The sequence below is a fragment of the Algoriphagus taiwanensis genome (genome assembly GCF_036245645.1).
In the GTDB taxonomy this organism is placed as follows: domain Bacteria; phylum Bacteroidota; class Bacteroidia; order Cytophagales; family Cyclobacteriaceae; genus Algoriphagus; species Algoriphagus taiwanensis.
The window spans coordinates 57672-143315 of record NZ_BTPE01000013.1 but is presented as its reverse complement, the minus strand read 5'-3'; the positions used below and the strand labels follow the sequence as shown (position 1 = coordinate 143315).

80 protein-coding genes and 1 pseudogene are annotated in these 85644 nt (G+C 43.5%); 36 read left to right on the top strand and 45 right to left on the bottom strand.

What is annotated here, in order from left to right; genetic code table 11:
• Positions 1-232: 232 nt before the first annotated feature.
• Complete coding sequence (locus tag AAA938_RS16765) at positions 233-1810, bottom strand: capsule assembly Wzi family protein (protein WP_338229912.1); 1578 nt, start codon at positions 1808-1810, stop codon at positions 233-235.
• A 317-nt stretch (positions 1811-2127) separates the two neighbouring features.
• Between AAA938_RS16765 and AAA938_RS16760 the strand changes: the two genes are divergently transcribed.
• The 6 genes from AAA938_RS16760 (at position 2128) to AAA938_RS16735 (ending at position 10720) form a co-directional block, all read left to right on the top strand.
• Entirely contained in the window at positions 2128-3147 is a 1020-nt protein-coding gene (locus AAA938_RS16760) for an MraY family glycosyltransferase (RefSeq protein WP_338229910.1), read from the top strand.
• A gap of 130 nt (positions 3148-3277) precedes the next feature.
• Positions 3278-4414: an aminotransferase class I/II-fold pyridoxal phosphate-dependent enzyme gene (locus tag AAA938_RS16755; protein ID WP_338229909.1), complete on the top strand. Its 1137-nt coding sequence runs from the start codon at positions 3278-3280 to the stop codon at positions 4412-4414.
• Between the two features lies 1 nt (position 4415).
• Positions 4416-5024, top strand: coding sequence for a sugar transferase (locus AAA938_RS16750; RefSeq protein ID WP_338229908.1), 609 nt, complete (start codon positions 4416-4418; stop codon positions 5022-5024).
• A 192-nt stretch (positions 5025-5216) separates the two neighbouring features.
• Positions 5217-7127: a polysaccharide biosynthesis protein gene (locus tag AAA938_RS16745; protein WP_338229907.1), complete on the top strand. Its 1911-nt coding sequence runs from the start codon at positions 5217-5219 to the stop codon at positions 7125-7127.
• 335 nt (positions 7128-7462) lie between these two features.
• Complete coding sequence (locus tag AAA938_RS16740) at positions 7463-9043, top strand: NAD(P)/FAD-dependent oxidoreductase (protein WP_338229906.1); 1581 nt, start codon at positions 7463-7465, stop codon at positions 9041-9043.
• Between the two features lie 273 nt (positions 9044-9316).
• Positions 9317-10720, top strand: coding sequence for an exonuclease domain-containing protein (locus AAA938_RS16735; RefSeq protein ID WP_338229905.1), 1404 nt, complete (start codon positions 9317-9319; stop codon positions 10718-10720).
• A gap of 48 nt (positions 10721-10768) precedes the next feature.
• On the opposite strand, the gene AAA938_RS16730 is transcribed toward AAA938_RS16735, so the two are convergent.
• The gene (locus AAA938_RS16730) at positions 10769-12811 is read right to left on the bottom strand and encodes a S9 family peptidase (protein ID WP_338229904.1); all 2043 of its coding nucleotides are present in this window, start codon (positions 12809-12811) and stop codon (positions 10769-10771) included.
• Positions 12812-13165: 354 nt separating this feature from the next.
• Here AAA938_RS16730 and mscL point away from each other — a divergent pair, with 354 nt between their 5' ends.
• On the top strand, positions 13166-13591 hold the full coding sequence (mscL, locus tag AAA938_RS16725) for a large-conductance mechanosensitive channel protein MscL (RefSeq protein ID WP_338229903.1): 426 nt from the start codon (positions 13166-13168) through the stop codon (positions 13589-13591).
• A gap of 59 nt (positions 13592-13650) precedes the next feature.
• Here mscL and AAA938_RS16720 read toward each other — a convergent pair whose 3' ends face one another.
• From AAA938_RS16720 to AAA938_RS16670, 11 genes are all read right to left on the bottom strand, one after another.
• Complete coding sequence (locus AAA938_RS16720) at positions 13651-14097, bottom strand: hypothetical protein (RefSeq protein ID WP_338229902.1); 447 nt, start codon at positions 14095-14097, stop codon at positions 13651-13653.
• A 144-nt stretch (positions 14098-14241) separates the two neighbouring features.
• Positions 14242-14595 carry a hypothetical protein gene (locus AAA938_RS16715; RefSeq protein WP_338229901.1) on the bottom strand — a complete coding sequence of 118 codons (354 nt, stop codon included), beginning with the start codon at positions 14593-14595 and terminating at the stop codon, positions 14242-14244.
• 31 nt (positions 14596-14626) lie between these two features.
• A complete protein-coding gene (locus AAA938_RS16710; protein ID WP_338229900.1) occupies positions 14627-15172 on the bottom strand; it encodes an RNA polymerase sigma factor in 546 nt (181 codons plus the stop codon).
• Positions 15173-15259: 87 nt separating this feature from the next.
• Positions 15260-16183 carry a universal stress protein gene (locus AAA938_RS16705; RefSeq protein WP_338229899.1) on the bottom strand — a complete coding sequence of 308 codons (924 nt, stop codon included), beginning with the start codon at positions 16181-16183 and terminating at the stop codon, positions 15260-15262.
• Between the two features lie 432 nt (positions 16184-16615).
• Positions 16616-18091: a lipopolysaccharide biosynthesis protein gene (locus AAA938_RS16700; protein WP_338229898.1), complete on the bottom strand. Its 1476-nt coding sequence runs from the start codon at positions 18089-18091 to the stop codon at positions 16616-16618.
• Positions 18092-18133: 42 nt separating this feature from the next.
• Positions 18134-18250: a FeoB-associated Cys-rich membrane protein gene (locus AAA938_RS16695; RefSeq protein ID WP_338229897.1), complete on the bottom strand. Its 117-nt coding sequence runs from the start codon at positions 18248-18250 to the stop codon at positions 18134-18136.
• A 3-nt stretch (positions 18251-18253) separates the two neighbouring features.
• Entirely contained in the window at positions 18254-20386 is a 2133-nt protein-coding gene (gene feoB, locus AAA938_RS16690; protein ID WP_338229896.1) for a ferrous iron transport protein B, read from the bottom strand.
• Between the two features lie 5 nt (positions 20387-20391).
• Positions 20392-20613 carry a FeoA family protein gene (locus AAA938_RS16685; protein WP_338229895.1) on the bottom strand — a complete coding sequence of 74 codons (222 nt, stop codon included), beginning with the start codon at positions 20611-20613 and terminating at the stop codon, positions 20392-20394.
• Positions 20614-20690: 77 nt separating this feature from the next.
• Positions 20691-21326 (bottom strand): hypothetical protein, encoded by a 636-nt coding sequence (locus tag AAA938_RS16680; protein ID WP_338229894.1) that lies wholly within the window; start codon positions 21324-21326, stop codon positions 20691-20693.
• A 73-nt stretch (positions 21327-21399) separates the two neighbouring features.
• On the bottom strand, positions 21400-23802 hold the full coding sequence (locus AAA938_RS16675) for a TonB-dependent receptor (RefSeq protein WP_338229893.1): 2403 nt from the start codon (positions 23800-23802) through the stop codon (positions 21400-21402).
• A 194-nt stretch (positions 23803-23996) separates the two neighbouring features.
• Positions 23997-25259, bottom strand: a complete 1263-nt coding sequence (locus AAA938_RS16670; RefSeq protein WP_338229892.1) for an NAD(P)/FAD-dependent oxidoreductase — start codon at positions 25257-25259, stop codon at positions 23997-23999.
• A gap of 278 nt (positions 25260-25537) precedes the next feature.
• On the opposite strand from AAA938_RS16670, the gene AAA938_RS16665 reads away from it, so the two are divergent.
• A complete protein-coding gene (locus tag AAA938_RS16665; RefSeq protein WP_338229890.1) occupies positions 25538-26194 on the top strand; it encodes a Crp/Fnr family transcriptional regulator in 657 nt (218 codons plus the stop codon).
• Here AAA938_RS16665 and AAA938_RS16660 read toward each other — a convergent pair whose 3' ends face one another.
• Positions 26195-26998, bottom strand: coding sequence for a universal stress protein (locus tag AAA938_RS16660; RefSeq protein WP_338229889.1), 804 nt, complete (start codon positions 26996-26998; stop codon positions 26195-26197).
• A gap of 405 nt (positions 26999-27403) precedes the next feature.
• Between AAA938_RS16660 and AAA938_RS16655 the strand changes: the two genes are divergently transcribed.
• From AAA938_RS16655 to AAA938_RS16635, 5 genes are all read left to right on the top strand, one after another.
• Positions 27404-28210, top strand: coding sequence for a sulfite exporter TauE/SafE family protein (locus AAA938_RS16655; protein ID WP_338229888.1), 807 nt, complete (start codon positions 27404-27406; stop codon positions 28208-28210).
• 4 nt (positions 28211-28214) lie between these two features.
• Entirely contained in the window at positions 28215-29090 is an 876-nt protein-coding gene (locus AAA938_RS16650) for a sterol desaturase family protein (RefSeq protein ID WP_338229887.1), read from the top strand.
• Positions 29072-29329, top strand: a complete 258-nt coding sequence (locus tag AAA938_RS16645; RefSeq protein ID WP_338229886.1) for a hypothetical protein — start codon at positions 29072-29074, stop codon at positions 29327-29329. Before AAA938_RS16650 ends, AAA938_RS16645 begins: the two co-directional genes overlap by 19 nt.
• Before the next feature lie 74 nt (positions 29330-29403).
• Positions 29404-29739: a rhodanese-like domain-containing protein gene (locus tag AAA938_RS16640; protein WP_338229885.1), complete on the top strand. Its 336-nt coding sequence runs from the start codon at positions 29404-29406 to the stop codon at positions 29737-29739.
• 124 nt (positions 29740-29863) lie between these two features.
• Positions 29864-31381 carry a DUF4394 domain-containing protein gene (locus AAA938_RS16635; protein WP_338229884.1) on the top strand — a complete coding sequence of 506 codons (1518 nt, stop codon included), beginning with the start codon at positions 29864-29866 and terminating at the stop codon, positions 31379-31381.
• 71 nt (positions 31382-31452) lie between these two features.
• Here AAA938_RS16635 and AAA938_RS16630 read toward each other — a convergent pair whose 3' ends face one another.
• Positions 31453-31737 carry a TIGR03643 family protein gene (locus AAA938_RS16630; RefSeq protein ID WP_338229883.1) on the bottom strand — a complete coding sequence of 95 codons (285 nt, stop codon included), beginning with the start codon at positions 31735-31737 and terminating at the stop codon, positions 31453-31455.
• 39 nt (positions 31738-31776) lie between these two features.
• Between AAA938_RS16630 and AAA938_RS16625 the strand changes: the two genes are divergently transcribed.
• Together AAA938_RS16625 and AAA938_RS16620 are read left to right on the top strand one after the other, a co-directional pair.
• Positions 31777-33246, top strand: coding sequence for a cryptochrome/deoxyribodipyrimidine photo-lyase family protein (locus AAA938_RS16625; RefSeq protein ID WP_338229882.1), 1470 nt, complete (start codon positions 31777-31779; stop codon positions 33244-33246).
• Between the two features lie 40 nt (positions 33247-33286).
• Positions 33287-33433, top strand: coding sequence for a DUF2256 domain-containing protein (locus AAA938_RS16620; protein WP_338229881.1), 147 nt, complete (start codon positions 33287-33289; stop codon positions 33431-33433).
• Here AAA938_RS16620 and AAA938_RS16615 read toward each other — a convergent pair.
• A complete protein-coding gene (locus AAA938_RS16615) occupies positions 33430-34077 on the bottom strand; it encodes a sulfate ABC transporter permease (protein WP_338229880.1) in 648 nt (215 codons plus the stop codon). The genes AAA938_RS16620 and AAA938_RS16615 overlap by 4 nt on opposite strands.
• A 76-nt stretch (positions 34078-34153) precedes the next feature.
• On the opposite strand from AAA938_RS16615, the gene AAA938_RS16610 reads away from it, so the two are divergent.
• The 5 genes from AAA938_RS16610 to AAA938_RS16590 all read left to right on the top strand — a co-directional run bounded on the left by AAA938_RS16610 (position 34154) and on the right by AAA938_RS16590 (position 39423).
• Positions 34154-35350 (top strand): tetratricopeptide repeat protein, encoded by a 1197-nt coding sequence (locus AAA938_RS16610; RefSeq protein ID WP_338229879.1) that lies wholly within the window; start codon positions 34154-34156, stop codon positions 35348-35350.
• Positions 35351-35561: 211 nt separating this feature from the next.
• Positions 35562-36044 carry an Lrp/AsnC family transcriptional regulator gene (locus AAA938_RS16605; protein ID WP_026952335.1) on the top strand — a complete coding sequence of 161 codons (483 nt, stop codon included), beginning with the start codon at positions 35562-35564 and terminating at the stop codon, positions 36042-36044.
• 57 nt (positions 36045-36101) lie between these two features.
• On the top strand, positions 36102-36644 hold the full coding sequence (locus tag AAA938_RS16600; RefSeq protein ID WP_338229878.1) for an NUDIX domain-containing protein: 543 nt from the start codon (positions 36102-36104) through the stop codon (positions 36642-36644).
• A 4-nt stretch (positions 36645-36648) separates the two neighbouring features.
• Positions 36649-38019: an MATE family efflux transporter gene (locus AAA938_RS16595; protein ID WP_338229877.1), complete on the top strand. Its 1371-nt coding sequence runs from the start codon at positions 36649-36651 to the stop codon at positions 38017-38019.
• 54 nt (positions 38020-38073) lie between these two features.
• Positions 38074-39423: a M24 family metallopeptidase gene (locus AAA938_RS16590; protein ID WP_420915749.1), complete on the top strand. Its 1350-nt coding sequence runs from the start codon at positions 38074-38076 to the stop codon at positions 39421-39423.
• Here AAA938_RS16590 and AAA938_RS16585 read toward each other — a convergent pair.
• Positions 39417-40598, bottom strand: a complete 1182-nt coding sequence (locus tag AAA938_RS16585; protein ID WP_338229914.1) for an MFS transporter — start codon at positions 40596-40598, stop codon at positions 39417-39419. The genes AAA938_RS16590 and AAA938_RS16585 overlap by 7 nt on opposite strands.
• Positions 40599-40891: 293 nt before the next feature.
• Here AAA938_RS16585 and AAA938_RS16580 point away from each other — a divergent pair, with 293 nt between their 5' ends.
• Together AAA938_RS16580 and AAA938_RS16575 are read left to right on the top strand one after the other, a co-directional pair.
• Entirely contained in the window at positions 40892-41098 is a 207-nt protein-coding gene (locus tag AAA938_RS16580) for a hypothetical protein (RefSeq protein WP_338229876.1), read from the top strand.
• Positions 41019-41348 (top strand): type II toxin-antitoxin system RelE family toxin, encoded by a 330-nt coding sequence (locus tag AAA938_RS16575; protein ID WP_338229875.1) that lies wholly within the window; start codon positions 41019-41021, stop codon positions 41346-41348. The genes AAA938_RS16580 and AAA938_RS16575 overlap by 80 nt, the downstream gene beginning before the upstream one ends.
• Positions 41349-41408: 60 nt before the next feature.
• Here AAA938_RS16575 and prfB read toward each other — a convergent pair.
• The 10 genes from prfB to AAA938_RS16525 form a co-directional block, all read right to left on the bottom strand.
• A protein-coding gene (gene prfB, locus AAA938_RS16570; RefSeq protein ID WP_338229874.1) for a peptide chain release factor 2 occupies positions 41409-42510 on the bottom strand; the annotation gives its coding sequence in 2 pieces (ribosomal slippage) (positions 41409-42449 and positions 42451-42510; 1101 coding nt in all).
• A gap of 66 nt (positions 42511-42576) precedes the next feature.
• Positions 42577-43089 carry a hypothetical protein gene (locus AAA938_RS16565; protein WP_338229873.1) on the bottom strand — a complete coding sequence of 171 codons (513 nt, stop codon included), beginning with the start codon at positions 43087-43089 and terminating at the stop codon, positions 42577-42579.
• Positions 43090-43164: 75 nt separating this feature from the next.
• Positions 43165-44232, bottom strand: coding sequence for a branched-chain amino acid aminotransferase (locus AAA938_RS16560; protein ID WP_338229872.1), 1068 nt, complete (start codon positions 44230-44232; stop codon positions 43165-43167).
• A 64-nt stretch (positions 44233-44296) separates the two neighbouring features.
• Positions 44297-44845, bottom strand: a complete 549-nt coding sequence (locus AAA938_RS16555; RefSeq protein WP_338229871.1) for a cob(I)yrinic acid a,c-diamide adenosyltransferase — start codon at positions 44843-44845, stop codon at positions 44297-44299.
• Between the two features lie 59 nt (positions 44846-44904).
• Positions 44905-45621, bottom strand: a complete 717-nt coding sequence (locus tag AAA938_RS16550) for an ABC transporter ATP-binding protein (protein WP_338229870.1) — start codon at positions 45619-45621, stop codon at positions 44905-44907.
• 76 nt (positions 45622-45697) lie between these two features.
• Positions 45698-48463: a tetratricopeptide repeat protein gene (locus tag AAA938_RS16545; RefSeq protein WP_338229869.1), complete on the bottom strand. Its 2766-nt coding sequence runs from the start codon at positions 48461-48463 to the stop codon at positions 45698-45700.
• Positions 48456-48752 (bottom strand): Asp-tRNA(Asn)/Glu-tRNA(Gln) amidotransferase subunit GatC, encoded by a 297-nt coding sequence (gene gatC / locus AAA938_RS16540; RefSeq protein WP_338229868.1) that lies wholly within the window; start codon positions 48750-48752, stop codon positions 48456-48458. Before gatC ends, AAA938_RS16545 begins: the two co-directional genes overlap by 8 nt.
• A complete protein-coding gene (locus AAA938_RS16535; protein ID WP_338229867.1) occupies positions 48749-49504 on the bottom strand; it encodes a lysophospholipid acyltransferase family protein in 756 nt (251 codons plus the stop codon). The genes gatC and AAA938_RS16535 overlap by 4 nt, the downstream gene beginning before the upstream one ends.
• Positions 49497-49874 (bottom strand): globin domain-containing protein, encoded by a 378-nt coding sequence (locus AAA938_RS16530; protein WP_338229866.1) that lies wholly within the window; start codon positions 49872-49874, stop codon positions 49497-49499. The genes AAA938_RS16535 and AAA938_RS16530 overlap by 8 nt, the downstream gene beginning before the upstream one ends.
• Positions 49875-49900: 26 nt before the next feature.
• Positions 49901-51247, bottom strand: coding sequence for an NfeD family protein (locus AAA938_RS16525; RefSeq protein WP_338229865.1), 1347 nt, complete (start codon positions 51245-51247; stop codon positions 49901-49903).
• 156 nt (positions 51248-51403) lie between these two features.
• Here AAA938_RS16525 and AAA938_RS16520 point away from each other — a divergent pair, with 156 nt between their 5' ends.
• From AAA938_RS16520 to AAA938_RS16510, 3 genes are all read left to right on the top strand, one after another.
• Positions 51404-52585 (top strand): LysM peptidoglycan-binding domain-containing protein, encoded by a 1182-nt coding sequence (locus AAA938_RS16520; RefSeq protein ID WP_338229864.1) that lies wholly within the window; start codon positions 51404-51406, stop codon positions 52583-52585.
• Positions 52586-52789: 204 nt separating this feature from the next.
• Positions 52790-53344, top strand: a complete 555-nt coding sequence (locus AAA938_RS16515; RefSeq protein ID WP_338229863.1) for a hypothetical protein — start codon at positions 52790-52792, stop codon at positions 53342-53344.
• A 4-nt stretch (positions 53345-53348) separates the two neighbouring features.
• Entirely contained in the window at positions 53349-54116 is a 768-nt protein-coding gene (locus AAA938_RS16510) for a TIGR02757 family protein (protein WP_338229862.1), read from the top strand.
• Here the strand turns inward: AAA938_RS16510 and msrB are convergent.
• The 5 genes from msrB to AAA938_RS16485 all read right to left on the bottom strand — a co-directional run bounded on the left by msrB (position 54113) and on the right by AAA938_RS16485 (position 60069).
• Positions 54113-54562 (bottom strand): peptide-methionine (R)-S-oxide reductase MsrB, encoded by a 450-nt coding sequence (gene msrB, locus AAA938_RS16505; protein WP_338229861.1) that lies wholly within the window; start codon positions 54560-54562, stop codon positions 54113-54115. The genes AAA938_RS16510 and msrB overlap by 4 nt on opposite strands.
• Before the next feature lie 39 nt (positions 54563-54601).
• A complete protein-coding gene (locus tag AAA938_RS16500) occupies positions 54602-56995 on the bottom strand; it encodes a penicillin acylase family protein (protein ID WP_338229860.1) in 2394 nt (797 codons plus the stop codon).
• Between the two features lie 86 nt (positions 56996-57081).
• Entirely contained in the window at positions 57082-58263 is a 1182-nt protein-coding gene (locus tag AAA938_RS16495) for an aspartate aminotransferase family protein (RefSeq protein ID WP_338229859.1), read from the bottom strand.
• A 14-nt stretch (positions 58264-58277) separates the two neighbouring features.
• Positions 58278-59174, bottom strand: a complete 897-nt coding sequence (locus AAA938_RS16490) for a class I SAM-dependent rRNA methyltransferase (RefSeq protein ID WP_338229858.1) — start codon at positions 59172-59174, stop codon at positions 58278-58280.
• 58 nt (positions 59175-59232) lie between these two features.
• Positions 59233-60069, bottom strand: a complete 837-nt coding sequence (locus tag AAA938_RS16485; RefSeq protein WP_338229857.1) for an SDR family NAD(P)-dependent oxidoreductase — start codon at positions 60067-60069, stop codon at positions 59233-59235.
• Between the two features lie 160 nt (positions 60070-60229).
• Here AAA938_RS16485 and glsA point away from each other — a divergent pair, with 160 nt between their 5' ends.
• The 3 genes from glsA (at position 60230) to AAA938_RS16470 (ending at position 62504) form a co-directional block, all read left to right on the top strand.
• The gene (glsA, locus tag AAA938_RS16480) at positions 60230-61051 is read left to right on the top strand and encodes a lyso-glycine lipid O-acyltransferase GlsA (protein ID WP_338229856.1); all 822 of its coding nucleotides are present in this window, start codon (positions 60230-60232) and stop codon (positions 61049-61051) included.
• A gap of 120 nt (positions 61052-61171) precedes the next feature.
• Positions 61172-62137: a glycine N(alpha)-acyltransferase GlsB gene (glsB, locus tag AAA938_RS16475; RefSeq protein WP_338229855.1), complete on the top strand. Its 966-nt coding sequence runs from the start codon at positions 61172-61174 to the stop codon at positions 62135-62137.
• Positions 62118-62504 (top strand): CoA-binding protein, encoded by a 387-nt coding sequence (locus AAA938_RS16470; protein ID WP_338229854.1) that lies wholly within the window; start codon positions 62118-62120, stop codon positions 62502-62504. The genes glsB and AAA938_RS16470 overlap by 20 nt, the downstream gene beginning before the upstream one ends.
• Here the strand turns inward: AAA938_RS16470 and AAA938_RS16465 are convergent.
• The 3 genes from AAA938_RS16465 to AAA938_RS16455 form a co-directional block, all read right to left on the bottom strand.
• A complete protein-coding gene (locus AAA938_RS16465; RefSeq protein ID WP_338229853.1) occupies positions 62479-63369 on the bottom strand; it encodes a Brp/Blh family beta-carotene 15,15'-dioxygenase in 891 nt (296 codons plus the stop codon). The two genes, AAA938_RS16470 and AAA938_RS16465, sit on opposite strands and share 26 nt — an antisense overlap.
• A complete protein-coding gene (locus AAA938_RS16460) occupies positions 63356-64495 on the bottom strand; it encodes a lycopene cyclase family protein (RefSeq protein ID WP_338229852.1) in 1140 nt (379 codons plus the stop codon). Before AAA938_RS16460 ends, AAA938_RS16465 begins: the two co-directional genes overlap by 14 nt.
• A 142-nt stretch (positions 64496-64637) precedes the next feature.
• Entirely contained in the window at positions 64638-65387 is a 750-nt protein-coding gene (locus AAA938_RS16455; RefSeq protein WP_338229851.1) for a bacteriorhodopsin, read from the bottom strand.
• Between the two features lie 354 nt (positions 65388-65741).
• On the opposite strand from AAA938_RS16455, the gene gyrB reads away from it, so the two are divergent.
• The 3 genes from gyrB (at position 65742) to AAA938_RS16440 (ending at position 71055) form a co-directional block, all read left to right on the top strand.
• Positions 65742-67700 (top strand): DNA topoisomerase (ATP-hydrolyzing) subunit B, encoded by a 1959-nt coding sequence (gene gyrB / locus AAA938_RS16450; protein WP_338229849.1) that lies wholly within the window; start codon positions 65742-65744, stop codon positions 67698-67700.
• Positions 67701-67793: 93 nt separating this feature from the next.
• A complete protein-coding gene (gene ppk1, locus AAA938_RS16445) occupies positions 67794-69917 on the top strand; it encodes a polyphosphate kinase 1 (RefSeq protein ID WP_338229848.1) in 2124 nt (707 codons plus the stop codon).
• Between the two features lie 244 nt (positions 69918-70161).
• A complete protein-coding gene (locus tag AAA938_RS16440; protein WP_338229847.1) occupies positions 70162-71055 on the top strand; it encodes a DUF3078 domain-containing protein in 894 nt (297 codons plus the stop codon).
• Positions 71056-71442: 387 nt separating this feature from the next.
• Here the strand turns inward: AAA938_RS16440 and AAA938_RS16435 are convergent, their stop codons facing one another.
• From AAA938_RS16435 to AAA938_RS16415, 5 genes are read right to left on the bottom strand one after another with little or no spacing between them, the layout of a single operon-like run.
• A complete protein-coding gene (locus AAA938_RS16435) occupies positions 71443-72234 on the bottom strand; it encodes a queuosine precursor transporter (RefSeq protein WP_338229846.1) in 792 nt (263 codons plus the stop codon).
• A complete protein-coding gene (locus AAA938_RS16430; RefSeq protein ID WP_338229845.1) occupies positions 72221-73159 on the bottom strand; it encodes a ribonuclease Z in 939 nt (312 codons plus the stop codon). The genes AAA938_RS16435 and AAA938_RS16430 overlap by 14 nt, the downstream gene beginning before the upstream one ends.
• Positions 73156-73533: an STAS domain-containing protein gene (locus AAA938_RS16425; RefSeq protein ID WP_338229844.1), complete on the bottom strand. Its 378-nt coding sequence runs from the start codon at positions 73531-73533 to the stop codon at positions 73156-73158. The genes AAA938_RS16430 and AAA938_RS16425 overlap by 4 nt, the downstream gene beginning before the upstream one ends.
• Before the next feature lie 12 nt (positions 73534-73545).
• On the bottom strand, positions 73546-74487 hold the full coding sequence (locus AAA938_RS16420) for a phosphoribosylaminoimidazolesuccinocarboxamide synthase (protein WP_338229843.1): 942 nt from the start codon (positions 74485-74487) through the stop codon (positions 73546-73548).
• 59 nt (positions 74488-74546) lie between these two features.
• A complete protein-coding gene (locus AAA938_RS16415; protein WP_338229842.1) occupies positions 74547-75653 on the bottom strand; it encodes a toxin-antitoxin system YwqK family antitoxin in 1107 nt (368 codons plus the stop codon).
• Between the two features lie 100 nt (positions 75654-75753).
• Here AAA938_RS16415 and AAA938_RS16410 point away from each other — a divergent pair, with 100 nt between their 5' ends.
• Positions 75754-76758: an FAD:protein FMN transferase gene (locus AAA938_RS16410; protein ID WP_338229841.1), complete on the top strand. Its 1005-nt coding sequence runs from the start codon at positions 75754-75756 to the stop codon at positions 76756-76758.
• A gap of 51 nt (positions 76759-76809) precedes the next feature.
• Here the strand turns inward: AAA938_RS16410 and AAA938_RS16405 are convergent, their stop codons facing one another.
• The 4 genes from AAA938_RS16405 to AAA938_RS16390 all read right to left on the bottom strand — a co-directional run bounded on the left by AAA938_RS16405 (position 76810) and on the right by AAA938_RS16390 (position 80329).
• Positions 76810-77991, bottom strand: a complete 1182-nt coding sequence (locus AAA938_RS16405) for an acetyl-CoA C-acyltransferase (protein ID WP_338229840.1) — start codon at positions 77989-77991, stop codon at positions 76810-76812.
• A 130-nt stretch (positions 77992-78121) separates the two neighbouring features.
• Positions 78122-78730, bottom strand: a complete 609-nt coding sequence (locus AAA938_RS16400; RefSeq protein WP_338229839.1) for a hypothetical protein — start codon at positions 78728-78730, stop codon at positions 78122-78124.
• Positions 78720-79367, bottom strand: coding sequence for a hypothetical protein (locus tag AAA938_RS16395; protein WP_338229838.1), 648 nt, complete (start codon positions 79365-79367; stop codon positions 78720-78722). The genes AAA938_RS16400 and AAA938_RS16395 overlap by 11 nt, the downstream gene beginning before the upstream one ends.
• Entirely contained in the window at positions 79364-80329 is a 966-nt protein-coding gene (locus tag AAA938_RS16390; protein WP_338229837.1) for a VWA domain-containing protein, read from the bottom strand. Before AAA938_RS16390 ends, AAA938_RS16395 begins: the two co-directional genes overlap by 4 nt.
• A gap of 135 nt (positions 80330-80464) precedes the next feature.
• On the opposite strand from AAA938_RS16390, the gene AAA938_RS16385 reads away from it, so the two are divergent.
• Together AAA938_RS16385 and AAA938_RS16380 are read left to right on the top strand one after the other, a co-directional pair.
• Positions 80465-82864: a TonB-dependent receptor gene (locus AAA938_RS16385; protein WP_338229836.1), complete on the top strand. Its 2400-nt coding sequence runs from the start codon at positions 80465-80467 to the stop codon at positions 82862-82864.
• On the top strand, positions 82864-83700 hold the full coding sequence (locus tag AAA938_RS16380) for a DUF4249 family protein (RefSeq protein ID WP_338229835.1): 837 nt from the start codon (positions 82864-82866) through the stop codon (positions 83698-83700). The genes AAA938_RS16385 and AAA938_RS16380 overlap by 1 nt, the downstream gene beginning before the upstream one ends.
• On the opposite strand, the gene AAA938_RS16375 is transcribed toward AAA938_RS16380, so the two are convergent.
• On the bottom strand, positions 83697-84410 hold the full coding sequence (locus AAA938_RS16375; RefSeq protein WP_338229834.1) for a hypothetical protein: 714 nt from the start codon (positions 84408-84410) through the stop codon (positions 83697-83699). The genes AAA938_RS16380 and AAA938_RS16375 overlap by 4 nt on opposite strands.
• A 116-nt stretch (positions 84411-84526) precedes the next feature.
• Between AAA938_RS16375 and AAA938_RS16370 the strand changes: the two genes are divergently transcribed.
• Together AAA938_RS16370 and AAA938_RS16365 are read left to right on the top strand one after the other, a co-directional pair.
• Complete coding sequence (locus AAA938_RS16370; protein ID WP_338229833.1) at positions 84527-84895, top strand: BlaI/MecI/CopY family transcriptional regulator; 369 nt, start codon at positions 84527-84529, stop codon at positions 84893-84895.
• A pseudogene (locus AAA938_RS16365) lies at positions 84895-85641 on the top strand (M56 family metallopeptidase); the annotation flags it as partial. The gene AAA938_RS16370 and the pseudogene AAA938_RS16365, both read left to right, overlap by 1 nt.
• Positions 85642-85644: the final 3 nt, after the last annotated feature.

The following is an 85644-nucleotide window of genomic DNA, read 5'->3' as shown; positions in this document are numbered from 1 at the left end:
AATTCAACGCAGGAAGCTTCGTCTGGAAACCGATTAATGAAATTGATAATGTTCATGGTCAAAACCGTCTATTTTGACCTAATTTACAGTAGGTTAAAATACTACTAAAGCGATTGTCACCAACTGTCAATAAGAACTTATTTGGTTACTGGTGTCATTGCGGATATACATATTAAACTTTTTATTCTGTTTATAAAATCCTGATTTATCAGGATTTTTTTTGGCCTTGCCCTTAAAAGAAATAGGCAACTTTGACTCTTGATGAGGTTGAAAACATTGAATTGGTAACGCTGCCATCGAGCGTAGGTTTTGACGAACTTAGCTCTTGGTTCCAAAGATGATTTCTTGTATTTATTGCTTTAATTTGTCCAGAAACTAACAAATTTTTTATTTTTCTCTCCAAAAATACTCCAATTGATAAATCTACCCATGGCTTGGTATCTACACCAGCGTAGGTAAGATTAGTTTCAAAATTAGCTTCCCTTTCCGTTCTTTGAAGAAGTAAGCCCATCGAATTTAATTCTTGGGCTTTTCTTATTTCAAGACTAATTTGATTTCCACTTTGACCAATTGAACTTCCCAATACCTCTCCATTTTGGGTTAAACCTTGAACTACTTGTCCGTTATAGTACACTCCGACTCCTTCTCCTCCTGGTCTTACAATGTTATTAATCGGTGCCTGCGTATGCGTATATTCTGTTCTTAAATAAAAATACCCGCCTTTGTCATAGGGAATGGCCTTACTAAAGCCTATCAAATAAGCTCTGGAGTGTTCAGGGTTTAATAAAAAGTCCCTCCAGTTCAATGAATGATCATTTCGCAAATATTCGAAATAAAATTCTGCTTTTGCAGTTGGAACAACATACCTGGTGAATACAGAGAAATGTTGATCTTCTCTTAGTAAAATATTCTCAACCACACCCGTTCCTTCTTTTGGCAATGGATCAAAAATGGGAAACCATGCCCTTAAATTATCTTCCATATCTTCTCTGTAAATTTGAAAGGTTCTACTAGCTCCTATAAATAAACCTTTAACCCATTTTGGATTATAAGAAATAGAAATGCCTGTAAAATATCTATAACTTTCTTCTTCTTTTATAGGAAGAAGAGTGATTGCTGTACTATCGCTGAAATAAGGGCCTCCATACCCGTCTAACCTGCCCATGAAGTATTGACCTTCAAAATTTCCTAAAAATGTCCTTGCAGGCTTTGTAGTTCTAAACGTGCCATGTAAAAAACCATTGGCATTATCGCTGATATGAAGCCCATTTAGTTGGCCTGGTCCCCACCAAATGTTTTCTGTGGATACACCTGTAGCAAATGCTCCGAAATTGAAAAGAATATTTGAATTACCGGGTAATATTCTAAAAACAGGTTGGTCAGTAAACCTTACTGGTTTTTCAGTTCCCCCAACATCCCTTCTTAACACTGAGAAATACTGAGTGGGTGCATTTTCTGGATATTCTTGAAAAGGAAGGTTTTGGGCATAGTGGATTTGTGGAGTCAGTTGGATAGATAATTTTCCATATTGGAGAAAAATGCCTCCTGAAATCAAATTTTGAATTCCTTTTGAGGGGATTAAAGGGCCTGCTCCTCCCTCAAAAGGAATACCTGTATTGATCAATAAGGTGTTTTCCAATGGATAAATCCTAAAATTAAACTTAGAATTGGAGCCTAAATCAATTTTTCTTAATTCTCCAAGCGAATCAGCTTTAGATTCCAATATTGAAATAGGAAGTGGTTTGTAATTGAAACTCCATGATTCATTAAGATTTCCATAGACTTGTTCTCTTCTGGCAAAATCCTGCATTAATCCAAGATTTGGGCTAATGTTCTGAGAAATTGAATTAAACTTAATAATCAGGGTTAAAAAAAATGTAGTGGTTAATCTCAGACGCATATTTTTTTATAACTTAATTAACTTCTGCAAAATGAGTATTTTTTGGTTTTTTTCCTCAATTTTGGGTTGTAATAAGATTACAATAAATGGGTTATTTACTTCTTTCTTTTTTAACGGCTTTTTCGACGGGCATTCTTTTCTATCCTGCTTTAATAAAGATTTTAAAATCGTTGGATCTTTCCGAAAAACCGGGTGGTAGGAAAATTCATAAAAAGACCACTCCTTCAATGGGAGGAATTGGTTTTTTCCTCGCTACATCTATATCCTTGGGCATTTGGGGATGGCAGTATCCTCTTCCAGATATCCGCTACTTGCTAGGGGCCATCGCTTTGATGTTCTTCGTAGGCTTCCGGGATGATTTGGTCGAGCTCAAGGCCAAGCACAAGATTCTGGGGCAGTTAGTGGCCGTGATTCTTGTGGTAGTGGCAGGAGATATCCGCGTTAGGGATTTTCACGGATTTATGGGAATAGGGGAATTGCCCATTTGGTTTAGCTACGGCTTCACTGCATTTGTTCTATTGGCTTTGACTAATGCCTTTAATCTTATCGATGGACTAGATGGATTGGCTGCTACGGTAGCCTTGATTACCCTCGGACTTTTGGGTTCATGGTTTTATTTCCAGGGTTTGGAAAGTTATTCGGTATTGTGCTTCACGCTTTTGGGAGGGGTTTTGTCCTTTTTGGTCTTCAACTGGCACCCTGCCAAAATCTTTATGGGAGATACCGGTTCCCTGACTTTAGGTTTTGCCATGGGAAGCTTGGTGGTGGCTTTTATGGATTACAATTCCGCCTTACCGGAAGGTGCTCTTTTGAAGTTTGGCCCTTCCTTTACTATGGGAATAGTGCTATTGATCTACCCGCTTTATGATATGGCGAGGGTTTTTACACGAAGAATCCGAAGAGGTCAGCATCCTATGACTGCCGACAAATCCCATGTTCACCACTTCTTAATGCGGATGGGGTTGTCTCATGATAAAGTGGCCTTGATTCTTGGAGGAACTCAGATTCTTTTGATCACTTTGGTCCTAGGCATGAGTGATCTGTCGGATAATCTGGCCTTGCCTGTGCTTTCTGCGGTGGTATTGTTTATGGGGTATCGCTTGGATAAAATCACCCCTAAATACATCAAAAAGAAGGTTAATGGATCTCTTAAAACAGACCAAAAATCTGCAATGAAAAGCACCAAAAAAGACAAAGTAAAGTTGGAAAAATCCATTGTAGAGCCTGAGAAAATCAATCTCAACTAAGCGTAAAATTCCCCATTTTCTTAAGAATTACATAGTTTTAGTTTGATTTTTTTTTGAATTTTGATCCATTTGGTTGGCTTTTTGTCTGGGTATTTTTATATATTTCCCAACATTCTGAACACCCCACTGAATGGCTTTCAAAATCCCCCTCTCATTCCCTGAATATTCTGATTCGGAGTCTAGATATTTGCAGCAAGCGGTTAAGTCCGGTCAATTGACCACCAATGGAGCTTTTATCAATAAGTTTGAAAATAAGCTGTCCAAAAAATTAAGGACTCATCAGGCCGTTGTTCTAAACTCTGGTACTTCAGCTTTACATTTGGCATTGGTGCTTTTAGGAGTAGGGCAGGGAGACGAGGTCATCTGTCAATCGTTTACTTTTTGTGCTTCGGCTAATCCTGTCGTGTATTTGGGAGCCACTCCGATTTTTGTGGATAGTGAGGAAGAGACATGGAATATTTCTCCGGAGATCCTTGAAGATGCAATTCTAAGCAGGATTGCAATGGGCAAGAAGCCTAAAGCGATAATTTGCGTGCACCTCTTCGGGATGCCTGCTAAAATGCAGGAAATCATGGAAATATCTGAGAAATACCAAATTCCTGTGATAGAAGATGCTGCTGAGGCAGTAGGAAGCAAGTTTAACGGGAGTTATTGTGGGACTTTCGGCAAAGTAGGCATCTTTTCATTCAATGGGAATAAAATCATTACCAGTGGAGGCGGAGGGGCCTTGATCAGTGGCGATGCTGCTCTAATTGAAAAATCCAAATATCTTTCTACTCAGGCTAGGGAAGACCTCCCTTATTATCAGCATCTCGAAATCGGATATAATTACCGAATGACCAATATGGCAGCTGCTGTGGGCCTAGCCCAATTGGAGCGTCTTGAGGAAATGGTGACTAAGCGTCAATGGGTAAATGAACGATACAAGGAATTGATGGTCTCGCTTCCGGGGATTACTTTCCAGGAGAACAACCACTCTTCGGAGTCAAATTTTTGGTTGACTTCCATCCTCATTGATGAAGAAACTACCGGATTCTCCAATGATCGGTTGAGGGTGCTATTGTTGAAAAATGGCATAGAGACCCGTTTTCTTTGGAAACCTCTTCATCTTCAGCCTATTTACAGACAAGCTCCTTTTTATGGAGGCAATATCTCTGAAAGTCTTTTTTCAAAAGGGTTGTGTCTCCCGAGTTCGGTGAGTTTGACCTTTGAGGACCAGGAATGGATAGTCGGCTTAATTGAAAAAGAATTCAGAAAAGTGCTTTAAGGTGGCATATCCTCATTTCGGAAAGAGGGCACTGGACCTGATTCTTGCCTTGTTGATGTTTTTGATTCTGTCTCCGGTCTTCATTCTTGTTTTTTTAGTATTAAGTATCCATCACCGGGGTAGTCCTTTTTTCTTCCAGGAAAGGCCGGGTAAAGGCGCAGAGATTTTTCAAATAATTAAGTTCAAAACGATGCGTGATGGCAAAGATCCAAATGGCAATATTCTCTCGGATGAGGAGCGAATTACCGCTCTTGGAAAATTTATAAGAAGTACCTCATTTGATGAACTTCCACAACTATTGAATGTAATCAAAGGCGATATGAGCTTAGTGGGTCCAAGACCCTTGCTTCCTGAGTATCTTTTATTGTATAGCAGGGAGCAAAGCAGGAGGCATTTGGTGAGGCCGGGAGTCACTGGTTGGGCTCAGATAAATGGTAGAAATGCGATTTCCTGGCAAAGAAAATTTGCTTACGACATTTGGTACGTAGATAATCTTTCGCTTGGGCTTGATTTGAAAATTCTTTTTATCACGCTATGGAATGTAATTCAGGGAAAGGGAGTAAGTCAGCAAGGTCATGTTACTGTTGGAAGGTTTACAGGAAATAACTGATTATCAATTGTGTAGTTAATGGATTATAAGCCATTCTGATTTCCGTTTTCCGAATTTTCTTTCATTTTTTTTGTTTTTCCTCAAATAATTCTTTGTTTTTTGAAACAAATTAATAAATCTGCTTACTTTGTACCCGGATTGAATTTAATTGTTGATTAATAAGAATTTTGCTTATTTGAAAATATCATTACCATGCATTTTTTATCAAGGCTAAAAATCCTTCCAAGGTGGATCATCGCCGCTTTGGATTCTCTGATTTTATTCCACTGTTCGCTTTTTGGATATTTGGTCAGGTTCAACTTTGAATTGGACGTCATAGAGGAATACAATGCCTTTGCAGGTAGCCTCACCTTTATGGTTGGGGGTCTTTTGGTCATGCAAAATACCCGAAGCTATGAGGGAATTGTGAGACATACCGGATTTAGGGACGGATCCAATATTTTCAAGACGGTCCTAATCAACTTTGTCCTATTCCTTTTCCTCAACTTCTTCCACGGCAATTTCCTAAACGATCGGTTTTTGCTGCCGACCTCTGTATTGATTATTGCCAGTTTATCCTCCCTGTTCAGTCTAATATTCTACAGGCTCCTGGTAAAGGAGATTTTCCTTTATTTGAAAAACGGTTTCGCCGAAAAGCAGCTCAAAAATGGAATTATTTTTGGTGCAGGTGAGGCAGGGATAATTGCGCAGGAAGCCATCAAACGTGACAGTAAAAGTCAGCTGAATATTGTGGCATTCTTTGATGATGATTCCAAAAAAGAAGGGAAAAACATAGACGGAAAGCGCATTTTTAAGGGATTAGGTGAATTGGAGAAATTGGTGAAGGAGAATAATGTGACTGACTTGATTATTGCGGTCAGAGACCTTTCTGTCAAGAGAAAAAGTCAGATTATCGATGAATGCCTTAGACTGAATGTTTCCGTTTCTATTGTGCCTCCTGTGGATCAGTGGATCAATGGCGGACTTACTGCAGGTGCTATTCGAGAAATCAAAATTGAGGATTTGTTGAGTCGGGATCAGATTGTCTTGGATAATCCTAGAATTGAAGAAGATCTGAGGGGTAAAGTGGTTTTGGTGACTGGAGCTGCTGGTTCCATTGGTTCAGAGCTTTGCCGCCAAATCAGCCATTATCATCCAAGAATGTTGGTTCTTTTGGATATTGCAGAGTCACCTCTGTATGATATCGAGCAAGAATTCAAAGAAAGTTACCCGAGCTGTCCAATTAAGATTATTTTGGGAGATGTTCGGAATAAGAAGAAAATGAAGGAGGTTTTCCGGGAATTTAAGCCTCAGGTGGTCTTCCACGCTGCTGCGTATAAGCATGTTCCCATGATGGAAAATTATCCCGAGGAAGCTATTCATTCCAATGTGATCGGCACTAAAGTACTTGCTGACCTATCCGTTTTGGCTCAAGTCGAGAAGTTTGTCTTTGTATCCACGGATAAGGCGGTAAACCCAACCAACGTAATGGGTGCAAGTAAGAGAGCTGCCGAAATGTATGTTCAAGCTCTTAACGAATACCTGGAATCCAATCATAAGAAGTTTCATACCAAGTTTATTACCACTCGATTTGGGAATGTTTTGGGCTCAAATGGCTCTGTGATTCCACTTTTCAAAAAGCAGATCCTTCACGGAGGTCCTATCACCGTGACACACCCGGATATTACTCGCTATTTTATGACGATCCCTGAAGCTTGCCAATTGGTATTGGAGGCAGGAGTCATGGGAGAAGGAGGAGAGATTTATGTGTTCGATATGGGAGAACCTGTGAAAATTCTTGATTTGGCCAAAAAGATGATTCAACTCTCCGGAAAGAAGGTTGATCATGATGTAAAAATTGTTTTCAGTGGCTTGAGAGAAGGGGAGAAATTGTTCGAGGAATTGTTGAATGATTTTGAAACTGTAAAAATCACACACCATCCCAAAATCAAAATCGCCCAGGTCTTGCCTTCTTCCTATCATAAAATAGACGGGCAAATTGAGCTTTTCCAAGAATTGATTACCAAAAACAACGAAACGGATTTAGTACGGCATTTGAAAGCCCTCGTTCCTGAGTTTATATCTAACTCTTCCAGATTTGAGGTTTTGGATAGAATGAATTGATGTGATTTAAAGTACCAAGTATCTGGTATCAAGTATCAAGTAGAACAATTTAGAATTAAATGAGCTGCAAGAAATTGCGGCTTTTTCTTTTTTTCATCAGGCTCAATCCGATTCATTATCAGTAAGAAAGTCCCTAAACACTCAATAACCAATAACCCACTCTTCAATCCATGGACTGTGGTCTATTGAAATTGGATTTCCAGTCACCAATAACTTAATAACTTAATAACTAATAACCCAATAACCCAATAACCCATTACTAATACCTATCATCCGGCCAACTTCTCGATTCCGCTTCCTACCTTTGCATGACTTTAAGGATAAATACCTTACCCATGAAAAAAGAATTTTCTCTCAAGCTCAGCCCAGAAGAGGCTTACGATACTGAGCTTTTCCAGCAAGCAGTACTCAAAAGAGCGGGTTTAGCCCCAGATTTACCTCAGGCTTTTGCCAGACAAACCCGAAGATCCATCGATGCCCGTGGCAGAAAAGTCATTGTGAACGTGGAGGTTGAACTTTTTATCAATGAAAACCCCGGTTCTCTTCTTGATCATGCTCCTGATTATCCTTTTGTAGGAAATGCCGAAGCTTTGATTATTGTTGGGGCCGGACCGGCAGGGATGTTTGCGGCCCTAAGAGCTATCGAACTCGGAATCAAACCTATTCTCATCGAACGGGGAAAAGATGTTCGTGCGCGGAGAAGGGATCTGGCAGCTATCAATAAGGAAGGAATCGTCAATCCTGACTCCAATTACTGCTTCGGGGAAGGTGGGGCAGGAACTTACTCAGACGGCAAGCTTTATACCCGTTCAAAAAAGAGAGGGGATATCCGCAGAATCATGGAGATTCTAGTGGCACATGGTGCAACTGAGGAGATTCTGGTAGATGCCCATCCCCACATTGGCACCAACAAGCTTCCCGTTTTAGTAGCCAAGCTTCGGGAAAGTATATTGGAAGCAGGAGGAGAGATTCATTTTGAGACTCGTGTTGAGGATTTGATTATTAAAGAAGACGAGATCCAAGGGGTAGTCACTCAGGCAGGAGATCAAATCCATGGAATCGGGGTTATTTTGGCAACAGGACATTCAGCAAGGGATATTTTTCAGCTTTTGGATAGAAAAAAGGTATTTATCGAAGCCAAGCCTTTTGCTTTGGGTGTGCGCATAGAGCATGCTCAAAACCTCATTGACCGAATTCAATACCATTGTGAGGTAGATCGTGGTCCCTACTTGCCGGCCTCATCCTATTCCTTGGTTCACCAGACTCAGTTTCAGGGCAAGCAAAGAGGCGTATTCTCCTTCTGCATGTGTCCGGGAGGATTTATTGTTCCTGCTGCTACAGCCCCCGGAGAATTGGTCGTGAATGGGATGAGTCCTAGTCGTAGAGATTCAAGATTTGCAAACTCGGGCATGGTGGTCTCTGTGGAATTGGAAGATTTGCCTCAATATCAAAAATACGGAGCCTTAGCTGCCATGCACTTCCAGGCGGAAATCGAGCAAAAGGCATGGGAATTGGGCGGCAAAACCCAAACCGCGCCCGCTCAGCGAATGGTGGATTTTGTCAAAAAGCGGGTGAGTAGCTCTCTTTTGGATACCTCTTATCAACCTGGATTGAATTCGGTAGAAATGCGAGAGGTATTGCCTCCATTTATCGCAGAACGAATGGCCATGGCATTTACTGCTTTTGGGCAAAAGATGAAAGGCTACTATACCAATGAGGCTCAAATCATCGGCGTGGAAAGCCGGACTTCATCTCCGGTCAGAATTCCCCGGGACCGAGAGAGCTTTGAGCATCCTCAAATCAAACGCCTGTATCCTTGTGGAGAAGGGGCTGGCTATGCCGGAGGCATTGTCTCTGCTGCGATGGACGGGGAGCGATGCGCGGAAAAGCTGATTGCAGCCTATGCGAAGAAGTAGGGATTTTTGTCGGATTTCGGATGTAAGGTGACCGATGTCCGATGTCTGATGACCGATGTCGGATGTTGGATGTTGGATGACCGATGTAGGATGTCCGATGTCCGTTGTCTGATGAGACCGAAGCTGGAAGACGGAAGACGGAAGAAGGGTGTAACTGCCAGCTGTCTACTATTTTTTGCCTACTGCCCACTGCCCACTGCCCACCGCTCAACTGGAATCCGTCATTTTTTGTCAATTAATCCCTAGGAAAAAGACAAATGCCTACTTTTAGCTATGGAATTTGCCATTGTAGATATTGAGACTACGGGAGGTTCTCCTGCTTCTGGGGGAATCACTGAGATAGCTGTAGTGATTCATGATGGAGAAAAAATCACCGGAGAATACCAGACTCTGATCAATCCCCAGCAGGCAATTCCCCACTACATCACCGGTCTCACCGGAATAGATCAAGCTATGGTGCAGGATGCGCCTACTTTTTCTGAGATCTCCGAGGAGCTTTGGGATTTATTGGAAAACCGGGTTTTTGTGGCCCATCAGGTAAATTTTGATTTTGGATTTATCCGAACGGCTTTTCTGAAAGAAGGGAAAAATATGACCAATGCCAAGCTCTGCACGGTCAGACTGGCCAGAAAAGCCTTTCCCGGCCTTCCTTCTTATAGTTTGGGCAGGATTTGTGAAAATCAGCGCATCCCTATCCTTGCCCGCCACAGGGCTATGGGAGATGCCAAAGCCACCGCGATTCTCTTTGATCGGATGATCAATCAGCAGCCTGAGGTAGTTTATTCTTCTCTGAAGAAAAGAGTTGGTGAAAGCTACCTTCCGCCCAACTTTTCCCCTGCCAGATTTCGGGAGATTCCCGAAGCATGTGGGGTTTATTACATGATGAACTCCTCCGGAAAAGTGATCTATGTCGGAAAAGCCAATAATATCAAGGAAAGATTCAAAGGGCATTTTTCAGGAAATATACTTCCCCATATCAAGCAACAACTCAAAGCTGAGACCATGGACTTACGCTGGCAATTGACTGGATCGGAGATGATGGCCTTGCTTTTGGAGGCATTGGAGATAAAAAAACTCTGGCCCAAGTACAACTCAGCATTGAAGTTGCCCAAAACCCTTTGGGGAATATTTGACTATCAGGATTCCTCGGGCTATTTGAGATTTCAAGTGGCCAAGGTTTCCAAAAACCTCCGTCCTCTGGAGACATTTTTTTCCTCAGAAGAAGCCCTGGGCTTTTTGAAATCAGGAATTGAAAATTTTCAGCTTTGCAAAAAACTCAGCGGGCTGCGAAAGGTGACCTGTGAAACGGTTCAGGATGAGATCTGTCAGGGAGCCTGCAAATCGCAAGAAGAGCCGAAAAGCTACAACGTCCGAGCAAAGGAGTTCATCTCTCTGATTCGAAAAAGTAAGCTGGACTTGATCCTTGAGCTTCCAGGAAGAGAAGAAGAGGAAAAGGCCATTTGTTATTTTGAAAATGGCATGCTTAGCCGATTTGGCTTTATTCAAGATTGGGCTGGGGATATCAATTCTCTGGAAGTGGTGCCAAAGGTTCCGGAGACTTTTTATGTGCTTCGACAGTTTTTACCCAAGCTGAATCAGGATTCTATCCGTGTTTTGGAAGGAGAAGAAATCCCCGCCAAAAGTGAGCAGCAATTGGGACTAGGCTGGAATTGGTAAAAAAGGGATAAGAAACCAGCGTTTCCTGATTCCTTATCCCTTTTCAGGTTATTCAGCTTTTCCTTCCAGCATCAGCAAAAAGGTATATTCCAAGGCCAATTCCTTCAGGGCATTAAACCGGCCTGAGGCTCCTCCGTGTCCTGCCTCCATATTGGTATGTAGGAGAAGAAGATGGGAATCGGTTTTCAATTCTCTGAGTTTGGCTACCCATTTGGTGGGTTCCCAATACTGGACCTGAGAGTCATGCAAGCCGGAAGTCACCAACAAATTGGGATAGTCTTTGGCCTCGACATTATCGTAAGGAGAGTAGGAGAGCATATACTCGTAATACTCCTTATTCTTAGGATTTCCCCATTCCTGAAACTCTCCCGTAGTTAGAGGAATGCTTTCGTCCAGCATGGTAGTGACCACATCTACAAAAGGAACGTTGGCAATGACCCCATGGAATAATTCCGGACGCATATTGATCACTGCACCCATCAGTAGTCCACCGGCACTTCCTCCCATGGCATAAAGCCGGGATGCACTTGTCATTTTTTCAGCAATTACCTTTTCTGCACATGCGATGAAGTCTGTAAAGGTGTTTCGCTTTTTCAGCAATTTCCCATCTTCATACCATGGCCTTCCCAAATCTTCTCCTCCCCGAATATGGGCTATCGCAAAGACAAATCCCCGATCCAATAAGCTCAAGCGGGTACTGGAGAAGTAGGCATCCATACTGAATCCATAGGACCCATAGGCATAGAGTAGGAGGGGATTGTCTCCGTTTTGAGAGAAAAGAGACTTCTTATACACCAGAGAAATGGGAACCAGTACCCCATCCTCTGCAGTAGCCCAAATTCTGTGGGATTGATATGCTGAAGAATCATAGCCCCCGACTATTTCCTGCTGTTTGAGCAAGAGCTTTTTCCGGGTAGGCATATGGTAGTCAAAGGTAGAATTCGGAGTAGTCAATGAAGTGTACCCAAATCTGAGCATATCGGACTCAAACTCCGGATTGATGCTAATCCATGCGGTGTAGGTATCTTCTTCAAAATCCAGAAAATGTCCCTCTGCCTCCCAAGGTTTGATAAAGATTTTGGTCAGTCCGTTTGATCGTTCTTGTGTGACCAAATAGCCAGAGAAAAGCTCAAAATTTTCGAATAGAACTTCTTTTCTATGGGGGATTTCATCCTGCCAATTCTCCTTGCCGGTTTGGGTAACCTGAGTTTTTACCAGTTTGAAATTGGTAGCCTGATCGTTGGTTCGAATCCAAAAATAATCTCCATAGTGGTCGGCCGCGTATTCCAGATGAGGAATTCGGGCTTGCAACACTTGGAATTCCCCGGAAGGATTATCCGATTTGAGGAATCGCATTTCGGAAGAAATGGTACTGGAGGAGTGAATGAAAATGTAGTCCTCCGATTTGGACTTATGAACAGCACAGGTGAACTCTTCATCTTTTTCCTCAAAAATCAGAACATCTTCCTCAGGCTTAGTGCCCAAGACGTGCCGATAAATCTGAAAAGAGCGAAGGGTTTGTGGATCCTGCTTGGAATAAAAGATAGTCTGATTATCTGCTGCCCAAGTCAAGTTTCCAGTTACTTGTGGAATTGACTCAGAAAGAATTTCTCCTGTCTCCAGATTTTTGAAATGAATGGTAAAAATCCTTCTTCCCACCTCATCGGCAGCAAATGCCAGCATTTTTTGATTGGGTGAAGAGGAGGTTCCGCCGACTTGGTAATAGGCTTTTCCTTTAGCCAATTCATTGACATCCAAAAGTACTTCCTCAGGACCTTCCAAACTCCCCGCCTTTCGGCAATAGATGGGGTATTCTGCTCCCTGAGTATATCTCACATACCAGTAAAATCCCGATTTGAAATAGGGTACGCTTTGGTCGTCCTCTTTGATTCTGCCTTTCATTTCCTCAAAAAGCCGGTTTTTGAATTCCTCTTTCGGCTTCATGATTTCCTCGAGGTAGGCATTTTCTTCATTCAGGTAGGAAATGACTTCCGGGTTTTCCCGCTCATTCATCCAATAATAAGGGTCCACTCGTTGGTGACCGTGGATTTCAAGAATTTTCTCTTTTTTGGGTGCTTGAGGTACTTTCATTTAGGATAATTTTTGGATTGCAAGGATAAGGAAAAATTCAACCTCGCTAGTGAAATCAAAAGCGAAAAAGGACCGAAAATGGAATGGAATAGATTTTCATGTCATTGGAAATTTAACTATCCCATATGCAAAGTTCAGGGTTAGGAGATGAAGACTGAAGCTGCAAAACTTGCTGAAAACTTTATCCTAAGGACAAATAAAGGTACCTAAATACCCAAAAAGCAGCATCTAAATCCATGCCTTGCCAAAAATAGTTTTACAATAAGCCGAAAATGAAACGCAGTTTTTTGTAGATGTCTTTGAATTAGCTATTTTCCGAGTAATTAAACCATCATCAACCTAACCTTTCACCTTATGGGATTTATTAAAGAATTCAAGGAGTTTGCCGTCAAGGGCAACGTAATTGACCTGGCAGTCGGTGTGATTATTGGCGGAGCTTTCGGCAAGATTGTTTCCTCCTTTGTCAATGACATCATTATGCCTCCAATTGGCATACTTCTAGGCGGAGTTGATTTCAAAGAGCTTTCTGTAGTACTCAAGGAAGCTACTACCAATGAGGCAGGGGAAGCAGTGGCAGCAGTGACTTTGAACTATGGGATGTTTATCCAAAACGTAGTTGATTTTGTCATTATCGCTTTTGTAATTTTCCTCGCTATCAAAGGAGTGAACAAAATGAACCGCAAAAAGGAGGAAGCTCCTGCGCCACCTCCAGCACCGCCTGCACCTACGCCTTCTGAGAAGTTGCTCGAAGAAATCAGAGACTTGCTCAAGAAGCAATAAAAAAAGGTCCGGAATTCACGAATTCCGGGCCTTTTTCATTTTTGAGGGAAGTAATTCGGCTAAAACCCGCCACCTCCGCCACCTCTTTGTCTTTGGTAAAGCTGTCGGGTAAAATCCCGTGCGATATTGTTCAGCATCAGAATCTGCTTGGCCGTCAGCACACCCGAGGCTTTTTGCACAAACTGCTGCTCTTCATTCAATAGTGCCTGCTGCAATTCAAATCGCTTTTTGATCCGTTCTTTGGCTTGTTCCTCGCTGATGGATTCTGAGTTTCGATTGAGCTCAGCTATTTGCCTCATGGTAGCCTCCCTTTTGTCGTTGTACTCGTTGAATATAGGCCAAAACTTTTCTGCCTGTTCTGGCTTTAGATCGATCCGGGTGGTAATAAAGGCTATTCGGGCAGCCTGTAGCTTTTCGGGGTCAATTTGTCCCGGTCGCTGAGCAAAACTTTCCCAAGTCACCAATACCAATACCAGGGTGATAAGTAAGGATTGTATTTTCTTCATTTTGATTTCATTTAGCTTTTTTCTTCACTTGTTCCAAGTAGGCAAATGATGCAAATTTTAGGATAGCCTTCGGAAGATATTCTCTTCTCCTCGTTTTATTCAAATCCTTCGAATTCCTTTGAGTTTCCTTTTGCAATTTATCTTTTAGAACCAGTTTTCTTCTTCGATATAAAATAGCCCTTCCTCAGGCAATTCTTCTTCAATGATTTGATCCAATATGGAATTGGGATCCTCGGCCATGCTCAGTACATCCTCAGCGGTCCATTGGTTACTTTCTATGTAGAGTATGGCTTCTTCTTCAAGGCTCAGTTGCTCATTTTGATTGGATACAGAGCTCCACTGCCACCAACCGAAGGAAAGAACCAGAGCTGCTGCCGCTGCATATTTGATCCAGGGATTGGATTTTTTGGCAGAGGCTTTTTCCAGAATCCGGTCCGGAAGCTGCTCAAAGTACCCCTCAGGTGCTTTAAATTCTTTGAATTTAGGTAACTGTTCCATCTTTTTTTAGACCCATTTATAGGCCATAGGTTTATTCTTGTAAGACAAAATGCTCAATTTTTTTAACTGCATGGTGAAAACTCGCCTTCAATGCTCCCACACTTGTTCCTGTTATTTCTGAGATCTGCTCATAGCTGAGATCTTCCTGATGCTTCAGGTTGAACACCAACCTTTGCTTTTCCGGAAGAAGTAGTAGTGCCTTTTGAAGTTTGATTTGGATTTGATCTCCATCGAAATTTCCGGGCTGATCGAGATAGGACTCCAATCTTTCCTGATGGTCATCTATGGAAAAAAAGAATCGCTTTTTCTTTTTCTCCAGAAAGGTGAGGGTTTCATTGGTCGCAATCCGATAGAGCCAGGTGAAAAGGGAAGAATTTCCCTCAAATTTCTCCAAATACCGATAAGCTTTGATGAAAGTGTTTTGTGTCAGGTCATCGGCATCCTCGTGGATAAGGACCATGCGTCGGATGACATTGTAAACTTTCTTTTGATAGGTTTCGATCAGTAGCCTGAAACCCAGCTCACGCGTAAACGGAGAACTTATTTGTTCCAGAATTTTTTGATCGATTTCTTTCATGTACCCCGTTTGGACTTGCCAAGGACTGGAAGGTTTAATCTAAAAAAAAATGAGTCGAATTTTTCGACTCATTGGAATGATTTCTTTTTAGATCTCCAGAATATAATCCAGAATTCCAGCATTTTTTCCTTTAGGCCTGGTGACAAGGAGAGGAAGGCTGTCATTGTATTGGATCAATCGCTCGGCCATACTGCCAATAAAAAGTGCTGTGGCGGCAGTTCTTCCCTTTGCCCCGATGATGATTCCATCCACATTTTGCTCGAGAGCCATATTGACAATTTCCTGTACCGGATCATCGTCATCATCCTTGGTGTATATGGGGATGATTTTCAGGCCTTTGGTATCGATCTTACGGATAAACTTCTTGTAATTGATCTCGGCATGCATCCGCATGATTTCAGTAAATTCCTCGTAGCTTTTCCCTGTAAAATGATATCCAGTGGGCACACTGAATACATTTTGACAGATAATTTCCGCATTGCCCCCGTGTTTTTCTACAATCATGATTGCCTCCTCAAGGGCGTCTTTGGAGTATTCAGAAAAATCACTCGGTACAAGAAGCCTGTTGATTTTGGGTTTGGATCCTTCCGGCACGATCAATAGGGAGCAACTTGCTCTTCGGGCCAAGCGCTGGGAAGCGACTCCTGTACCAGGAAGGTCTACTTTTCGCCCGATGAGGATCATGTCTACCGATTTTTCTTCGGCAAGTTTGAGGATCTTTTTGGAGAGGTTGCCCTCTTTGACCACATAGCTGATCGAAATGCCTTTGAGTTTGGGAAAATGCTCCTCTACCAATTTCTCCATGGCTTCCTTTCTTTCGTTGACCATGTTTTCTACCAGATTGGGAAATTCTTCCAAAATCTCCTTGGGGATAGAAAGGTTTTTGATGACGTTGGTAAAGTATATCTTCTTGGTTTGGTTGACTTTAGCGATGAAAGCAGCATGCTCAATCAGCGTCTGGTCAAGCGGGGTTTGATCGAGGCAAACGATCATTTTTTTAATCAGGTACATGGCAAGCGCGGTTTTGCAATGCAAATTTACATTGACACAATTAATCTATTCAGAATTTGGCAAAATATTATTTTGAATTTTTCTTCCCTCTCTCACTTAGACCTCATAATTGGATTTTGAACAAGGTTTAAGAAAAAATAAAATTTGGCAAGGGTAAAAGGCGTGCTTTACATCCTAGGAGAAATGGCGCTCTTCTTTGCTATAATTTCTTTCTGAGCCAACTCCTTCCTGTCAAAATCGTATATTTGCACTATCCGGGCCGTCGACATGTTCGAACTTCACAATTAAAAAACAATTCCGAGTGAAGCCCTCTCCAAAAACAGGCCTCACCCTGATCTCGATCAGGGCCTCGCACAAAAAGCAGGATAACAGTGGAAGTTTGCGGTTTTAAGGCAGCTCAAATCTTGTCTATAAAAGAGGTTTCGTAACACTCTAAGGCCCGGATTTTTTCACCAGCTTTTTAAGATATTCCCATTCATCCTTTCCCACATTCAGGGCCATGGACATCACTCCGTAAATCCCGAGGATAAAGACACTTTTGAGAATTAGGTTAGCTATGGGTCCGAGGCCATCTGTAGAATATCTTCCAAGTGAAAGTACCATAGCTCCTATGAATAAAATCCGAAGCGTATCCCAACTGAAAGGATCCAAACTCAATTTCCACTTCAGATATCCATATTTGATCCCATTGAAAATCAGCATAACTAGCGCAGAACCTATTGCTGCCCCGTCGATACCATAAATGGGAATCAACCAGTAATTGACTCCGATGATGAGGACACTCATGGCTATAGTCAGGACGAGGTTGAATCGGTAGTACTTTGAAAAAACCAGAATCTCACTGTTGATGGAGAAGCCTACGTCGAAGATTTTTCCCAAAGCAATATAGAATACCACCCATTTTCCGGCCTGATAGATTTCCCTGTTGGGGACAAAGTGGTAAATCTGATCAATGTTTCCCCAAATCAGAGCGAAAATCAGCAGACAGATGTACAATTGTCGGTTGGAAATCTGTCTGTAGAGTTGGTTGATTTCCCCAATTCGATCTTTGGCAAAATGCTCAGCCACCACAGGCATAGCCACCTGAGAGACCGCCCTTCGGGGAAGTTCGATGACCAAAGCCATGTAAAAGGCAATGGAATAGATGGCATTGGCTTCCAATCCGACCATGGCACTGACCATGATGCTGTCGATCTTCATAATCAAAGTAGATGCAGCTGTGGCTAAAAAAGTGATCAGACTAAACTTTAGAAATGAGCTTCTGAATCCCGGAGGGAAGTTTTTCCAGCGAAAATCCAAAACCAGAACTTTTCTCCAAACCAAAAAAATCAATACTCCCAGAAAGGCTAAGCCATAAACCCCAATCAAACCCATCATCACCTGATCAAAATCAATCCAGTCCAGAAGGTAAAGGCAAACCAAAACTGAGGTCAAAAACCGAAGGAAAACTTCCCGAAAGAAGGTAGGAACGGCCACTTTCAGAAAAGACCGGGCATAGGCATCCATCACACTTCCCAAGAGAGCAAACAAGGTGATCAGCAGGACTATTCCCAAGAAATCCACAACCTCAGGAGAGTTGACAGCAAAAATTCGAATCACCTCCTCTTTAAATCCCAGAAATAAAGCTCCTACGACCAAAAATCCGAGAAGGGAAAAGGCCAATCCATAGCTTAGAAAAGCGGATTGATTGGATTCGAGTTTGGGAAAATACCGGGTGATGCCGTGGCCTACACCCAACTGGGCAAAAGGAACAAAAAGGAGTGCTAAATCCTGAATGGTTCGGAATATTCCCAGTTCGTTGGCATCAAGGGCATAGGGGTAGAGCCAAAGGACGTTTACATAACCGATCAGTACACCCAGGTAAGAAAAAACGGCAGTGAGAATGCTTTGGCTGGCGATTTTGCCCATGGGCTAAATGTATCAAAAAAATCAGAACCTGAAAATTGCTCCTTAAGGCTTAGCGCATTTATCGCATCCCGGCTGTGTTTTGGGCTTGACCATAAACTTCCGGATCAAAAATACAGCTGCTGCCAAAACCAACAATCCGACGATTACTTCCTGCCACATGATTTAAGATAGGATTTGGTAGGTGATGAATGCGGTTAGATAGGCCAGTCCAGACATGTAAATAGTCTGAAGAATTGGCCATCTCCAGCCTTTGGTTTCTCTTTTTACCACCGCCAGCGTACTCATACACTGCATGGCAAAAACATAAAACACCATCAAAGAGAAGGAAGTTGCGACATTGAAGGTTTTTTCCCCGGTATTGGCATTCACTTGCTGGGCCAGCTTCTCACGTATGGTCAATTCATCTTCTACATCGCCCTCAATGCTATAGATAGTAGCAATAGTGGAGATGAAGACTTCTCTGGCAGCAAAAGAGGTGATCAAAGCTATCCCGATTTTCCAATCGTATCCCAAGGGTCGGATGACAGGTTCGATCGCTCTGCCCATGATGCCGATAAAGGAGTTTTCAAGAAGTAGGGAACTGGTTTCAGCCTCGATAAGGGCAATTTCTTCTTCTCCGTTGGCTTGTTCGATTTTGACTTGAGCTTCTGCTCTGATTTGATCCATTCTACTAGGTGGGCCATAAGAGGCAAGAACCCAAAGCAAAATAGAAATGGCTAAAATCACCTTACCTGCTTCGAAAACGAAAGTTTTGGACTTTTCGATCATGGTGAGCCCCACATCAGCCCATCTTGGAAGCCGGTAGGGAGGCAACTCGGAGAGTAGGAAGCTTTTTTCATCTGTTTTCAGGATCAGCTTCAAAAAGAAGGAGGTGATTAAAACCCCAATAATGCCCAGCAGGTAAAGGCTCAATAAGGCCAAGGCCTGCAAATTGACAAAGCCCATCACGACTTCATCCGGTACCGTAAGACCGATCAAAATGATGTAAACCGGAAGTCTTGCTGAGCAACTCATCAGAGGGGTTACCATGATGGTGATCATTTTTTCCTTCCAGTTGGAAATATTGCGTGTGGCCATGATGCCCGGAATTGCGCAGGCTACTCCTGATACTAGCGGTACGATACTTTTGCCATGAAGCCCAAAAGGTCTCATCCATCTATCCATCAAAAAGACCACCCTAGACATGTATCCGGTATCCTCCAAAATGGCCAAGAAACCGAATAGAAGAGCGATTTGTGGAATGAAAATCACTACGCCGCCGATTCCCGGCACAATTCCCTCGGCTAATAAGCTGGTCAAAGGACCTTCCGGTAGCCAGCCGACAAGTCTTGTGCTGATGTCCGCAAAGAATCCATCAATCCAGTCCATGGGATAGGAGGCCCAGGTGAAAATGGCCTGGAAAATCAGTAAAAGGATCAAACCAAAAATGACATATCCCCAAACGGGGTGGAGGGTAAGCTGATCAAATTTGGATTTGGGCTTCACCTCTTCCTTTTTTGCCACAGCCTTGGTCACCAAATCGGTGATCTTCTTGTATCTCAGCTTAGTTTCTTCAAGTTGAGCTTCTTCCAAGTTAAATTGAATGGAATCCAAAAGGTCGGAAATCCATTTTCTTTCTTCGACAGGCATGGCCTTATCCTTAGATCCAAAACGGATCATCTGATAGGCCTGATAGTGATTTTCGAGTTGAAATCTTTCTGCTACGCTATCCAAAATCTCAGCTGGAATCACCTGACGTATATCCACAAAGGTGGAGGCTTTGGAGAAATTCTTCTCTCCGATTAATTGCTTGACCTGATCAAGTCCCTTTTGGCTTCTTGCATCGGTAGATACGATAGGCACGCCGAGTGCTTTGAACAGCTCATAGGTTTTGATCTCTATTTTTCTCTTTTCCGCAAGGTCGGACATGTTCAGAATCACAGCCAGATTGACTCCTAGGTCGATCAATTGGGAAGCCAGGAAAAGCCCTCTGGAAAGCTGGGAAGAGTCAATGACCATCAACACAAAATCCGGCCGGTCTTCGATCCGGGTATGATTCAATACCCTATGGGCAATGATTTCGTCTTCTGAGTTGGGGAAAAGACTGTAGGTTCCGGGTAGATCTACAATCTCAAAAGTCGCCTCGCTTAAATGGAGCAAGCCAGTTTTCTTGTCTACGGTCACTCCGGGATAATTCCCGATTTTTTGGTTTAACCCGGTCAGATAGTTGAAAATCGTCGATTTACCCACATTAGGATTCCCGATGATTGCAACTTTTTGTGTGCGTGTGGTAGAAGAAAGAAGGGCTTCAGACATGGGCTTCAGATCAGTTCGACTTCGATTAATGCAGCCTCTGATTTTCTGAGCGCAAGGAGCGTCTCTTCCATTCGGAATGCTTTTGGGCCACCTGAAGGAGCTTCATGCTGCAGGGTGATTTTTTTTCCGGGCAAGAATCCTAATTCCATCAAATTCAATTTCAATGGGGAGGGAAGAATTTCAAGGATTTTTCCGGTTTGATCTATCCTGAGCTGATCAGCTGTCATTGGGCGTTTTTTGGGCTTAGTGCCGCAAAAGTAGGGGTATTTGGAATGAATCTAAAGAAAAATAAAGAAGATTTTTGTCAGTTTTTTGAACGAACGCTCAAAATCTCATTGGAGATTTGGAATGTTTCTCCGTTTTCGAGGACAAGGTTGAAGCTGAGCTTGAGATCCAAATTATTTCCGGGGTCTTTTTTCAAACCCACCTTAAAGAAATCCTCTAAAATCAAGGTTAATCCTTCCCCTATGAACTCGTCAATGGGGATCAGAGTGGAGTTGAAGAAACTATTCATGCCAAAAGAGTCTGAAAGATCTTGTCCCACTTCCCATCGTGTACCATCTCCCAGGATTACCTCTTCCTGATTGATGATGCTGAGTCCAATCAATTTTTTATCTACTGTAATCGGGGGAGGGCTGCATGCATAGGCTGTGCCTAGATTCCAGGAAAAGCCTGAAGGCCTTTCTTCAGATGAAATCAGGTCAAATTCCTTGATTCTGAAAGCTTTTACCACTTGATCGTAAGGCTGATTAAGGGTGGGATTGATTTGCTGCCCTCCTGTGGAAAAGGTAAATAGCTCAAAGGATCGGATTCTTGCACTTTGCTCAGGGAAAGTAGGATTGCATCCACAGGGATTGTTGCAGAGAATGCCACAACCTCCCGGGACTAATGCCAAGAATGCAAGCAGAACAAGGGTCAATCCCAATTTTTTCGCAGCCATCTGAAAATTAGTAAGTAGGTAAAGATAACTTCCTCAATGGCTTAAAGTTATGCGAAATTGAATTTTCTTTTCTTTAAAAAGAAGCTTTGAGGCTTAAGGTAAAGTTTCGCCCAGGAGCTACAATCCCTGAACTATAGGGTCTATAGCGCAAATTTCCCATATTTTCCACACCGGCATTGACCTGCAAAAAGGAAAAGGCCTGATAGGAGGCATTAAGGCTAAAGATGGTCCAAGCCGGGGAATAGGGATTTCCGTTTTCATCCTGAGCATAGATGAAAGTCTTGGATTTCTCTTCTTCTGGCATGTTTTCAAACGACCGCTCCGCGCTGTATTGGGAGGTAAGTTCAATACGAAGATCTTTATGGGTATAGGTCAATCGGGTGAGTCCAAATGCCGGAGCCGCATGGCGGGAAGGACTTTGGGTGGCATCGTCCAATTCTTCCGTCCCTTTCTGCCAATTGTATCTGGAGGTAAGAACCCAGTTTCGGGATAGAGCCCATTCGAAACCTGCTTGAATCCCATAGACTTCGGTGAATGCTGCGTTTTGTATGGCTAAGACTTGGCTGAGCTCTCCTTCGTAGATGATTTCATCCTCTCCATTGAGCTCGAAGGGTCTTCGGACTAAGGCATTGTCTAGGTAAGTAACAAAGCCTGTGAGGTCGATTTTGAGCTTGTTTTGAAAATGCTTGTTCAGATTGAGTTCAAAATTATAGGCATACTCTGGTTTCAAATCAGGATTGGGAACCACCACAGCGCCGGGTTCTGAATCAAAAATTTTTCCGATGTCATCTACATTTGGAGCTCTGAAGCCCGTGGAGAAAACAGGGGAGATGGACAAGCTTGGCTCCGGAGTGTAGACCAATCCAAGATTTCCGGTAAGGGATTGATTTTGTTGACTGGCCTTACTGAAGGGTAGGGGAAAAAACTCCGTGTTGTTTCCAAAATCTGCATCCAGACTTACCCAATTGTAGCGCAAGGCAGTCTGAATTTTCCATTGAGAAGAAAGCACTCCAAAAAAGTTGCCATAAGCGGCCAAGGAGGCCCAATTCGAATCGGGGTACCTCGCCGAGGCTTTTTGAGATTCTCCTGATTCTATATTTCTCTCCGAGCCGGTGGATTCTACCCGATTAGTTACCCCTTCCAGTCCGTAGGTAAAATAATTCTCATTTTTTAGACTTTTGAAAAAATCCGCATTGAGAGAGTAGGCATTCACTTTTTCTCTTCGGTCAAACTCCAAGACGCTTTCAAATCTCCTGTCGATACGACTTTCCTCGAAGTATTGCTGCGCAATAATCACCTTTACCTGATCAAACCATTTGTTTTCGGCCTGATAGGTCCATTTCAGATTATTCATCATCCAAATCTGAGGACCATAATCCCATCTGGCAAATCTTAGTTTTCCGTTTCGCTCTTCCAGAAGACGATCATATCTGGGAATATCGGTGGTTTTGGAATAATGAAAGCCATAGTCCCAAGTAGATCGGGCATTGGGTTTCCATTCGGCTTTTTGCATGAGGTTGAGTTGTTGATAGCCACTTCCTACCTGCACCAAGGGATCAGGATTGTTGATTTCCACATCCTCTCCGTCCACCTGACCGGCATATTTGAGTCTGAGATAAGAATCTGGACCTCCGGAATTTCCCATTTTTGGGTCTCCATATCCAAAGTGGGTAGCGCTAGTGACAAACTTCCATTTTTTGCCTCCGTAGGACAAATCCGTGTGGAAGGTTTTTTCACCGTAAGCTGAGGATAATCTGCTGATTAAGTTGCCGCTGAAGCCTTCTGTTCGGGGTTGCAAAGTTTCAAAATTCATCACTCCTCCTATCGCATCAGAGCCGTACATGACCGAACCGGGGCCAAATAAAATTTCTGTTTTTCCCAGAGAAAACGGATCCAGAGAAATGACATTTTGGAGATTTCCGCTTCTGAAAATGGCCGTATTCATTCTCACCCCATCTATGGCATAAAGCAGGCGATTGGCAGAAAATCCCCGAATCATGGGACTTCCTCCTCCCAGTTGGCTTTTTTGGATAAAAACCTCACCCGAAGATCCCAGCCAATCTGCGGAGTTGGCTGGATTGCGTATGGATAGCTGTTCAGGATTGAGCCGGACTATTTTACTGGATACTTCTTGGCTGTTTTGTTCCCACCTGCTGGCAGAGATGACTGCAAAATCCAATACCAGAGGACTGATTTCCAGTTCGATCACTCCATTCATCGATTGGATTTGAGCCCAAGAAAGTTTGAGGGATTCATAGCCCATCATCTGAACTTGAATGGCATTTATACCTTCAAACGTTGACAAATCCGCCTGTCCTTTTGCATCGGTAAGTCTGCTGATTCCCAGCTCCTGAGAATAAATCAATACCCCTTCGATCGGCTGACGGCTCTCCTTGTCAACGACACGAATGCTTTGGCCAAAGCCAAAAGAAGTGAAATTCAACAAAAGGAAGGTGAAAAGAAGGAGTCTTTGCATAGCTAGGTGCAAAGCAAAAGTAAGCCGCGAATTAATCCAAAATATTTTATTCAGATGGAATAGAATGGGCTTTTTGGTAGCAATTGCTTCTTCTTGATTTGTTCTTATTTCAAAAAAAAGAAGGAAAGCACCATGCTCAGATACATTTCCTGAGCCTTGGAGACTTTCCTTCTTCGGATTTAAGGAGGGTGGACTTAGGCTTTTCCTCTCAGCATCAGATTCCAATACATAAATGGCAATCCGTATTTCTTGAGCAACCACATGCTGTACTGCTCTTTGGTAGTGTCGACGAAGGTCGAGATCATCGGGTCGCTATCCTTCACGTTGTCGTATTTAAACTCGCAAAGCAACATTTTGCCGTAGCCGGTGACGATAGGGCAGGAAGAGTATCCTTCGTAGGATTTACTTCCAACATTACCGGATTGGATAAGTCTAAGCAGATTTTCAACCAGGACGGGCGCTTGCTTGCGGATCGCTGCACCGGTTTTGGCTGTAGGCAGATGGGCCACGTCTCCGATGGAGAAAATATTCGGATATCGCTTATGCTGCATGGTATGAATGTCCACATCTATCCAGCCTTTTCCAGGGCCTTCCTGGATGGAAACCTTGGAATCGCGGATAAACTTTGGAGCCGCCTGAGGTGGGGCCAGATGCAGCATGTCGTAATGCACTTTGATTTCTGTAGCCCCGGTCAGCTCTTCCCCAAGGGGATTTCCCTCCATGATGGTACAGTTACTTTCTCCCGGTTTGGAATATTGAAAGTAGATTTCCTGCTTTTCGGGATCAATTTTGATTGGTGCGTAGAAAGGTTTGAAAATGATGTTCCGGTCGTGAATGATTTTATTCAGCGTCTTGGCAAACTCCGGAACTCCAAAGATGACCGTCCCAGGGGTGGCAAAAAGGACATTGGTTTTGTCACGGATTCCTTTTTTACGGAAGTAATCCTCCGCCATATACATGATCTTTTGCGGAGCACCCCCGCATTTGATCGGAGTGGTTGGCTGAGTAAACACTGCATTTCCGCCTTTGAAGTTTTGAAGTACTTCCCAAGTGTGCTCTGGATCGGTGTAGTTGGAGCAAACCACTCCTTTGTCCATCGCTTCAGTAAGGCCAGGTAAAAGTTCCGGAGCCATCACCAAGCCTGGAACAGGAATCAAATAGTCGTAGGTGAAATCTCCTGAATTGGCTGTCGAAACCTGATTGAGATCCGGATCTATCGCAGTAGCCTTATCCTTGATCCATTCTACTCCTTTTGGGATGTAGTCTGCTTCATCTCTTTCAGTTTCTTTGAAATCAAAAGCACCGGCACCTACCAAGGTCCAGGCGGGCTGATAATAATGTTTTTCAGAAGGTTCGATCAATCCGATATTCAGAGAGGAATCCTTTCTTTTCAGTTGGGCTGCGATGGTGATCCCGGCAGTTCCTCCGCCAATGATCAAAATTTGATAATGTTTCATTTGATTAAGGGTTTCTTCTGGAATTTTTGATTTTTGGAAATAGAGGAAGGAAAACTCTTTCACCTTTTTCCGCAGAATCTGATCCAGTCAATTAGTCCTGGGTTTTTATTAACTGGAAGAAAGGTACTTAGCTCCTTTATTAAAATTGGTGATAATTGTCACCTTTTCGCCTGATCTTTTGAAAGAGATCAGGGAAGATGAAGAATGGTTTTTCCAAGTGACATTTATCACTAAATTCGTATGTGTCCCCAGGACATTTTTGCAAATTGTTTTTGAAAATGACACTAGAAAAGCTCAAGCAATCCTTACCCGAATTAACCGATCCAAAATTGCTTCAGGCCATTTTGGACAAAGGTCAAGTCATGCACTTGCCATCCGGAAAAACACTCATGGAACCAGGCCAATTTATAAAGGCAGTTCCTTTGGTGATTGACGGTTCCATCAAAATCATGAGAATGGATGAAGATGGGAAAGAGTTGTTTTTGTATTACCTGGAAGAGGGGGAGACCTGCGCACTTTCTCTCACCTGCTGCTCGGCAGCCAAGCCAAGTGAAATAAAAGCTGTAGTGGAGGAAGATGCCACGATAATTTTTATCCCAGTTCAGATTCACGAGCAGTGGGTCGATGAATTCAAGCAGTGGAAAGATTTTGTGTCCAGTACCTATCAGCAGCGATTCCGGGAAATGCTTATTGCTCTCGATGCAGTCGCATTTAAACGGATGGATGAGCGACTGATGCGCTATATCGTCACCAAAATGAAGCAGCTCAAAGCCAATGAACTGCACACTACCCATCAGGAAATAGCCAATGAATTGGGTACTTCGAGGGAGGTAATTTCCCGTCTTCTGAAGCAATTGGAGAAGAAAAAATGGATTGAACTGGGAAGAAATGTGATCTACATCCGGGATGATTTTGAAGAGTTGATCAGCAAATGATCAATTCATGATCAGGAGCGGAATATGGGTATGGTAAGCCATGGCTACCGACTCGCTTTTTTCCAAAATTTGCTTCCACAAATTCTTATGCTCATGACACATAACGAGGATGGTGTTTTCATGCTCATCCAGGTATTCCTCCAAACCTGCAGAAGCAGATTCTGCATAATACGTGTGGATTCTTACCGGTAGCTCTGGGTATTTTTTTTCTAAATATTTTTCCAGTCCCAGCACAGAAAGCTGGTCCCGGAATTCCTGCTGAGTCTGGACATGTAAAAATTCCAATCCCAATTGCCAACGCTGGGACATATTCACGATCCAATCGATAAACTTCTCCTCATGATTGGCAAATTCTAGTGCCAACGTCACTTTTTTGATACCAGCGATATTGGCCTTTTCGGGAATGATTAATACCGGACAGGTCGCCTCTCGAATCATATTTACAGCTGTAGATCCAATCAGGACTTTATTGATCCCGCTAGCGCCCTTTGTTCCCATCAGAATGAGGGTAGCATTTTCCTCCTCCGCCAATCTGGCAACAGCAATAGCCGGACTTCCTTCCAGTAATTTGTGGCTCATTTTGACCTCAGATGCTGTATAAGTTTTGGTGAGGGCATTTAGCTGTTTTTCTCCATCTCGATACATGGATTCCAGAGCTATGGCTGCCTGAGATGCAAAATCATAGACTATCTCGATCACATGGACTAGGATGACTTGTCCATGTTTTTTTCCAGCCATAGTTACGGCTAGTTCAAGCGCCTTAATGGAATTGGGAGAAAAGTCTACAGGGACAATGATCTTCATAGGGGTGTAGTTTGTACTCGTTAATTTAAGATTTATCAATCGTTAAATTCCTTTTCGAAATAGATATTAATGGAAATTTCATACAGCTTATTCCAGAATTGATTCTATCAGAAAAAGGAATTGGCAATTCCTGAAGCTTTTCCTTTTCTTGGAAGCAAGTTGATTTAATCAGAAATGCCAGGATTAAGTCTCCACTGGAAAGGGATGATTACCTTTGGAAGAGACTGTGAAAAACAGGATTAAAGCATTGAGCAGAATTTTATAGGATTTTGCCAGAGAGAGCAGGGTTTCCTGAGGGCAAGCTTGTAAATGGTCGGGGTTTGTAAGTTGGCATGTAACATTTGTCACCGCTTCCCGGCTTCTGGTCCACCTACTTTTGTGGACAGAAATCTAAAAAAAAAGACTATGGATATTGTTGTCCTTATTGGATTTGCAGCCGCAATATTGATTGGAGTGAGTTTGGGACTTATCGGGGGCGGAGGTTCTATCCTTACCGTTCCGGTATTGGTTTACATTCTGGGAGTGGACCCAGTTTTGGCCACGGCATATTCCCTTTTTGTGGTAGGATCCACCTCTTTGGTTGGTGCGGGTACCTATATGAAGAAAGGCTTGGTCAACTACAAGACGGCTATCGTATTTGCCATTCCTTCCTTTATCGCAGTATTTCTGACCAGGAAGTTCTTGGTTCCGGCTTTGCCTGACCCGCTTTTCACTTTGGGCAGTGCGGAGATCACCAAAAATATAGGGATCATGGTGTTTTTCGCTCTCATCATGCTTGCAGCGTCTATTTCAATGATTCGGAATAAGAAGTGTGTCGATTGTGATGAAAATGAGGAGATTAAGTTCAACTTCCCGATGATCGCACTGGAAGGGTCTGTGGTAGGATTGATTACAGGGATTGTCGGTGCCGGTGGAGGGTTTTTGATCATTCCGGCTTTGGTGCTTTTGGCCAGATTACCTATGAAAATGGCTGTGGGGACCTCCCTGCTCATTATTGCAGCCAAATCTTTGATTGGATTTTTGGGAGATGTGTCTACCCAAACCATCGACTGGAACATGTTGTTGATCTTTACCGGATTGTCCATTGTGGGGATATTTATCGGAAGCGCCCTTTCCAAGAAAATCAATGAGAAAGCTCTGAAAAAGGGGTTTGGCTGGTTTGTACTCGTGATGGGTGTCTACATCATTGCAAAAGAATTAATGAGTCTATAAAGCTATGCTTAGCGAGTATTTCAAAATCTTTCTTGACGGGTATTACGGATACTGGAACTACCTCAAATCCGAGGTACTCTATCCATCTTGGCACAATTACTTTTATTGGCTAGTCGGATTATCTCTTCTGGTTTGGGTACTGGAATTGGTTTTTCCATGGAGGAAAAATCAGCCTGCTTTCCGTAAGGATTTCTGGCTGGATGCCTTTTACATGTTTTTCAACTTTTTTCTTTTCTCCTTAGTCGTTTACAATTCCCTGTCCAATGTGGCAGTAGAAGCCTTCAATGACTTTCTGGGCCTATTTGGGATTTCCAATTTGGTAGCAATCCACGTGGCTTCCTGGCCTGGTTGGGCTCAATTTCTGCTCATGTTTGTGGTAGCGGATTTTATCCAATGGAATGTGCACAGATGGCTGCACAGAAGTCCTTGGCTTTGGGAGTTTCACAAGGTTCACCACTCTGTGGAGCAAATGGGCTTTGCTGCTCACCTTCGCTATCATTGGATGGAGACGATCGTGTACAAATCTGTCCAATACATTCCTTTGGCAATGATTGGGTTTGGACTGGATGATTTCTTTATCCTGCACATCTTCACCATCGCCATCGGTCATCTCAACCATGCCAATATTAAAATCACCTACGGCCCATTGAAATATGTCCTGAATAACCCGGTCATGCACCTTTGGCATCATGCCAAGCACTTGCCTGAGGGCAGCCATGGAGTGAATTATGGGATTTCATTAAGCCTTTGGGATTACCTGTTTGGGACCGCTTACATTCCCAACGAGAATGAAAACGAACCGCTGGGTTTTGAGCATGTGGAAGAATTTCCCAAGACCTTTTGGCAACAAATCACCTACCCGTGGAACAAAAAGAACTAAACCGAAAAGTCTTTTACAACAGTTGGAGCTTTGTCATCGTCCTTTGTCTGGCGCTGGGTCTGGCTCCAATCACTCAAGAACCTCACATCTGGGGGAAACTTCGCTGGGTGGCAGGTGGAGCTGTGGGAATGAAACTCATCGATTGGGGTGACTTGCTCATGCACGGGATTCCATGGGTGCTCTTGATTCGACTTTCTTTCTTGGAGGTTAAAAAGAAATTCACACCAGCCAAAGGCTGAATCTCTGCAAGTGACTTTTATTACTGATAGTCAGGATGCAAGTGGGGTAACTTTGAAGAAAAAATAAAACAACCATGTTTGACTTCTTCAAAACCACACCAAAAAACTACGAAGACATTCCCTCAGGTCCTTTTCATGACCTGATGCTGCAGCCCGACACCGTTATTCTGGATGTCCGTACTCCGGGAGAATTTGCCGGAGGCAAAATCCGCGGTGCAAGAAATCTCGACATCATGTCCAGAGATTTTGTGAATCAGATCAAAAATCTTCCCAAGGACAAAACCTACCTCGTGTATTGCCGAAGTGGAAACCGAAGCGGGCAAGCTTGCGGAATAATGGCTGATATGGGCTTCAAAAACTTGAAAAATCTGGCAGGAGGCATCATGAGATGGCCTTTTGAAACAGTATAAAATAAATAGGTTGATAAGTTTGGGTTAATGAAAAAGACCGGGTCCAATGGGATTCGGTTTTTTTTATTGAGGTAAATCCAGCTCGACAATTCAATGCGTATTTCCAAAAAAACTACATACGCTTATGAAAAAACAGCTGAATTTTTCTTTGGGCTTGGCCCTCTTTCTATTGGTTGTAGGATTGACTTCCTGTGAAGATGGGAATGAACCGATAGAAGCCAATCCCGGTGCTACCCCGATGGTAGACCTGACCGTATTGGGTGAGGGGAATCAACTCCTCTTTTTTGAAGGAGGGGAGCTAAGTGTTCCTGCCAATACTGTACCCATCACCGGCTTGGGTTCTGGCGAACAGATATTATCTATTGATTACCGACCTGCTACCGGACAATTATATGGGGTAAGCTCTGCAAGTAGACTTTACCTGATCAATGAAAACTCCGGTTTAGCCACTCCCTTAGGAACTCAGCCTTTCAGTCCTTCCATTGAGGGAATGATGGTTTCATTGGATTTTAACCCTACGGTGGACCGAATCAGACTGGTAACGGCTCAGGGACAAAATCTCAGATTGCACCCTGAATTGGGAACAGTCGTGGCAACGGATGGAAGAATCAATGGAGGAATGAATCCGATGATTTATGGTGTGGCTTATACCAATAGCGTTTCCGGAGCTACCACCACGACACTTTATGATATTGATCTGACTCAGGACAAGTTGTACATGCAAATGCCGCCAAATGATGGAGGATTGGTAGAAGTTGGAAATTTGGGTGTTGATTTTAACGGCCCCACAACTTTTGATATTAATCCGGACAATTCGGTTGCATTGGCAGTGAGTAAAACAGAATCTGATCAGTATAGACTTTATCAAATCAATCTTGAGACAGGACAGGCCTCATGGGTGGGGAGATTTGGAGTCAATGTGTTGGGAATTGCTTTTAAAACCAATCCCATCGCATATGGTGCTGATGCTGAAGGAAGGTTGTATCGCTTCAATCCCATGGGAGATGACCTCAGTATGGTCGAATTTCAAGGTTTGGAAATGGGAGAACAGGTGCTTGGATTAGATTACCGACCAGTCAATGGACAGCTTTTGGCAGTCACCAATCAAAGCCAGCTTTATTCAGTCAACCCTTCAAACGGGACCTTGACTAAAATAGGAATGCCTTTTTCTCCTGTGATTGAGGGGATGAAAGTAGGCTTTGACTTTAATCCTACCGTCGACCGAATTCGTTTGGTGACAGAAAATGGTCAAAATCTAAGGCTTCATCCAGACTTGGGAACTGTAGTCGCTGTGGATGGAATGCTCAATCCGGGAATGCCCATGGTCGATGCCGCGGCATACACGAAATCATTTGCAGGGACTACCTCTACAGTATTGTATGTAATCGATTTTGCAACGGACATGCTATATCAACAATCTCCTCCCAACGACGGAGTACTGGTGCCGGTCGGTGCCTTGGGTATTGACGTATTGGACGGAAACGGTTTTGATATCGGTGGTACATCAGATATGGCCTACGGAGTCTTCCGAGTAGGCAGCAATGTGGGAGTTTACTCCATAAATCTGAGTAATGGCCAAGCTTCCAAAGTAAGAGATTTGAACTTCAATCCTTCTGCTATGGCACTTGGATTGGGATTTTGATAGATGAATGGGTTGACTTGAACATAAAAGGCAGATCGGGTGATCTGCCTTTTTTTGATTTTTCAGGGATTCTATCGTTTGGAAATCTTATTCAGAGCTATGCTTTTTTGCATCCTTGATTTAAAAGTATCCATGTCTTCGGGAGCTTTTTTGGCATGCTTGGTGGCTCGGCCCTGCACTCTAGCTCTCCACATTTTGAAGGAGCTTCTTTTCATGGTTTTTCGCATCAGAGCAATGGTTTCTCCCTCACTGATTCCAAATTGAGCCTGAATCGCATCAAATGGAGTACGGTCTTCCCAAGCCATCTCCACGATTCGATCCACTTCTTCTTCGGATAAATCTTTCAATTTCTTCATGAATCTCAAACTTTGCCTCGTGCTGAAAGTTTTCTAGACGTGCAGAAAATTTCCCTGGTTTGGCTGAAAAGAGACCTCAGACTGAGTGATCATGCCCCGCTGGCAGAAGCGATTGACTCAGGCTTTCCCGTATTGATCATGTATTGTTTTGAGCCTAGCCTGGTTCAAGCTCCCCAAAGTGATGTCCGACATTGGAGGTTTGTCTGGGAAAGTCTTCAGGATCTTCAAATCCGACTCCATACCCATTCCACTCAAGTGGCTATATTTTACCGGGAAGCAGAAGAAGTCTTCACTTTCCTTTCCGAGATGTTTTCCATTCAGACTGTGTATTCCCATCAGGAGACAGGGATTGATTTGACCTTCAAGCGGGATTTGAGCTTGGTCGATTTTTTCCAACGGAAAGGAATCAAATGGAAGGAATATCTTCAGCAAGGGGTGGAAAGAGGTAGAAAAAACCGACATCGATGGAATAATCTCTGGTTTGGATTCATGAGCTCAGCACTTGCCCAGCCGGATTGGAATCGAGCCTCTTGGGTTGGTTTTAATGAGGATATTTGGGACGAGTTTCGCCAAAATCCCATTCCTGAAGCATGGAAAATCCCCAATCCTCTGATGCAACCCGGAGGAGAGTCCAAGGGAAGGAAATACCTTCAGAGTTTTCTTTCCGATCGGGTCAAAGATTACAGCAGAAATATCAGCAAGCCGGAACTCAGCCGTAAATCCTGCAGTAGGTTATCACCTTATTTAGCCTGGGGATGCCTTTCCCTTCGAGAGGTGTACCAGCTTTCTCAAGTTCAGGCTAAAACAGGTAAACAATCTAGGAATTGGACCAATTTCCAGTCCCGACTCAAATGGCATTGTCACTTTATCCAAAAGTTTGAGATGGAGTCCCGAATGGAGTTTGAGCCCATCAATAGGGGATTTCTTCATTTGCCTTTGGAGAAAAACGAGAATTTGATCAAAGCCTGGGAGGAGGGGAGAACAGGAGTGCCCCTGGTAGATGCCTGCATGCGATGCCTGAAGGAGACGGGATACCTGAATTTTCGCATGCGCGCTATGGTGGTGTCTTTTTTGACCCATCATTTGGGACAAAGCTGGAAATCCGGTTCCAATCATTTGGCTCGAATGTTTTTGGACTTCGAGCCGGGTATCCATTATCCCCAATTGCAGATGCAAGCCGGAGTCACGGGTATCAATACTGTTCGAATTTACAATCCTGTCAAGCAGTCTCTGGATCATGATCCGGATGGAATATTTATCCGAAAGTGGGTGCCTGAACTCCGAAATCTGCCCAATTCCCTCATCCATACGCCTTGGGTTTTGACTCCTTTGGAACAAGGTAATTTGGGGTTGGAGCTTGGTAAAGATTATCCTCTGCCTTTGGTGGATTTGGAGAAAGCTGCCGCCAAAGCAAGGGAGGTGATTTGGGGGGCTCAAAAACTTCCTGAGGTGCTCAAAGAAGCCGAGAGGATTTTGGCTAGACATACCTTATCCAAGCGTTGGGCATAGCTCAAATGAGGATTCACCCGATCAAAAACACTGAAAATCAATGAAAAAAGAACATTTACCGACTAAAATGTGCCCTGTCTGTTCCCGTCCATTTACTTGGAGAAAGAAGTGGGAAAAAAACTGGGAGGAGGTAAAATATTGCTCCAAGCGATGCTCAGGAGAGGCAAAATCCAAAAGAAAAGCCTAGCGATATGCACCGATGTAAAATGCCAACCAAATAAACAAAGGAAGGAAATAAGCCAATAGTACCACGACAGTACTTTCGGTGAGATTTCTTCGGCTGATCATATGGTAGCCAAATACCCAGAAGATTCCGTAAAGAATCTCAAAGACATTTAGAACTGAAAGAGGGTAGTGGTACTTTTCTTCAATATTTTCAGGTCCGACCAGCCAAAGTGCCGATAGGGGTTCAAAATTCTGGATTTCCTGATAGGTGATATTGCCAGAAGGATTGATATAGGTGAGGATTCTGAGGAGTTCAGGGAAAATAAAAACCACTTCTGCCACCAAGGCAAACTTCCAAAGTGCTTTAAAATCCGCCTTATACCCAATCATCAGTCCAATAGACCAAAATAAAAAGGCGATCACGGTGAATTTCCACAGCAGGGCAAAAGGCGTCCAGAGATAATTCAGGGAATTGAACAAGTGAAAAAACATCAAATCGCCTTTTCTCTCTAAATCCTCGTACCCTGGAATAGCCTCCAATACCAAAACATTGGTCAGATACCGGATTAAAAGAAAAATGAAGAGCAGGAAGAAAAAAAAGACACGTTTGTCGAAATCAATCAGTTCGCTTAAACGTTGTGCCAAAGGAGAAGCGTGTTTTGCCATGGGAAATGCTAAATCCTCCTAAATCTAATTGATTGTGGCCAATTCGCTTTAGTTTTGTGGAGAATACCTGTGTAGGATGAATAAAAGAATAACCGAATATATCTTTTTCTTAGTGTTGCTTCTTGGGTCACTTGGACTTCAGGCCCAGCCTCAGCAGCCTGTCGAATTACCGTCCAATTCAGAATATCTGCTTTTGGACAAGGGCTTGCAGTACCGGATTACCAAGGCGATCAACAGCATGTACAATTTTGACTTTCCCACGGCCGAGCGGGATTTTTTAGTCATCATGTACCAATATCCTGAGCATCCGCTTCCGGATTTTCTGATGGCTTTGGGCTATTGGTGGAGGATTGAAGTGGACGTGACCAATACCCGTTACGACAATGTGTTTATCCAATACTTGGAGCGTGCAAATGAAAAGGCAGAGAGAATGTTTGATGCCAATCCCAACAACAAGGAAGCTGCGTTCTTTTTGGCGGCTGGATACGGTTTTATGGGACGGTTATACAGTGAGCGGAAAAGCTGGACCAAAGCCACTTTTGCCGGAAAAAATGCACTGAAGTACATGGAATTGAGCAGGGGAGAGGAAGAATTCAATCCGGAGTTGCTATTGGGAGATGCGCTATTCAATTATTTCTCGGTGTGGATTCCTGAAAATTATCCCTTACTCCGTCCTGTGATGGCCCTTTTTCCCAAAGGAAACAAGGAATTGGGAATCCAGCAGCTCGAAACTGTGGCCAGCAATGCCTTTTATACCCGAGTGGAGGCACAGTATTTTCTCTTCCGGCTTTATGCTTCTATGGAAAATAGGCCCTACGATGCCTTGAGAATTTCTGAATATTTGCACCAGAAGTTTCCAAACAATCCCTATTTCCACAGATCTTATGCAAGACACCTTTATTCGGTGGGGCGATGGTCTGAATCGGTCCGGGAATCCTATGAAATATTGGATCGAATAGATCAAAAGCAAACCGGCTATGAAGCGAATAGCGGAAGGTATGCGTCTTTTTATGTAGCTGAGTATAACTTTAGGACTGGAAATAAAGCCGTGGCCAAGCAGTATTACCAAAAAACGGTGGCCTATGGCGAAGAATCCGAATCCCAAGAAAGCGGCTATTACCTGCATGCCTTAATCCAGTTGGGAAAAATAGAATCCGAAGCAGGAAATAAGGCTAAGGCCAAAGCGTATTTTAACCGGGTAAAGAAATATGCCAAGCGAAAACACCCCGCTCACAAAGAAGCCAGAGATTTTATAAAAAAGAATAAACTTTAAATTCGGCCTTCCCGTTAGAACCACTCTAAGGCAGGAGATAATTTGAAATTTTCGCGAGTACCTTGCTGTTTGTAAGGAATTCACTGCCAAATACTCAGAAATACTTCTAAAAAATTTTGAATCCGTTCATCAAAAAGCGAACAATCGATTTAAAATTTTAATCAATTATATTAAATTTGCGCCACAGAAAATTTTGTAAAGACGTAGAAACATGGACAATAGTGTAAGAATCAAATTTGATAAAATCGACCGTAGAATACTTGAGATTCTTCAGGCCAATGCCAAGATTACCAATGCCCAATTGTCCAAGGACATCGGACTCTCTCCTGCACCTACTTTGGAGCGAGTAAAGAAGCTGGAGCAATCTGGAATTATCAAAAGCTACCATGCTAAACTGGACCCTGAAAAAATCGGTTTGGGTGTTAGCACATTCGTTTTGGTTAGCTTGATCGGACACAATAAAGGAAATATCGATGCATTCATGAAGGAGATCAATGACATTCAGGAGGTCATCGAATGTCACCATATCACAGGTACAGGAGATTTCATTCTGAAGATCATTGCCAAGGACATTACCGCTTATCAAAAATTGATGCTGGAGAAGGTTTCCGAAATCAAAGAAGTGGATTCCATGCAGTCCATGGTAATTCTCTCTACCTTTAAGGATTCAAAAGTTTTGCCTATTCCTGCTTAATCAGCAATCTAATCATAGAAAGGGTGGCAAATTGCTACCCTTTTTTTTTGAATAAATATGGAATCAAACCCCTGGAAAACCCTCAAAGAGGAAAAGATCTATGAAAATCCCTGGATTCGGGTAGAGAATCATCAGGTACTCAATCCTGCCGGTAAAGAAGGGATTTATGGAAAAGTCCATTTTAAAAACCGGGCCTTGGCCATCGTTCCGATTGATGAAAATCACGATACCTGGCTGGTAGGCCAATATCGCTACACTTTGGACGAGTATTCTTGGGAAATCCCGATGGGTGGAGGCAAAATCGATCAGGATCATTTGGAGTCCGCCAAAAGAGAACTGAAAGAGGAAACGGGAATAACTGCTGGCAAATGGACTGAAATCATGAAAATCCACACGTCCAATTCAGTCACGGACGAGGTGGGTTATATTTATTTGGCTGAAGAGTTGAGTTTTGGGGCGACGGAGTTTGACGAGACGGAGGTATTGAAGATTGTTAAGCTTCCCTTTCAGGAGGCATTGGAATGGGTCATGGCAGGGAAAATCACTGATTCCATTAGTGTTGCTGGAATTCTAAAAGCTGCCCGCATTTTGGGCTATTAGCAATATGACGATTAAGGATCATTTTAAGACAACTTTTATTCTGGCCTACCCGGTGATGCTAAGTCAGTTGGGGCAGGTAGCTGTGGGCGTGGCTGATAGTATGATGGTGGGGCAGTTAGGTCCTGTTCCTCTGGCTGCCTCCGCTTTGGCCAACAGTATCTTTTTTGTCATCATGATGTTTGGTATTGGGGTATCTATGGGCATCACTCCCTTGGTCTCCATTGCGGATGGCAAAAGTAAGTTGAAGCGAATATCCAGGCTGTTTAGTCATGGGCTTTGGATCAATGTCACTGCAGGAATTCTTTTGATTGGGGTCATTTTGGGCTTGTCCCAAGGGCTTTCCTATCTGGAGCAGCCCGAAGAAGTGGTGGTTTTGGCATTGCCATACCTGTTTATCATCACAGCCTCCTTGCTGCCCATGATGGTCTTCCAGACTTTCAAGCAGCTGGCAGAGGGACTTTCCCAGACCAAACAGGCGATGTATATCACCATCTTTTGTAACCTGGTCAATGTATTTTTGAATTGGGTTTTCATTTGGGGAAAGTTCGGAGTGCCTGCCATGGGTCTAAATGGGGCAGGCTTGGCTACTCTAATTTCCAGAGTTTTGATGATGCTGATGATGGGAGGATATATTCTTTCTTCTTCCCGGTATAAAAAGTATCATTTCAAGCTTCGCAATCCCAATGCGAGCTTTCCTATGATTACCCGAATTCTGAAAATCGGCATTCCCACTGGATTCCAATATATTTTTGAAGTATCCGCATTTGGTACAGCTGCGATTATGATGGGTTGGATCGGAGTCAATGCCCTTGCCGGACATCAGATTGCACTCAATTTGGCATCCATCAGCTATATGATGGCTACGGGGCTTTCTACTGCAGGAATGATCCGGGTAAGTAATCAGATTGGAAAAGGCAATCTCAAGGCAATGAGAGAGGCTGGGATGGTAGTCTTCGGGTTGGTGATGGCTTTTATGTTTCTCTGTGCGGTGATATTTGTGGTTTTTAGGGACTTTTTACCTGAGCTTTATATCGATGATCCTGAAGTAATTGCATTATCTTCTTCCCTGTTGATCATCGCTGGTCTATTCCAATTGAGTGATGGAGTTCAGGTAGTGGGATTAGGCGTTTTGCGGGGATTGGAGGATGTGAAAGTTCCGACTTTGGTCACTTTGATGGCCTATTGGGTTTTGGGTCTACCTTTAGGCTATGTGCTAGCCTTTGAATTTGGATTTGCTGAAAAGGGCATTTGGTATGGATTGCTCATTGGTCTGAGTATCACCGCAGTGCTTTTATTCTTTAGGTTCAATTCCCTGAGCAAGAAAAAAATCCAGTCCTCGAATTCGTCAATTTCTGCGGCCCAACTGGCGGAATAATTTCTTTCCTTTTCACTCCAAACCTTTATCTTGGAGCTGAAAAACCGCCTTCTTATGAGATTAATGCTTCTTTCGATCCTTTGGGTCAGCTTTGTTTTTTCTTCTTTTTCCCAAGAGCCTGCTGTGCTTACACAAAGGGAACAGTCTCGAGTCATCGATCAGTGGCTGGAAGATAGAATTGGAAATCTCCTTCCCAGCCTCATGACTGAAACGGGGATTGATATGTGGATTGTCATGTCCCGGGAGTATAACGAAGATCCTGTAATCCGCACCTTACTTCCCTCCACTTGGCATGCTGCGAGACGAAGAACCATCCTAGTGATGTATCAGCCTTCACCCAATGCCGCAGTAGAGTCTTTTGCCATAGCCCGATATGATGTGGGCAAGTCCTTCAAAAAAGCCTGGGATCCAGAAGCTCAGCCTGATCAGTGGAATGCCTTGATGGAGATTATTAAAGAAAAAAATCCCAAGAAAATCGGGCTCAACTATGCCAAAGACTATGGACATGCGGATGGACTGACCCATTTTGACTACGAGGAGTTCATGAAAAAGCTACCTGATGCTTTTAAGGACAAAGTGGTCTCTGCCCAGACTTTGGCTGTGCGCTGGCTGGAGACAAGAACAGCCTCAGAAATGGCAGCCTATAAGCATATTCAGGAATTGGCCCATTACATCATTGCAGAGGGACTATCTGATCGAGTAATCACACCGGGAGTAACTACCACAGACGATGTGGTGTGGTTTTACAGGGAAAAAATCAAAGAGATGAAGCTGGATACCTGGTTTCATCCTACCGTGGATATTCAGCGACCTGACCCGAATTCCAATGAAGCAAACCGATCATTCGCGGTTAGACCGGATGTAGCAGTCATTATGCCCGGGGATTTACTGCATATTGATTTTGGGATCACCTACCTGAGACTCAATACCGACACGCAGGAGCTGGCCTATGTTTTAAAGGCGGGTGAAACCGAAGTGCCCGCTTATTTGCAGGATGCTTTTAAAGTTGGAAATCGCCTTCAGGATATTTTGACTTCCAATTATGTGGAGGGAAGAACAGGAAATGAGATTTTACGGGCTTCCCGACAGCAGATGGAGGCAGAGGGGATTCGCGGAAGTATCTATACCCATCCGCTTGGGTTTTATGGGCATTCGGCCGGACCCACCATCGGAATGTGGGACAATCAGGGTGACACCCACGGTGCGGGTGATTTTCCTCTTCATGCCAATACCGGTTATGCAATTGAGCTAAATGCCGTTGTTTTTGTCAAGGAGTGGAACAAAGACGTTCGGATTATGCTGGAAGAAGGAGCGTTTTTTGATGGGGAAAAGGTGACCTATTACAATGGTCGCCAAAAGTCCATTTTGGCTATTCCGAGAGTGAGCAATTACCTGGGCTATTGATGAGATTGACTGAGTTTTCGGTCCCTTTTGGTGAAGATCAAAATCAGAAAGGATAGAAAAGCAAAGCCTGCTGCAGTCAGAAAAACCAATTTGAAATTAGAAGTGGAATTGGAGTAGAGCCACCCGGAAATGAGGGCTCCTACGCCAATTCCGCTTTCTAAGAAAATATACATCGTAGCCAAGGCCCTGCCCCGATACTTATCCAATGACAAGTCTACCACCCAGGCAGTGGTAGTTGGGCTATACATCCCTACAGCTGCTCCAAAGAGCACTCCTGAAGCCAGCAAAATGGTTTTACTTTCTGCCAAAGCGATAGCTGCCATTGCCGCAACCATGCAGATGCTGGCCACACGCATCACGACCACCCGACCATATTTGTCGGAAGTCCGACCTGCAATAAGTCGAATGCCTAAGCTGGAAAGCGTGAAAACAGCAAAAAACAGCCCTTTATTTTGAATTCCTAAGTGAGTGGAAAAATCTGGAATGATGGTCAAAACCACTCCAAACGAAAAAACGGATAAAAAAAGGACTACCGAAGGAAGAAGCACTCGTGTTTCTATGATTTCTTCTTTATTCAGTTTGAAAAGACGGGCAGAGAGCTTTTCTCTTTCCTCTAAAGTTTCTTTTAGCTTGATGAGAATCAAAATAGAAAAGATGGCAGTGAAAGCCGAGCAGTAGAAAATCCAATCTATGCTCCAAAATCCGGCTAACCATCCTCCTACAGCGGGTCCTGCTGCCATTCCTAGGGAGCCAAAAAGAGATTGGATTCCCATGGCTTCCCCTCTTTTTTGAAAAGGAACAATATCAGCTACGTAGGCAGAAGCACCTGTTGGGGTAAATCCTGCCGAAAATCCGTGTGCAAATCGGAGAAACAGAAATCCTGAAACAAAGGTGAGAAGGGGATACAACAGGCCCACCACAAAGCAGACTGATGCCCCAAACATCATCACAGGAATCCGGCCGACTTTATCCGCCAATTTTCCACTGAAGGGTCTGGAAAGTCCAGCTGAGAGCGTAAAGAGTGCAATAATCAACCCTTTGTAATCTTCCCCTCCTAAAGAGCTCAGATAAGCTGGCAGTTCGGGGATAATCATATTGAAAGAGGAAAAAAACAGGAAGTTGCTGAGGCAAAGCAGGAAAAAATCAAATGTGAAAAAGGAGGGAGTAAGCCGCATTTGCACAAAAGTCAGGACAAAACGATTTAAATCCAATTAGAACTTGTTTCTTCTATTGCCAGTTGAAATTTTATCTCCCAGGGGAATTAAAGAAACACTAATCTGAAAATGATCATTGTATTTTAGTTGCCTTTCAAATAAATTAATGAAAAAATAGGTCGGTCTATTAAGGTTGTATAAAGTTCACTCCATTGAGCAACCTATAAAATTGAAAAGCATTTAGCTTCATAGTTTTCGATTTTGAATCTTCTTGTGCTAAAAAAAGACTAATCCTGAATAAAAAACAGAAGGGTATGAAAACTTTAAATCCTCAATTTATCAAGAATGAAAAAGGGGAAAAGGCTTTGGTGGTTTTACCAATCGAAGAATTTGATGCGATTCTGGAAGAATTGGAAGAGTTGGAGGATATCCGTCTTTTTGATGAAGCCAAAAAAGAGGATACGGGAGAAAGATTATCCTTGGATGAATACCTTGAATCCAGAAAAAACAAAAATGCCTAAATACAGAGTTTTTCTTTCTCGAAGGGCAAAGAAGGACTTGGATAAATTAGATAATCTAAAGGCTAAACCCATTCTTAGTGCAATTGCAAACCTTTCCGAGGAACCTAGACCATCAGGGTGTAAGAAGTTAAAGGGTCGGGATGGTTACCGGATTCGTGTCGGGGATTATCGAATTATATACGAGATTTTTGATAGTGATTTGATAGTTGATATCATTGCCCTTGGTCATAGGAAGGATATTTACAATTGACCTTCAGGGTCATCTGAAAATAAAAGCAACAAAGGCCGGAAAATCTCCGGCCTTTGTTTTTTACTCTTTATTGGCTTCTTCTTCGCTTTGGGCAAGGAGGAAGGCTTTCATAAATTCATTTAAGCCACCATCCAAAACACTTTGCGCATCTGAAGTTTCATGACCGGTCCGGTTGTCTTTCACCAGCTTGTAAGGATGAAGGACATAGTTCCGGATTTGGGAGCCAAAGTCTACTCTGAGCTTGGATGACTCAATTTTGGCGATTTCAGCATTTCGCTTTTCCAATTCCATCTGATAGAGACGGGATTTAAGCATTTGCATGGCTTTTTCCCTGTTGGCAAGCTGGGAGCGCTCTACTTGGCAGACCACCACGATTCCTGTTGGTTTGTGCGTCAGCTGCACCTTGGTTTCTACCTTGTTTACGTTCTGTCCACCGGCTCCTCCGGATCGGGATGTATGCAATTCTACGTCGGCAGGGTTGATTTCGATCTCGATCGAATCATCCACTTCCGGGTATGCATACACAGAAGCAAAGGAAGTATGTCTTCTTCCTCCTGAGTCAAAAGGAGAGATTCTAACCAATCGGTGTACTCCAGTTTCGGATTTCAGGAAGCCATAAGCCAAAGGACCTTCAAATTCCAGAGTGGCGGATTTGATTCCGGCAACTTCACCCGGCTGCACGTCAACCTCACGGACTTTGTATCCGTTTTTCTCTCCCCACATGATGTACATCCGCATCAGAATGGAAGCCCAATCGTTACTTTCAGTACCTCCCGCTCCGGGGTTGATTTCCAGCACGGCATTGAGCTGATCTTCCTCAGCAGAAAGCATCTTTTTGAGTTCGAGCTCTTCTACGGCAGATTTTGCCTTGGTGTACTCTGCCTTGATTTCTTCCTCACTTACCTCCTCCATGCTGTAGAAGTCATACAATACTTCCAAGTCTTGGATGGTCTTGTCCAGGTTTTCGAAATCGCTGGTCCAGGTCTTTCTGGCCTGGATTTGTTTCATGGTTTTTTCTGCCTCTTCTGGGTTGTTCCAAAAGTCAGGCTGGGCCGAAACGGCCTCTAGATCTTGGATTTCTAATTTCTTCCGATCGTAGTCAAAGATACCTCCTCAAAGCCGAAGTGCGGGCTTTCAAGTCTTTCAGTTGTTCTGAAGTCATCTGTCTAAGTTAAAATTTCGGTTGCAAAAGTCTGAAAAAAATCGGGCATATGCCAGCAAAGCCGGATTAATCCATGCGCATAATGATAATTTGAATCCTGTTGTCCCCTTGATTTTTGAAGGTCTTGTAGCGTAAAGGAATCATAGCCAAGCCCGTCCCTACCAAAACTGCTGATAGAGTAGCTACCCCCGAATCAATTTCAAAGACCTCATCTTGGTAAATACTATTGATCGTTTCAACAGAGAATAGAAGTACTCCAGACCCTAAAAACAAGGCAGTTAAGTTTCTCAAGGTTCGATTTCTCTTGTCTTTTTGCCTGATGTCAATGGCTTCAATGTCGTTTGGGCTGATGATGTTTTCGGTGAGGAAAATAAAATCATTATCCAGTCTTTCGATTTTATCCGTGATAAAATAGCCCAGCTTTTTGCTTTTGTAGGTAATGGTTTCTCCGGGATAAAACCGGATTTGGCTTTTTTGATTACTTCCTCGCTTGAGCAAAACAAAATCCTTAGAAGGGGTCTGAGCAAAACCCAAGGTAGAAATGAAAAAGATCGAGAGGAAGAAAAGCCGTGCTTTCATGGGTGGGTAAAAGAAAAGGCTGAGTTCGGACTTGAGAAAATGATTTCTCTTTTTCCAAAACTCAGCCTTTGAAGTTTAGATTTTGATAATCCAGCTGTGAGGATCGCTGATTTCTCCATATTTAATTCCGTCCAACTCTCTCAAAATTCGATTGGAGAAGGCTTCACTGCTTTTTTCAGGTAGCGTGTAGGTTTTTCCATTGACTTGAATCTTGGCAATATGGGCAATGGTGGCGGCAGTTCCCACACCAAAGGCTTCTTCCAAGGTACCATTTTCCAGTGCTTCCTGAAGCTCACTCACATTCAAAAAGCGCTCTTCCAATGGTTCTGACCAGTCTTTTGCCAACTGAATAACAGAATCTCTCGTGATTCCTTTCAGAATGGTTCCCGTATTGGTGGGAGCGGTGATTAGCTTACCATTGATTTTGAACATCACATTCATGGTACCGCTCTCCTCGATTTTGCTGTGGGATTTGCCATCTGTCCAAAGCAACTGATCAAACCCTTCTTTTTGAGCTTGAAGAGCAGGGTAGAGGGAAGCCGCATAATTACCGGCTGTCTTTGCAGCACCGGTTCCGCCTTCAGTCGCCCGAGTCCAGTAGGTTTCTACTTTCACATTGACAGGCTTGCTGTAGTAAGCGCCCACAGGGCAGGTGAAAATGATGAATTTGTATGTGTCTGAAGGCTTGACTCCGATGTAATTATCCATGGCAAACATGAATGGACGGATATACAAGCTGGAACCTTTCGCAGAAGGAACCCAAGCTTTGTCCAAGTCAATCAGCTGGGCAAGTCCTTCCATGAAGATTTCCTCTGGCAATGCCGGCATACACATTCTTGCTGCGGATTCATTCATTCTTCTGGCATTGGCATCAGCACGGAATATCAGGACTTCTCCCTTGTCGTTTCGGTACGCCTTCAAGCCTTCAAAAATGGATTGACCGTAATGTAATGCTGCATTGGCAGGGCTCAATTCCAGGGGAGCATATGGTTCGATGCGAAGGTCGGTCCATTCTCCGTCTTTGTAATCGGCCACAAACATGTGGTCTGAAATCACTCGCCCGAAGGCCAAGTTTGAAAAATCGATTTCCGACAATCGGGACTTCTCGATTTGGGTTACCGGAATAGCTAATGAAGTTTTCATACTCAAGTTGTTTTTGGGTTTGGAAACCCAGGTCAATATATTTTGAAAGAATTGGGAGAAAGAATTAGGACCTTGGTTTCCAAGTCACTTCATCCACTTCCAGTTCTGCTGCCATTTTTCTGCCTAGTACAAATAGATAATCAGAAAGGCGGTTGAGATATTGAATCACCAGGGGATTGACTTGCTCATAGGAGGCAAGTTCTACCACGATTCGTTCTGTTCTTCGGCATACTGTTCTTGCCAAATGGCAAAAAGAGACGGATTGATGACCTCCGGGAAGAATGAATGCCGTCAGAGGTGGAAGCTCAAGATCCATTCGATCCATTTCCAGCTCCAGCTGTTCGATGTCTTCCACATGAAGGTCAGGCTTTTTTACTTTATCCTTGCCGGGTACCGTGGCCAAATCAGCCCCAAGAGTGAAAAGTCTGTCCTGAATCTCTTTTAGAAAATCAGCTCTCTTTCCATTGACTTCCTGATCTCGAAGTAATCCTAGGTAAGAATTTAACTCGTCTACTGTCCCGTATGCATCGATCCTAAGATCAGATTTTGGAACTCTCAATCCACCCAGGAGGGAAGTGATGCCTTCGTCACCGGTTTTGGTATAAATTTTCATTTCAGCCGCATTTCTAACTCAGGCAAAAATAGCATTCTAATTCGATTTCTCTGGGAAAATCAGGCATGAACGGCCATTCCTCGGGTAGGATTGGGGTTTATTTTGTCTGACTCCACCAAGCCATCTCTGAGTCGGACTATGCGGTGGGCATAGTGGGCGATATCATCCTCGTGAGTTACCATGATGATGGTGTTGCCTTTGGAATGAAGCTCATGAAAAAGCTCCATGATATCATAAGATGTTTTGGAGTCCAAGTTACCGGTAGGTTCATCGGCAAGGATGATACTGGGATTGTTTACCAAAGCCCGTGCAATGGCCACTCTTTGGCGCTGACCACCCGAGAGTTCATTGGGACGGTGCTTGGTTCGATCGCCAAGTCCCACATTTTCCAATGCTTTGAATGCCATTTCTTCCCGCTCTGCCCGGCTATATCCCGCATAGACCAGAGGTAAAGCTACATTTTCAAGGCAAGTGGCTCGGGGTAAAAGGTTGAAAGTCTGAAAAACGAAGCCTATTTCCTTATTTCTGATATCAGCGAGCTCATTTTCACTCATGTCACTCACGTCTTTACCAGCCAAAATGTAGGTTCCTGAAGTAGGGGAGTCTAAGCATCCAATGATATTCATCAGCGTTGATTTTCCAGATCCAGAAGGCCCCATGAAGGCAACATATTCTCCACGCTCTACGCTAATACTCACAGATTTAAGGGCTTGAATGATTTCGGAGCCCATTTTGTAGGTTTTGTTGATTTCGTGGGTTTCAATGACTCTGCTCATGATGCAAGTGTTAGTTTAGGTTAGTGGTTTAGGTTTCGTTTTATTTTACCAATTGCTCAAATTACGGGAAAATCGGCTAATAGTTAGCCATTTGAAGTTTTTCTATTTCATCCCATGTCATCCAGCCACTCATCTCCTGTATGGCAGCAGCGGCATAATGGTCCAATCCGAGTCTTTTTGCAGCTTGAACTTTCCTCATCCAGAGCAAAGGATCTCTGTTAAATTCACTGCTAGCCTGCAAAATTTCATATTGACTGAGCGGGTCAGGAATCCGATCAGCTGCACTCAAAACCAAAGGAGTGAAATAGGGATTCGCAGCCAAGTCTTCTCCGGCATTTAGAAATTTCATCAAGGAGCTCAACGCTTCTGCATTAGCCCAATCCGGATTGGCCAAGAAAGCTTGCAAGGATTCTGCATTCTCTGCATTTTCCTGGAAATAGCTGCCCAGTTCCTGAATTTGGGCTCTTTTTAGGCCGTGGGTCTTTTGGGAAAGGAGGCGGATCGATAAGTCCTTTTTCAATGATGGATCGGCTATGGCTCTCCACATTTCCCAAGCTTTTTCTGGAAGCCACTCATTGAAGTTGGGAAGAGTGGATTCATATTCAGCGGAAAGGAGATCTTCAGCAATCTTAAATTGACGGCTGATGGAATCGGCTAGGGCCTCTTGCCTTCCATACTTTAGAATCTTCAGATGATGGGGAGCAAAAGCTTGAAAACCTTTTTCTTCAGCTACGATCAAATCCTTGGCAGCCTTGACAAAATCCAGATTTTGGGCTTGAATCATCGCTGTAAGCTGAAGGTAATAAGCCGCATCACCTGGATTTCGGAAAGCCAAGCCATTCAGGTTTTTTACCGCTTCCATGATTCTGTCAGCCGCCAGACTACGAAGACAGGCTGTCTCCTGAAGGTCAAAGAAGTAATCCAAAAACTCTTCCTTTTTGGTCAGGGAATCCAATAGCGCAAGATCTTGAATCGGATCGGCTGTAGTCTTTTGGGTTACCAAATTCCTCCATCCTGCATGAATAAGCAGGGGAGAGGTCTCCTTCTCTAGATTCTGCCGAATAGATTTAATCAAGTCCTCTTCCGGCATTTTTCCGCTTTTTCGGATGGCGGCTAGTGCATTGATTTGGGAGATCAAATCGCCCTTTTCTTCGGGATTAAGGATTTCCTTATTCAGCTTAGTTTGTAGTGCAATTCGGTTGGCCTCGGTGACTGGATTATCGGAAGAATTTCCTTCTAGTAGCTTTTCTGCTTTTTCCGTTTGCTGGGTAAGCGTATAGTAGAGAGCAAGATTATTTACCAAGTAGGGATTGTCGGGGAATTTTTTCAATCCGTTTTCCAGGTAAAAAATTACCTCAAAGGGCTTGTTTTCTCTATTGAGCCTTTCACAAAGCAAAAGGATATTGTCCACCTGAGGAACTTCGGAAAAGCTTTGCTCCAGATGTTCCTTCGCCAGACTGGGTTGGTTCAAATCAAAGAGAAGCTGGGCAGTGAGAAACTTGGCTTTGGGATTTTTGCGGTAGGTATCCCAGCTGTTTTCATAGAGAATGCTGGCTTCCAGCTTCTGCTCGGTCTGATAGTAATAATCTCCCAAAATATTACTAGTCAGGGAATTGAATTGAGCAGCCACCACAGCTTCCATATAGACCATGATGACCAATATCGCAATCAAACCTCCAACCCTGAGGTGATAATAGGGAAGAGAAAAGGGCTTGAATAAAATGCGCTGCACGGCCTTTCCGGAATTCATCACCCCAAGAAAGTTGCTCATCAGGTAAACCATGAAAAACAGGGTAAATCCTGCCTGAGTATAGGTCAAAACATGCTTAAGAAGCTCTTCTGCAGGTTGATTTCCTGCAAATCTTACCTTCCAGATCAGCCAAAAGATAAGGCCTAAGCCCAAGAAATAGAGGGTTTTGAGAATTGTCGGTTGGGCTGCCAGGTCCTCAGACTGCTGTAGCTTTTCCCGGGTGGAAAACCATCCTAGGATCCCGATTGGAAACACAATCCAAAGCGGAGAAAAGGGATGAAAAGGCAGGGAGACCGTTCCTCTCAAATCCGCAAGCTGGCCTACCAAAATACCAAAATAGACGAAAGCCAAGATGGATATCTGAACCGATATTTTGGTGTTTAAATTCGTGTTGATTCGAGCAAGCAAGACGTAAAGACCGGAAATCACTGCATGTCCCTGCCAAAAAAGCCAAGCAATGGCAAAAATCAGGGCAGGGACTAAGGAATGCTCCGCCAAGTACAATGCAGGATCAGAAATAGGACTCAAAAAAATGAGTATCCCGATAGATGTTCCAAAGCTCATACCTATCACTAAGCTTCGAACTAGGAAAGCAACCCGATCCAACCATATATGAAAGATCAAGGTGGGGACTAAGGAACCAATGATCATCACAATCAAGGAACTATTGGAACTGGGTGCACCGATATTCAGTCCATTGACATTAGTCAGCGTAAGGAGAACAATCCAACCCAAGCCAGCTCCTAAAAAGGGAAGTTTTTTGAAATGGCTGAATCCTGCCAAAGCCAAAACCGAAACCAGAAACACCAACAGGCCGAAGGCTTTGCTTTCAGCTATTTCAAAAGGGCCTGGTAAAGCTTTAAACTCTTGAAATATAAGGTAATTATCCAAGTAGATCGGAAGCTTTAGATCACCAAAAGACTGCGTGTGAAAAGGGATTTCCACCGTGTCCAAAAAACCGGCTGGTAAAACCTCCCGGTAAAACCCTTCATCATTGGCCAAACCCCAAACGGCAAAAAGCCCTGCCGCCACAAGAAGCAGAAGGGCTGGAATTCGCAATAAAGATTTCTTTGTATCCAAATTCTTACTCATTGGTTTCCAAAACCTTGGGTACACGGAAGTAATCAGAGTCCCTTTGTGGGGCATTTTTCAGCGCTTCCTCGTGGGAAAGATGCGGTCCGACTTTGTCTTCCCGCATGACATTGACTTCGGAAGACATCGTGGTGAGAGGCTCCACTCCTTCGGTATCTACTTCGTTTAATTGTTCTACCCAATCGAGAATCTGAGACATGTCTTTTGACATTTTCTCCGCAGAGCTTTCGTCAAATTCCAGTCGTGCCAGATGGGCTATTTTCTTGATAGTTTCTTTATCTATTTTCACGTCTCGCTGGTTTTTAGGGACTTTTTAGGAGGATTATCGAGATTGAGCTGTTCTTGTATGATTTGATAGCAGTGCTCAGAAAGCTCATACTCTGTGGTAAAATTTTTGGGATCGAGCGCTTCATGGAGGACCATTTTGGCAGGCTTCCAATGCAGAAGAAATTTCCCGTCCTCAGGCAAAATTAGATGATTATAGGATAAGGTGACAGGGATGATGGGTATTTGTTTCTCAATTGCCAGCCGAAAGGCCCCATACTTGAAGGGAACCATGTGGGGTGGATTTTGGGTATAAATTCCACCTTCAGGAAACAAAACGATACCACTTCCCCGATCCAAAGCTTCACCTGCTCTCCGCATGGTTTCAGCCCTGCTTTTGACCCGGCTTCGGTCCACTGCGATATGTAATTTTTTGAAATAGTAGCCAAAAAGAGGAGCCTTGCGGATAGAAGCTTTGCCTACAAAGAGCACGTCCCCGGGGATAAATCCCATCATGGCTACATCGAGATAGCTGAAGTGATTGGCAAGGAAAATATAGGGTTGGTTTTTTTTGATTTCGCCACGGATATCCAATCGAACGGGTAATAAGATCAGTGAAAAGTAAACCTTTGCCCAATAGCGGTTGATTTTTCTGCCGAATTTTTGCCATCCCGGTACCCAAATGCAGATCAGGAAGAATGGAAAAATCAGCAGGAAACTGATCACAAAAAGAACCGCGGCATAAATAGAATAGACTCTGCTGAAAAATTTACTCATGGTTGATCATATGATTAGCCACTTTGATAAAGTACCCCATCATCAATTCCTTCACATTTTGTTCAGGTTCGATTTTATCCAGGGCTGTAAACATGGCATTCAGCCAATGGTCTCTCATTTTGGCATCAATTTGCCAGTTGAAATGCCTCATTCTCAGTCGGGGATGTCCTCTTTCCTCAGAGTAAGTCTGAGGTCCACCAAAAACCTGAAGAAGAAAAAGAAACAGCCTTCGCTCGGCAGGAGCCAAGTCTTTTTCAGGATAAAGTCTTCTTAGCTCCTGATTTTCAGCAACCTCCTGATAAAAGTATGCGGTGAGTTCCCTGATTTTTTCTTCTCCTATCAGTTGGTAGACAGACTGGAATGGATTCATGCCACAAACTTATCAAAATCCCGCCTTTAGCCTTCCCATTTTTTGACTTTTAGGCTGGTTCCTTCTGTGGAAATAACGATGATGGGTTCGCCCTGATCCAAAAATTCTCCTCTGGAATAGGCATCGTAAATTTCCCCTTCGATTTCTACTTTGCCGCTTGGCCTAAGTCGATTGTGGACGATTCCTGTTTTTCCCTTTAAGCTGTCTGCATAAAAACTCGAGGTGTAGCCCTGAGTACGTTCCTGGGTGCTTGCCAAGGTAATAGTGCTGAATGCACCCCATTGATTGACCTTTGGCGTAAGCCAAAAGACTAAACCTACTGAGGCTAACGCAGCCAAAATCACGGTTAGTAAAGCAAGGAATAGCTCAGAAGCAGGTACAAAATCAAAATTGAAATCTTGATTTGGAAGCATACCCAAGACCAATCCGCCAAGAATAAAGACAATTCCCAGAACACCGAAGATGCCAAAGCCGGGTATGACAAATAATTCCACCCCAAGCAGGATAATCCCAAGCACAAAGACAATTATTTCCCAATTGTCCGCAAGGCCGTTGAGATAGTAAGGGATAAAATAGAGCAAGGTAGCAATGATGGCTGCCAGAAGTGGGAATCCGACTCCGGGGGTTTGAAGTTCAAAATAAATGCCTCCTATGATAATCAGGATCAGAATTCCGCTGATAGCCGGACTCAGGAAAAAAGAAATGATAGACTCTGTAGAGCTCTCCTCGTAAGCAATCAATTCAGCATGAGCTAGTCCTTTTGCCTCCAAAATCTCATTCAAGGAGCTAAATTCTCCGTCACAAAATCCATATTTGATGGCTTCTGAAACGGAAAAAGTGATCACCGAACCAGCTGCTGAAACACCTTCAATCTCAATTTTTTCATCCACCATGGCTTCTGCGATTTTCGGGTCTCTTCCCTTGGCCTCGGCAGTGCTGCGCATCATGGACCGCATGTAGGATTGGTATTTGTCCGGTGCCGCTGCACCATCGACTCCGTTGACGACTGTCGCTGCACCAATGCTAGCCCCGGGTGCCATGTAGATGCTGTCGCAGGCAATGGAAATCAAGGCTCCTGCAGAAGCTGCATCCTTATTGATAAACACATAGACGGGAATCTCTGACTCCAAAATCCGGGTTCGGATTTCATCGGCATCTGTGACCTCTCCTCCATAGGTATCCATTTCGATCAGGACCAGGTCCGCACCTTTTTCTTTGGCTTCGTCCAAGGCCATTTTTACCCGACGGTTCATCGCAGGATCGATGTCCTTATCGATTTTGAAGGTGTAGACCTTTTCTATTTTTTCCTGAGAAAAAGCAAATGCCGAAAAGAGTCCGAAAAAAAGAATAAGAGATAGTCGTTTTAGATTCATAATTGGAATAAGAGAAAGAAAAGATACTAAGCTATCAGACAAATCACTAGGAATGACTTTTATTCTTTAGTGGTTTGGAAGTGATTTTTAGCATAATTATTGCCTAAAAATAGTACAGGATTAATCCTGAATTTGTTCTAAAAATAATTACGACCCATGAATACCACTTTCTTCTCTGGCAAAACTCTTCTGATATTCACCTTTTTTGCTTTCCTAATTTCTTTTCAAGAATCTCATGCCAAGGGATTGACCTTGGGAGATTCTGTAGGCGTGGAGCGGGTAGGAGACAAAACTTTTATCCTTCATCAAGTAACCGGTGGGGAGACTCTTTTTTCCATTTCCAGAAAATACCAAGCTTCAGTCGGAGAAATCCAAAATGCCAATGAATCACTCAAGCAGGGATTGAAAGCAGGTCAAACTATCCGGATACCTTATATCACTGCGGCAAAGCTGCCTGATGGAAATTCCCTTCACAAAGTCGCTCCGGGAGAAACTCTTTTCTCCATTTCGAAAAAATATGGAGTAACGGTAGATTCTTTGAAGCAATGGAACAAACTTCTGGGAAATGACCTGAGCGTGGGACAGGCCTTGGTGGTTAAGGAGACTGCTCCCTCTCCGGCAGTAGCTGTCAATCCGACTTTGGCTGTAACCACCACTGCCTCCGTTCCAACTTCCGCTCCAAAAGAAACTCCCAAGCCAGAGCCCACTCCTAAGAAAGAAGAACCAAGAAAAGAAACACCTTCTCCAAAGTCTGAGCCTACTAAAACAACTTCCACCGTAACCGTATCCAACACCCTTACTTCTACTCCCATCGTACCGGGAGAGTGGATTTCTCACACTGTAAAGTCAGGGGAAACACTATTTTCTCTATCTAATCAATACAATTCCAGTGTAGAAGATTTGATTCGGTGGAATGGGTTGACTTCCAATAACCTTCGGGTTGGGCAAAGCATTAAAGTTGGGAGAGCTCCAGAAGGACCATCTACTGTACCTGTAATCGGAGAGCCGAAGATGGCCGTCTCCACAGCCGAGATGAGAGAGGAAAATACGATCGAATATACTTCCGGAGGATTTAAAAATATCAAGGAAAACGGACAGGCTGAAGTGATCGAAGGTACCGGAGGACATAAAAAGTATTTGGTTTTGCACCGTACTGCTCCTGTGGGAAGCATCATGCGTGTGAAGAATGAAGAAAATGATGTGACCATTTTCGCCCGAGTGGTAGGTACTCTACCTGAGACAGGCGACAATTCCAAACTGGTAATCAAACTATCCCAAGCTGCCTACGATCAGTTGAGAGCGGTTAATAATCGTTTTCCGGTTGAAGTATTGTACTAAAATTTACATAGCTTAATTAGTATAGCCTTCCTTGTGAAGGCTTTTTTATTTGATAGGAAAATCCATTCTCAAGTTTTATCCAATTCAATTGATATTTGATCCTTTCCGGTTTTCCCGTCTTTAAGTATCTAAGGGCTAAAGCTGATCATTATCACTTTGGGATTCTAGTCTAACAGCGGTACCTTTACGGCTCCATATTACCCCATGAGCAAAGTCCAACTCTTCTTTCATCACCTATTCAGATTTATCTGGAATGCGATTTTTATCATTTCCTATCCGATTTTGGCCAGTTTTGGTTTGCTCTTTATTGGCTTGACCTTCGTGTTTTCCAAGCTTTCTCAGCTTTTGGCCAGTATCAAACCTGAGGGAAAAAAAGTGGTGATTAAAGAGTCCGAGTGGGAAACATTACCCCATTCCAACGAGCTTTTGGAAGCTAAGCTTTGCAAGCAGATCTTGTTTGGGCCTTCAGGATTTAGACTTAGGAGAAAAGACGGAGTGCCTTCTGTGCTTACTGATTATGTCTTTGGCAATAAAATAAGAGTGATCGAGGAGGGGTTTATCTTGGAGAAATGGAATACGCTGGACTCCAAGAATATGCCAGATTTTGACATTTGCCTGTACGATCCCGATGAGGATTCTCTTCGCTCCCTTACTCAGATTAAGTCCTTTGATTGGCATGTGTCAGAGAAAGCTGAGAATGAGCTTTCCTTCAAATGGTTTGATGGGGCTCAGGGTGGAGAAGTGAAAGTGGCCCTTTGATCGCATGAATTCCCTAAAAGATTTTTTGGAGGAAAAATACATCCAATACAATCAGCCGGGCTTCATTCCCAATGATCCCATTTCTATACCCCATCAATATTCTAAAAAAGAGGATATTGAAATCACCGGCTTTTTTGCGGCGATTTTGGCTTGGGGACAAAGAAAAACCATCATCAATAAGTGCAATGAGCTTTTCCAGATGATGGACCATGCACCCCATGACTTTTTGAAAAACCATCAGGAAAGCGATTTAAAGCCGTTTTTGAGTTTTAAGCACCGAACCTTCAATGCGACGGATACGCTTTACTTCATTCATTTTTTGGCTTGGTACTATCGAAACCATCCCAGTTTGGAAGAGGCCTTCTTGATCGGACAAACCAATCGGGAGGATGCTATGGAAAGTATGCTGGTCCGATTTCATGAATTCTTCTTCAGCTTACCGGATGCACCTTCACGTACACGAAAGCATATCGCTACCCCAGCCCGAAAAGCGGCCTGTAAGAGGATCAACATGTTTCTTCGCTGGATGGTAAGAAAGGATGACAAAGGAGTGGATTTCGGGATTTGGAATAAAATCCAACCCTCTCAACTCATTTGTCCCTGCGACCTCCATGTGGATCGTGTGGCGAGGAAATTGGGCCTGATCCAGAGAAAGCAGACCGACTGGTTTACAGCACTTGAGTTGACCGAGCGATTGAAAGAGTTTGATCCTCAAGATCCCGTGAAGTACGATTTCGCCTTGTTTGGCTTAGGGATTGAAGAGAAATTTTAAGCTTTTTCGTCCTCTTTTTTGAAATCCATACTGACCGAATTGATGCAGTAGCGGATTCCTCCTTGGTCTTTTGGTCCGTCAGGGAAGCGGTGCCCCAGATGTCCTCCGCAATTACCACAAAGAATCTCTTCCCGGATCATAAAGTGGCTGTAGTCCATCTGCACATCGATGGCCTCAGGCCGAATGGGCTCGGTAAAACTTGGCCATCCACAGCCGCTGTCGTACTTTTTGGAAGAGTGAAAAATCTCATTTCCGCAGGCTTTGCACTCGTAGATACCGGTGTCCTTGTTCAGGTAGTACTGTCCGGTAAATGGTCTTTCGGTGCCTTTTTCCCGAAGGACATGATAGGAATGTGGATCTAAAATCTCCTGCCACTCTTCTTCAGGCTTTTGAACAGGGTAAGCCTTTGGATCTTTTTTACTTTTATTTCTATCAAAAATTCCCATTTCAATAATTTATAATCTCACTGATTCAATAACTCTCCTCTAGTCAGCAGGGTTTAAAATCAATTTATTTTCTGACCGCTCTTTGATCCTCGCTTCATTCATTTCTTGCGGTCGATACTTCCCTTTCACAAAAAGCTCTTTTTGGTCTGCATAGTGCTTGCTGAATCGGTTGCCGCTATTGCCGGTGGGCAAAACTGAAACAGAATTTTCCAAATCTCCAAAGTCCAACATAATTCGGATGGCAGGGCCTGCTACTACCTGATAAGTGCCATCGGGCATAGGTTTTAGGGTCAGCTTGTTTACGGCTTCCTCGTTTCCGGCGATTGGGCCAGCTTGTACGTTGAATAATTTATCCAAGGGCTTTTGGCTTCCCAGAGGATGAGGGTGCACCAGATTCACCACTTTTTCCCAATTCCATTCTTTGGGGTTATTTCCCAGCTGTTGGGAAAGCTCATTCAAGGAAAGGGACAAGGCTTCCCTGATGATATCCTCACGGGTTTCCTTCTCCGGGGTATCTTGCTTGTCCCACCAGGGATTGTCTTCTTTAGTGATGAAATGTCGGTTGCTGTTGACCATGATAAAGGTCTGAAGAAATGCCTCGAAGCCCTCTTTTCCCAGCTCATCTTCCATAGCCAATCTCCAGGTATGGAGCAGCCATTTGTAGAAAAGGGTGGGCTCGGTCTTTTTGATTTGATGGTCTCCATCCCAAGTTTCTAACCTTTCCAAAGCTTCAGCAAATTCCTCAAAGTCCTCTCTATTGACCTCAGCGAGCATAAATTGGGCGATTTGGGGAAATACCTCATTGATCGTTTCCAATTGTAAGCTTTGGAGGGATTTTACATCCCAATCGCTTCGGGAAGAAATGGTTTTTGCGATCCGGTTCCATCTTTCCCCCGGAAAATAATACCCGGGAAATAAATGACCTCCTCTGGTAGAATCGGGTTGATTGTTTGCAGAAGCTACAAACCCACTGGGAGGGTTGATGCTTTTGGGGTTTTCTTCGAAAGGATACCAACCTTTTGGCTGGGTTTCGGGATCGGAACCATCCGCAATAATCTTGGAATGGGCTTTTTTTCCACGAATCGGAAGCTTTGCAGCCGCCCACCAGGCGATGTTTCCCTCAGCATCTCCATACATGATATTCAGTCCGGGAGCATGAATCAAGGCAACCGCCTCTGCTACTTCTGTAATAGATTGGGCATGATTCATTTTGTAAACTGCTTCAAAACTCTTGGCTGGTTCGAGCAGATAGACCCACCAAGATGAGACAGGATTGGAGGTCAGGTCCGCAATTTCCTTGACTACCGGATTGATGATGGGACCATGAGGGGTTTCTCGGATTTCCCATTCTACAGGGTCTTGTCCTTTGACTCGGATGATTTCCTTTCGGGTTTGGATGGGAAAAGCTTCTTCGCCGATCAGGATTTCATTTGGATTTTCGGGATTCAGCTTTTCTTCGAAAAAGTCCTGATCATCGTTTTCAAACATGGTCAATCCAATGGAATGATGTCGGTTGTTTCCCATAAATCCAAAGGGGATTCCAGCGAGATGATTACCATAAAAGCTGAATCCGGGATATTCCAAATGGGCTTCAAACCAGACCGAGGGGGAAGAAAAGCCGATGTGCGTGTCGTTGCTGAAGATCACCTTTTCGGACTGAGTTCGATTACCGGAAATCACCCAAGCATTCGAGCCCTGCAATTGGGGTACGGGGATTTTTTCCAATAGAGCGGTCAAGGTTGAGGTACTTGTTGAGATGCTCGTTGTAGAATCCGGGTAGTGAACCGGTATCACATGATGCTCAGGCAGGGTTTCTACTGCAAGAGAATTGAGGTATTCAGGCCCAAAGTTTCTGGATATTTTGGTAAGCAAAGGATCTGTCTTTACAGCCATGGCAAAGGTGAATGACATGTAGCCAACGATGGAGTGCATGTCTTCCAGCGTGTAGGGCCTGGGTTTTTCACCCAAAAGGAGATACTCTACAGGAAGATTGCCATGGGCTATGAATTCATTGACTCCTTCGATGTACGCTTCAGAGGCAGTTCTCCAAGGAGTGGTTCCCTGGGCAATCAGTGTTTCCGTACTTTCTTTGGCGTGCTTTGGAATGCCGAGTGTGTGAAAAAACTGATCGACTTCCAGGAGATCTTTTCCTAAAAATTCCGCCAAGGTTCCCGAACCCACTCTTCTCATCATTTCCAATTGGAAAAGCCGCTCTTGAGCGTGGATATAGCCTAGAGCGCGATAAGCGTCCGATTCATTTTGGGCGTAGATGTGCGGGATGCCGTATTCGTCAAAATAGACTTCGGTGGATTGAGAAAGACCCGGAAGGCTCACCTCTCCATTGTATTTTGGACTTTTTATAAAAATCAAAACCAAGATCCCTACAATCAGCAGGAATGATACAAATCCCAAAAGGGAGAGGAATTTTTTCATAGGAATGGATTTTTGCCTGAATATAAACAAAAGGAAAGGGTGAGAATAAATAGAAACCTAAGCCGGAAAATTTGCTGAGTGGTAATTTAGTTTTCCTCTATAGCTTGTAATATCAACCTGCAAGCTGTTTTGATTTCATCTTCTGTTATGACCAAAGGCGGAGCGATCCGCATGGAATCATCGCAAAACAAAAACCAATCGGTGATGACCCCCAGTTCGATAGCCCGGTCGATGATTTTTTTCAAAACCTCAAAGGATTCAAATTCCACCGCCATCATCAGGCCTTTGTTTCGTATGGATTTGATCTTGGGATGAACCAGAAGGGATTTGATCAAATTGGCTTTTTGTTCTACCTGATCGATCAGCTTTTCTTCTTTGAGTACCTGGATTGTGGCAAGAGATGCAGCTGCGCTTACCGGATGACCTCCGAAAGTAGTGATATGGCCCAAAATCGGGTTGTTTTTGAAGACACCCATCACCTCTTTATTGGAGATGAAAGCTCCAATGGGCATTCCTCCTCCCATTCCTTTGGCACAGACCAGAATATCAGGCACAATTTCAAAATGCTCGAAAGCCCAGAATTTGCCGGTTCGCCCAAATCCTGCCTGAATTTCATCCAGAATCAGCAAAGTGCCTGTTTCATCGCATCTTTTCCTCAAAGCCTGAAAATATTCTCTACAGGCGACCCGGATTCCGGCTTCTCCCTGAATGGTTTCGATGATGACGGCTGCGGTGTCTGTGGTTATTTGTGACAGATTCGAATAGGCTCCATATACGGTGTTTTTGATCCCGGGAAGGAGAGGTCGATAGGCTCTTTTGAATACTTCATTTCCACCTACACTCAGAGAACCGTGACTGCTGCCGTGGTAGGCGTTGACGCAGGAGAGGATTTCCCTCCGATTGGTAAAGCGCTTGGCCAGTTTCAGAGCACCTTCTACTGCCTCCGAACCGCTGTTGACCAGATATACATTGTCGAGCTGTGGGGGCAAAGTCTCCGCCAGGGCCTTGGCAAGCAGGGTCTGAGGGGTCTGAACGTACTCCCCATAGACCATCAGGTGAAGGTATTTGTTCAGCTGAGTCTGGATGGCTTGGATGACTTTTGGGTGGCGATGGCCTACATTGCTGACTCCGATTCCAGAGATGAGGTCAATGTATTTTTCTCCATTTGGACCAAAAAGATAGATTCCCTCTGCTTTTTCCACCTCAATCATGAGCGGAAAATCAGTCGTCTGGGCCAGATGGGAGAGAAAAATCTGTCTGTTATTCATGGAATATCCTCAGGTCAATAACTGGAAAACCGGTAAAATATTCCCAAGGGAAGCTTTTTGCCCTGCTTTTCCTCCAGGTAGAGTTCTCCATGTTCGGCATTTTTCACCTTTCCAAAATTGGACTGAATGAGGTTGGCAGCGATAAGAGAGGAAAAGCTCAAGGAATACATGTTGAGCAGAAGAAAATGATCCTTGGGATCCAAAATGGCCCGGCAGGTTTTCAGCATTTCATTGATTTGCTCTTCCAAAATCCACTTTTCCCCGTCTGGACCCCGTCCGTAGGCTGGAGGGTCGAGGATGATTCCCTGGTATCGGTTGCCTCTTCTTTCTTCCCGTTTGATGAATTTCATCGCATCATCTACTATCCATCGGATTCCGTCCAGCCCGGAAGATTCCATGTTGTGCTTGGTCCAGGTGACGACTTGCTTCACCGAATCCAGATGAGCCACTTCTGCTCCTGCAGCTCTGCAGGCCACGCTTGCAGCTCCTGTGTAGCCAAATAGATTGAGCACTTTGGGATTCTTGCCGGGGAAAGTTTTCACTTTTTGGTACAAATAATCCCAGTTTACTGCCTGTTCAGGGAAAAGGCCGATATGCTTAAATGAGGTTTGGGCCAAATTGAGCTTCATTTTGAGTCCATCTGAATTGGCATATTGAATCTGCCAATTGTGGGGCATGGATTTGAGCTGTTGCCAGTGGCCTTTTTCAGGATTGTTTTTTTCTTTGGCAAAATGCGCGTGAGCCAGTTTTTTCCATTCGGAATCAGGAAGGCTTTTATCCCAGATGGCTTGAGGTTCGGGTCTGCTGAGGATAAATTTTCCAAAGCGCTCCAGCTTTTCAAATCCTCCGGTATCGATTAGTTCGTAGTCTTCCCATGGACCTGGGCATAGGGACAAGATGGTCTCTTTCATTGAGGCAAAAATAGGGATTATCGACCAAGGGGCAATTCTTCCCGGCTTGTCTTGTCTTTTAAATAGAAATGAGGTTCAATTCACGGAGCACATCCAAGCTGTAATTCCAAAGATCAGTCGCTGCTTTGGGGTCAGAAGCTATAGAGGAGGGATTCTTTGGCTTTTTCTTATCGTAATATCCTCCGTTTTTGAGTTTTCCTTTGGGTGTTAAAGCTAGGAAAATGCTGGTTTGAGCTCCTGCTTTCGGGCTGATGAAAAAGAGCTGGGTAGCTCGAATGATGGCTTTGGCGATGAAAGAAGTCTCAGACCCAAAGGCTGTTTTTACCGCTCCGGGATGCAGGGCATAGGCCTGAATTCCGTCCGTTTCAAACTTGCTTTTGAGTTCTTTGCTGAAGAGAATGTTGTACAGCTTCACTTTGCCGTAGGCATTGATCGTGTTTCCGGCTTTTCTCAATCCCCAATCCTCATTGAGGGAAGTAGCAATGCGATGAGCCTCGGAGCTGACATTGATGATTTTGGCCTGTCCTTTTTTCAAAGCAGGGAGTAGTTCCAAAGTCAATAAGAAATGGCCGAGATGGTTGGTAGTAAAAGTCAAATCGAGCTTCTCTTCTGTAAGCTTGCCTCCGGGATACATTCCTCCGGCATTGTTGATCAGAAGATCAATTTGATCGGTGGATTTCAGGATGAGTTGAGCGCCTTTTTTGACCGAATGCATTGAGCTGAGATCCATGGGAATCAATTGGATCTTTTGTCTTTCGGGAAGGGATTGGATCATCTTTTGTGCTTTCTCCAGATTTCTAACCGGAAGAAAAAGCTGATCAAAATGCGGTAGGAGTGCTTTTAAGGTTTCCCATCCGATTCCGGAAGTGCTGCCTGTAAGGAGGAGGTTCATCATCGTTTTTTTAAGACTACTCAAAAATCAGCCCCTTGGTTTTCAATACTCTAGGATTTGATTCTTGACTTGGATTCAGGGAAGGGGTATATTTTTGTAGTTTTGGGCCAAACTTTGCAGAAAATCGGTTCAAAAAAGGGAGTACTGCCTGTTTATTTTACTCATGACCAAAAAATACATCGACATCGAGAAAGCCATAGGGTCCAAAAATCCCAAGTTGCTGAAATGGATGCCCGGCTTTTTGCTCAGGTATATCAAAAGAGTGACGCACGAGCAATGGATGAATGGTTTGATGGAAAAAATTCATCACCTGAAAAGTTTGGATTTTGCCGATGCTTTGATTGAGGAGTTTGGTGTAAATGTAGAATTGATCGGTGCAGCGCATATTCCTCAGTCAGGTGGAGTGATTTTGGCAGCCAATCACCCTTTGGGAGGTTTGGATGGGATCGCCTTGATCCATGCGGTGGGGAGAATCCGACCTGATATCCGATTTTTGGTCAATGATCTCCTGATGACCTTTGATAATTTCGAGCCCATTTTTGTTCCGGTCAATAAGCATGGAAAAAACTCAAAGGAAGCCAATCAGAAGATAGAAGAGGCTTATTCCCAAGGGCATGCAGTGCTTATTTTTCCTGCCGGATTGGTGTCCAGAAAGCAAAACGGGAAGATTCGGGATTTGCAGTGGAAGAAGAGCTTTGTGACCAAAGCAAAAAAATACAACTTGGATATTGTACCTTGTTTTATCCAAGGAAGGAATTCTGAGTTTTTTTACAATCTTGCCAACTGGCGAAAAAAACTGGGAGTCAAAGCCAATGTGGAGATGTTTTGGCTGGTGGATGAGATGTATAATCAGCGGGGAAAGGAAGTAAAGATTACCGTGGGAGCTCCGATTCCTGTCGAATCGCTTACCCAAGAAAAAAATGACGGAAAATGGGCTGACGAAATAAAAGAAAAGGTTTATCAGCTGGGTGATCTCAAGGACTAGAGAAGATTCTATAATTTGAAAAAAGAGAATTCTTTTCTCCAAAAAAGGAAGAAACCCCTGAAAAATGTTTATTTCGTCAAGTCTGGATAGAGATAGAATTAATTGGTATTGGAACATCAGATGAAAAAAGAATCAGAAATCATTCCCCCTGTAGATCGGGCTTTGTTGAAGAAGGAGCTTTCGGAGGAGAGGTTTTTGAGATATACCAACAACGGGGATAATCTGGTCTATTTGGTCAATCATCACAATTCTCCCAACACAGTCCGTGAAATCGGCAGGTTGAGAGAATTGACCTTTCGCTCCGCAGGTGGAGGCACAGGGATGGAGTTGGATTTGGATGATAACGATACTTGTGAAAACTGCTACGATCAATTAATCACCTGGAATCCTGAAGACGAAGAGATAGTCGCCGGCTACAGGTTGATCAAGTGTAAAAATGCAATTCAGGAGGACGGTTCCTTGAATCTTTCTACCACCCATTTGTTTGATTTTTCTGAAAAATTCATTCGGGACTATATCCCACAGACCTTGGAGTTGGGTAGGTCTTTTGTTCAGCCTAAGTACCAGCCCAGTCTGGATAATCGAAAAGGGATATTCAGCTTGGATAATCTTTGGGATGGATTGGGAGCTGTAGTTTTGCTTAACCCTGACGTCAAATACCTCTTTGGAAAAGTCACCATGTATCCCCATTACAATAGGGAGGGCAGAGATTTACTTCTCTATTTCATGAATCATTATTTTCCTGATAAGGATCACCTTGTGACTCCCAAGGAGAAAATCAGATTAAGCTACGAGACAGATATTTTATCTCATCCCAATCCTTTCGAAGGGTTGGAATATAAAGATGGATACAAGCTGCTCAATGGCAGAATCAGAGCTTTGGGAGAGAATATTCCTCCGTTGATCAATACCTACATGAACTTGTCTCCGACAATGAAGACTTTTGGCACGGCTCTGAATGATGAGTTTGGAGAAGTGGAAGAGACGGGAATCATGATCACCTTGGCCGACATTTACGAAAGCAAAAAGCATCGGCACATGGACACATTTGGGCGGGACCGAATCTATGGAAGTCGTCAGGTCTGAGAAGAAAAAGACGCTGATTGTCGGCGCCACGGAAAACCCTTCCCGATATGCCTTCATGGCGGCTAGCATGTTTGAGGAAAGAGGGATGGATTTTGTACCGATCGGGATCAAAAAAGGAAGCGTTTACGGCCGGGATATCCTTGATTTGAGGCAAAAACCAGCCTTGGAGGGAATTCATACCATTACTCTTTATATCGGACCTGCCAATCAGGAAGAGTGGATAGATTACCTGATAGGGCTAAAGCCGCAAAGGATTATTTTCAATCCCGGAACTGAGAATCCCGTATTTTTCAGAAAAGCCAAAGAGGCGGGAATCGAGGTTTTGCCTGCCTGCAATCTCGTTATGCTGAGTACGGGTCAGTTTTGAACAGCCGGACAAATCGATCCATGTAAATCACATGGGGAAAAGAAATCAGGGAAATCAGAATGAAGAAGAGCAAAAGGAGTTCGTTGGACTCCAAATAGTTTTGTCCAAAATAAATCATCAGCGCAATTCCAAAAAGGCTAATCAAAGAGAAGGGCAAGAGCTGCCAGGTGAATTTTTTCAGAGAATTGTATTGAGGGAATTTTTTCAAAAATGAATATTCCAGTTTCATACTTGGAAAAGCATGCCAAAAGCCGAAATACACGATAAAGCTGATCAATAAGGGGGAAAAGTAGAGCAGAGGAGCCAAGACAACCAAATCAATCCAAGTGGAGGATTTGATTTTGCGAGATTCAATTCCTTCCAGCAAAAGCGAAAGGAATAAAAGACCAAAAATGATCCAGTAGGAATAAGCAGAAACCCCTCCCAAATCCAAAAGTGGATCGAGAATGGTCCGAGTCATGGGCAGGTCACCAAATAAGATCACCGAGATAAAAAAAGCCCCCCTTGATACAAATAGCGCTATGGATAGAAAAGAGTGGGATTTGAGTTCAAAAAAATGGGATTGTCCAAAGTGGTAGGAAGAAAAAAGGAGAAAGAAGGCCAGGGAAAATACCGGGAAAAAGACCCACAGCATCAGATAGATCCCAATCATACCCAAATATCGGATTAGGAAAACAAGCATTCCTTTTTGGGTAGTATTTGGCTCCGAAGTCAGGTGGTCGATTGCCCCGTGAGGTATTCCCAAAATAGTCAAAATTATTCCCGCAACGGTCAATTCCAATCCCATAGGATTCTCAGGGATTAAGGAAAAGAGTATGCAAATCCCAACTCCAAGGGCTTTCAGCAGGTATTCAGTGCTTTTCATAATGCCAAAGACTTTTCAGGAAGGGATAAAAACGGACTCTGCTCAGAATAGAGATTTCTTCCCAAATGCCTGTTTTTGCCTGCAAAAAGCGAAGCACATGGTCGGGAGAATTGGTAGTGAAAAGATTGACAAAAACCGTCTCGAGTTGCTTGGGCCATTTCTTCACGATATTCAAAAGGATATTATCATAGAAATAGTGGCGACTTGGCAATTTTTTCAGGGTAGGTTTTCCAGAAGATTCCAATTCAGCGATCAGTTGCTGACAATAATCCTGGATAAACTGAAAGGTAAATCCCGTGGAAGGCCTTGACCATCCTGCCCGGGTACCCAGATTGATCCATCTGGGATGTGGAGAATCCGTGGTGAATTTGGTGCTCATCGGGATTCTTCCTTTCTCTTCGAAATAGGGGGTGTAAGCTATTCCTTCCAGTTGGGTGTTTAAATAGGTTTTGAGCTTCTCTTCCAGCTGGGAATAGGGAATTTCCTTTTCTGAGTAGCAAGTGTATTCTACTAAAGCGTGTTGGGTATCGTAAGGTAGGATATAGCCAAAGGAAAACTGACCATTTTCTGATGGGAGGATGTCCATCCAAGTCACTGATTTGGCATCGAATAAGGATTGATTAAGGGCGATTTTCCAGCCTACAAACTGCTGTTTTAATATCGTTTCGTCCTTCCACGAGTCCATGTCCAATCGGGAGTCGAAAAGAAAATCACAGGAGAATTTTTCTCCTCCGTCCGTGTACACTTCGAAAGACGAGGAGGTGGAATGGCAAGAAGCAACTCTGTCTTGGGAGAATGTGATAGTTGGGAATTGCTCGAAATATTGACTTAGGTTTTCAAAAAAATCACTGGCCTGAACGTGATAGTAGTTCAGATTTTCAAGTTTGAGGTTTGTTTTTTCCTTGCCCCGACTAAAGGATAATTGATTCCACTTGATTTTTTGATCGGGAGGATGGATTTCCAATGGTTTTTCTGCCCAATAACACCAAGTTTTGGATGGGTAGGAGTGACCTTGAGGATCAATCACCAAGATAGATTTGGAATGAAGGCTGCTTTTGGTCAAATAATAAATCAGACTATATGCAGCGCATCCTCCTCCAGCAAATATGTAGTTATAATGGGTCATAGTCGGGAAAAGAAAGAGGCTGCCTCAATGCCATCTAAGTCCAGTCTGAGAAGATGAAAATCTTTCGACGGAGTCGAATAGGAAGTTCATCTTATGAAAATCTGAAACAGATCGGGCTAGGAGACAGCCTCTTGGGTGTGGATTAAGCTGTGGCAGCTTTGCCTTTGCCAGATTCTGATACGGCAACAGAGTAGATTACCAAACCGAATCCGATTTTGTTGATAGCATCAGCAAGGTTGTAGAATAGGTCGATTGAGCTTACCTCAAATGCGCCTGATAATAAGTTGCCTGGAAGGACCATGTAGCCGATTGGATAAATAGACCATCCCAGAGTGATGAAGATTTTCAAAAGGAACATCGCTCTGCCCAATGCAGGACTGTTGGAATCCTTAGCCAATTTGGCTACGTCACCGGCAAACACTTCATACACGATGTAGAGGTAGCCAATGGTAGAAATCACACCCCACATGATGTTGTTGTCAATACCGGAAGTTTCGCCGATATATCCAGTCACCAACATCAGCAAAGAAGCAATGATAAGCTTAAACAAAGTGCCGCCTTTTGCTCCGAATGGTTTGGTAAGGAGGTAGAATTCCACGCACATCAATGGTACGGTGAGTGTCCAGTCTACATATCTGAAAGCTGTGGGACTGGAACCAGTCTGCAAGTAGAAATCTCTCATGTAGTAGTAGTGTACTGCTGCGATACCGGTAATCAAGCCGGATACCAAGAGGGATAGTTTCCACTTGCCATCTACTGAACCTCTTTCTACAAAGAAGAATACAGCAGAAGCAAACATGGCCATGTACCCGATAAAGAAGGTAATGGCCACAGGGTCTGAGTTGATGATGCGGTCTAGTCCGTCTAGGTCCGCGAGGAGAGTTAATTTCATGTTAATTTGGTTTTATTGGTGATAGAAATGGTTTGATACTTAGCTTAGAAATACATGAGGAATAAAATTTGTTTAATAAAAAATTTAAAAGGTTAAACAAAAATAAATGACTTGTTGAAAATCAGGGATGTATGGGGTCAGGTAGTGGATTAACTTCGAAAAAAAAATTTTTGTTAAACAAAATAAAACAGAATAATATTTGGCAAAACCATTGAATTTTAAAATCAGTCAATTCTGCTTTTGCAGGATAAAAAAATGTGGTTCAGGTCACTTTTTTTGACTAACTTGCGACATCCATCAAATTTGAAAAAATCACCTTTTTAGCCCCATTTTGAAGGGTTTTCTCCAAAAAATATGAGTGACGAAAAAGCAAAGAATCCAGCGGAATACGGCGCTGGGAATATCCAAGTATTGGAAGGTCTTGAGGCGGTTAGAAAAAGACCGGCAATGTATATCGGTGATGTGGGGATCAAAGGTCTGCACCATTTGATATGGGAAGTAGTGGACAACTCGATCGACGAAGCCCTTGCAGGACATTGCGATACTATCCATGTGACTGTCAACGAAGACAATTCTATCACAGTAGAGGACAATGGACGGGGAATTCCTACCGACATGCACCCAAAAGAGAAGAAGTCTGCTTTGGAAGTGGTTTTGACAGTACTTCACGCCGGAGGTAAGTTTGATAAAGATACCTACAAGGTTTCCGGAGGTCTGCATGGAGTAGGGGTTTCCTGTGTGAATGCACTATCTACCTACCTCAAAGCTACAGTTCATCGAAATGGAGTCATTACCGAGCAAGAATTTAGCATCGGGATTCCCAAGTATGCCGCCAGACAAATTGGTGAAACTGATAAGAGAGGAACAATCATTCATTTCAAGCCGGATGCTTCAATTTTTACGGTAACTGAGTACAAATACGAAACGATTGCCAACAGATTGAGGGAAATGGCTTACCTCAATGCCGGAATCCGGATTTTCCTGAAAGATTTCCGTGAGTTGGAAGAGGATGGAAGTCCAAAGTCCAATGAATTTTATTCCGAAGGCGGCTTGGTGGAGTTTGTTCAGTATCTGGATGAAACCAAAGAGAAAATCATCGAATCCCCGATCTATATCGAATCGCTCAATCAGGAAGTCCCTGTACAAGTGGCGATGAACTATAACAGCTCCTACAGCGAAAATGTCGTTTCCTATGTCAATACGATCAATACGTATGAGGGAGGAACACACGTGACAGGTTTCAGAAGAGCTTTGACCCGAACCTTGAAGGCCTATGCGGACAAGTCAGGTATGCTGGAAAAAGTAAAAATCGAAGTTTCTGGAGACGATTTCAGAGAGGGCTTGACTGCTGTCATTTCTGTGAAAGTAGCTGAGCCTCAATTTGAGGGACAAACCAAGACCAAGCTGGGCAACTCAGATGTGGTGGGTTTTGTGGATTCCGCAGTATCTGAGGTACTTCAAAGCTGGCTGGAAGAGCATCCTCGTGAGGCTAAAATCATCGTTGGAAAGGTCATTTTGGCTGCCCAGGCAAGACATGCTGCCCGTAAGGCACGGGAAATGGTACAGCGGAAAAATGTCCTTGGTGGCGGTGGACTTCCGGGTAAGTTAGCGGATTGTGCCAATTCTGATCCCACAGTCTGCGAATTGTATCTGGTCGAAGGTGACTCAGCGGGTGGATCTGCCAAGCAGGGTAGAGACCGGGAGTTTCAGGCGATCCTGCCTTTGAAAGGTAAAATTCTTAACGTAGAGAAGGCGCATGAGCACAAGATTTATGACAATGAGGAGATTAAAAATATCCTCACTGCTTTGGGCGTAAAGTTTGGAACGGTGAATGATGATAAGGAACTGGATCTTTCCGGATTGAGATACCATAAAATCATCATCATGACGGATGCCGATATCGATGGTTCCCATATTCGAACCTTGATCCTGACCCTTTTCTTCAGATATATGCGTTCCCTTATCGAAAATGGCTACGTGTATATTGCCTTACCTCCTCTTTATTTGTTGAAGAGAGGAAAAGACGAGCGCTACTGCTGGACTGAGGAGGAGCGAAAGCAGTTGACTGCCGAAATGGCCAAGGACGGTAAAGAGGATAGTGTAGGTATACAGCGCTACAAGGGTCTCGGAGAAATGAATCCAGAGCAACTCTGGACCACTACCATGGATCCAAACGTCAGGACCATCAAACAGGTGACTATCGATTCGGCAGCGGAAGCAGACCATCTCTTCAGTATGCTGATGGGAGATGAAGTGGCACCTCGAAGGGAATTTATCGAGCGAAATGCCAAATACGCCAAAATAGACACCTAAACCAAGGGAGCTTTTTTGGCTCCCTTTTTTGATTTTTTCTACCCCTTTTTACCCTGGGAAATTAAATTATTGACTTAGAAATAGTTCAGAATCATGCGATCCACGATAGCCGATAGATACGAATCCACGATCCAAAAAAGTGATCTGGTAAGCCGAGACCTCAGTTGGGTGAAATTCAACGACCGGGTTCTTGATCAGTCAAAAAAAGCACACCGAACCATTTTTGAAAAACTCAAGTTTTTGGCCATTACTGCGTCGAATCTGGATGAGTTTTTTATGATTCGGGTGGGTTCTCTTTACAATTATCTGGATTACGACAAGCAGAGAGTAGATTACTCCGGATTGAGGGAAGAGCCTTTCAAGGAAAAGCTGATGGATGCCTGTCAAAATTTTCATCAGGATCAGCATCAGCATTTTACCCAAGTCATCCTGCCAGAAATGGCTCAGGAGGGGATTTCTCTCATCAATGTCAAAAAACTGAACGAGGAAAACAGGGAAAAGGTCCGGGAGTATTTCATGAAGGCAATCTACCCCATGCTTACTCCTATGGTCTATGACGGATACCGGACATTTCCGATTCTGATGAATAAACTTTTGGTCTTCGGAGTAGTGACTACCAGCCCAGGAGAGCGCAAAGACATGCGGAAAATGAGCTTTGTGCAGATTCCTGCCAATATCCCGAGATTCTTTGAAATCGAACAGGAAAACAGTCTTCTGTTGATTCCAATAGAGGAGGTGATCCGGGAAAATATCGTTTCCCTTTTCCGAAATGTGGACATTGAGTCTATCAGCTTGTTCAGGATTACCAGAAATGGGGATTTTACCCTTGAGGAGAGTGAGGATATGGATGCCAATTTTCTCGAAGAAGTAAAACGAAAGCTCATGGAGCGCAAAACAGGCCGGGTGGTCCGAATTGAAATTGAGGAAGGATATTCCAAGTGGATGCTCAATTCTCTTTTGGAACGATGGAGTCTAGGCAAAAACTCCGTATTCCTGGTCAAAAGAGAAAGTATGATTGACTTTACCGGCCTTTGGCAAGTGGTGGGTAATAAACGGTTCAGAGATCGACTTCCCCAAATTCCCGAGCCAGTCAATCCTATTTCCTATCCGGAAGAAGGGCGAGCAGATATTTTTGATACGTTAAAAGAAAAAGATATCCTGCTTCATCATCCTTACAATAACATCGAGCCCATTTTGGACTTGATCGAAACAGCCGCTGAGGATCCTGATGTGATGGCGATTAAAATGACCATTTATCGTCTGGCGAAGGAAAGTCGGATTACAAAAGCCCTACTTAAAGCAGCTGAAAACGGTAAGCACGTGTCTGTGCTTTTTGAAGTGAAAGCAAGATTTGATGAAGAAAACAACATCCGGGAGGCGAAAAGGCTACAAAAAGCCGGCTGTTTTGTGATCTATGGGATTTCCAATCTGAAAACCCATACCAAGCTACTTTTAATCGTAAAAAAGGATGCTTCTGAGATTACACGCTTTGTCCACCTTGGTTCCGGCAATTACAATGAAGACACAGCCAGGCTATATACGGATATTGGCTTATTGACTACCAATGAGATTTTGGCAAATGATGTCTCCGAGTTCTTCAATGTCATCACAGGGCATTCTGTGCCTAGCAATTACAGAAATCTGATTACGGCCCCTCGCGATATGCGCAATCAGTTGATTGAGTTTATCGAGCAGGAAGCTGAAAATGCCCGAAATGGGCTTCCCAGCGGGATTTTTATCAAAGTCAATTCCCTTGAGGATTCGGAAATTATCTATGCACTCTATAGGGCTTCTCAGTCTGGTGTCACCATCAAATTGATCGTGAGGGGGATCTGCTGCCTGAGACCGGGAAGACCGGGATTGAGTGAAAATATTGAGGTCATTTCTTTAGTGGGGGATTTTCTGGAGCACAGCAGAATTTATCATTTCCACAACAACGGGCAGACACGGACCTATTCAGGAAGTGCAGATATGATGGTGCGAAGCTTTGATAAGCGTCTAGAATCCCTCTTTAAAGTAGAGTCCCCGCTATTGGAAAAGCAGCTGATGAACATACTTCGCTACAACTTGCTGGATAATTCGAATGCTTATGTGATGCAGGAAGATGCCAGCTATGTGGCCAAAGCTCCTCAGCAAGGAGAAGAAGAATTTAATATCCATAAGCGATTCTTTGAGATCACCGCTGAGGAAGTGATGGAGGTTAGACTGGTTGATTGAAAAGCTTGGATTCATGAACGACAGACAAATGAATGAAACCCATGATAATCGTGGGTTTTCTTTTTTAGCAGAGAACAAACAATTCGCCAAAAAAAGGAAGGTTTAGATCAATCTTGTCCAAAAAGAGGTAGAAAAAATCAATAAATGAATTAATGCCCTTATTATGTTTGGGTTTCCTATTCAAGGAAAAAATTAATTTTGTGAGTTATATAAATTTATTTTCGAAAATTTTAATTTCTAAAAAATGAAAAAACTGTTTACCCTGATCGCCTTTGGAATGCTTTTTCAAACGGCAAATGCACAGAATGACACGGCCACTGTGGCAAAAGATACCCTTTGGCTGAAGGAAATCGCAGGAGGATTAAACCTTAACCAAGCCTCTTTTAGCGGCAACTGGAAAGGGGGAGGGGTAAACTCCATTGCCTTCAATGTTTATTTACTTGGACGAGCCAATTATGCCAAGGATAAATGGACTTGGGACAATACGCTTGACCTACTCTATGGAGTAGTCAAAAACGACGGTGAAGATGGGCGAAAGGCTAATGACCGAATTTATATTGATTCAAAAGTAGGTTACAAAATAGCTCCAAAGTGGAATATTTACTTTGGATTGAATTTTCTAAGCCAATTTGCCCCAGGTTATGATTTCAATACCGAACCTCGAACCCTAATCTCCAAGTGGGCTAATCCAGCCTACCTGACCACCGGAATAGGGGCAGAGTATAAACCCAATGATGAGTTTGTACTTCGACTTTCCCCATTTGCTCCCCGTTTTACATTTGTGACCGACACCAATCTTTATTTGGCAGTTCCTGAAAACTATGGGGTGGAAATCGGAGAAACTGTAAGACAGGAATGGCTTGCATTTAACCTTTTCGCAGAATGGAATAAAAAATTCAGTGATAGATTGTCACTCTTGATGCGATATCAGATGTATGCAAATCTTGAAACGTTCGCATTTGATACGATTGACCATCGATTGGATGCAGGGATTGTCGCCAAAATTTCTGAAGCCATCAATGTTAGTTTGACGACCTTGACCATATACGACATCGATCAGGACGAAAAAGTACAATTTAGCCAAGGCTTAGCTATCGGCCTTGCCTTCAAAAGAGGTAATTTCCCGGAGAAAAAATAATCTTTAACAAATTTTTATTTGGGATTTTGATTTATTTAGAATTGTATTATTTTTGAATTCATTGTGGTAGTTAAATAATAGTTGGTTTAGTTTTCAAATAAAGGGCAGGGGAAGTTCTCCTGCTTTTTTATTGTCCTTTAAATAAAAAACTGGATTATTTCAAGATTTTTTGGATTGAATGAAATTCTCTTTTTACGATAAAATTCAATTAATTCCTTGGCTAAATCGGTCTGATACTTATGGGGATTGATGATTATCGTTTGTCTACCCAGGCCTAGACCCAAGCTGGTCCTTGATTGCAAAAACAGGGTTTATTATTCCAGAATCCAGCCTTTTCTTTACCCTTGAAGGTTTTAGCCTTAATTGACGCAGGCGACTTGGTGAGAATTAAAAAAAGGAACGGTCAGCTGTGGCATCTTCTGCCATTTTGTGAGCCAGCTCTTTTCCCAAATATCGATCGATCAATCCGTGTCCCAGATAGAGAAGGGGAGTTAAAAGGATTGCCACAGTGAATTTGTACACATAATTGATCAGACCTACTGCTATGATTTGGCTCAAACTCCAGTTGCCGAAAACATAAAAGGCAATCCCCAACACCACAAATGAATCAAAAAACTGAGAAACCAAAGTCGAACCGGTGGCTCTCAGCCAAATCATATTGGCACCGGTTACAGCTCTGAGTTTGTGAAATACGAATACGTCTACCAATTGCCCCAAAAGAAAAGCAGTGAGAGAACCGATTATGATTCCCAGTCCCTGCCGAAAAATCGTATTGAATGCGTAATTGATATCAAAAGATTCTCCTGTTGGGGTTTGAGAATTGACTTCTATCCAAAAATCCGCAGGTACCAGCACGGTCACCAAACTGATGATGACAAAAACGTAAGCGATTAGAGCGGCTGTGAGGAAGCTTATTTTTCGCACGCCTTGCTTTCCAAAATATTCGTTGATGATGTCTGTCGTGATAAATACAATCGGCCAGATTACAGCCCCTGCTGTCAGATTGAAGTCTAGCACATACTCTCCAAAAAAGCTCCAGTTAACCGGATCATAGCCCAATGTTTTTTCTCCTGAAAAAATCTTTACCCCGATGATTTCTGCCAAAATTGCATTGGTCAGGAAGATACTACCTAGGATGATAAAGAGATTGGTCTTTTTGCTTTCGTCAATCTTGTTCATAAAATGGCTGTATGGAATAAGTATCGCCTTCTCTACTTAAGACCGAACCCGGGAAAATGGTTTGAGCCTCTGCCAACATTTCATCCAAATTACCATATCTGGAGGAGAAATGACCTAATAGGAGACTTTTAGCTCCGGAAATCCGGGCTATTTCAGCAGCTTGTTTTCCGGTGCTGTGAAAGGTTTCCTGGGCTCTCTTTGCATCTGCTTCCGTGAAGGTGGATTCGTGATACAGCAAGTCCACTCCGGCAATAAATTCAACCAATCCCGGCTCAAATCGGGTGTCTGAGCAAAATGCATAGCTCCTCAAAGGAGGTAAAGGATGAGCATATTCGTCAACGCAATATTTCTCACCGGAAGGATCTGTAAAGTCTCTTCCTTGGCGGATTTCATGAATGGCCTGCAAGGGGAGTCTCTTTTCCTGAAGCTTTTCTTTGATCAGGTTTCTCAACCCCTCTTTTTCTCGGATCAAAAAACCTGTCGTTGGCAGCCTATGTACCAGAGGAAAACTATAGACCTGAAATCTGGGATGATCCAGCAGCAGATGCATTCCATCCGTCTGTGTTACCACAAACTCCAAAGGGTAATCTATCTGCGTATTGCTCCAGCGAAAATGAGTGGTGATGATTTCATCCAGACCCTTCGGGCCAAATACCCGAAGTGGTTTCGTCCTTTTTGATAACTGGTAGCTGGAGAGTAGCCCAACCAAGCCCAAATAGTGGTCTCCGTGAAGGTGGGAAATAAAAATATGGGAGATTCGGGAGCTTTTGATTTTGTACTTTCTAAGCTGAATCTGCGCTCCTTCTCCGCAGTCTAGCATTAAAAATTCCTGCCCAAATCTTACGACTTGGGCAGTGTGATTTCTTCCGTGAACGGGAATGGATGAGGTATTGCCAAGAATGGTAACTTCAAAATCCGGGATCAAGCTTCCTCCTCTTCTTCCCCTCCCTCGATTTCATGAATGAAAATGGCCTCTCCGGCTTCTTCCAGAGAGCTGACCAAATTCAGCTTTTTGTCTAGCATGGAGATTTTCAGCAGCTTCATTACGTGCTCTTGTACCCCAGAAATGATGAAAATGCCACCATTTCTTCCAAACTCTCTATCCCCAACCAAAAGCGCACTCAGTCCGCTGGAGTCCACATATTTTACATTGCTCAGGTCCAAGACGATGTTGGAATAGCCTTCTGCATGGATGGTCAGCAATTCTGACTTCAATTTGGGAGCGAGTAGGGAGTCAATCTTTTCCTCGATGGGAGTGAAGACTACGTATTGTTCTTTTTTATCAATGGTGTATTTCATTGTGAGTTGGTTTTACTGGCCTAAATGGGCCAAAATTGCTTTTTCTATTCTGTTTTCAATTTGGCCGGTATCTGCCTTGACAAATGCCTGCCCGGTGATTTTTTCGAAGAGCTCAATATAGCGATCGGAAATGCTTTCTACAATTTCATCGGTCATTTCGGGCACTTGCTGCCCATCTTTTCCCTGAAATCCATTGGCGATGAGCCATTGTCTTACAAACTCCTTGGAGAGTTGTTTTTGTGGAAGGCCCTTTTCCTGATTCTCCTCGTATCCCTCGGCATAAAAATATCGGGAAGAGTCAGGCGTGTGGATTTCATCAATCAGAAGAATTTGATCTCCAAACTTTCCGAATTCATACTTGGTATCCACCAGAATAAGGCCTTTTTCTTTCGCCATTTCCTGACCACGTTGAAAAAGCGCACGGGTATATTTCTCCAAAACGAGGTAATCCGCCTCACTGACTATGCCCTGAGCTAGAATATCCTCCCTGGAAATATCTTCGTCGTGTCCCTCGGACGCTTTGGTTGTGGGAGTGATGATAGGTTCGGGCAATCGGTCATTTTCTTTCAAACCTTCAGGTAGAGCAACTCCACAGAGCATTCGCTTTCCGGCCTTGTATTCCCGTGCGGCATGGCCTGCCAAATATCCACGAATGACCATTTCTACCTTGAAGGGCTCACATTTCTTTCCGATGGTGACATTGGGATCTGGGGTGGAAGTCACCCAATTAGGAACAATATCGGCCGTAGCTTTTAGGAAACTTGCGGCAATCTGGTTCAAAACTTGGCCTTTGAAAGGAATGGCCCTAGGGAGTACAACGTCAAATGCTGAAATCCGGTCAGAAGCTACCACGACCAATTCCTGGTCAAACATGTATACATCTCTGACTTTTCCTTTATAAAATCCTACCTGTCCTGGAAAATTAAAGTGGGTTTCTTTGATCGCTTGGCTCATTCTACATGGGTTTTGGCAAAAATAGGAAAAGCCTTTTTCCCTTGCCTTGCTGTTTGGATTTATTTCTTGATTATGTTTCCGTTTTCGTAAAATTCTGAGACCAGGAGCTGACCTTCGGAATCATATTCTTCCCGTGGGCCATTAAGCCTCCCTTTGGAATAGGTTCTTAATTCTTTCAGATTGCCGTTTTCAAAAAAGATTTTTACCTCCCCATCCAGCAAATCATTGGAAAAGCTGTAAATGGATTGAAGCTCTCCACTTGGGTAATAATTCTGTTCACGGATTTTTTGACCTGAAGAATTGAAAAATACCCGCTGCCTGACCATTCCGTTTTCATGATAATAGATGATAGGCTGCTTAGGAATACCTTTGGAATAGTAGGATTGCATTCGGATAGATCCATCTGAGAAATATTCCAAAAGTTCGCCCTCGGGATTTCCTTTTTTGTAGGTCCCTTTTCTTTCAATCTGACCAGTGGGGTAGTAGAGAAGATACTCTCCATCAAGTGCTCCACTGGAAAAATTACGCTTGGATTTGATACTCCCATCTTCGAAATAGGTGATTTCAGGGCCATTGAGCAGACCCTTAGTGTATCGAGTTTCGTAAAGGATTTGTCCTTCCTCATTGTATTCTTTGTAATCTCCTTCGTACTGCCCGGCCAGGAAATTGGCTTTGGATTGGATCTGTCCATTTTCGAAGTAGGAAATCGACTCCCCATTGGGTTTGTTGGCTTTGAAAGTAGTCTGGTCTTGGATTTGGCCATTTTCATAATAGCTGGTGACCAATCCTTCCAATTGGTTATTGACAAAGTTTGATTCCTGACTGATTTGCCCATTTGGAAAAAAGCTCTTGCTTGGCCCTTGTCTTAGATTGTTGACAAATTCCATCACCCGAAGCGTATCTCCTGTTTCGGGATCCAAATCATAAAAAAGACCGTTTTTTTTATCATCCTTCAGATATCCGATCAAAATCAGGTTTCCTTCTGGATCAAAAAGCCGTACCAGACCTTCGGCTTTTCCATTGACCTTGGTCAGGATTTCCTTCACCCGGAGGTTTTCCTCATCGTAATAGGTTCTTAGGGTGTCTTGTGCCAATAATGGAGAGAAAAACCCAAGTCCAAAGACCAAAGAAACCAAAATGATAAGTCTTGAGGAATGAGCAATCATGGAAAGCGATGAATAAATCAGGGCGTTGGAAGTGAAGTTCTCGGAAAGTTAACAGGCCTGCGGGGCAAATTATCTATTTTTGAACCGTAAAATTAAAAATATGAAAAGAATAGCCAGTTTGTTTTTGAGTAGTGTCTTGGCATTAGTTTCCTGTCAGGAGGAAATCAAATACAAAGTTTACGAAGGAGAGATTTTTGGAACATACTATCGAATCCAGGTCAAAGACGGTGGAGAGGATCTTCAGCCTCAATTTGATGCAGTCTTTGATCAAATCAATGCGGCTTCCAATTCATATATTCAGGAGTCAGAAGTATCTGGTTTCAATAATACAGGCCAACTCAAAAATCCCTCACCGACCTTTTTGGCAATGATGGATTCAGCCTATCGGATTCACGAACTGACTGGTGGATATTTTGAACCGACTCTTTATCCTTTGATTAAAGCTTGGGGTTTTTCTTTTGATCAGCGAGAACAAATGGACTCCCTCAAGGTGCTTGGCCTTTTGGATTTGGTAGGATTTGAGGAAAAAATCATCCAAAGCGATTCAGGCATTTTTGCAGCTAAAGAAGGGGTGCAGTTGGACATTACAGGGATAGGAGAGGGCTATGCCATCGATCAACTGGTAGAAGTGGTGGAGAAAAACCAAATCGCTGATTACATGGTCGAAATTGGAGGAGAAATGAGAGCCAGAGGGCTTAATTCCCGTGGAACAGTGTGGACCGTCGGTGTAGAAGACCCTGTTCAGGCAGAGATGGGAGTCACAAGCAGTATGCTGACCAAAGTGATGATGGATCAAAGATCCTTGAGCAGTTCGGGTAACTATAGGAAGTTTTACATTGACGAACAAGGCAATCGTCGATCTCATATTTTGGATCCCAAAACCGGATTTCCTGTAAGCCACAATTTGGTCTCTGTTTCTGTCTTGGCTCCTTCTGCTACTTTGGCTGATGGATTGGCTACAGCATTGATGTCTATGGGACCGGAAAAAGGAATGGAATTAGCCGAAAGGCTTCCCGGTGTGGAAGCCATGTTCGTTTGGGGAGGAAAGGAAAAGCTGGAATTGCTTTTCACTTCTGGCTTCCCCAAACCATTGGCGGCTGAGTAAATAAAAAAAAGCAGGTTTTAAGCCTGCTTTTTTCGTGGTATTTTCTTTCAATTACATCTTCTCGATTACCAAGGCGGAAGCTCCACCACCTCCGTTGCAAATTCCTGCTACTCCGATTTCACCGGATTTTTGATGCAGAACAGAGTTTAAGGTAGCAATGATTCTGGCACCGGATGCTCCTAGAGGATGGCCTAGAGAAACAGCTCCTCCAAACACATTGATTCGGTTATTGTCCAGCTTGAGCTCACGCTGATTGGCCAAAGCGACTGCTGAGAAAGCCTCGTTGATTTCGTAGTAAGAAACCTCGTCTGAAGATACACCAGCATGCTTCAAGGCTTTTGGTATGGCCAACGCAGGCGCTGTGGTAAACCACAACGGATCGGTTGCTGCATCAGCAAATCCGCGGATTTTTGCCAAAGGCTTTAATCCCAACTCTTCCGCTTTTTCCTTACTTACCAATACCAAGGCAGAAGCCCCATCATTCATGGTGGAGGCATTGGCTGCGGTCACGGTTCCGTTTTTGTCAAATACGGGACGAAGTGTAGGAATTTTATCAAACATCACATTCTTATACTCCTCATCTTCATCGATTAGGATCGTTTCTCCTTTTCTTCCGATCAATTCTACAGGAACCACTTCATCCTTAAACATGCCTTTGGACCAAGCGTCAGCCGCACGCTGATAGGATTGGATAGCGTAAGCATCCTGATCTTCTCGGGAGATGTTCATTTCTTTTGCAGTATTGTCTGCGCAATTGCCCATTGGGAACTTGTAGTAGACTTCGAAAAGCCCATCTTTCACCAGGCCATCCACCAGTTCTGCATTTCCATATTTATAGCCAAATCTTGCCTTTGGAACATAAAAGGGCACATTGGACATGCTTTCCATTCCTCCAGCCACTACCACGTCATTGATTCCAAGCATGATAGATTGAGCAGCAAACATCACCGCTTTCATCCCGGAAGCACAGACTTTATTGATGGTGGTACAAGGCACTTGGTAACCTATGCCAGCGCCGATGGCTGCCTGACGCGCCGGAGCCTGTCCGAGATTGGCAGAAATCACATTGCCCATGAACACTTCCTGCACTTGGTCTGCAGCTACTCCGGATTTGGCAAGTGCTCCTTTGATGGCAGTACTTCCGAGCTCGACCGCAGTCAACCCGGAGAGTTTTCCTCCAAAGCTTCCCAAAGGTGTGCGGACAGCTGATACGATATATACTTCTTTACTCATGTTTATTTGGGTTTAGTTGATTTTTGAAGTTGGATGCTAAATATCTGGTGAATAATCTTAAGAAGGATCTTATCCTGAATTCACTGCTCGACTAATCATGGGACAACTGGCATCGGACATCTGACTTATTTTACCAATCCGGAAGCCCTCTGTTCGGTCTTTGAGTTGGCCTTTTCTTGTTTTGTTGAATGTATCTCAGCTCTGCAGCATTGAGTGATTCCAGAATTTGTTTGGCCTGTTCTGGCGTTAGATTCAAAGCCTTGAGTTTTTCTCTCATTTCTTCCATTTTTTGCTGACGATCGGCTAGGTTAGCATCCATTTGGTCGTTGCTGTTTTCACCCTGTTGATCCGACTGTTGGGAAGGGTCTTCTCCCTGCTGTCCCTCTTTGGCTTTGTCTTCGTCGGTTTGCTCTCCTTCTTTTTCTTGGGAGTTATTCTGTCCCTGCTCTCCTTCGCTTTGCTGACTTTGGTTCTGCTGGTTTTGCTGCTGCTGATCCTGAGGATTTTGCTGCTGTTCTTGCTCTTGCTCTTTTTCCAATTTTTCCTTCAGAGCCTTCAGCTTGGCATCGTCGGGGTATTTGGTCAATCCGTCATTTACGGTTTCCAAGGCTTGATCTTTTTGGGTTTTCACATAAGATCTGGCTGCCCTGTTAAAATAATCCCCCGCAGACTGAGCTTGGGCAGTCCAAGCTGATCCAAGGAAAAAGAGAAAAGAAAGGATTAAAATTTTATTTCTCATTGATCTCTACTACCTCCTTTAGATTGGTGATGAAATCCTGATAAGCTGCTACTGTTTCATCTTGTGCGAGCGCATCTTCCATAACTTTTAAAGCCTCAGCGAAGCGGAATTGTTCCACCATTCGGTCAGCTTCTGCTTTTTTTCTCTTGGCAAACTCCGATGGCTCTGGTCTGTTGTTTTCCTGCTGTTTTCTTTCTTCGTCCCGTTGCAGCCATCTGGCCAAGAGTTCATAATTATATCTGGCCTCCTCGTTGGTGGGATCTTTGATCAGGGCCGATTGAAATTTGCTCAAAGCCGCCTGATATTCCTTTTTATCTCCCATCAGGATGCCTCCTTGATTGAAGGCAAAGGAGGAAAGTTTCTTATCTGTCGATACTGTGGTTTTATCATAAAAGCTAGCCGCTTCATCAGGCTGATTCGCATGGTGATGACTCAGCCCCAAATTGAAATCCAGATAGGCAGAAGCGATGGCAAAATCATTCAACAGGACCATGTGGTCTGCAATAGACTCCTCATATCTAGCCTCAGCATAGCTTTTTTCCGCTTTTTCTATGGCCTCGTTTTGCCTGCTCACCTGAGTCCAAGAGGCAGGAATTAGTAGAAAAACAGCGACTATACTTTTACTCCAGCTCATCATAATTTGATGGTCTTTACAGGTAATATCATATCCACCAAGGCCAGTGCCAAAGCTGCCAGTAAGGAATAGAAATACTTATTGGAGCTGGTCTCTACCATACGAGTATTGGATACTCCACCTTTCATATTGCTGAGGGCGGAGATTAGGCCTCCCATTTCCTTAGCCTGGTCAGAAATCTCAAAGTATTCCCCTCCAGTCTCGGATGCCAGATATTGAAGTGGAGCTCTATTAAGTTGGGTCAGGGCAGGTTTTCCGGTTTTGGGATCCATCACCAATCCATTACCTCTCGGCATTTCTCCCCCTCTTTCAGAACCCACACCCAATGAAAAGACCCGGATTCCATTTTCCTGCATTTGGTCAGCGACTTCTTCCAAATCATCGCCAAAATGCTCTCCGTCAGAAATTAGAATCACTGCTTTTGATTTGACTTCCTGGCTTTCGTCTTTTTCAAATTTATCCAAGGCCATCTTGAGCGGTGTAGTCAGGTCTGTACCGAGATTGGGCACCAAACCTATATTCAATCCATCGATGTACAAATTCAAGACTGACTGGTCATAGGTGAGTGGTAGCTGCATAAATGCCTCGGTACTGAAAATAATCAAGCCAATCCGGTCAGAGGGAAATGATTTAAGTAATTCCTTCAGCTCAAACTGAATCCTTGAAAGTCTATTGGGTAGAATATCCGTGGCAACCATGGATTGAGAAAGGTCCACGGCGATGAAGATGTCTTTGCCCTCTTCCTGTATTTCTTTAAATGAATTACCGATCGAAGGTCCCGCAAAGGCGATCAAAAACAGTACAAAGTATAAGGTGCGAAGAATCAGCTTGGTAAACAGTCGCTGCTTCTGGACCTTCAGTCTACGATTGATAATCCAATAGCGTGTGATGTAAAAAAAGTACAGCAGGCCAAAGATGCCTGATAGAAGGAGAATCAGTTTGATGTCAGGATATGCCCAAATCATGGCCTGAAATTAGGAAATAAACCTAATTTTGAAAGCCGGGTTTTTTGGAGCGGTGCTTCAAAGCCACCAACTTTCCTGAGAATTAACAAACATTAAATCCATTTGTCCGTTCGGCAAGGATATCCTCTTGTTCAGATGCCCTTCATTTCTGTTTTTCGAGTCATCACCTTCTGGATCAGCTTTGCCTTCTGCTTGGGTGTTTCTTTTGGCCAATCAGTTCCTAAGATCCGTGGGGAAGTACTGGATGCGGTAAGTTCGCAACCTTTGATCGGTGCCAATGTCTATTGGGAAGGTAATACTACCACAGGTGTTGTAACTGGGTTGGATGGGGATTTTGAAATCTCTTCGGTCGCTTTCCCTGCAAAGCTGGTGATCTCTTATATAGGATATGAGCGCTCTGTACGGGTCATTCAGGCCAAGGATGGGGAAAAAGGCCTTCGTTTTTTTCTGAAGCCTGAAGAAATGTCTTTGGAAGAAATTATCATCCAAGAAAGAAGACCGGATGAGCAAATCAAAAATCTGGAAATGGGCAAAGCCAGTGTACCCATAGAAACCATCAAGAATATTCCGGCTCTTTTTGGGGAAGTGGATTTGTTCCGTTCTCTACAACTTCTGCCCGGTGTGCAGACAGCAGGCGAGGGGACCACAGGACTTTTCGTCCGGGGAGGTTCAGCTGATCAAAATCTGGTTCAATTGGACGGTGCACCTGTCTACAATGCTTCCCATTTTTTCGGGATTTTTTCTGTTTTCAATCCTGATGCCTTGAGCAAAGTGGATTTATATAAGGGGAATATGCCTGCCGCTTTTGGAGGAAGGGCTTCCTCATTGATTGATGTGTCTCTACAGGAAGGAAATAGAAATCAGATTCATGGTCAGGGGGGAATAGGTACTATTTCTTCCCGATTGACTTTGGACGGGCCTCTTTTTGGGAAAAATTCTTCCTTCATCGTCAGTGGGAGAAGAACCTATGCAGACTTGTTTTTGAAGCTTTCCCGGGATGAAAATCTCAGAAACAACAAGCTCAATTTTTACGATTTGAGTGGCAAGTTTTCCTTCTTTTTGGGAGAAAGAGACAAGCTTTCTTTCAGTATTTATGAAGGGTCCGACTTTTTGGGATTGGATGATCAGTTTGGCCTGGGATGGGATAATTGGGTGAATTCGGTCAATTGGAACCGAGTCAATTCCGAGACTTCCTTTTTTGACCTTCAGGCTTACTACTCCCGATATCAATACAAAGTGGAGATCAATGATCCCGAAAATGGCTTTGAATGGACAAATAGGCTTTCTGAGTCGGGAATTAAGGCCAATTGGATCAGAGTCCTTTCTGACAAAACCACCATCAATTGGGGGATACATAGTCAGTTTTATCAATTCTCTCCAGTAGATCTCAACCCTGATCCGGATAGTGGAATCGGTGAAATAGTGACCAATCCAAAAAACGGACTGCTCAACAATCTCTTTGTGGGTTTGAATCAGGAATTTTCGCCCAAACTGAGCATGGAAGCGGGCCTGAGATGGGGATTGTACACCCAAGTGGGAGAAGGGGTAGAATACCTTTACCCTGATGATCAACCCGAGCGGGATGAGGAGATCGGATCAGAAAGTTTTGATCGCTGGGAACCCATGCAGTTTTACCAAGGCTTGGAGCCAAGATTGGCATTTCGCTATTTGATCGATGAGCAATTTTCGGTAAAAGCAGCTTACAACAGGAATTTTCAATACGTACAGATCGCTACCAATAGCTCGGCAGGATTGCCCATTGACCGGTGGATGCTGGCAGACCTATACACCCGCCCCATCCAAAGTGACCAGATATCTTTGGGGCTTTTCAGAAACTTTGACAATAACCGGTGGGAGCTTTCTGTGGAGGGGTATTACAAAGACCTCCGAAATGTGATTGATTTGAGAAACGGAGCTCAGGTTCTGTTTACCGATCAGGTGGAGACAGAAGTTCTATCCGGTGACGGATGGGCATATGGTGTGGAGACTTTGCTTCGCAAAAACACGGGCAAAACTACCGGGTGGCTTTCCTACACCTGGTCCAGGACTTGGAGACAAATAGAAGGAGTCAGTCTCAATCAAAAGTACAACCCCCGATTTGATCGGCCGCATGACGTGACCTTGGTAGTCAATCATGAATTCAATCCAAGATGGTCAGCAGGAATTACCTTTGTCTACACTTCTGGTTTGGCAGTCACTTTTCCGGTAGGTTCATATGTAGTCGACAATCAAAACGTTCCCTTATATCCAGAATTGAGAAATCTGGACCGGTTTCCGGACTACCATCGCATGGACGCATCGATTACCTGGAGAAATGCCGACAAAGGAAGAAAATGGAAAGGAAGCTGGAACTTCAGTATTTATAATCTCTATGGAAGGAAAAATCCTTTTGCCTATGAGTTTAGAGACATTTACAACAATGATATCAGCTTTAATCCATCAGAGGATGGAGAGATAGTCAGTTCGAGGCCGGGAGTGGTAATGACTTATCTATTTACTGTCTTGCCATCAATTACCTATAATTTTCAATTCTGATGAGATATACGCTGTTTGGACTAGTGCTTTTCTTATTTTCTTCCTGTCAGGAGGAAGTTATTTTGCCTTTGGGGAGCAAGGAAGAATTGATTCCTACTATTGAGGCTTTTTGGACGGATCAAGGTTCCTACAACGAGGTCAAAATTTCTCTTTCCAAGGATTACTACGATTCTTTGCCTATAGAGATTGTCAGGGATGCAGAGGTAGTGATTACAGTTCCGGGAACGGATAAAGTCATTCCTTTTCAATTTTTGCCGGGATTGAATACCTATCGTCCTGTCAATACTTTGGAGAGGGCACAAGTGGGAGAGCGGTATCAACTCAATGTCAAATGGGGTGATAATATTTACCGATCCGAAGGAGTAATGCTAGAGGCTCCGATTGTGGATAGTTTGACTTGGCAGTTTGAGGAAGAAAGGCTCTTCAATGAGGAGGGATATTACATTAAGGTTTATGGCAGGGTGCCTTTTGAGGAGGACAATAATTATCGAATCCGGGTGATTGAAAATGATACGCTCAAAAATCAACGGGAAGATTACCTCCTATTTGATGATACTTTTGGCTTGCAGTTTTTTGAGCAGGGCTTGGAGCTCGGGTATGCTTTTGAGGAAAATGACCGGGTAAGGCTGGAGCTATTCCGTCTCAATCGGGATGCTTATGACTATCTCAATGAACTCGTCAATCTGCTTTTTAATGATGGTGGACTGTTTAGTCCTCCTCCTCAAAATCCGACTACCAACATCAGAGTGGTGCAAGGTAAGCCTGAGGTTTTGGGTTATTTTATGGTTTCACCTGTCTTGGTGAGGACGGTAGTCATTCAGGCGAAATACGATTAAGGAGCGGGGTTTCCTCCAAGTTCTACCCACTGCACGTAGATTCCCAAGGCAATGTGCCAAATAAGGTAGTGCCCCAATCGAAGAGTAAGGGAGGCTAGAAAACCTGCTTTTTTGAAATAAACGGCTTGGATGAAGTTCATTCCAAATCCTGTGAGCAAAGCATAGACAATCAACCACCACTCTCCTTGAGGAAGCTGTTCTAGAGGTTCCCGAAGCGAGGTGAAAATCGCTACAATCCAAAATGCCTGAGATTGGTAGCTTTCCCCTTTGATAAGCGAGAAAATCAACAAAACCAACACAATAGGAATCAGCCGATAAAATACCTCCACTTCCAATGCTCCGGAAAAATAAAGGAAAAGGGAATAAGGGAAAGGTTGGAGGAAAGGAGGTAGCTCCAAATAAGGCTCAGGGTGTAATAACACTTTTAGTACCAATACATCAAAAAGTCCGAAAATCAAACCGAAAAAGAGCGGATTCCAAAAACGGGATCGATGGCTGACCTCTGGAGATAAAAACTCCGGAATTTTCACTTTTCCTTGAAAAAACACAAAAGGTACTCCCAATAAAATCCAAAAAATATTTTCCCAATTCCAAACCCGCAAGTAGGGGTAGGGTTCTACCCAAAAATGGCCAATATACGCTCCTAGGGCGGTGATTCCAGCCAAAAACAGGAATACTAGGAGGGATTCAAAGCGAAGATTTTGATCCATGATCAATTATTTTTTCATAGGATGATGAAAAAAAAATTCAAGTTGCATTGCATGTTTTAAAATTAATTCATAGACTTACTAAATAATCGTAAATCTTTAAAATTTAACACCCAATTATGAAAGAATTAAATCAGCACGAAGAGCAAATCATGTCAATTCTCTGGAGTCAGGGAGAGCTTTTGATCCGGGACATTCTTGATCAACTTCCGGAACCAAAGCCGCCTTACACCACCTTGGCTTCAACAGTGAGAAACATCGAGTCCAAAGGCTACCTCACCCACAGGATGTACGGTACAGTGAATATTTACAAGCCTATTATCTCTCAGGAGGAGTATAGCCGAAAGAGCCTGAATCGATTGGTTTCCAATTTCTTTGGAGGGTCTGTGGGGAATTTCCTTTCCTTCATGGTCAAGGAGAAAAATATCTCCCAAAAGGAGGTAAAAGAGCTGAAGAAAATGATCGACCAAATGGAGGACAATAAGTAATGAACGAGGTTCTTCTATACCTCCTAAAAGTCAGTCTTGCTCTCGGAATCGGACTGGGATTGTTCAGAGGATTTCTGAGCGGACTGACTTTTTTTTCATGGAACAGAGCCGTTCTATTGCTCATTTTGGCAGTTGCGCTTGTTCTGCCTGCGATTAATTTTTCGTTTTTTACAATACAATCAGCAGGTATTGGGGAGTTTGTTTTGCCAGTTTTCGAAGTAGGACAAAGCACATCTCAGATTCAGGAATCAGGTATAACTTGGCAGGAATGGGTTCTATTTGGCTATTTGTTTGGCGCATTGGTGATGGCGGCACGGATGATTTTGGGCTTTATTACAGCTCAAAAGCAGATTGGTCAGGCCAAGCTGACTCAATTCGACAACAACTGGGTAGCAGTTCATCCCGATTTTACTCCCGCATCATTCTTTAGCTACATTTTGATGCCAGATTTTGATCCTCAGGATCCTAAACAGCGGCAGATTTTGACTCATGAATCCATGCATGTCAGGCTTTTGCACAGCTGGGACTTGCTTTTGGTAAATGCTGCAAAAATCCTGCTTTGGTTCAATCCTTTGATTTATGCTTTCGAAAGTGCATTAAGAGAAGTGCATGAATATCAGGCAGACCAGGGAGTGACTCATCAGGTATCAAGAAAGGAATATGCTACGCTTCTGCTTCATTTGGTGACCGCTCGGCCGGCCTGGCAGTTTATGAACAACTTTAACCAGTTTCAAACCAAAAAACGTATC

What these genes read in the sequence shown, in the direction of transcription:
- gyrB (WP_338229849.1), top strand. Translation starts at nt 65,742, where the DNA reads ATGAGTGACGAAAAAGCAAAGAATCCAGCGGAATACGGCGCTGGGAAT.
- AAA938_RS16535 (WP_338229867.1), bottom strand. Translation starts at nt 49,504, where the DNA reads ATGAGTAAATTTTTCAGCAGAGTCTATTCTATTTATGCCGCGGTTCTT.
- AAA938_RS16410 (WP_338229841.1), top strand. Translation starts at nt 75,754, where the DNA reads ATGAAAAGAATAGCCAGTTTGTTTTTGAGTAGTGTCTTGGCATTAGTT.
- feoB (WP_338229896.1), bottom strand. Translation starts at nt 20,386, where the DNA reads ATGTCTGAAGCCCTTCTTTCTTCTACCACACGCACACAAAAAGTTGCA.
- AAA938_RS16375 (WP_338229834.1), bottom strand. Translation starts at nt 84,410, where the DNA reads ATGGATCAAAATCTTCGCTTTGAATCCCTCCTAGTATTCCTGTTTTTG.
- glsA (WP_338229856.1), top strand. Translation starts at nt 60,230, where the DNA reads ATGACCAAAAAATACATCGACATCGAGAAAGCCATAGGGTCCAAAAAT.
- AAA938_RS16595 (WP_338229877.1), top strand. Translation starts at nt 36,649, where the DNA reads ATGACGATTAAGGATCATTTTAAGACAACTTTTATTCTGGCCTACCCG.
- AAA938_RS16630 (WP_338229883.1), bottom strand. Translation starts at nt 31,737, where the DNA reads ATGAAGAAATTGAAAGATTTATCCGAAGAAGAAGTGGATCGAATCGTG.
- AAA938_RS16515 (WP_338229863.1), top strand. Translation starts at nt 52,790, where the DNA reads ATGAGCAAAGTCCAACTCTTCTTTCATCACCTATTCAGATTTATCTGG.
- AAA938_RS16555 (WP_338229871.1), bottom strand. Translation starts at nt 44,845, where the DNA reads ATGAAAATTTATACCAAAACCGGTGACGAAGGCATCACTTCCCTCCTG.
- AAA938_RS16420 (WP_338229843.1), bottom strand. Translation starts at nt 74,487, where the DNA reads ATGAGCCAAGCGATCAAAGAAACCCACTTTAATTTTCCAGGACAGGTA.
- AAA938_RS16460 (WP_338229852.1), bottom strand. Translation starts at nt 64,495, where the DNA reads ATGACCCATTATAACTACATATTTGCTGGAGGAGGATGCGCTGCATAT.
- AAA938_RS16485 (WP_338229857.1), bottom strand. Translation starts at nt 60,069, where the DNA reads ATGATGAACCTCCTCCTTACAGGCAGCACTTCCGGAATCGGATGGGAA.
- AAA938_RS16640 (WP_338229885.1), top strand. Translation starts at nt 29,404, where the DNA reads ATGTTTGACTTCTTCAAAACCACACCAAAAAACTACGAAGACATTCCC.
- AAA938_RS16520 (WP_338229864.1), top strand. Translation starts at nt 51,404, where the DNA reads ATGAATACCACTTTCTTCTCTGGCAAAACTCTTCTGATATTCACCTTT.
- AAA938_RS16390 (WP_338229837.1), bottom strand. Translation starts at nt 80,329, where the DNA reads ATGATTTGGGCATATCCTGACATCAAACTGATTCTCCTTCTATCAGGC.
- AAA938_RS16565 (WP_338229873.1), bottom strand. Translation starts at nt 43,089, where the DNA reads ATGAAAGCACGGCTTTTCTTCCTCTCGATCTTTTTCATTTCTACCTTG.
- AAA938_RS16760 (WP_338229910.1), top strand. Translation starts at nt 2,128, where the DNA reads ATGGGAGGAATTGGTTTTTTCCTCGCTACATCTATATCCTTGGGCATT.
- AAA938_RS16605 (WP_026952335.1), top strand. Translation starts at nt 35,562, where the DNA reads ATGGACAATAGTGTAAGAATCAAATTTGATAAAATCGACCGTAGAATA.
- AAA938_RS16745 (WP_338229907.1), top strand. Translation starts at nt 5,217, where the DNA reads ATGCATTTTTTATCAAGGCTAAAAATCCTTCCAAGGTGGATCATCGCC.
- AAA938_RS16380 (WP_338229835.1), top strand. Translation starts at nt 82,864, where the DNA reads ATGAGATATACGCTGTTTGGACTAGTGCTTTTCTTATTTTCTTCCTGT.
- ppk1 (WP_338229848.1), top strand. Translation starts at nt 67,794, where the DNA reads ATGCGATCCACGATAGCCGATAGATACGAATCCACGATCCAAAAAAGT.
- AAA938_RS16710 (WP_338229900.1), bottom strand. Translation starts at nt 15,172, where the DNA reads ATGAAAGAAATCGATCAAAAAATTCTGGAACAAATAAGTTCTCCGTTT.
- AAA938_RS16560 (WP_338229872.1), bottom strand. Translation starts at nt 44,232, where the DNA reads ATGAAAACTTCATTAGCTATTCCGGTAACCCAAATCGAGAAGTCCCGA.
- AAA938_RS16425 (WP_338229844.1), bottom strand. Translation starts at nt 73,533, where the DNA reads ATGAAATACACCATTGATAAAAAAGAACAATACGTAGTCTTCACTCCC.
- AAA938_RS16685 (WP_338229895.1), bottom strand. Translation starts at nt 20,613, where the DNA reads ATGACAGCTGATCAGCTCAGGATAGATCAAACCGGAAAAATCCTTGAA.
- AAA938_RS16510 (WP_338229862.1), top strand. Translation starts at nt 53,349, where the DNA reads ATGAATTCCCTAAAAGATTTTTTGGAGGAAAAATACATCCAATACAAT.
- AAA938_RS16490 (WP_338229858.1), bottom strand. Translation starts at nt 59,174, where the DNA reads ATGAAAGAGACCATCTTGTCCCTATGCCCAGGTCCATGGGAAGACTAC.
- AAA938_RS16660 (WP_338229889.1), bottom strand. Translation starts at nt 26,998, where the DNA reads ATGAAGATCATTGTCCCTGTAGACTTTTCTCCCAATTCCATTAAGGCG.
- AAA938_RS16440 (WP_338229847.1), top strand. Translation starts at nt 70,162, where the DNA reads ATGAAAAAACTGTTTACCCTGATCGCCTTTGGAATGCTTTTTCAAACG.
- AAA938_RS16680 (WP_338229894.1), bottom strand. Translation starts at nt 21,326, where the DNA reads ATGGCTGCGAAAAAATTGGGATTGACCCTTGTTCTGCTTGCATTCTTG.
- msrB (WP_338229861.1), bottom strand. Translation starts at nt 54,562, where the DNA reads ATGGGAATTTTTGATAGAAATAAAAGTAAAAAAGATCCAAAGGCTTAC.
- AAA938_RS16545 (WP_338229869.1), bottom strand. Translation starts at nt 48,463, where the DNA reads ATGAGTAAGAATTTGGATACAAAGAAATCTTTATTGCGAATTCCAGCC.
- AAA938_RS16615 (WP_338229880.1), bottom strand. Translation starts at nt 34,077, where the DNA reads ATGGCAAAACACGCTTCTCCTTTGGCACAACGTTTAAGCGAACTGATT.
- AAA938_RS16525 (WP_338229865.1), bottom strand. Translation starts at nt 51,247, where the DNA reads ATGAATCTAAAACGACTATCTCTTATTCTTTTTTTCGGACTCTTTTCG.
- AAA938_RS16580 (WP_338229876.1), top strand. Translation starts at nt 40,892, where the DNA reads ATGAAAACTTTAAATCCTCAATTTATCAAGAATGAAAAAGGGGAAAAG.
- AAA938_RS16715 (WP_338229901.1), bottom strand. Translation starts at nt 14,595, where the DNA reads ATGGAACAGTTACCTAAATTCAAAGAATTTAAAGCACCTGAGGGGTAC.
- AAA938_RS16675 (WP_338229893.1), bottom strand. Translation starts at nt 23,802, where the DNA reads ATGCAAAGACTCCTTCTTTTCACCTTCCTTTTGTTGAATTTCACTTCT.
- AAA938_RS16700 (WP_338229898.1), bottom strand. Translation starts at nt 18,091, where the DNA reads ATGGGCAAAATCGCCAGCCAAAGCATTCTCACTGCCGTTTTTTCTTAC.
- AAA938_RS16550 (WP_338229870.1), bottom strand. Translation starts at nt 45,621, where the DNA reads ATGAGCAGAGTCATTGAAACCCACGAAATCAACAAAACCTACAAAATG.
- AAA938_RS16600 (WP_338229878.1), top strand. Translation starts at nt 36,102, where the DNA reads ATGGAATCAAACCCCTGGAAAACCCTCAAAGAGGAAAAGATCTATGAA.
- mscL (WP_338229903.1), top strand. Translation starts at nt 13,166, where the DNA reads ATGGGATTTATTAAAGAATTCAAGGAGTTTGCCGTCAAGGGCAACGTA.
- AAA938_RS16655 (WP_338229888.1), top strand. Translation starts at nt 27,404, where the DNA reads ATGGATATTGTTGTCCTTATTGGATTTGCAGCCGCAATATTGATTGGA.
- AAA938_RS16385 (WP_338229836.1), top strand. Translation starts at nt 80,465, where the DNA reads ATGCCCTTCATTTCTGTTTTTCGAGTCATCACCTTCTGGATCAGCTTT.
- AAA938_RS16370 (WP_338229833.1), top strand. Translation starts at nt 84,527, where the DNA reads ATGAAAGAATTAAATCAGCACGAAGAGCAAATCATGTCAATTCTCTGG.
- AAA938_RS16465 (WP_338229853.1), bottom strand. Translation starts at nt 63,369, where the DNA reads ATGAAAAGCACTGAATACCTGCTGAAAGCCCTTGGAGTTGGGATTTGC.
- AAA938_RS16735 (WP_338229905.1), top strand. Translation starts at nt 9,317, where the DNA reads ATGGAATTTGCCATTGTAGATATTGAGACTACGGGAGGTTCTCCTGCT.
- AAA938_RS16705 (WP_338229899.1), bottom strand. Translation starts at nt 16,183, where the DNA reads ATGTACCTGATTAAAAAAATGATCGTTTGCCTCGATCAAACCCCGCTT.
- AAA938_RS16405 (WP_338229840.1), bottom strand. Translation starts at nt 77,991, where the DNA reads ATGAGTAAAGAAGTATATATCGTATCAGCTGTCCGCACACCTTTGGGA.
- AAA938_RS16575 (WP_338229875.1), top strand. Translation starts at nt 41,019, where the DNA reads ATGAAGCCAAAAAAGAGGATACGGGAGAAAGATTATCCTTGGATGAAT.
- AAA938_RS16610 (WP_338229879.1), top strand. Translation starts at nt 34,154, where the DNA reads ATGAATAAAAGAATAACCGAATATATCTTTTTCTTAGTGTTGCTTCTT.
- AAA938_RS16395 (WP_338229838.1), bottom strand. Translation starts at nt 79,367, where the DNA reads ATGATGAGCTGGAGTAAAAGTATAGTCGCTGTTTTTCTACTAATTCCT.
- AAA938_RS16635 (WP_338229884.1), top strand. Translation starts at nt 29,864, where the DNA reads ATGAAAAAACAGCTGAATTTTTCTTTGGGCTTGGCCCTCTTTCTATTG.
- AAA938_RS16695 (WP_338229897.1), bottom strand. Translation starts at nt 18,250, where the DNA reads ATGTGGCAGGAAGTAATCGTCGGATTGTTGGTTTTGGCAGCAGCTGTA.
- AAA938_RS16400 (WP_338229839.1), bottom strand. Translation starts at nt 78,730, where the DNA reads ATGAGAAATAAAATTTTAATCCTTTCTTTTCTCTTTTTCCTTGGATCA.
- AAA938_RS16620 (WP_338229881.1), top strand. Translation starts at nt 33,287, where the DNA reads ATGAAAAAAGAACATTTACCGACTAAAATGTGCCCTGTCTGTTCCCGT.
- AAA938_RS16500 (WP_338229860.1), bottom strand. Translation starts at nt 56,995, where the DNA reads ATGAAAAAATTCCTCTCCCTTTTGGGATTTGTATCATTCCTGCTGATT.
- AAA938_RS16470 (WP_338229854.1), top strand. Translation starts at nt 62,118, where the DNA reads ATGGAAGTCGTCAGGTCTGAGAAGAAAAAGACGCTGATTGTCGGCGCC.
- AAA938_RS16495 (WP_338229859.1), bottom strand. Translation starts at nt 58,263, where the DNA reads ATGAATAACAGACAGATTTTTCTCTCCCATCTGGCCCAGACGACTGAT.
- AAA938_RS16585 (WP_338229914.1), bottom strand. Translation starts at nt 40,598, where the DNA reads ATGCGGCTTACTCCCTCCTTTTTCACATTTGATTTTTTCCTGCTTTGC.
- AAA938_RS16435 (WP_338229846.1), bottom strand. Translation starts at nt 72,234, where the DNA reads ATGAACAAGATTGACGAAAGCAAAAAGACCAATCTCTTTATCATCCTA.
- AAA938_RS16730 (WP_338229904.1), bottom strand. Translation starts at nt 12,811, where the DNA reads ATGAAAGTACCTCAAGCACCCAAAAAAGAGAAAATTCTTGAAATCCAC.
- AAA938_RS16755 (WP_338229909.1), top strand. Translation starts at nt 3,278, where the DNA reads ATGGCTTTCAAAATCCCCCTCTCATTCCCTGAATATTCTGATTCGGAG.
- AAA938_RS16530 (WP_338229866.1), bottom strand. Translation starts at nt 49,874, where the DNA reads ATGAATCCATTCCAGTCTGTCTACCAACTGATAGGAGAAGAAAAAATC.
- AAA938_RS16455 (WP_338229851.1), bottom strand. Translation starts at nt 65,387, where the DNA reads ATGAAATTAACTCTCCTCGCGGACCTAGACGGACTAGACCGCATCATC.
- AAA938_RS16740 (WP_338229906.1), top strand. Translation starts at nt 7,463, where the DNA reads ATGAAAAAAGAATTTTCTCTCAAGCTCAGCCCAGAAGAGGCTTACGAT.
- AAA938_RS16415 (WP_338229842.1), bottom strand. Translation starts at nt 75,653, where the DNA reads ATGATTGCTCATTCCTCAAGACTTATCATTTTGGTTTCTTTGGTCTTT.
- AAA938_RS16650 (WP_338229887.1), top strand. Translation starts at nt 28,215, where the DNA reads ATGCTTAGCGAGTATTTCAAAATCTTTCTTGACGGGTATTACGGATAC.
- AAA938_RS16665 (WP_338229890.1), top strand. Translation starts at nt 25,538, where the DNA reads ATGACACTAGAAAAGCTCAAGCAATCCTTACCCGAATTAACCGATCCA.
- AAA938_RS16590 (WP_420915749.1), top strand. Translation starts at nt 38,074, where the DNA reads ATGAGATTAATGCTTCTTTCGATCCTTTGGGTCAGCTTTGTTTTTTCT.
- glsB (WP_338229855.1), top strand. Translation starts at nt 61,172, where the DNA reads ATGAAAAAAGAATCAGAAATCATTCCCCCTGTAGATCGGGCTTTGTTG.
- AAA938_RS16720 (WP_338229902.1), bottom strand. Translation starts at nt 14,097, where the DNA reads ATGAAGAAAATACAATCCTTACTTATCACCCTGGTATTGGTATTGGTG.
- AAA938_RS16765 (WP_338229912.1), bottom strand. Translation starts at nt 1,810, where the DNA reads ATGCAGGATTTTGCCAGAAGAGAACAAGTCTATGGAAATCTTAATGAA.
- AAA938_RS16670 (WP_338229892.1), bottom strand. Translation starts at nt 25,259, where the DNA reads ATGAAACATTATCAAATTTTGATCATTGGCGGAGGAACTGCCGGGATC.